The sequence below is a fragment of the Gordonia aichiensis NBRC 108223 genome (assembly GCF_000332975.1).
GTDB classification, from domain to species: domain Bacteria; phylum Actinomycetota; class Actinomycetes; order Mycobacteriales; family Mycobacteriaceae; genus Gordonia; species Gordonia aichiensis.
The window spans coordinates 1-106,814 of sequence record NZ_BANR01000019.1; the positions used below are offsets into that span (position 1 = coordinate 1).

Annotated in this window: 99 protein-coding genes and 2 pseudogenes; 53 read left to right on the forward strand and 48 right to left on the reverse strand. The window is 64.8% G+C overall.

The genetic code is table 11. From position 1 onward, the window contains the following. Nucleotides 1–501: helix-turn-helix transcriptional regulator (locus tag GOACH_RS23145; protein ID WP_005177135.1), on the forward strand; the 501-nt coding region annotated here is incomplete at its 5' end. Nucleotides 502–910: 409 nt separating this feature from the next. Here GOACH_RS23145 and GOACH_RS16550 read toward each other — a convergent pair. From GOACH_RS16550 to GOACH_RS16565, 4 genes and pseudogenes are all read right to left on the reverse strand, one after another. Then, nucleotides 911–1,542: pseudogene (locus GOACH_RS16550) on the reverse strand (ATP-binding protein); the annotation flags it as partial. After that, nucleotides 1,539–2,972: pseudogene (gene istA, locus GOACH_RS16555) on the reverse strand (IS21 family transposase). The pseudogenes istA and GOACH_RS16550, both read right to left, overlap by 4 nt. Before the next feature lie 149 nt (nucleotides 2,973–3,121). Next, nucleotides 3,122–4,378, reverse strand: coding sequence for a quinone oxidoreductase family protein (locus GOACH_RS16560; protein WP_005177147.1), 1,257 nt, complete (start codon nucleotides 4,376–4,378; stop codon nucleotides 3,122–3,124). A 74-nt stretch (nucleotides 4,379–4,452) separates the two neighbouring features. Continuing rightward, complete coding sequence (locus tag GOACH_RS16565; protein WP_040519016.1) at nucleotides 4,453–5,229, reverse strand: HNH endonuclease family protein; 777 nt, start codon at nucleotides 5,227–5,229, stop codon at nucleotides 4,453–4,455. A 157-nt stretch (nucleotides 5,230–5,386) separates the two neighbouring features. Between GOACH_RS16565 and GOACH_RS24310 the strand changes: the two genes are divergently transcribed. The 3 genes from GOACH_RS24310 to GOACH_RS24320 all read left to right on the forward strand — a co-directional run bounded on the left by GOACH_RS24310 (nucleotide 5,387) and on the right by GOACH_RS24320 (nucleotide 7,149). Beyond that, nucleotides 5,387–5,851: a hypothetical protein gene (locus GOACH_RS24310; RefSeq protein ID WP_005177152.1), complete on the forward strand. Its 465-nt coding sequence runs from the start codon at nucleotides 5,387–5,389 to the stop codon at nucleotides 5,849–5,851. Nucleotides 5,852–6,126: 275 nt separating this feature from the next. Then, nucleotides 6,127–6,510 carry a hypothetical protein gene (locus GOACH_RS24315; protein ID WP_245551926.1) on the forward strand — a complete coding sequence of 128 codons (384 nt, stop codon included), beginning with the start codon at nucleotides 6,127–6,129 and terminating at the stop codon, nucleotides 6,508–6,510. A 414-nt stretch (nucleotides 6,511–6,924) separates the two neighbouring features. Next, a complete protein-coding gene (locus GOACH_RS24320; protein ID WP_005177158.1) occupies nucleotides 6,925–7,149 on the forward strand; it encodes a hypothetical protein in 225 nt (74 codons plus the stop codon). A gap of 72 nt (nucleotides 7,150–7,221) precedes the next feature. Here the strand turns inward: GOACH_RS24320 and GOACH_RS16580 are convergent, their stop codons facing one another. Both GOACH_RS16580 and GOACH_RS16585 read right to left on the reverse strand, forming a co-directional pair. Then, nucleotides 7,222–8,310 (reverse strand): inositol-3-phosphate synthase, encoded by a 1,089-nt coding sequence (locus GOACH_RS16580; RefSeq protein WP_005177161.1) that lies wholly within the window; start codon nucleotides 8,308–8,310, stop codon nucleotides 7,222–7,224. Beyond that, nucleotides 8,303–8,998, reverse strand: coding sequence for a PadR family transcriptional regulator (locus GOACH_RS16585; RefSeq protein ID WP_005177164.1), 696 nt, complete (start codon nucleotides 8,996–8,998; stop codon nucleotides 8,303–8,305). The genes GOACH_RS16580 and GOACH_RS16585 overlap by 8 nt, the downstream gene beginning before the upstream one ends. Before the next feature lie 226 nt (nucleotides 8,999–9,224). On the opposite strand from GOACH_RS16585, the gene GOACH_RS16590 reads away from it, so the two are divergent. The 4 genes from GOACH_RS16590 to GOACH_RS16605 all read left to right on the forward strand — a co-directional run bounded on the left by GOACH_RS16590 (nucleotide 9,225) and on the right by GOACH_RS16605 (nucleotide 14,791). Beyond that, nucleotides 9,225–9,614 (forward strand): DUF5318 family protein, encoded by a 390-nt coding sequence (locus tag GOACH_RS16590; protein WP_040519017.1) that lies wholly within the window; start codon nucleotides 9,225–9,227, stop codon nucleotides 9,612–9,614. Nucleotides 9,615–9,853: 239 nt separating this feature from the next. Then, complete coding sequence (locus GOACH_RS16595; protein ID WP_005177168.1) at nucleotides 9,854–12,181, forward strand: transglycosylase domain-containing protein; 2,328 nt, start codon at nucleotides 9,854–9,856, stop codon at nucleotides 12,179–12,181. A gap of 61 nt (nucleotides 12,182–12,242) precedes the next feature. After that, entirely contained in the window at nucleotides 12,243–13,835 is a 1,593-nt protein-coding gene (locus tag GOACH_RS16600) for a glycosyltransferase family 87 protein (protein WP_005177172.1), read from the forward strand. 5 nt (nucleotides 13,836–13,840) lie between these two features. Next, complete coding sequence (locus GOACH_RS16605; protein ID WP_005177174.1) at nucleotides 13,841–14,791, forward strand: 8-oxoguanine DNA glycosylase OGG fold protein; 951 nt, start codon at nucleotides 13,841–13,843, stop codon at nucleotides 14,789–14,791. Here GOACH_RS16605 and GOACH_RS16610 read toward each other — a convergent pair. The 3 genes from GOACH_RS16610 to GOACH_RS16620 form a co-directional block, all read right to left on the reverse strand. Further along, complete coding sequence (locus tag GOACH_RS16610; protein ID WP_005177177.1) at nucleotides 14,782–15,363, reverse strand: GNAT family N-acetyltransferase; 582 nt, start codon at nucleotides 15,361–15,363, stop codon at nucleotides 14,782–14,784. The two genes, GOACH_RS16605 and GOACH_RS16610, sit on opposite strands and share 10 nt — an antisense overlap. A 10-nt stretch (nucleotides 15,364–15,373) precedes the next feature. Then, on the reverse strand, nucleotides 15,374–16,828 hold the full coding sequence (locus tag GOACH_RS16615; RefSeq protein ID WP_040519019.1) for a glycosyltransferase family protein: 1,455 nt from the start codon (nucleotides 16,826–16,828) through the stop codon (nucleotides 15,374–15,376). An 83-nt stretch (nucleotides 16,829–16,911) separates the two neighbouring features. Further along, a complete protein-coding gene (locus GOACH_RS16620; protein WP_005177182.1) occupies nucleotides 16,912–17,310 on the reverse strand; it encodes a VOC family protein in 399 nt (132 codons plus the stop codon). Between the two features lie 246 nt (nucleotides 17,311–17,556). Here GOACH_RS16620 and rpsF point away from each other — a divergent pair, with 246 nt between their 5' ends. The 5 genes from rpsF to GOACH_RS16645 all read left to right on the forward strand — a co-directional run bounded on the left by rpsF (nucleotide 17,557) and on the right by GOACH_RS16645 (nucleotide 20,211). Beyond that, nucleotides 17,557–17,838: a 30S ribosomal protein S6 gene (rpsF, locus tag GOACH_RS16625; protein WP_005177183.1), complete on the forward strand. Its 282-nt coding sequence runs from the start codon at nucleotides 17,557–17,559 to the stop codon at nucleotides 17,836–17,838. A 125-nt stretch (nucleotides 17,839–17,963) separates the two neighbouring features. Continuing rightward, nucleotides 17,964–18,482 (forward strand): single-stranded DNA-binding protein, encoded by a 519-nt coding sequence (locus GOACH_RS16630; protein ID WP_005177185.1) that lies wholly within the window; start codon nucleotides 17,964–17,966, stop codon nucleotides 18,480–18,482. 61 nt (nucleotides 18,483–18,543) lie between these two features. Beyond that, nucleotides 18,544–18,801: a 30S ribosomal protein S18 gene (rpsR, locus tag GOACH_RS16635; RefSeq protein WP_005177187.1), complete on the forward strand. Its 258-nt coding sequence runs from the start codon at nucleotides 18,544–18,546 to the stop codon at nucleotides 18,799–18,801. 19 nt (nucleotides 18,802–18,820) lie between these two features. Continuing rightward, nucleotides 18,821–19,273 (forward strand): 50S ribosomal protein L9, encoded by a 453-nt coding sequence (gene rplI / locus GOACH_RS16640; protein ID WP_005177189.1) that lies wholly within the window; start codon nucleotides 18,821–18,823, stop codon nucleotides 19,271–19,273. A 284-nt stretch (nucleotides 19,274–19,557) separates the two neighbouring features. Then, nucleotides 19,558–20,211, forward strand: coding sequence for a universal stress protein (locus tag GOACH_RS16645; RefSeq protein ID WP_157227797.1), 654 nt, complete (start codon nucleotides 19,558–19,560; stop codon nucleotides 20,209–20,211). Between the two features lie 32 nt (nucleotides 20,212–20,243). On the opposite strand, the gene GOACH_RS16650 is transcribed toward GOACH_RS16645, so the two are convergent. Next, nucleotides 20,244–20,825: a hypothetical protein gene (locus GOACH_RS16650; RefSeq protein WP_005177191.1), complete on the reverse strand. Its 582-nt coding sequence runs from the start codon at nucleotides 20,823–20,825 to the stop codon at nucleotides 20,244–20,246. Nucleotides 20,826–21,478: 653 nt separating this feature from the next. Here GOACH_RS16650 and dnaB point away from each other — a divergent pair. Beyond that, entirely contained in the window at nucleotides 21,479–23,713 is a 2,235-nt protein-coding gene (gene dnaB / locus GOACH_RS16655; RefSeq protein ID WP_040519030.1) for a replicative DNA helicase, read from the forward strand. A gap of 60 nt (nucleotides 23,714–23,773) precedes the next feature. Here the strand turns inward: dnaB and GOACH_RS16660 are convergent, their stop codons facing one another. The 3 genes from GOACH_RS16660 to GOACH_RS16670 form a co-directional block, all read right to left on the reverse strand. Continuing rightward, complete coding sequence (locus GOACH_RS16660) at nucleotides 23,774–25,441, reverse strand: GTPase (protein ID WP_005177193.1); 1,668 nt, start codon at nucleotides 25,439–25,441, stop codon at nucleotides 23,774–23,776. Next, nucleotides 25,441–29,232 carry a GTPase gene (locus tag GOACH_RS16665; RefSeq protein WP_005177194.1) on the reverse strand — a complete coding sequence of 1,264 codons (3,792 nt, stop codon included), beginning with the start codon at nucleotides 29,230–29,232 and terminating at the stop codon, nucleotides 25,441–25,443. The genes GOACH_RS16660 and GOACH_RS16665 overlap by 1 nt, the downstream gene beginning before the upstream one ends. 547 nt (nucleotides 29,233–29,779) lie before the next feature. After that, a complete protein-coding gene (locus tag GOACH_RS16670; RefSeq protein ID WP_005177195.1) occupies nucleotides 29,780–30,406 on the reverse strand; it encodes a DUF6308 family protein in 627 nt (208 codons plus the stop codon). A 504-nt stretch (nucleotides 30,407–30,910) separates the two neighbouring features. Between GOACH_RS16670 and GOACH_RS16675 the strand changes: the two genes are divergently transcribed. Next, nucleotides 30,911–31,279: a DMT family transporter gene (locus tag GOACH_RS16675; RefSeq protein ID WP_005177198.1), complete on the forward strand. Its 369-nt coding sequence runs from the start codon at nucleotides 30,911–30,913 to the stop codon at nucleotides 31,277–31,279. Nucleotides 31,280–31,360: 81 nt separating this feature from the next. Further along, nucleotides 31,361–32,509, forward strand: a complete 1,149-nt coding sequence (locus GOACH_RS16680; RefSeq protein ID WP_005177202.1) for an MFS transporter — start codon at nucleotides 31,361–31,363, stop codon at nucleotides 32,507–32,509. Nucleotides 32,510–32,541: 32 nt separating this feature from the next. Here the strand turns inward: GOACH_RS16680 and GOACH_RS16685 are convergent, their stop codons facing one another. Together GOACH_RS16685 and GOACH_RS16690 are read right to left on the reverse strand one after the other, a co-directional pair. Beyond that, a complete protein-coding gene (locus GOACH_RS16685; RefSeq protein ID WP_005177205.1) occupies nucleotides 32,542–33,426 on the reverse strand; it encodes a M56 family metallopeptidase in 885 nt (294 codons plus the stop codon). Continuing rightward, entirely contained in the window at nucleotides 33,423–33,806 is a 384-nt protein-coding gene (locus tag GOACH_RS16690) for a BlaI/MecI/CopY family transcriptional regulator (RefSeq protein WP_005177207.1), read from the reverse strand. The genes GOACH_RS16685 and GOACH_RS16690 overlap by 4 nt, the downstream gene beginning before the upstream one ends. 252 nt (nucleotides 33,807–34,058) lie before the next feature. On the opposite strand from GOACH_RS16690, the gene GOACH_RS16695 reads away from it, so the two are divergent. The 3 genes from GOACH_RS16695 to GOACH_RS16705 all read left to right on the forward strand — a co-directional run bounded on the left by GOACH_RS16695 (nucleotide 34,059) and on the right by GOACH_RS16705 (nucleotide 39,295). Further along, a complete protein-coding gene (locus tag GOACH_RS16695; protein WP_005177209.1) occupies nucleotides 34,059–34,820 on the forward strand; it encodes an aromatic amino acid hydroxylase in 762 nt (253 codons plus the stop codon). Continuing rightward, entirely contained in the window at nucleotides 34,813–38,748 is a 3,936-nt protein-coding gene (locus GOACH_RS16700; protein ID WP_005177211.1) for a non-ribosomal peptide synthetase, read from the forward strand. The genes GOACH_RS16695 and GOACH_RS16700 overlap by 8 nt, the downstream gene beginning before the upstream one ends. Before the next feature lie 73 nt (nucleotides 38,749–38,821). Next, nucleotides 38,822–39,295: a DUF2231 domain-containing protein gene (locus tag GOACH_RS16705; RefSeq protein WP_005177214.1), complete on the forward strand. Its 474-nt coding sequence runs from the start codon at nucleotides 38,822–38,824 to the stop codon at nucleotides 39,293–39,295. A gap of 55 nt (nucleotides 39,296–39,350) precedes the next feature. Here GOACH_RS16705 and GOACH_RS16710 read toward each other — a convergent pair whose 3' ends face one another. From GOACH_RS16710 to GOACH_RS16720, 3 genes are all read right to left on the reverse strand, one after another. Beyond that, nucleotides 39,351–39,578, reverse strand: a complete 228-nt coding sequence (locus tag GOACH_RS16710; protein ID WP_005177215.1) for a ferredoxin — start codon at nucleotides 39,576–39,578, stop codon at nucleotides 39,351–39,353. 1 nt (nucleotide 39,579) lies between these two features. Then, entirely contained in the window at nucleotides 39,580–40,671 is a 1,092-nt protein-coding gene (locus GOACH_RS16715; RefSeq protein ID WP_005177216.1) for an NADH-ubiquinone oxidoreductase-F iron-sulfur binding region domain-containing protein, read from the reverse strand. Nucleotides 40,672–41,223: 552 nt separating this feature from the next. Continuing rightward, nucleotides 41,224–42,291: an FAD:protein FMN transferase gene (locus GOACH_RS16720; protein ID WP_245551927.1), complete on the reverse strand. Its 1,068-nt coding sequence runs from the start codon at nucleotides 42,289–42,291 to the stop codon at nucleotides 41,224–41,226. A 15-nt stretch (nucleotides 42,292–42,306) separates the two neighbouring features. On the opposite strand from GOACH_RS16720, the gene GOACH_RS16725 reads away from it, so the two are divergent. Beyond that, nucleotides 42,307–42,579, forward strand: a complete 273-nt coding sequence (locus GOACH_RS16725; protein ID WP_157227799.1) for a hypothetical protein — start codon at nucleotides 42,307–42,309, stop codon at nucleotides 42,577–42,579. Nucleotides 42,580–42,839: 260 nt separating this feature from the next. Further along, complete coding sequence (locus GOACH_RS16730; RefSeq protein WP_005177223.1) at nucleotides 42,840–43,520, forward strand: response regulator transcription factor; 681 nt, start codon at nucleotides 42,840–42,842, stop codon at nucleotides 43,518–43,520. On the opposite strand, the gene GOACH_RS24325 is transcribed toward GOACH_RS16730, so the two are convergent. The 8 genes from GOACH_RS24325 to GOACH_RS16770 form a co-directional block, all read right to left on the reverse strand. Further along, nucleotides 43,490–43,822, reverse strand: a complete 333-nt coding sequence (locus tag GOACH_RS24325; RefSeq protein ID WP_306302293.1) for an ATP-binding protein — start codon at nucleotides 43,820–43,822, stop codon at nucleotides 43,490–43,492. The two genes, GOACH_RS16730 and GOACH_RS24325, sit on opposite strands and share 31 nt — an antisense overlap. Continuing rightward, the gene (locus GOACH_RS16740) at nucleotides 43,737–44,924 is read right to left on the reverse strand and encodes a sensor histidine kinase (protein WP_005177228.1); all 1,188 of its coding nucleotides are present in this window, start codon (nucleotides 44,922–44,924) and stop codon (nucleotides 43,737–43,739) included. The genes GOACH_RS24325 and GOACH_RS16740 overlap by 86 nt, the downstream gene beginning before the upstream one ends. A 175-nt stretch (nucleotides 44,925–45,099) precedes the next feature. Beyond that, on the reverse strand, nucleotides 45,100–45,786 hold the full coding sequence (locus GOACH_RS16745; RefSeq protein ID WP_052004048.1) for a phosphatase PAP2 family protein: 687 nt from the start codon (nucleotides 45,784–45,786) through the stop codon (nucleotides 45,100–45,102). Nucleotides 45,787–45,901: 115 nt separating this feature from the next. After that, nucleotides 45,902–46,828: an Lrp/AsnC family transcriptional regulator gene (locus GOACH_RS16750; protein ID WP_052004049.1), complete on the reverse strand. Its 927-nt coding sequence runs from the start codon at nucleotides 46,826–46,828 to the stop codon at nucleotides 45,902–45,904. Nucleotides 46,829–46,902: 74 nt separating this feature from the next. Next, nucleotides 46,903–47,862 (reverse strand): agmatinase, encoded by a 960-nt coding sequence (speB, locus tag GOACH_RS16755; RefSeq protein ID WP_005177233.1) that lies wholly within the window; start codon nucleotides 47,860–47,862, stop codon nucleotides 46,903–46,905. Next, entirely contained in the window at nucleotides 47,859–49,475 is a 1,617-nt protein-coding gene (locus GOACH_RS16760; protein WP_005177234.1) for a N,N-dimethylformamidase beta subunit family domain-containing protein, read from the reverse strand. The genes speB and GOACH_RS16760 overlap by 4 nt, the downstream gene beginning before the upstream one ends. 80 nt (nucleotides 49,476–49,555) lie before the next feature. Beyond that, a complete protein-coding gene (locus GOACH_RS16765) occupies nucleotides 49,556–50,911 on the reverse strand; it encodes an APC family permease (RefSeq protein WP_245551928.1) in 1,356 nt (451 codons plus the stop codon). Nucleotides 50,912–51,374: 463 nt separating this feature from the next. Further along, a complete protein-coding gene (locus GOACH_RS16770; RefSeq protein ID WP_005177247.1) occupies nucleotides 51,375–51,782 on the reverse strand; it encodes a hypothetical protein in 408 nt (135 codons plus the stop codon). A gap of 240 nt (nucleotides 51,783–52,022) precedes the next feature. On the opposite strand from GOACH_RS16770, the gene GOACH_RS16780 reads away from it, so the two are divergent. From GOACH_RS16780 to GOACH_RS16795, 4 genes are all read left to right on the forward strand, one after another. Then, the gene (locus GOACH_RS16780; protein ID WP_005177248.1) at nucleotides 52,023–52,850 is read left to right on the forward strand and encodes an SHOCT domain-containing protein; all 828 of its coding nucleotides are present in this window, start codon (nucleotides 52,023–52,025) and stop codon (nucleotides 52,848–52,850) included. A 70-nt stretch (nucleotides 52,851–52,920) separates the two neighbouring features. Continuing rightward, nucleotides 52,921–54,339: a wax ester/triacylglycerol synthase domain-containing protein gene (locus GOACH_RS16785; protein ID WP_040519024.1), complete on the forward strand. Its 1,419-nt coding sequence runs from the start codon at nucleotides 52,921–52,923 to the stop codon at nucleotides 54,337–54,339. A 103-nt stretch (nucleotides 54,340–54,442) separates the two neighbouring features. Then, on the forward strand, nucleotides 54,443–55,684 hold the full coding sequence (locus GOACH_RS16790; protein ID WP_005177250.1) for a glutaminase: 1,242 nt from the start codon (nucleotides 54,443–54,445) through the stop codon (nucleotides 55,682–55,684). A gap of 34 nt (nucleotides 55,685–55,718) precedes the next feature. Further along, on the forward strand, nucleotides 55,719–56,543 hold the full coding sequence (locus tag GOACH_RS16795) for a DUF1206 domain-containing protein (protein ID WP_005177251.1): 825 nt from the start codon (nucleotides 55,719–55,721) through the stop codon (nucleotides 56,541–56,543). Nucleotides 56,544–56,614: 71 nt separating this feature from the next. On the opposite strand, the gene GOACH_RS16800 is transcribed toward GOACH_RS16795, so the two are convergent. After that, complete coding sequence (locus GOACH_RS16800) at nucleotides 56,615–57,277, reverse strand: hypothetical protein (RefSeq protein ID WP_005177255.1); 663 nt, start codon at nucleotides 57,275–57,277, stop codon at nucleotides 56,615–56,617. Nucleotides 57,278–57,401: 124 nt separating this feature from the next. Here GOACH_RS16800 and GOACH_RS16805 point away from each other — a divergent pair, with 124 nt between their 5' ends. From GOACH_RS16805 to GOACH_RS16825, 5 genes are all read left to right on the forward strand, one after another. Beyond that, the gene (locus tag GOACH_RS16805) at nucleotides 57,402–58,235 is read left to right on the forward strand and encodes a Cof-type HAD-IIB family hydrolase (RefSeq protein ID WP_005177257.1); all 834 of its coding nucleotides are present in this window, start codon (nucleotides 57,402–57,404) and stop codon (nucleotides 58,233–58,235) included. 84 nt (nucleotides 58,236–58,319) lie between these two features. Beyond that, entirely contained in the window at nucleotides 58,320–58,616 is a 297-nt protein-coding gene (locus tag GOACH_RS16810; RefSeq protein ID WP_005177260.1) for a YiaA/YiaB family inner membrane protein, read from the forward strand. 185 nt (nucleotides 58,617–58,801) lie between these two features. Then, the gene (locus tag GOACH_RS16815) at nucleotides 58,802–59,422 is read left to right on the forward strand and encodes a DUF6611 family protein (protein ID WP_005177263.1); all 621 of its coding nucleotides are present in this window, start codon (nucleotides 58,802–58,804) and stop codon (nucleotides 59,420–59,422) included. Between the two features lie 59 nt (nucleotides 59,423–59,481). Then, nucleotides 59,482–59,868 (forward strand): hypothetical protein, encoded by a 387-nt coding sequence (locus GOACH_RS16820; protein WP_005177266.1) that lies wholly within the window; start codon nucleotides 59,482–59,484, stop codon nucleotides 59,866–59,868. A gap of 331 nt (nucleotides 59,869–60,199) precedes the next feature. Continuing rightward, the gene (locus GOACH_RS16825) at nucleotides 60,200–61,243 is read left to right on the forward strand and encodes an NAD(P)-dependent alcohol dehydrogenase (protein WP_005177269.1); all 1,044 of its coding nucleotides are present in this window, start codon (nucleotides 60,200–60,202) and stop codon (nucleotides 61,241–61,243) included. 27 nt (nucleotides 61,244–61,270) lie between these two features. On the opposite strand, the gene GOACH_RS16830 is transcribed toward GOACH_RS16825, so the two are convergent. Continuing rightward, nucleotides 61,271–62,134, reverse strand: coding sequence for a D-hexose-6-phosphate mutarotase (locus tag GOACH_RS16830; protein WP_005177272.1), 864 nt, complete (start codon nucleotides 62,132–62,134; stop codon nucleotides 61,271–61,273). Nucleotides 62,135–62,225: 91 nt separating this feature from the next. Here GOACH_RS16830 and GOACH_RS16835 point away from each other — a divergent pair, with 91 nt between their 5' ends. Then, nucleotides 62,226–62,768, forward strand: a complete 543-nt coding sequence (locus GOACH_RS16835) for a YceI family protein (protein WP_005177274.1) — start codon at nucleotides 62,226–62,228, stop codon at nucleotides 62,766–62,768. On the opposite strand, the gene GOACH_RS16840 is transcribed toward GOACH_RS16835, so the two are convergent. Further along, nucleotides 62,769–64,121 (reverse strand): flavin monoamine oxidase family protein, encoded by a 1,353-nt coding sequence (locus tag GOACH_RS16840; protein ID WP_040519037.1) that lies wholly within the window; start codon nucleotides 64,119–64,121, stop codon nucleotides 62,769–62,771. It abuts the gene before it with no gap. A gap of 145 nt (nucleotides 64,122–64,266) precedes the next feature. Between GOACH_RS16840 and GOACH_RS16845 the strand changes: the two genes are divergently transcribed. Both GOACH_RS16845 and GOACH_RS16850 read left to right on the forward strand, forming a co-directional pair. Beyond that, nucleotides 64,267–65,424 (forward strand): acyl-CoA dehydrogenase family protein, encoded by a 1,158-nt coding sequence (locus tag GOACH_RS16845; RefSeq protein ID WP_005177278.1) that lies wholly within the window; start codon nucleotides 64,267–64,269, stop codon nucleotides 65,422–65,424. 79 nt (nucleotides 65,425–65,503) lie between these two features. Further along, on the forward strand, nucleotides 65,504–66,115 hold the full coding sequence (locus tag GOACH_RS16850) for a TetR/AcrR family transcriptional regulator (protein WP_245551929.1): 612 nt from the start codon (nucleotides 65,504–65,506) through the stop codon (nucleotides 66,113–66,115). A gap of 10 nt (nucleotides 66,116–66,125) precedes the next feature. Here the strand turns inward: GOACH_RS16850 and GOACH_RS16855 are convergent, their stop codons facing one another. Both GOACH_RS16855 and GOACH_RS16860 read right to left on the reverse strand, forming a co-directional pair. After that, the gene (locus tag GOACH_RS16855; protein ID WP_005177283.1) at nucleotides 66,126–66,551 is read right to left on the reverse strand and encodes an HIT family protein; all 426 of its coding nucleotides are present in this window, start codon (nucleotides 66,549–66,551) and stop codon (nucleotides 66,126–66,128) included. A 49-nt stretch (nucleotides 66,552–66,600) separates the two neighbouring features. After that, nucleotides 66,601–66,987 (reverse strand): DoxX family protein, encoded by a 387-nt coding sequence (locus GOACH_RS16860; protein WP_005177284.1) that lies wholly within the window; start codon nucleotides 66,985–66,987, stop codon nucleotides 66,601–66,603. Between the two features lie 83 nt (nucleotides 66,988–67,070). Here GOACH_RS16860 and GOACH_RS16865 point away from each other — a divergent pair, with 83 nt between their 5' ends. After that, nucleotides 67,071–67,691, forward strand: coding sequence for a TetR/AcrR family transcriptional regulator (locus tag GOACH_RS16865; RefSeq protein ID WP_005177286.1), 621 nt, complete (start codon nucleotides 67,071–67,073; stop codon nucleotides 67,689–67,691). Between the two features lie 62 nt (nucleotides 67,692–67,753). Further along, nucleotides 67,754–68,830, forward strand: coding sequence for an ABC-2 transporter permease (locus GOACH_RS16870; protein ID WP_005177289.1), 1,077 nt, complete (start codon nucleotides 67,754–67,756; stop codon nucleotides 68,828–68,830). On the opposite strand, the gene GOACH_RS23450 is transcribed toward GOACH_RS16870, so the two are convergent. Continuing rightward, nucleotides 68,787–69,152, reverse strand: a complete 366-nt coding sequence (locus tag GOACH_RS23450) for a LysR substrate-binding domain-containing protein (RefSeq protein ID WP_005177290.1) — start codon at nucleotides 69,150–69,152, stop codon at nucleotides 68,787–68,789. The genes GOACH_RS16870 and GOACH_RS23450 overlap by 44 nt on opposite strands. Before the next feature lie 4 nt (nucleotides 69,153–69,156). Continuing rightward, the gene (locus tag GOACH_RS24640) at nucleotides 69,157–69,345 is read right to left on the reverse strand and encodes a helix-turn-helix domain-containing protein (protein WP_040519027.1); all 189 of its coding nucleotides are present in this window, start codon (nucleotides 69,343–69,345) and stop codon (nucleotides 69,157–69,159) included. A 106-nt stretch (nucleotides 69,346–69,451) separates the two neighbouring features. Here GOACH_RS24640 and GOACH_RS16885 point away from each other — a divergent pair, with 106 nt between their 5' ends. Then, on the forward strand, nucleotides 69,452–70,531 hold the full coding sequence (locus GOACH_RS16885) for an NAD(P)H-dependent flavin oxidoreductase (RefSeq protein ID WP_005177292.1): 1,080 nt from the start codon (nucleotides 69,452–69,454) through the stop codon (nucleotides 70,529–70,531). Between the two features lie 4 nt (nucleotides 70,532–70,535). Further along, on the forward strand, nucleotides 70,536–71,168 hold the full coding sequence (locus tag GOACH_RS16890; RefSeq protein ID WP_005177293.1) for a pyridoxamine 5'-phosphate oxidase family protein: 633 nt from the start codon (nucleotides 70,536–70,538) through the stop codon (nucleotides 71,166–71,168). A gap of 728 nt (nucleotides 71,169–71,896) precedes the next feature. On the opposite strand, the gene GOACH_RS16895 is transcribed toward GOACH_RS16890, so the two are convergent. Together GOACH_RS16895 and GOACH_RS16900 are read right to left on the reverse strand one after the other, a co-directional pair. After that, entirely contained in the window at nucleotides 71,897–73,198 is a 1,302-nt protein-coding gene (locus tag GOACH_RS16895; RefSeq protein ID WP_005177294.1) for a competence/damage-inducible protein A, read from the reverse strand. A 46-nt stretch (nucleotides 73,199–73,244) separates the two neighbouring features. Beyond that, on the reverse strand, nucleotides 73,245–74,117 hold the full coding sequence (locus tag GOACH_RS16900) for an LLM class flavin-dependent oxidoreductase (protein WP_005177295.1): 873 nt from the start codon (nucleotides 74,115–74,117) through the stop codon (nucleotides 73,245–73,247). Nucleotides 74,118–74,292: 175 nt separating this feature from the next. Between GOACH_RS16900 and idi the strand changes: the two genes are divergently transcribed. Genes idi through crtI form a run of 3 tightly spaced genes read left to right on the forward strand, consistent with a single transcriptional unit; the run spans nucleotide 74,293 to nucleotide 77,395 of the window. Beyond that, a complete protein-coding gene (gene idi / locus GOACH_RS16905; protein ID WP_040519038.1) occupies nucleotides 74,293–74,877 on the forward strand; it encodes an isopentenyl-diphosphate Delta-isomerase in 585 nt (194 codons plus the stop codon). Beyond that, complete coding sequence (locus tag GOACH_RS16910) at nucleotides 74,874–75,788, forward strand: phytoene/squalene synthase family protein (RefSeq protein WP_005177303.1); 915 nt, start codon at nucleotides 74,874–74,876, stop codon at nucleotides 75,786–75,788. Before idi ends, GOACH_RS16910 begins: the two co-directional genes overlap by 4 nt. Further along, a complete protein-coding gene (crtI, locus tag GOACH_RS16915; RefSeq protein WP_005177305.1) occupies nucleotides 75,785–77,395 on the forward strand; it encodes a phytoene desaturase family protein in 1,611 nt (536 codons plus the stop codon). Before GOACH_RS16910 ends, crtI begins: the two co-directional genes overlap by 4 nt. A gap of 10 nt (nucleotides 77,396–77,405) precedes the next feature. Here the strand turns inward: crtI and GOACH_RS16920 are convergent, their stop codons facing one another. Genes GOACH_RS16920 through GOACH_RS16935 form a run of 4 tightly spaced genes read right to left on the reverse strand, consistent with a single transcriptional unit; the run spans nucleotide 77,406 to nucleotide 81,553 of the window. Beyond that, nucleotides 77,406–78,893, reverse strand: coding sequence for a phytoene desaturase family protein (locus GOACH_RS16920; protein WP_005177309.1), 1,488 nt, complete (start codon nucleotides 78,891–78,893; stop codon nucleotides 77,406–77,408). Continuing rightward, the gene (locus tag GOACH_RS16925) at nucleotides 78,890–80,056 is read right to left on the reverse strand and encodes a glycosyltransferase family 2 protein (RefSeq protein WP_005177312.1); all 1,167 of its coding nucleotides are present in this window, start codon (nucleotides 80,054–80,056) and stop codon (nucleotides 78,890–78,892) included. Before GOACH_RS16925 ends, GOACH_RS16920 begins: the two co-directional genes overlap by 4 nt. After that, nucleotides 80,040–80,864 carry a carotenoid biosynthesis protein gene (locus GOACH_RS16930; protein ID WP_005177314.1) on the reverse strand — a complete coding sequence of 275 codons (825 nt, stop codon included), beginning with the start codon at nucleotides 80,862–80,864 and terminating at the stop codon, nucleotides 80,040–80,042. Before GOACH_RS16930 ends, GOACH_RS16925 begins: the two co-directional genes overlap by 17 nt. Then, nucleotides 80,861–81,553, reverse strand: coding sequence for a hypothetical protein (locus GOACH_RS16935; protein WP_005177315.1), 693 nt, complete (start codon nucleotides 81,551–81,553; stop codon nucleotides 80,861–80,863). The genes GOACH_RS16930 and GOACH_RS16935 overlap by 4 nt, the downstream gene beginning before the upstream one ends. Nucleotides 81,554–81,720: 167 nt before the next feature. Here GOACH_RS16935 and GOACH_RS16940 point away from each other — a divergent pair, with 167 nt between their 5' ends. Then, nucleotides 81,721–82,482, forward strand: a complete 762-nt coding sequence (locus GOACH_RS16940; protein ID WP_005177317.1) for a siderophore-interacting protein — start codon at nucleotides 81,721–81,723, stop codon at nucleotides 82,480–82,482. Nucleotides 82,483–82,554: 72 nt separating this feature from the next. Here GOACH_RS16940 and GOACH_RS16945 read toward each other — a convergent pair whose 3' ends face one another. After that, entirely contained in the window at nucleotides 82,555–83,520 is a 966-nt protein-coding gene (locus tag GOACH_RS16945) for an alpha/beta hydrolase (RefSeq protein ID WP_005177318.1), read from the reverse strand. A gap of 312 nt (nucleotides 83,521–83,832) precedes the next feature. On the opposite strand from GOACH_RS16945, the gene GOACH_RS16950 reads away from it, so the two are divergent. The 3 genes from GOACH_RS16950 (at nucleotide 83,833) to GOACH_RS16960 (ending at nucleotide 86,541) form a co-directional block, all read left to right on the forward strand. Next, nucleotides 83,833–85,056, forward strand: coding sequence for an NAD(P)/FAD-dependent oxidoreductase (locus GOACH_RS16950; protein ID WP_005177319.1), 1,224 nt, complete (start codon nucleotides 83,833–83,835; stop codon nucleotides 85,054–85,056). A gap of 102 nt (nucleotides 85,057–85,158) precedes the next feature. Beyond that, nucleotides 85,159–86,103 carry a cytochrome c oxidase assembly protein gene (locus GOACH_RS16955; RefSeq protein WP_005177322.1) on the forward strand — a complete coding sequence of 315 codons (945 nt, stop codon included), beginning with the start codon at nucleotides 85,159–85,161 and terminating at the stop codon, nucleotides 86,101–86,103. Between the two features lie 3 nt (nucleotides 86,104–86,106). Next, the gene (locus GOACH_RS16960; protein WP_005177324.1) at nucleotides 86,107–86,541 is read left to right on the forward strand and encodes a hypothetical protein; all 435 of its coding nucleotides are present in this window, start codon (nucleotides 86,107–86,109) and stop codon (nucleotides 86,539–86,541) included. Nucleotides 86,542–86,570: 29 nt separating this feature from the next. Here GOACH_RS16960 and trxA read toward each other — a convergent pair whose 3' ends face one another. From trxA to GOACH_RS16975, 3 genes are read right to left on the reverse strand one after another with little or no spacing between them, the layout of a single operon-like run. Next, complete coding sequence (trxA, locus tag GOACH_RS16965) at nucleotides 86,571–86,960, reverse strand: thioredoxin (RefSeq protein WP_005177327.1); 390 nt, start codon at nucleotides 86,958–86,960, stop codon at nucleotides 86,571–86,573. A gap of 31 nt (nucleotides 86,961–86,991) precedes the next feature. Continuing rightward, complete coding sequence (locus GOACH_RS16970) at nucleotides 86,992–88,107, reverse strand: Rv3169 family protein (protein WP_005177330.1); 1,116 nt, start codon at nucleotides 88,105–88,107, stop codon at nucleotides 86,992–86,994. 26 nt (nucleotides 88,108–88,133) lie between these two features. Beyond that, complete coding sequence (locus GOACH_RS16975) at nucleotides 88,134–89,276, reverse strand: phosphotransferase family protein (RefSeq protein WP_005177334.1); 1,143 nt, start codon at nucleotides 89,274–89,276, stop codon at nucleotides 88,134–88,136. A gap of 41 nt (nucleotides 89,277–89,317) precedes the next feature. Here GOACH_RS16975 and GOACH_RS16980 point away from each other — a divergent pair, with 41 nt between their 5' ends. After that, nucleotides 89,318–89,920 carry a TetR/AcrR family transcriptional regulator gene (locus GOACH_RS16980; protein ID WP_005177338.1) on the forward strand — a complete coding sequence of 201 codons (603 nt, stop codon included), beginning with the start codon at nucleotides 89,318–89,320 and terminating at the stop codon, nucleotides 89,918–89,920. Nucleotides 89,921–89,943: 23 nt separating this feature from the next. On the opposite strand, the gene GOACH_RS16985 is transcribed toward GOACH_RS16980, so the two are convergent. Beyond that, the gene (locus tag GOACH_RS16985; RefSeq protein WP_040519028.1) at nucleotides 89,944–91,947 is read right to left on the reverse strand and encodes an OPT family oligopeptide transporter; all 2,004 of its coding nucleotides are present in this window, start codon (nucleotides 91,945–91,947) and stop codon (nucleotides 89,944–89,946) included. A gap of 265 nt (nucleotides 91,948–92,212) precedes the next feature. Between GOACH_RS16985 and GOACH_RS16990 the strand changes: the two genes are divergently transcribed. Together GOACH_RS16990 and GOACH_RS16995 are read left to right on the forward strand one after the other, a co-directional pair. Continuing rightward, nucleotides 92,213–94,117, forward strand: coding sequence for an oleate hydratase (locus tag GOACH_RS16990; protein ID WP_005177341.1), 1,905 nt, complete (start codon nucleotides 92,213–92,215; stop codon nucleotides 94,115–94,117). Nucleotides 94,118–94,178: 61 nt separating this feature from the next. After that, nucleotides 94,179–94,661, forward strand: coding sequence for a PPOX class F420-dependent oxidoreductase (locus GOACH_RS16995; protein ID WP_005177344.1), 483 nt, complete (start codon nucleotides 94,179–94,181; stop codon nucleotides 94,659–94,661). Nucleotides 94,662–94,668: 7 nt separating this feature from the next. Here GOACH_RS16995 and GOACH_RS17000 read toward each other — a convergent pair whose 3' ends face one another. Further along, nucleotides 94,669–95,238, reverse strand: coding sequence for a type 1 glutamine amidotransferase domain-containing protein (locus GOACH_RS17000; RefSeq protein WP_005177347.1), 570 nt, complete (start codon nucleotides 95,236–95,238; stop codon nucleotides 94,669–94,671). Nucleotides 95,239–95,328: 90 nt separating this feature from the next. Here GOACH_RS17000 and GOACH_RS17005 point away from each other — a divergent pair, with 90 nt between their 5' ends. Beyond that, the gene (locus GOACH_RS17005; protein WP_005177350.1) at nucleotides 95,329–96,429 is read left to right on the forward strand and encodes an NAD(P)/FAD-dependent oxidoreductase; all 1,101 of its coding nucleotides are present in this window, start codon (nucleotides 95,329–95,331) and stop codon (nucleotides 96,427–96,429) included. 12 nt (nucleotides 96,430–96,441) lie between these two features. On the opposite strand, the gene GOACH_RS17010 is transcribed toward GOACH_RS17005, so the two are convergent. Next, nucleotides 96,442–98,064, reverse strand: a complete 1,623-nt coding sequence (locus tag GOACH_RS17010; RefSeq protein ID WP_005177352.1) for an HNH endonuclease signature motif containing protein — start codon at nucleotides 98,062–98,064, stop codon at nucleotides 96,442–96,444. A 187-nt stretch (nucleotides 98,065–98,251) separates the two neighbouring features. Then, nucleotides 98,252–99,085, reverse strand: coding sequence for a ribokinase (locus tag GOACH_RS17015; RefSeq protein ID WP_005177354.1), 834 nt, complete (start codon nucleotides 99,083–99,085; stop codon nucleotides 98,252–98,254). A gap of 91 nt (nucleotides 99,086–99,176) precedes the next feature. Here GOACH_RS17015 and GOACH_RS17020 point away from each other — a divergent pair, with 91 nt between their 5' ends. Continuing rightward, the gene (locus tag GOACH_RS17020; protein ID WP_005177357.1) at nucleotides 99,177–100,265 is read left to right on the forward strand and encodes a polyhydroxyalkanoate synthase family protein; all 1,089 of its coding nucleotides are present in this window, start codon (nucleotides 99,177–99,179) and stop codon (nucleotides 100,263–100,265) included. Between the two features lie 11 nt (nucleotides 100,266–100,276). Here GOACH_RS17020 and GOACH_RS17025 read toward each other — a convergent pair whose 3' ends face one another. After that, a complete protein-coding gene (locus GOACH_RS17025; protein ID WP_005177360.1) occupies nucleotides 100,277–101,977 on the reverse strand; it encodes an NAD(P)/FAD-dependent oxidoreductase in 1,701 nt (566 codons plus the stop codon). An 82-nt stretch (nucleotides 101,978–102,059) separates the two neighbouring features. Here GOACH_RS17025 and GOACH_RS17030 point away from each other — a divergent pair, with 82 nt between their 5' ends. The 4 genes from GOACH_RS17030 (at nucleotide 102,060) to GOACH_RS17045 (ending at nucleotide 106,034) form a co-directional block, all read left to right on the forward strand. Then, nucleotides 102,060–102,365 (forward strand): hypothetical protein, encoded by a 306-nt coding sequence (locus GOACH_RS17030; RefSeq protein ID WP_005177361.1) that lies wholly within the window; start codon nucleotides 102,060–102,062, stop codon nucleotides 102,363–102,365. A 1-nt stretch (nucleotide 102,366) separates the two neighbouring features. After that, nucleotides 102,367–103,677 carry an NAD(P)/FAD-dependent oxidoreductase gene (locus GOACH_RS17035; protein ID WP_005177362.1) on the forward strand — a complete coding sequence of 437 codons (1,311 nt, stop codon included), beginning with the start codon at nucleotides 102,367–102,369 and terminating at the stop codon, nucleotides 103,675–103,677. 1 nt (nucleotide 103,678) lies between these two features. Then, on the forward strand, nucleotides 103,679–104,551 hold the full coding sequence (locus GOACH_RS17040; RefSeq protein WP_005177363.1) for a hypothetical protein: 873 nt from the start codon (nucleotides 103,679–103,681) through the stop codon (nucleotides 104,549–104,551). 100 nt (nucleotides 104,552–104,651) lie between these two features. Further along, nucleotides 104,652–106,034, forward strand: a complete 1,383-nt coding sequence (locus GOACH_RS17045; protein WP_005177364.1) for a recombinase family protein — start codon at nucleotides 104,652–104,654, stop codon at nucleotides 106,032–106,034. Nucleotides 106,035–106,814: the final 780 nt, after the last annotated feature.

The window sequence follows — 106,814 nt, forward strand, 5'->3', positions numbered from 1 at the left end:
GTTGCGATGGTGGCTTTGGTCGAGAAAGCAGGGTATCGGGCGTGTATTGCTGACCTGCGCGGTGTCAGAGTGCTGGGTCCGGCGACGAAAGTTGTCCTTGCCCGCAGGGCTGAGCACCTTGACTATGTGGGCCCGGCCAAGGTCATCGGGATCGGTGTGAACGTCGACCGCGCGGGTGGGATAGCACTTGCGGACTCACCCTACTCCGCAGGGAGTTTGCGGAGTGCGCTCGACAGCATCGTCGGTTCAGAGTCGACTGGCCGAAGCGGGGTGCATCTCAGCCGTCGCGAGCACGAGGTGCTGACCACCTATGCGTTGGGATCGTCGGTCCGCGACACGGCTGCTCGGCATTTCATCGCCGAGAGCACGGTTCGATCGCACTTTCGGCGTGTTATTGGTCGCTACCTCGAAGCTGGTCGACCAGTCAGCAACCGCGCACAACTGCTCGTCGAACTAATTGTGGATGGATGGGTTGATCGTGAGCGAATGTTGATGCGTTGACCTGTGCCTTCATCGAGGTCGGGCCCCGCCGTGAGTTGGACACATCTTGCCGGTGCTTGCGCACTTCATGCACGTCAAGCGTCCTGCGATGCTGTACCCGCCGCCCTCGCCATAGCACTCCGGGCACGGGTACAACCGCTGTGAACACAGCGGGCACTCCGATTCCGGACTCCTACGTTGCTTATCGATAGCCTCAGGCTAGCTAGTGAGCCCTGGTATGGCTTTAGTCCGTTCCAATGAAATTGAGTTCTAAGGGGTCGCGGCGACTCTTCCGCTGCCGCGGTGGCGATCCAACCGCACCCGGTTCGCCGCCCCGCGGGATGGCTACCGCGGCGACGAGCCGCGAGGTTCCATCCACCGGTTCGCCTTGGGTAGCGATATGGCGATCATTTCCGACTGCCACGGTGTCAACGGCCAGAGAGCGGCGTTCGTAGGCGCCGACGACGAGCCGGAACAGCAGTTGGGTGCCGGTGTCGTCGAGTGGTGCGAATCCCATCTCATCGATGATGATGAGGTCCTGGCGTAGCCGGGTGTCGATGATCTTGCCGACGGTGTTGTCGGCCAGTCCTCGGTAGAGGGTTTCGACGAGGTCGACCGCGATGAAGTACCGCACCTTGGGTCCGGCGTGCACCGCGGCGATCCCGAGTCCGATCAGGGTGTGACTTTTGCCGGTACCGGCGGGCCCGATGATCACCAGATTGTGTTGGGTGCGTATCCATTCCGATGATTCCAGGTAGGCGAACGTGTTGGCCGGGATCGATGAGGCGGCCACATCGAAGCTATCCAACGTTTTGGTGACGGGGAACCCGGCGGCTTGAGTCGGTTGCGGATGTTGGAGGCGTCGCGGGCGGTGCTCTCGGCGTCGATGAGGGTGCGTAGCAGTTCCTCGGGGGTCCAGTGTTGGGTTTTCGCGGTCAGCAGCACTTCGGGTGCCTGGCGGCGGACCGCGGCGAGTTTCAACCGCCGCATCCCCATGTCCAGATCCGGGTCCAGGGGCGGTATCTGTTGGGGTGAAACACTATCGGTGTTGGTGGTGGTCATCGGGTCACCTCGTCGCTGGTGACCTTGTAGCGGTCCAGATCCCGGGTGGGTGCCTGTGGTAGCTCGGTGACCAGTGCGTCACCGGCCGGTCGTGGGTTCGGTGCCCCGGCACCGGCGGCCAGGATCGAACGCACGTCAGCGGCTTTGAACCGCCGAAACGCGACCGCCCGCGTCAACGCCGCGGCTCCGACCAGGAACTGCTCGGCGATCTCACCGATCGCGCAGAACTGTTTCTCCGCAGCAGTTTTCGGGCGCAGCGCTCGGTTCGGAGGTTTGCGGGCACCACCGTAGTGGGCGTCATCGAGGACCACCTCACCGGGCGCACCTGACTGGTGATCGGCCACCACCTCACTGGTGTTCGGGTCGATGATCAGCAGCCGCCCATCCTCCTGGATCAACGCCACCGTGGTGCCGACCAGCCGGGTCGGCACCGAATACCGCACCGAGGCGTACCGGATACAGGAGAGCTTGTCGACCTTGCGGGTGACCGGCGGTGGACCGACCTGTGCACACAGAGAAGGTAGCGGCGCCAACATCTCCCGCTCTATCACGAGTTGCTCGTCGGGGACGGCGCAGGTGTCGGTGGGGCGGCGGTTGTTCAGTTCGATGCACCAGTCGCGGCCCGCCCGGTTGGCGTCGTGGACATCGAGGCGGATGTCGACGCGGCCGGCAGCGATCTTCGCTGCGGTCCACAACGGTTCGGCCAGATCCGATTGCGCCAGACCACACAGGTTCTCCAAGATGCCTTTGGACTCCGGATCCGATCCGTTACAGAAGTCGGGGGCGAACCCGTAATGGGTGGCGAACTGGATGCAGGCCGGCGTCGGGATCACCAGGTGGGCGACCACTCCACCCTTGAGACACCCCATCCGGTCGGCGAGTATCCGCTTGGGTACGCCACCGACCTGTTCGAGGGCTTGAGCGATGAAACATAAAGTTGTGGTGACTGTTTCGTCGGTGGCGAACCGCACGAATCGCCACCTCAAGAACGCCAGCACCGCGCAGAACACGTGCAGCCCGCCGTCGGTGGCCCAGTCCATCACTAGATACTCGCCCGGGGTCCACACCGCCGGTCGCCGGTCCGAGTGCTGCCCACGCCGTCACTGGACCTTCGACCGTGACACCAGCCGCCGGAAGTTGCGGGCCGAACCGGTGTAGCCGGCCGCCCGCGCGATCGGTAGAAATCGTTTCCCGGTGATCCTGCCGTGTGAGGTCTTCACCCGTCGCGCGACCAGATCGGCCACCACGTCGTAGTTGTTGAGCCGCGGTGTGCGTGGCGGCGGCGTCTGGCCGGACTGATCGGCCTCGAAACGCTGAACGACACGCTTGACGGTCTTATGAGTGGTGCCGCAGATCTCGGCTGCAGCACGGTAGCTTCCGACTTCGCGGTAAGCAGACATGATATCCATACGGTCCCTCGCAGACTTCAATGGAACTCCCAGGCGGTGATGGTGAGCGGTTGGCACCTTTACCGTCCCCGTCTGGGCCTCCATTCCAGGTTCGACACGACGAACACAAGGCGGGGACTTTTACCTGGCCACCACCGGGGACCTCGACCTGGCCACCAGTGGGGACTTTCTCATGGCCATTCACACCCGGCCGCGCTACCTGGGCTGCGTAGACATCCAGGTGTTGACATGCCCTTATAGACGAGCACCGAACGATTCTGGCCTCGGTTCCAAGTCTGGCAGTGGTGCCCGGTTTGCTGGCCCGGTGTCCCCACCGGCGCGAAGGAGCGGGCCGTGAGCCAACGAGTCCTGGTCCCTCTGCCAGATAGCGTTCGAACTGGGTCGGCGTTTCGCGAACGGGGAATGGTCGCTCCGAATCGTAGCCGATGCTCTGCGGGAGCAAATCGCCAACGCCGGAGGTCTGGTCGGGGGTGTTGGCGCGACGAGTCACCGGTCAGTGCGGAGGACGACCTTCCGCCGGCATGCCCGTCGGAGACCAGGCGCAGAGCCTCCCGGGCCTGTTCGAAACCGAAGATCGCGCCGATCGGGATGACGAGATCACCGTCGGAGGTGAGTCGAATCAGGCTGGTGCGCAACGTATCCCGAAACTCTGCGCCCTCCGGTCGGCCGCCGCCGAGGGCTTGGAACCCGTCGGCGGCGGCGCGCCGGGGCGCGGCGATCGTGACGATCCGCGAGCGGTCGGCGACGAGTTCGAGTGAGGCGTCGACCGCCTCATCGGTGCCGACGGCGTCGAGCGCGGCGGCGATGGGTCGACCGTCGGCGGCAGCCCGGATGCGGTCGAGCACGCCGGGCCCGTACGTGACGGGCAGGCCGCCGAAGTCGCGTACGCGCTCGCCCGATCGGGGACCTGCGGTGCTGATGACCCGGATTCCCCACAGACGCGCCAGCTGCAGCAGCGCCACCCCAACCGCTCCCGACGCACCGTGCAACACGATCAGCTCGTCGCGCGCGGTACTGGCCGCACGAAGCATGTCGGCGGCGGTCGTACCCGCCAGCAGGAGTCCGGCCGCCTCGTCGACACCCAGGGTCTCCGGCCGCGCGAACACCTTCTCCGCGGGCACCGTGAGCGCTGTCGCATACCCGCCTCTGACCCGGAAGGCGAGCACCTCGTGGCCGACTGCTACGGCACCCGAACCGATCTCGGTGTCGGGACCGAGTGCGATGTTCCGGCCCGCGACCTCGTACCCGATCGGGAGCGGGAAATCCGTCGCGGCAAGCGCGTGCTTGAGGTCGGCCGGATTCACACCGGCGGCGGTCACCTCAATCGTCACCTCACCACGCGCGGGCGACGTCACCTCGATGTCGGTGAGGGCGAAATCATCGAGGCCACCGGGACCGAGGGCGACCCAGCGGCGTGCGGGGGTCATGTGGCGATGCCGGTGCGAGGGCCCATGACGTCAAGGCTACGGCCCTCACCGTTACGGCCTCCGGACTGCGGGACTCAGGCGCAAGGCTGAACGGAGCACGTACCGAGGATGCGAGCCAGCGCATCCCGCTCGGCCGAGGTCACCCACAGGTGGTAGGCGGCTTTCACGGCGATCTGCCGCGACGCATACGTGCATCGATACGTACGGTTCGGAGGTAGCCAGGTCGCGGCGTCGCCGTCGCGCTTCTTCTGATTGGTGGGTCCGTCGGTGGCCTGCAAATTGCGCGGGTCGTTGGCGAAGTCGATGCGCTGTTGCGGTGTCAGCTGTTGCGCGCCTTTCTGCCAGGCATCCGACAGCGCCACGACGTGGTCGATCTGTATGGCCGACGAGGTGGCCTCTCCGCGCGTGAAATCGATGGCCTTGTCGGTGTAGGGATCGTGCAACGTGCCCGACAAGACCACGCATCCGCGCGTGCCGGGCTTGAGGACGATGTCGATGAGATCGCGGCGCAGGATGTCGTTGCGGGTGTCGCAGCCGTTGTGACCGTCGTCGACGTTCACGTCATCCGACCACGCCTGACCGAACTGTGCGCGGCTGTAACCCGTCTTGGGTGCGCGACCCTTGACCGGCAGCGCCTGCAGCTGCGACCACGCCAGCGCCGCATCGGGGAAGAGTGCGGTGGGCGCGGTTGTCTCGACCGAGGACGATGACGTCGCGGAGCTCGGTGGGATGTCATTCACCGCGGTCACGTCGGGTGAGGTGACGGTCACCGGGTCTCCGGGTGCGGCACAGCCTGCGATCGCGGCGACCGCAACCACGGACGCCCCGAGCGCCAGACGTCCTCGTCGCATGGGCCGATTGTGCCGGATCGTCCCGACAGTCCTTCTCACTGCGGGCGGCGGCCCAGGTCACCGTTGTTCCACGGGAAACACTCACGACCGCATCGTGCCCGCCATCGATCCTCCCGATGGCCTCGCCGAGACCGGTCCGACTTCGTAGGCTCGAGACATGTCCGATGACCTCGCCGTACAACGGCAACGCGAGGCGCGACGTGCAGAACAAATCGACGAATACCGCCTGTGGGCGCTTGCCGAGGTGCCCGAGATCGACTTCGACGACTCAATGCTGCTGAGCCGTTACCTTCTCGCCGCATTCCGGGTGGCGGACAAAGCGAACCCGGACTTCGACCCGATCGCCTGGACGGCCACCGACGCCGAGATTCTCACCGAGGTAGGGCTCGCCTTCCGGGCCGCACTCGACACCTTGGTGCCGGGCGAGAAGCTCGGCTTCGCCCTGCACACCTACCTGATCTTCACCGAATCCAGCGGAAAGTGGAGCGGCACGCCCGCGGCGTTGCGGGCCGCGCGCACCGTGGTGGACTCCGCGATCGACGGCCTGCGCCTCGACGACTTCGACGCCGAACGGCAGGTCTTGCTGTCCGGCGAACCCATGCGCAGCCTGTCGGAATCCTGAAGTGGATCGGGAAGGGAAAACCGACCGCGCAGGGCGGTCAGCTGCCGGAGGGCCTGGACGCGTGCGCGAAGAAGCTCGGCATCTCCGCAGGGCTCGCCTCGCGACTCATCCACTACGCGGGTAACCCCGAGCATGCCCTGATCTCCTACGGCGGCGACGGCGTGATCCACCGCGGCTCCGGCGCCAAGGACTGGCGCGATGGGCGCCCGCCGATTGATCAGGTATGGGCTACCTTCTCGGAGTGGGTCGTTCGACTCCTCGAAGACCATCGATCGATGAGCAACCGCGGCTCGAGCGAGGAGTTCTGCGCGTTCATCGACGCCGGGTCGTCCTCCATCCCGCGCGGCGTCGACTGGTTCGACTCCCTCTGGGACGACGGGGACGACGATGAAATGGACAACGACGCTGCCGAGGAAATCGCACTCCGGATTCACGACGAGCCCTGTTACGTGGACAAACCGGGGATCCGCGAGGCCCTCGACGAGATGATCACCTACGGGTGGATACGTCTGGAGGACGGTAAATACGCTGTGCCCCTAGGGCTTGAGAGACCACTGAGTGCGGGTATGAAGGAGTTCGAGCACCGGCAGTATCTACGCCGGGAAGAGCACGGGCGGCGCGAGAGTAACTCGCGGAGGCGAGGGCGGGGGAGGTGGTGATGTGAGGTACGCCGGATTTGTCGGTACCCACCGATATCTTCACCGGCGTGGGGAGACAATCGATCGACAAGTCCGCACGACGCGCTCGGCGCAAAGCCCGACGCGGTCTCGCCGGCAGAGCGCAGAACATGCGTCGGCACAACCACATTCCGACTCCGCTGTCGTCGCATCATCTCGACTAGGAGCGCTTTCTGGCATGGGACGCCGACGGCGAGGACGACCTCTATCCCGATGACGGGGAGTTACTCGACGACGAGTGTCCGGTGCTCACCCTTCGCGTCGAGCTCGTCGAGAACTCGCGGGTGGTCCGGTGGCGGGGAGTGGTGATGCCGGGCGAGGTGCTGCTGTCCGAACTGGTTAACTGTATCCAGTTGCTGTTCGACGGGCGGCCCGTGGCCGACTTCGAATTCGCCGATGGGACGAGTCGATATCGACAGTACGCAACTGCACTATGCCCACGCGACTCCGGGCGAGCACCAGCAAGGCTCTGCAGCAAGAACATTCACGGTTACGACCGAGTGCGTCGAGTGGTGTACCGGTGAGAGTGAGCTGATCGACATCGTCGCCGGCGGCCCCGACCACTGCGATCCCGACGTCGAGTACGGGCGGCTCGTGGAGTTGCTGGGCGAGTTCGGGTGACACCGAAACGACCGTGGCGGTCCTCCCCTTCGGAAGAACCGCCACGGAAACGCTGGGTCGGACGATCAGGCGTCAGCCCGCGATGAACGTCTCCAGCTGCTGGCGCGCGACGTCGTCGGCGAGCTGCTCGGGCGGGCTCTTCATCAGGTAGGCCGAGGCCGGGAGGATCGGGCCACCGATGCCGCGGTCCTTGGCGATCTTCGCGGCGCGCACAGCGTCGATGATGATGCCTGCCGAGTTGGGGGAGTCCCAGACCTCGAGCTTGTACTCCAGGTTCAGCGGAACGTCGCCGAAGGCGCGGCCCTCGAGGCGAACGTAGGCCCACTTGCGATCGTCAAGCCACGCAACGTGATCCGACGGTCCGATGTGGACGTTCTTGTCCTCGACCTTGCCGGCGAGCGAGCCGGTGAGGTTCGACGTCACGGCTTGGGTCTTGGAGACCTTCTTCGACTCCAGGCGCTCACGCTCGAGCATGTTCTTGAAGTCCATGTTGCCGCCGACGTTGAGCTGGTACGTGCGGTCGAGCGCCACGCCGCGGTCCTCGAACAGCTTGGCCATCACGCGGTGGGTGATGGTCGCGCCCACCTGGCTCTTGATGTCGTCGCCGACGATCGGCACACCGGCGGCGCGGAACTTCTCGGCCCACTCGGGGTCGGAGGCGATGAATACGGGCAGGGCGTTGACGAAGGCGACGCCCGCGTCGATCGCGCACTGCGCGTAGAACTTGTCGGCCTGCTCGGAGCCCACCGGGAGGTAGGAGACCAGGACGTCGACGTCGTTGTCCTTGAGGGTCTGCACCACGTCGACGCCGTCGCCGTCGGCCTCGGTGATCGTCTGCAGGTAGTACTTGCCCAGGCCGTCGAGGGTGTGACCGCGCTGCACGGTGACACCGGTCGGCGGGACATCGGCGATCTTGATGGTGTTGTTCTCGCTCGCGAAGATGGCGTCGGAGAGGTCGAAGCCGACCTTCTTGGCGTCGACATCGAATGCGGCGACGAACTCGACGTCGCGCACGTGGTACGGGCCGAACTTGACGTGCATCAGACCGGGGACGGTCGAGTTCTCGTCGGCGTCCTTGTAGTACTGAACGCCCTGGACCAAGGATGAAGCGCAGTTTCCTACGCCCACTATGGCCACGCGCACCTTATTGGGCTCACCCATGGTCGGGTTCTCCTTCTTTTTCTCTGGGACCGCGAACATCGCTGGACCCTGGAACGTGGGTCACCGCCGGTGAGTTCTGGGGCACCGGGGCGGTGTCGAGCGCAGCCGATTCCGGCGGCTCGGGTGTTTCTTCTGTCCCGTCGCGGCCCGGCTGTGGGCTCGCGTCCGGAAGTGTGTGTTCTGCGGCGATGAGCTCATTGAGCCAGCGCACCTCGCGCTCGCTGGATTCGAGGCTCAGCTCGTGCAGTTGGCGGGTGTATCGATCCGACGCACGCGTCGCGCGTGTGACCAGTTCCCGAAGTCCCTCGCGTCGCTCTTCGACCTGACGTCGACGTCCCTCGAGGATGCGCATCCGGGCTACCGCCGGGGTGCGTGAAAAGAACGCCAGGTGGACGCCGAACCCGTCGTCGGTGTAGTTCTGCGGACCGGTGTCGGCGACGAGCTCGTTGAACCGGGCGCGGCCCTTCTCGGTCAGCTGGTACACGCGTCGTCCGCGACGCACCTTGACGCCCGCAGGAGCGCTCGCCTCGTCGATCAGACCGTCGGCCTGCATCCGGCGCAGCGTCGGGTACAGCGAGCCGTAGGAGAACGCGCGGAATGCGCCAAGCAACCCGGTGAGGCGTTTGCGCAGTTCGTAGCCGTGCATCGGCGATTCGAGCAGCAATCCGAGGATGGCAAGTTCCAGCATGGGGCGCACCTCCTCGGGTTCTCTTGCGGGTGAACGCGGGCGCGGAACTCGTCCGATGGGACGGAGTGGCATGTCGCGTCGATGTGGTTCTCAATGTATCGCACCGATATAACCGTGTCGACGGGGAGGTGGCCACAAGGTGTCGTGGCGATGGCCGGCGACTGACGCGCACCTGGCCGGGGCGTCACGAGGACGCCGTCGAGCACGACGACGTACGCTGAAACACGTGCGCCAGATCGTTGACTACGCCTTGCAGCGTCGGTCCCGACTGTCCGATGTCCACTCCGGCCGGACAGCCGTCGCCGACGTGTGCGACGCGAATCCGTATTTGCTGCGCGCTGCCAAGTTCCATGGGCGCCCGTCGCCGACGTTATGCCCGATCTGCCGTAAAGAGCAGGTCACGTTGGTGTCCTGGGTGTTCGGCGACCGCCTCGGCCAGGTATCGGGGTCGGCGCGTACCGCAGAAGAGATCGCGAAGCTCGACGCGACCGCCGAGGAGTTCACGGTCCACGTCGTCGAGGTCTGCCGGACGTGTAGCTGGAACCATCTCGTCCAGTCGTACGTTGCGGGTCTGCCGCCACGATCGACACGACGACGTCGCCGGGTGGCCGAATAACGGTTTGTTTCCACGGTGGTCGACGAGGGTTGTGATTCTCGTCGACGATGCGTCGTGTGTGGTGTGTGCCGCAGGTTTTTGCCGCGCGAGCACCGCATACGTCACAGTGGGGTGGTCGAAAAGCGATGGAGAAGTACTGTGAGGAGCGGTAAACCGACCACGATGGCGGTTCTGACCTCGAACAACACAGCACAGGTTGACGTACGCGTCACTCGGGTTGCGGTGCGGAAAGGTGATCGATGAGCGGGACGGAGTCGTCGCGCGGCGCGGATAAACGGCCGGGCAGGTCGGCCAAGAACGATGCCGAGCAGGCTACGCAGTCGCGGCATCGCCTGATCGCCTGGACCCTCGGCATTCTCGGCGGGCTGGTTCCCGCAGTGATCTTGATCGGAATTCTCGCGTTCGCGATCACCTACGCGATGGTGAGCGTGCCGAGTCCCGGCGACATCAAACAGAACCAGGTCGCCCTCATCACCGACTCGACGGGTAAGACCCTGGCGAAGGTGGTGCCGCCCGAGGGCAACCGCACCGACGTGAAGATCACCGACATCCCCACATCGATGCAGGACGCGGTGATCGCGGCAGAGGACCGGCAGTTCCGCAGTAACGAGGGCTTCTCGGTGTCCGGCATCGGTCGAGCCGTGCTCGGGCGCTTCACCAACAATTCCGACGCGGGCGGTGGCTCGACCATCACCCAGCAGTACGTGAAGAACGCACTGGTCGGTGACGAACACAGCTATGAGCGCAAGTTCAAGGAACTCGCGATCGCGACCAAGATGTCGGGGCAGTGGTCCAAGGACGACATCATGGCGGCTTACCTGAACACCATCTACTTCGGACGCGGTGCGTATGGCGTCTCCGCGGCTTCGCAGGCGTACTTCCGAAAAGATGTCAGCAAGCTGACCCCCGAGGAATCCGCGGTGTTGGCCGCGGCGATCCGCTCACCCTCCTATTACGATCCCGCCGTCGACAAGGTGGCGTCGGAGGGACGCTGGAACTACGTGCTCGACGGCATGGTGCAGATCGGGTCGCTCAAGCAATCCGAGCGGGCGTCGATGCAGTACCCGAAGGTCTACCCGCAACCCGCGGCGGCCGTCGAGACGCCAGGACCCAACGGGCTCATCAAGCGGCAGGTGATGGCGGAGCTCAACAAGCTCAACATCTCCGAACAGCAGGTGCGCACCGAGGGCCTCAAGATCACCACCACGATCGACCCCAAGGCGCAGAACGCCGCGGTCCAGGCGGCGTGCCGGGAGAACAAGATCTACTCGTGCGACAACGGCGTGCTCAACGGTGAGCCCGACAAGATCCGCGACGCCGTCGTGTCGATCGATCCCAAGACAGGTGGAGTCCGGGGTTACTACGGCGGCGATGACGGCCAGGGCTGGGACTATGCACAGGCAGGCCTGCAGACCGGATCGTCGTTCAAGGTCTTCGCCTTGATCGCCGCACTGCAGCAAGGCATCCCGCTGTCGAAGGTCTACAGCTCGGCCCCGTACACCACCTCCAGCGGGCTCACCGTCGAGAACTCCGACGGTGAGAGCTGTGGTTCGTGCAACCTCGCGACTGCGATGAAGATGTCGCTCAACACCGTGTACTACCGCTTGATGATGGACCTCGACGGTCAGGCGCGCGCGGTCGCCGATGCTGCGCACAAGGCCGGTGTCGCCGAGTCGTTCGGCGATATCCAGAAGACACTGCAGAACGCGAACGGTCAGGTCGAGGGCGGCGTCGTGCTCGGGCAGTACCCCTCGCGGGTGATCGATATGGCATCGGCGTATGCGACGCTCGCTGCATCCGGTGTGTACCGCGAGCCCTACATGGTGCAGAAGGTGGAGACGTCGACCGGTGAGGTTCTCTACGAGCATCAGCAGAACGAGGGCAAGCGGGTCTTCCCCGCGAAGGTCGCCGACAACGTGACCTCTGCACTCGAGCCGATCGCTGCCTATTCGAACGGCAACTCGCTTTCCGACGACACCTATGGTGCGCGTCCGTCGGCCGCGAAGACCGGCACCGCCCAGCTCGGCGATACCGGGCAGAACAAGGATGCGTGGATGGTCGGGTACACGCCTCAACTGTCGACGGCCGTTTGGGTTGGCACCGACAAGGGCACAGCGCTGACCAACTACGGGGGGTCGCCGGTCTACGGCAGTGGACTGCCCGCACAGATCTGGCGCAAGTCGATGAACAATGCGCTCGAGGGCGATCCGGTCCAGGAGTTTCCCGAGCCGGAAGCGGTCGGCGGCCAGGCCGGCGCGCCTGTCGAGGCGCCGACCAATACCTATAGCCCCGATTACAATTCGCCGCGCACCCGGACACAGCGTGAGGACACCCCGCAGATCCCGCAGATCCCGGGCAACGGCGGCGGTGGCGGCATCACCCTCGCGCCGGGCGTGACCATTCCCATTCCGGGGAACCCGGCACCGGGAAACGGGGGCAACGGCGGCACCGGTAACGGTGGTGGTGCCGGTAACGGCGGTAACGGCGGCACCGGCGAGGGCGGCACCGGAGGCACAGGCGGCACCGGCAACGAGGGCGGAGACACCCCTGAGCCGCCGGTCGGCTGATCGTCACTCGTCGCCGGGCACGCGACTCGACGACGCCGCGTCGGCCAGGACACAGGAGAGCGTGATCTCCGACGGGGGTGTGGCGAGTCCGGTCACTCTCTCGAACGATAAGCGCGTCGACGATGCGCGGGTGATCCTCTCTCGCACCGACCCCGTCGTCGAGGATGCGAGTCGCGCGATCGGCGGTCCGCTCGGTGCGCATGGCGCCGTCGGCCGAAGTCGCCGGTGGACGCCGATCCGGGTGTTGTTCCTGCTCTCTCTGTGCGCGCTGGCGCTCAGCTGGTACGGCAAGGCGGGATGTCTGCAACAGGCTCCTGCGACGTCGGCCGCCAACGACGCCGGGCACTCGATGCGGCTCGACTGGGACAACCAGAGACAGTTCACCGACCTCTGCTATTCGGACGTGATCGCGCTCTACGGCGCAGAACGTCTGGACAAGGGGGCATTTCCCTATCGCGCGTACTGGTTCCAACAAGACCAGGACGGCAACACCATCAAGCGATACATGGAGTATCCGGTGCTGACCGGGCTCTACATGTATGCAGCGGCGCAGGCGGCGCACGGGTGGGAGTGGTTGCACGACAATCTCGGCATCCCGGGTGCGCTGAGTGTCGTACTGTTCTTCGACCTCGTGGCACTCGGACTCGCGCTGTTCTGGCTCGTCGTTGTCTGGGCGACGGCACTGACGGCCCGCGTCCGCATCTGGACAGCGTGGTTGGCTGCACTCTCACCCCTGGTGATCGTGCACGCGTTCACCAACTTCGACGCCATCGCGGTGGCGATGGTCGCAGTCGCGATCCTGGCGTGGTCGCGCAACAAGCCCTGGTTGGCCGGGCTGTTCATCGGACTCGGCGTCGCGTCGAAGTGGTATCCGATCCTGCTGCTGTTCGTCCTCCTCGTGCTGTGCCTACGCGCCAGACGGGTGACCGACTTCTTCGCAGCGGCGTCGGTAGCAGTGCTCACCTGGGTCGTCGTCAACCTTCCGATCCTCGTGCTCTATCCACGCGGCTGGTACGAGTTCTTCCGCTACAACGGCGAGCGCGGCGCCGACTCCGACACGATCTTCCGCATCATCGCCAAAGCGGCTGGTTTCACATGGAACATCACACTGCTGAACGCGGTCACGCTCGGTCTGCTGGTGATGATCGCGTGCGGTATCGGCTACATGGCATTGCGGGCACCGACGCGCCCGCGGCTGGCGCAGCTGGCCTTTCTCATCGTCGCGGGCTTCCTGCTTGTCAACAAGGTGTGGAGTCCGCAGTACTCGCTGTGGCTGGTGCCGCTCGCCGTGCTGGCGATCCCCCACACGCGGCTGCTGATGGCATGGATGGTGGTTGACGCACTCGTGTGGGTGCCCCGGATGTCGCTGTTTCTCGACCCCTCCCGACGATGGCTGCCCGAGGGCTGGTTCACGCTCGCGGTGGTGCTCCGCGGGCTGATGGTGTTGGTGCTGTGCATCGTCGTGATCTGGCAGATCTACCATCCCGAGGACGACCTCGTGCGACGTGACCGCCTCGGTAGGCCGCTCGACGACCCCGCCGGCGGACCGCTCGATGGTGCCGTCGGTGCGTACCCGCCGCTCGAATCGGCGAATCCCGACGCGGTGGGGGCAGGGAATCCGGGTGGAACCGCGGGACGCCTTTCGACGTCCTAGCTTGCATGACACCACCCGACATCTCAGCCCCAACCGAACTCATCGACTGGGTGACGCATCGTGACCGCGCCGCCGACCTCATGACAGACACAGTGCAGACCGACGGAGCCTGGTGGCGCGACGAACTCGTGACCGCAGGGCTTCCCGACGCCGCGATCGGCTCGTCCCGGTCGCGGGTCGAGTTGTTCGAACTCGGCGCACAGGCGTCGGCGAATCCCGACGCAGCCCTCGCGCTGTTGTGGAACACCGTCGCGTTCTGCACGGGCCGCGCAATGGCCGACAACCGCAAGCGCATCGTCGCGGTGAGTGCCAATCGCGACCGCGTGGCGCGCTTGTTGCAGAAGGCCGCCGAGGTGGCGTCAACGGATCCCGATACGGCCTACGACCTGCTGCGTCCGGGGCGTGCCAATCGCATCGACCGCTTCGGGCCGAGCGGATTCACCTGGTATCTCTACTTCGCGGGTGCCGGCGCCGCCGACCACCCGTGCCAGGTGCTCGAACCCGCGATCGCGCGGGCACTGCGCTGGTCCGGGTGGGACGCGCTGAGCAGCACCAACTGGTCGGCCGACGAGTACGTCGACTACCTCGGTCTGCTGCGCCGCTGGCGTACCGAGATCGGCGTCGAGCGCCTCGACATCGTGGTCAACGGTCTCGTCGCGATAGCGCCACCGAGCGGATGGGATCACGGATGGCAGACCTGGCACCGTGACACGTGGTCACAGGACAGTTGGGTACCGGGACCGCTGACAGCACACGACCTCAAGCTCGTCTACCACTGGATGGGTATGCTGTCCGAGTTGAGCCCCACCTCGCCTGCGGCAGAGCACTTCTCGACGATCAAGCCGAAGATCGAGCGGTCCGTCACAGATCTGGGCGAGCCGGGATACCTGCGAAAAACCGGGTACGACAGGTATCACGATGCGCGTGACAGTCGGGTCGGTATGCCCTACTCGTAACGTGAGAGTCGCTGCAACAGAGCAGCTTTCGCGGTGGGCCAGTCGTCGTCGGTCATGGCGTACTGGGCGGTGGTGCGCCAGCCGTCCGCCCAACGGCGATGCTTGCGGAGAAGGCCTTCGAATGTCGCGCCGAGTTTGGCTATCGCTGCCCGTGACTGCGCGTTGTTCTCGTGGGTGTGCCAGACGACGCGGACGGCCCCGCACTCCTCGAATGCGTGCCGTAGCAGAAGGTACTTCGCCGTGGGGTTGACTGCCGTGCCCTGCGCGGAATCGGCGTAGAACGTGTACCCGATCGCGACCGCGAGGTTGGCCTGGTCGATGTCGTAGAAGCTCGTCGAGCCGACCACCCGACCGTCGCTGTTGTCGACGACGGCGTAGGCGATCCGGGAATCGTCGGCGTCGGCCGCGGCGATGTACGCACGTGCCGACTGCTCGTCGTCGGGTACCGATGTCCAGGCGAAGCGCTGCCGATCGTCGACCACCTGCGCGAGCGCGGGAGCGTCGTCGAAGGTCAAGGGGCGCAGCGTGACCCGCTCACCGACGAGCGTTTTGGTACCGAGCCAGTCGGTCACTTCGACTCCTCTACGACGACGTCGCCAGGACGGGTTCGGGCTCGCCTGAGGGTCGTGGCCGGGGAGCGACGATGGTGGCCAACGGTTCTCGCAGCGGGGAGCGTACGAAGGCGAACATCAGGTACAGGTGGATCGCTGCGGTCACCCACACACCGATGTTGACGCCGGTCATGACCCACCACTGCATCGGCGACCCCGCGGTGTAGATGCCGAACAATCGGAAGATGGTGGTGTCCAGGATGAAGTCGGCGATGAGGTAGGCGATGATGATGGGCCAGCGTGTTCTCAGCAGGATGAAGAACGGCAGGATCCACAGGGTGTACTGAGGTGAATGCACCTTGTGGAACAACATGAATCCGGCGAGCATCGAACCGGACACGCCGATCCACGGGTAGGTCCCGGACTCGAGATACACCCGCCAGCCCAGGTACACGGCGAGCGCGAACGCGCAGACGATCAGCAGCGGCGACAACATCCCGACAAGTGAGTTGTAGGTGTCGGTCTGGCCCCCTGTGAAATGCCGGAGACCCCAGTACCAGATGGAGTTGGTGTCGACCTCGGACTTGCGCTTGCCCTGGAACGAGAGTGCAGCTTTCCACCCCTCGAAGCCGAGGATCATGAACGGCAGCTGGATCGCCACGACCGTCAGCGCCGCCGACACCGCGGTCATGACGGCACCGGTCCAGTCGAGCGCGCCTGCTCGACCCCGACGATCCGCACCGACGCCCTCGCCGCCGCGAGTGAGCACATACAGCGCCAACGGCAGAGCGAAGAAGCCCGGGTACAGCTTGAGGCAGAAGCCGATTCCCAACAGGATGGCGGCCAAAACCGCCGACGTTCGCAGGGTGAGCCGTCGCTCTCCGGTGCGCGGACTGATCGACGCTCCCCACGCCATCACCGCGACGGCACCGACCGCTGTCGCCACCACGGGCAGCTCCCAGTTGTGGAACGCATAGAGCACCAACGGCGGGGTGGCAGCCCACAGCAACACCCACCAGCGGGTCATCAGCGCGAGCATGATCGTGATGGCGAGCGCGAACGGTGTGAGGATCAGCGCGGAATGCGTGAAGAACTCGGTGTCGTTGTGGGCGCCGATCGCACCGAGGTACATCAGCAGGCCAGACAGCACCGGGTACTCGACGGAGCCGCCGAACAGATGTCCGTCGGCCGTGATGCCGCCGTGGATGAACGGGAAAACGTGATTGTTGATGTCGCGCCCGACCCACAGGTACATCAGGTCGGAGTAGCAGGGCACGACCGCGTTCACGTCACCGACGGGGAAGTGGTGCGAGCGACCGTCTGGGTAGAAGGGCTCACCGCCGCACTTCACCTTGATGACGTAGGACCAGTAGAGAGCTACCGAGGTGAGAAGCAGCGAAACCACGAGGATCAGTGCCGTTTCACCGCGGCGCGAGCGCGTGTACTGCCCGAAGCCCATGGTCGGAGAAGAACGGAGCGCGGGCATGGCCTACAGGGTAGGAGATGGGTGTGCGGTGGGCTGCGTCACCTACCCGAGGCCCCGACGTGTCTTTGCAGGACGAGGCGAACTCACTGGGCGAAACGCGTTCGCGCCGCGGCGGTCGCGGGGCTGAACACGTTGACGAGGTTCCCGTCGGGGTCACGGAACAGCAGTGAGCGATTGCCCCACGGCATCGTCGTGGGTTGGTTCACGAAGTCGTCGACGATGCCCTGCAGCGTCGGGTAGAGGGCGTCGACGTCGTCGACGATGAAGTCCATGGTGACCGAGCGATTGGCTCGCGGTTCCAGGGCGTTCTCCCCGAGTAGGGCGATGGTCTGCGAGCTCGCAATGGCGAGCGTGCCGGTCGGCGTCGCGAACTCGGCGAACAGCGGATGCAGGCGGTTGGCCGTCAGGCCGGTGACCTTCTCGTAGAACGCCACCAGGGCGTCGACGTCGTCGGTGATGATCCGGGTGGCTGCCAGCTTCATGTCACTACCTCTTCTGTGGGGCGGTTTCTGTGGGAGCGGTGACCTCGTGATCACCGACCACTCACGCTAGGACCGATACAGGACAGAATCGGTCCGGAATCAGCCGGCGGGTTGTCAGCGCGGTGGCGGATCATGATTTCGCTGGTCAGGGGTGCCCCGTGTATGGTGGAGCGGTTGCCGACGCAGGCGACCCTCCTGCCACGGACAGTCCGTGGCCGATGAGCCCATAGGAGGTGATGTGGTCTTATGCGTCACTACGAATTGATGGTCATTCTCGATCCGAATCTGGACGAGCGCACCGTCGCCCCTTCACTCGATACCTTCCTCAATGTTGTCCGTAACGACGGCGGCAAGGTGGACAACGTCGACATCTGGGGCAAGCGCCGACTCGCTTACGAGATCTCGAAGCACAGCGAGGGCATCTACGCGGTCATCGATCTCGATGCCGAGCCCAAAACGGTCAGCGAGCTCGATCGTCAGCTCAAGCTGAACGAGTCGGTTCTGCGCACGAAGGTTCTGCGCAAGTAACCCACAGATCCCTGATCGACCGAACGAATCCATCGATCTCGTCGGTGCCGGCACCTAGGGTTGAGGCCAACTCGCGGTGCACATCGACTTCGACGAGTGCCCACACGTAGACCAAGGGGAATCACATGGCAGGCGACACGGTCATCACAGTCATCGGCAATCTCACGGCTGATCCGGAACTCCGGTTCACCCCGTCGGGAGCGGCGGTGGCCAACTTCACGGTGGCGTCGACGCCGCGCACATTCGATCGTCAGACGAACGAGTGGAAGGACGGCGAAGCGCTGTTCCTGCGCTGCAACATCTGGCGCGAGGCCGCGGAGAACGTGACCGAGAGTCTGACCAAGGGAGCCCGGGTCATCGTGCAGGGTCGCCTCAAGCAGCGCTCGTATGAAACCCGCGAGGGTGAGAAGCGCACGGTTGTAGAGCTCGAGGTCGACGAGATCGGCCCATCACTGCGGTATGCCACCGCGAAGGTCAACAAGGCCTCACGCGGTGGTGGCGGCGGAGGTTTCGGCTCGTCCGGCGGCGGAAGCCGCGGCGGCGGGTCGGGATCGGGCCAGCAGGTGGCCGACGACCCGTGGGGCAGTGCCCCCGCGAGCAGCGGCGGAAGCTTCGGCGGCGGGGACGACGAACCCCCCTTCTGATCGGCGACGACGCCCTCAACGCGAAAGAGGGCTTCTCGCAACAACTTTGGAGTAAGAACACATGGCAAAAGCTAAGAGCACCCGGAAGGTGCGCGTCGAGAAGGTCACCAAGACCAAGGCGTGCTCCTTCTGCAAGGACAAGAAGGCCGACATCGACTACAAGGACACCGCGCTGCTGCGTCGTTTCCTGTCCGATCGCGGCAAGATCCGGTCGCGTCGCGTGACCGGTAACTGCGTCCAGCACCAGCGCGACGTCGCTGTGGCCGTCAAGAACTCGCGTGAGGTGGCACTGCTGCCCTTCACCTCGACCGCCCGATAAGCCGGAAGGGGATACAGACATGAAACTCATCCTCACCGCTGCCGTGGAGAACCTCGGCGAAGCAGGCGACACCGTCGAGGTCAAGGACGGTTACGGCCGCAACTATCTGCTGCCCCGCGGCCTGGCCATCAAGGCCACCCGCGGTGCCGAGAAGCAGGTCGAGACCATCCGGCGCTCGCAGGAGGCCCGCGAGGTCCGCGGCGTCGAGCACGCAAACGAGATCAAGCAGGCGCTCGAGAACCTCTCGGGCATCAGCCTGACGGTCAAGACACACGACTCAGGCAAGCTGTTCGGCTCGGTCACCGCTGGCGATGTCGCAGGCGCGATCAAGTCGGCAGGCGGGCCCGTCGTCGACAAGCGCAACGTCGAACTGCCCAAGGGGCACATCAAGTCGACCGGTTCATTCCCGGTCGTCGTGAATCTGCACCCCGACGTGACCGCGACCGTCCAGATCGACGTGGTCGCTGCCTGATTTCGCAGTAGCGTAACTCGGTTCGAGAGCCGGGCGGATGTCATTCCGCCCGGCTCTCGGCGTCTGTAAACGTCGTTGGCAGAGCTGATGATCAAAAAGCCTCGATGCGCGCGCTACGTGACTCATCGCGGCAAGTGGGGTAGTCGGCTACGCAGTGCGGCGTCGACGTGTGCTCGTAGCGTCGGCGGTAAGCGAGTTCCCCGTCCGGGGTGACCGAGTACAAGGATGTGCACGCCTCAGACGGGGCTCGTTCGACCAGAACACTCAGGACCCTCGGAGTCGTCATGCAGCGCACACTCTTCGGACATCACATCAGCCATCACCAGGTCGCGACCATACCGATTCGCACCGGCACGGGGCCGTCGTCGGACGGCCGAGGACACGAGATGCGTCCGCCCGCGGCGCCGGTCATCGTCGGAGTCTGCGGCACCGAGCGATCCCGGTGGGCGGTCGAGTACGCGGCGCGCACGATCGGCGCGGACGCGCCGGTCTATCTTGTCAGCGCCGTCTGTGCGGCACGTCGCGACGGTTACGAGCGATCACGTCGAGGTTCGGCGGAGGAACGTCGGCTGCGTGACGCCCTCGGTGCCGAGGGATACCTCCTCACCGATCTGGCCACCATTTACGAGGTGCAGCGACACGCACGAGAGATCGCCCGCGCTGCGGGGGCACTCGACGTCCACGGTGTGGTGCGTAGCGGCGGACCGGCAGCGGTGCTGACCCGTGAAGCCCGGGCCCTCGGCGCATCTGTTGTGGTCCTCGGCTGCGGTGGGACTCCCACCCAGCTGGCTCGAAAGATCTGTGCGACAGAGGGTTTCCGCGTTGTCACCGTTCCACGCGGCATCGACGCCTGCCTGTTGCTCACCGCGTCGTCGCGTCGAGCTCCTATGGGGTGGCACCGGGCGACGCCGGGCGCATTGCCTGCGACGGCCAGCTGAGGACCGCGCAAGATCAAAGGGTATGGGGCCGCCTATGCCGGTGGTGCGGGGACCGCTGGTAGCTGATTTGACGAACGCATGGCTGCGGGTAGGTAGCGCGGTGCGGGGTTCTCGTTGTGTGCGGTGTCGCCGGCCGGGAAATAGAACTTGTGGAAGCCGGGCGCGAAGATCAGCGCCCGGTTGCCTGTCCGGCACGCGACCTCGGCGGCCGACGGCACGGTGCAGGTCACGCCTGCGATGGTCACCCTCGTGCCGACGCCGAGCCGTGGCGCACGGAAGCCGGTGGTCGAGCCGAAGCGGTAGGTGGTGCCCGTCAGCAGACCGGGACTCGGAACCCACCATGGGCCCTGTGCGTCAGCGGTGATGGCTGCGCCCTGGGTGCCCGGTGGAGCCGTGGCGGGACGGCCCTGACAGCCCACGGAACGGAACGTCGGACCGATCTGACAGTTCCACCGGCCAGTGGTGAAAAACGACCGCCCGTTGTCGGCGTAGGCCAGTGAGCGGAACGACGCCGGATCGACTGCCCGATAGCGCGCGAGGTCGAATGCGGCGGGCAGGGATGTCGGTGCCGCGGAGGCCGGGGAAGCGTTCAGCAACGGGCCGAGCGCGGCCACGGACGCGAGCAACAAGGCAACGCACGAGCGATAACGCTGGCGGTGTCTCCTCGTTGTCGGCACGGCATCCAGTTGACCACATCAGAGCTGTGCGCGAGGGGTAAACGCGCGTCCCGAGCGCCGCCGGGGGACTCCCGACTTCTCTCGAAGAGGCTGTCACTTCGCTGTAGCGCACGTCACGCCGAGTGTTCACCGCATGGTCGTCACGTGCTGGTTGTCAGCTTCCGTCAACACGCCCGACTGGGAGTTTCCCAAGACACGCCGTGCAGAGAAAAGTTCTTTGTTGTGGAAATCGCGCACAGGGTCTGACCTGCGAAGATCGGGTTGTTCACACATGAACTCCCCAACGTTCTCCACAGAGGGTGCACAACCGACGCCGAGTTCTGAGCGCGTCGTCCACAGACCATCCACATCTTCGTCCACAAGCTCATTTGAGTGCGACGATTCGAACTCCTACTGTTCTCGATCAGTGCCCGTCGAGGTCGCGCGTGTCGATGTGCAGATCACCGTGTCAGACCCCCAGGGTATGAACTAAGACGACTCAGCCATCCATCGGCCGTGGGCGGCGGATTCGTCAGCGCACCGCCGTGTCGACGAAGTGACGGTTGGGGGACGTCGATCGTCAGGGTTTCGAGTTCGAAAGGTTGGCACACGTGGCAGTTGTCGATGATCGTGGCCATGGCGCGCCGCGAGATTCCGGACGGCCTGACGAGCCAGACATCCCTGTCGAGGAGTTCGGCCGACAACCGCCGCAGGATATGGCTGCCGAGCAGTCGGTCCTGGGCGGCATGATGCTCTCGAAGGACGCGATCGCCGATGTCATCGAGAAGATCCGGACCAACGATTTCTATCGACCGGCCCATCAGGCCGTCTACGAGGCCATCCTGGAGTTGTATGGCAAGGGCGAGCCTGCCGACGCCGTGACCGTGGCCGCCGAACTCGAACGGGCCGGGGAGTTGCGTCGTATCGGTGGCGCGCCGTATCTCCACACACTGATCTCGACGGTTCCAACTGCTGCCAACGCCGGCTACTACGCCGAGATCGTCGCCGAGAAAGCCATTCTCCGACGCCTCGTCGAGGCGGGCACGCGCATCGTGCAGTTCGGCTATTCGGGTGCCGACGGCCAGGATGTCGCCGAGGTGGTCGACCGCGCCCAGGCCGAGGTCTACGAGGTCACCGAGCGTCGCACCGCCGAAGACTACGTTCCCCTCGAAGAGCTCCTGCAGCCGACGATGGATGAGATCGACTCCATTGCCTCTCGCGGCGGTATTTCACTCGGTGTACCCACCGGTTTCGCCGATCTCGACAAGCTCACCAACGGGCTGCACCCCGGGCAGATGATCATCGTGGCCGCGCGTCCAGGTGTCGGCAAGGCGCTCGCTCTCGACACCCCGCTGCCAACCCCGACCGGCTGGACCACGATGGGCACCGTCAGTGTCGGCGATGAGCTCATGGATCCCAGCGGAAAGCCGACGCGGGTCATCGCAGCGACCGAGGTCATGACCGACCGGCCCTGCTTCGAGGTCGAGTTCAACGACGGCACCGTGCTGGTCGCCGACGAGCACCATCAGTGGGTCGCCGAGATCGACGACGAACGACGCACCCTGACCACCGCGGATCTCAGGGTCCATGTGGGCTGCGCCATGGTGCGCAACACCGAACCGCTCGAGTTGCCGCGCAAGAACTTCGCCTACGGCCCGTACACCGTTGCCGCGCTTGCGGGTATGGCGTTCGACGACCCCGAGATCGGTATCCGGATCGACGCCGAGGGCGACGTCGACGTCATGGCGCTGATGTCCGACCTCGGCGGCCGAATCCCCTATGAGTATCTGCGCGGATCGATCGCCCAGCGTCGAGCGCTACTCGCCGGACTCCTCGATGCCCGCGCCAGCGTCGACGAGGACGGTTGGATCATCGTTCCTGCCGCCACACGCCACATGACCGCCGTGATCGCCGACCTGGTTGCCGGGCTCGGTTACACCTACAAGCGGTCGGCGACCGGTTGGCTCCGCGTCGACACCGGCGACGATGACGTCTTCACCGTCTACCACAAAGCATTGCGCCACAAGGAACTTCGACGCCAGGCCGGAGTCCGACGACTCGTCGCCGTTCGTCCCGTCCGCAGTGTCCCGGTGCGGTGCGTGCAGGTCGACAACGACGAGCACATGTACCTCGCGGGCGAGGCCATGGTGCCGACGCACAACTCGACATTGGCCATGGACTTCATCCGCTCGTGCTCGATCGGCCACCAGATGACTGCGGCGATGTTCTCGTTGGAGATGAGCAAGGTCGAGATCGTGATGCGACTCCTCTCGGCCGAGGCGAAGATCAAACTCGGCGATATGCGCGGCGGTTCCATGTCCGACGACGACTGGACCCGTCTTGCGCGCCGCATGGGCGAGATCTCCGAGGCGCCGCTGTTCATCGACGACTCTCCGAACCTCACCATGATGGAGATCCGCGCCAAGGCGCGACGCCTCAAACAGCGTCACGACCTGAAACTCGTTGTGGTGGACTACATGCAGCTGATGACCTCGGGCAAGAAGGTCGAGTCACGCCAGCAGGAGGTCTCGGAGTTCAGCCGCCAATTGAAGCTGCTCGCAAAGGAACTCGAGGTTCCGGTCGTCGCGATCAGTCAGCTCAACCGTGGTCCCGAGCAGCGCACCGACAAGAAGCCGCAGGTGTCGGATCTTCGTGAGTCGGGATCGCTGGAGCAGGATGCGGACATGGTTATCCTGCTGCATCGCCCGGATGCTTTTGAGCGCGACGACCCGCGTGCCGGTGAGGCCGACATTATCGTCGGCAAGCATCGAAATGGACCGACTGCCACGATTACCGTTGCGCACCAACTACATTTGAGTCGTTTCGTGGATATGGCGCGAGGGTAGTTGTTGTTGTAAGTAAGTAAGACCGTCGAGTTGCGATCCTGTGTCGTTCGGGGCCCGAGTTTAGTCACCCCCAAGCAGCGAGTCGCCGGCGGCGATAGCTGCCCCAAGCTGACTTACGGCCTCGCGTAGTTCGGCTTCGAGTCGGACTTGGTCAGCGGTCTCCTCGGTGATCAGAGTGCGGGTGTACCCGACATAGGACTCCCACGTAGCACGAGCCTGGTCCGTACATGAATCGATAACGTGTTGGCGCTTCTGCGGCTTGTGCCACCCCTGGGTTTGATCAACGTCCGTTGGTCGCTGTTCATCGATCAGTTTGGCGACTAGAATAGCCAGGGGTAGGGCAGCCTCCGCAGCGGAGATATACCGACCTACATTTGAGGTACCCGCGCCGGTTGATCCGGCCGTCTTTCGAGCCGCAGCTGCTTTGTTGCCGACCGCCGTTGTCCTGCCGGCGGTGACGGACTTGGAGGACGCGGTGGCGGTGGTGCGTTTGACAGCGCCTTCGTCTGTAGCGAGGGCTTTCATGATCTTGAGCACGTGGGTTCCCACCTCTTCGACATGATCTGCTGTCTTCCTTGCGGCGGGCGGTGAACTGTCGGCTGTGGTTTCGCTGTGCAGCTCGGCGACTAGTGCAGCGAAGCCATTCCACGAGGGTTGCCGGTGATCGCGCTCCACGGCCTTACCAATGGAACGCTGCAGGCGCTGAAGATGCGAGTCGTGTTGCGCGAACCAATGAGTAAGGGAACTTTCGATCTCGGATTGTAGGTCTAGGCGTGGAGTGTCTGGTCTGCGGAACCACTGGTCGACAACAGAAGCGATCAGGCCCTCAAGGCTGGCTATGGCGGCTTGGTCGATCGAATCGAGTTCGCTCGCCCACGCATCGCGGCGGGCAAGGCCTTGCGCGGCAATACGCGCATTCTCTTCGCATGTCGCAAGCTCGCCGCGCAGGGCGGCGAGTGCATCTGCCACCGCAATTGTCCAGTAGCGATCCGCGGCGGCTGCGCGGTAGTCGATTAGTGAGGCTGCAGTGACCCGCATTAGCTGGTCTCGAAGCGCATTCATGCCATCCCAAGAGCGGTACTTGTCCCAGACCGCAGCAGAAACATCGTTGTCGGGGCCCACTTCTTGGAAAGGATCTTGCGCAACGACAAAGACCGGAACGTCAGGACTAAGGTCGAACAGGTCGCGCAGTTCTGTGACCTTGCGCTCGCACAGATCCTCATACCCCGGAAGGTTGTATTCCGGATCAGCACCAGCTTCATCGAATCGTGAAATGACGAACCACAGAGAGCGCGCGGGCCAATTTCTGTGGATGAGCCTTCTGAACAGATCTCGCTCGGAGGTCACGAGTTGCGGAGTTACTACTACGATGGCTAGGTCCGTCAGTCCCACGGCATCCAGCGCCCGAGATGAATTGCTCTGTCCGCGAATGTCGTTCGCATCTACAGCGAATCCTGGGGTATCACGGACCAGGCAGTCCCCGATTTCGACAGTGTTGCTCTCGAATGTCTCATGTCTGGCACTGATGGTAAGCCAGCCAGGCACCGACTGGCCGGAATCGATGAGCAGTCGGCGAAGCAAAGAACTCTTGCCGGTGTCGTACGACCCGACGAGGGTCGCAACAGGTCGAGAGTTTAGTGCGAACTCTTCCCAGGCCTGAGTGTAACGACTTTCGGACCCGGCGGGTAAGTTGTCGAGCCATTCCTGCGCGGCGTTAATCTGCATCATCACGTCTCCTCGTCCTGGTAGCCAGCCTCTAGTTGGAGCGCGCTCGATACCAGGCGGTTGGCCATCCCATACTTGAATGCAGTCGCATCGCGTAGCGCGACGAGTTCGACCTTCTCGGCCGTGGTGCGCTCAATCAACCTCTGGACTTCCTTCCTTGCCTCATCGAGGAAGCCGGTTAAGCCCGAACCGTTGTCGCCGGCCGTGATTTGAACGACGAGCTGATCCGCTCGAGCTTCGATCACTTGGGTTGCCGCGTCCAGATTCTTGCGGTGGGTTTCAGACTTCTTGCTGTCGTCGAGCATGCTTTTTGCATCTGCTGCAGCCGCCACGGCCCCCAACACAACCCCGACCTTAGCTACGCGTGCTCCGCCTTTGACAGCCCCCCACGGCTTGAACTTGTGGCCGAATTGCTTGCCAATCGCATAGACGGCGTCTCGGTTGCCGAGGATCTTGGCCGCTTTCGCCGCGTGCTCGGCCACGTTTCCTGCCCCTCCGATGATCCCATCGACTGTCCCGCTGGCACGGTTAGAACTGAAGTCAGTAGCAGCGGTTTCATCATTAAGCGAACCGGTCCCACGGAACTCTCTTTCGATCATCGAAGCGTGCTCTTCTTGCCAGCTGAGCAGGTCTTTCTCGGCGCTGGCTGCGTATCGGTCGATTGCTGAGCGCAGGCGAGGATCCTCAGTCCAGCTGTTCGCCACCCTGTCCAAGCCGGCGTTGTCGCCAACAGCTACTTGGTAGAGCTCTGTGGCTGCATTCAGGACTGCGGCGCTGACGAGACGCTCAGCATTCTCGGACAGGGACTTCTGTAAAACCGCGGCATCCGCCTCGGCTGCCGCCAGCGTGGCGATGGCTGAATCGCGCTGTTGGATTGTCTTCGTGTAGGCGTCGAGCTCGGTGCGGAGAAGATTGCGGCGCCGTTTGAGCAAGGTCAATGCCGTGTCGAAACCCGCGATCAACGTTCCAGCGGCCAGCGAAGAGTCAGACAGATCCTTGATGGCGTCGATGAGGGAATCAGTTCCATCCCAAACTCGATTTGCATCGAAGTCATCATCGGTGACACTCGCTGAGTTTCCGACTAAACCGAAGGGATCTGCTGCTACACAGTGGATCGACGCCTCCTCGATGGTGATCGACTTCGCCGCTAGTGCCGCGATGAGTTCTTCTTTCTTCCGGTCCTGGAGGTTCAGAAATGCGTGTGGTTCTACGAGCGGGTCGGCTCCGAGTTCGTCGGAACGGTTGATCAGAAAGATCAGCCTGTCGGCTTTGGCGGCGACCATCGAGGATCCGTTGGCGATCTCTTCAATGACGGCGGTGTTACCGATCAGGAGGTTGACGTGAACGACGACGAAAGTGAGCGATGACTCCGTTATTGAGTTGAGCGCGCGATCGTCGTGGCAGGTGTTTCCGCTCTGGAGTCCGGGGGTGTCGATCAGTTGGAGGCGAGGGAAGTCGTATCTTTGCTCGGTCGCAGTTGCGGGCCGAGCGAGTACTTCCAGTCCATCTTGGCCGGTGAGATCTCCGGCCTCCACCAGGATTCGTCGGATCAGGGAGGTCTTGCCTGAGTTGTAATCACCGAGCACAGTGAACGCCGGCTTGCGTCGGGAGACCTGGCGCATCTCCTTCGCTACCTCTAGCAGGCCGCTGTCGTGCAGGGTGGCGTCGTCCAACTCCTCTGACCACAACCTGATTTCGTCGGGTGACGGGCGGGTCCATGCCTTTGTCATAGCCGTCGTCAGCGCGGAACGGGCCTTGACTGCGCGATCGTGATACATGGTCACTACGGATTCATCGAGGCCCCGCGGTGCATCGTGGCGATGATCGGATTGGAGCCAATCCTCGCCCAACAACAAGGTGCGAAGCTCGGTGGATGACTCGGCGATGACTGATTGAGCCCGGGTGAGGATGTCTTCGACTGCGTGAGTAGCGGTAATCGAGTCTGCTTGCTCAGTGAGTTGCTCAGCTAGGTGAAGGGCGCGCTGTTGGGCGTTGCGGAGGGCGATCGACTTCCGGAGTGACTCCGTGACTATCGGTGCAAGCGATCCCCACGACGCGGCCCGACTGCTCGCAACGATTGCCTCTTCGTATGCGTCGTAGGTTTTTTCCACTGCATCGGTGGCGCCAGCGATCGCTTGTGCCCGTGCTTCGTTAGCCTTCTTCTGCGCGTCATCTTTCATCTTCTTGCCGAAGTACTGTTGCGCCTGGCCCGCGATGCCTACGCCCACAGCGACGAGACCGACAGCCCATCCGGCCGGATTCCAGAAGTTCGCCACCGCGAATGGCGCGGCCACCCCGGCCAGTCCGACAGCGATTCCAGCACCCCGCAGAATGTCACCGGCTGTGTGCTGCCCGTCAGTACCCACGAAAGACGCGGTGTTGAACAGGGAGGAGAGGTCCTTCTCGAAGTCCTGCTCGGCGGTGACCTGGAGTTCGCGGATGAGGAACTCGCCGCGAGCAGCCCACGCGTCTTTGATGGTGGCGTCAATGGCTTGTTCGTTGAAGACTGCGGCCCTGAACGCTGCTTCGTCGATGGCTTGCTTCGTATCGAAGGCTTCTGAAATCTTCAGCTGGGCCTGAGTGTTGCTGTGTCGGCGTTGGGCAGCCAAGCGTGAAGAGGCCTGATGGCGGACGAACCGATCAAGAGAACCCTTGCCCGGGGAGGTAAAGGCGCGGCCCTGCAGATTCTCTAACGTAGCAAGCAAGTCGGACCCAGCTTCCTCGCGCTTAAGGTAGTTCTCGCGCTCACTGGCGGTGGGATATCCAATCACCGCCAGGATCGACTCAATTCCGTCTTCCAGGCGGTGTACATCTGAGACGAATTCACCGGCCATCGTGGAAAGCGCAAGCGACGCTACCCGACATCGTTCGCGGACGTCTTCGCGGAGTGTTGATAATCGAATGTCGCTGGCGCCCAGCTGGATTGCAGTTGTGAGTAGGTTCTCAAGAGTTCGGAAGTTGGACCATCGTGCGAGGTACTCGATGCCGAACTCGTCTCTTTCGTGTTGAAAGCTCTCAGGGCCAGGGCCGCGGAATGGCGTCGTCGCGCGTGCGAAGAGCGCTCGCCTGCTTTGGATTGCTACCAGCGGTGTGCTCCCCAGCCCGATTTGTGCGAGTTCGGTTTTGACGTTGTCGGCGTGCTGCCGGACGGAATCGCTGAGATGCTGACGTCGGTCGTCGGGGACGAGTGCCGGATGCCGCCACCTGCTATTTCGGACGTTGAGCACAGCCACGGCAGGCTTGCCATAATTGCGAATCCATGACGCGATCTTTGCGAATTCCATAGCTTGCTGGTTCTGACTGTCGAAGCACAGGAGGACGATGTCTGCTGTCTCGACTGCCCGACGGGCGGTTGCTTCGAGTTTCTCGCGGCTTTCTGTTCTACCCCACCCGTTGATGCCCGGGGTATCCAACAGTCGGCAATCATGCCATTGGACGTGATGGACCCCGGTGGTCCAGTCGCTCGCGCCAGGTGAAACGTAACCACCGTCGAGTCCGCCAAATGCGGACATGAGGGTGCTCTTTCCGGCGCCTGTCCGACCGAAGAACACGATGTTGAACGACTCGAGAGCGCCCCGTTCGTGGTCGAGGTGTCGCCGAAGGTCACGCATGAAGCCTCGGAGGAACTCGTCAAGGAGGCTGCTTGAGTCCGACTGGTCCGGCTCGTATCGCCCACTTTCGGCAATGTTCACCGCTGCGGCATCCGCCAGTGAATCCAAACGCGTCAGTTCAGCCTGGCCCTGTGCCACGGCTGCGCGTATCGACTGCTCAAACGCCGAACTCTGTTCAGTCACGCATTCGTCCTTCTACGCCCATCGCTTCCTTCTACTCCCATCCCTAAGGAAAGGTATAACAAGGGCGACCGACATTAGCTGGGCACACCAGAGGAACCTGCAGATCCTAGAGACACGTCGCTTACAGGGAGATGAGGGACTCTAGTTGCTCGAGGATTCGAGCAGGAAGAATCAAGCTCCTGGCTGCTGGTCAGGAACTCGACGAGGTGTGCCGGCACCTCGAAGTCGCGGAATCCCCTCCTCTCTGCCGGGCGGGCGGCCTTCGCCATCCTCAGTCGTGCTCATCTGTGCGTGGTGTTCGCGTTGCACACACTCAACCGGGTGGCTGTCGCACTCCGAGGCGATCCCGCTTGAACCGGAGAAGTGCGTTCGGATATTTCTGACCTAGTTGCACGTAATTCACCCAGTCGCCCGTCCGGACGTGCCTGGTCAACCACATGTGGCGGTGGATCATGTTGCTGTCGCACCGGGCCGGACCACCTTCCCTGCATATCGTCCGGGGCGCAGCCGGGTCGACGATCCTCAGAGAGGGCGATGAATCCCCACGTCACCGAGCGCTGCGAGTGGTGCCGTACATCCAGGTGATGACGTCGAGGACTCGTAGCTCGCTGATCACCGTCGGTAGCCCTGCCGTCGTGCGCGCGGCCTGCAACCTGGAACGCAGTCGGGTGTCGCTGGAGAGCGCCGCGTGGATCGGCTGGAGGTGGCGTTGTCGGGTGCCGAGTACTTCCGTGACGACCTCGTCCCAGATCGGGTAGAGGCGAGGGCGTTTGCGTGCGATGAGCTTGGTGGCGATCGTAAGTCCAATGCCACGCACCGACCTGAGGCGGGTTTCGAGTTGCCATGCGGGCCAAGCGGAGTCGATGGGGTCAGGTTCGTCTGCGAGGTCCCTGTCGTCGCCGATCGCGGCCAGGAGACCGTTGAATTCATCGGCACGGTCGCAGAGCAGAGCGCGCGCGGCAGGGCCACCTGCTGACACCGATAGCAGTGTGATGGCGACGAAGTCGTCGGCAGTGAATGTATTGGTGTCGGCGGCACGGGTTCCGGTGGAGTCCCATTCGTCGAACAGTGCCCCCGTGTAGCGGAGTCCCGGGTTGTGGGGTGCGTAGTAGGCAGTTAGTAGTTCGGCGGATGCCGTCGGGTCGTCGGTGGTGAGAGGAGGCGGAAGATGCACGACTCCGATTGTGCGCACTGAGGGGCGGCGACTGGGGACAAAGGGGTTAAAACATACCGGAACTTATACCGGTAGGGCTGTGACCTGGGCCGTCGACATGTCCCCAATGGGAGGCGGCGGAACGGAGGGGGCCCCGAGGCGGCTGGGCGGGCTGGCGGCGGTGTCAGAGAGTGATCGACGGAGCGGGCATCGTCGGATCGTAGGCGACCGCAGGCGGGTAGACGTCACCGTTGCAGGGGGATGGCTCGGCGGGTCGAATGTTGCCTCGTTCGGAGTGAACACCTTGGGCGGCAGCCGTCGAGCCGACGGCGACGTGGAGCGTCGAGTTCGTCGCCTGCTCGTCGAGCCCGACGAATCGATGGGTCCTTAAGCGCCCCAGAGGGTTGCCTCGACGAATGACTGCTCGACTCCGACGCTGCGGCGCCGCGTCTGCCCCTGACGTTGAAACCGACGAGCGTGTAGAGAGACGTTGACGTTTACAGTGTCCTCTGTGAAGATGGCGTAATGGCCTATGTTCTGCTGATCGCCGCCATTCTCAGCGAGGTGGTCGCGACGATGTCGCTGAAGGCGTCCGAGGGTTTCACCAAGCTGACCCCGTCGATATTCGTCGTGATCGGCTACCTGCTGAGCTTCGTCTTGCTCGGATTGGCCCTCAATCGCGGACTGCCCGTCAGCACGGGGTACGCCATCTGGGCTGCGGTGGGGACGACGGTCGTCGCGATTCTCGGCGTCGTCATCTTCCGCGAGTCGCTGTCCGTTGTCGCGATCATCGGCATTGGGCTGATCATTGTGGGCGTGGTGCTACTCAATGTCGGTGGGGCCGGCCACGGTTCGGGTTCGCGCTCCTCCGGCGATGTCGTCAGCAGCGAGTAGAGGCGGCAGGAGAGTGAACGTCAGGGGGCGGCGTCGTCTCGGAGCGAGCAGTCCTTGCCACTACGCCGCATCCGAAGCCAGATGAAGCGCGTCCTCCTCCTTGCGGTGGCGCAGTTCCTGGTGATCATCGACGAGACGTCGACCTCGCTTCTCGCGCCGCTGATCGCTCGTGACTTCGACGTCGGTGCGCAAGCCCGACAGATTCTGGTCACCCCGTTCGCGGCCGCGTTCGTGTGTGCGCTGCCGTTGGTGGGAGTGCTGTTGCGGAGGGTGGATCCGCGGAGCGTCGTCGCACCTGCCGTTATTGCCTTCGGGTTGACCGCTGCAGCCGGTGCGGTCGCTCCCACGCTGGGATACCTTGTTGCTGCTCGTGTTGCGCAGGGCTTTGCTGCCGCGGTGGCCGCCACGTGCATCGTGGCGGCGCTGCACCAGATCACACGTCACGATGATCGGCGCGTTCGAGCCTTCGCGGTCTTCTCCCTGGTGTCCGGTTCGGGTGCTATCGCCGCCCTCCTGTTCGCAGGAGCGTTGGCGACGTACTCGTGGCGTTGGTGCTTCGGGGTGATCGCGGTGGCGTCGGTGACTTGCGGGTGTGTGCTGGCGCTCGCGATGCGGCACGTGTCTACGGACCACGAGAACGACCTATCTACTTCTGAGCGCGTGCGTCGCCCCGGTGGAGTAGCAGGCGTGTCGGAGGCGTTCACTCGATGGACACTGGCGGCCGTCGTCGGTGCGAACGCCGTCCTTTCGCTGACGGTCATCACCGTGAGTTTTGCACTTCAGTTGGACAATGGGTGGACGGCGATATGGGTGGGAGTGGCGCTTCTTCCGGCCAACGCGGCCGCCGGGATAGGTGCACTACTCGTGGCCGCCTCCGGTCGGCGACTGTCGGCTCCACGATTGCTGGCGGTAGGACTGGCGCTTCTCGCGGTGGCGTGTGTGAGTGTCGCGTTCACACGTTCGACCCCCATCCTGCTGCTGGTCGCCACGATTCCCATGGGCCTCGGAGTCGGACTCGTCTTTCCGATTGCCAATCAGGGCACGCTGGAAACCGCCAGCGATCGACCGATTTCGCGTGCGGCAGCGCTCGGAGTGGCGCAGCAGCTCGGATTGGCGGCAGGAGCATTGGCCGCGGCGAGCCGGTCCGGTCCGGTGATGATCGGCGTGTCAGCGCTTGTGGCCGGACTCCTGGGCGCGTTCACCGCAGTCGGTCGACTGCGGCGGCCCTGAGCAGGCCAGGACGCACAGCTCATCTGTGGACGTCAGCGGAAGACGGCGGTGGGCGGCTCGCCCTTCTCTGGTGCTGCACAGTCCTCGACGACATCACCGAGTGCTGCACTCACCATCAGAGCCGCAATCGCTATCGATGACACGACGACGATGGCGCGCTTCGGCGTGGTGGTGGGAGAGGGGTTGGTGAGCGCACGGATGCGTCGCGCGACGTCCCCGCCACCGCTGTGCAGATCGGACGAATTCGCTGAGCGATGTGTATCGGCCGTGGCGAGGGAGGCGCGGGCGATGGCACGAAGCAGTGCCGTGCGATTGTCCGCCGCCGCCACTTCATCGGCATGCCGTTCGGCGGCGTGACGAACCGCGCGAGCAGTACCGGCGGTTATCGGATTCAACTGTGCAGACAGTTCGCCCAGCTGAATCCAGATGGCATGTCGATAGCGCAGATGCGCACGTTCGTGACCGATCAACGCGGATACCTCGTCTGACCGCAAGACATCGCACATCCCTGTGGTGATGACGACGACCCCCGGTCCGACGGGACTTGCGAACGCATCAGGCACGGGATCGTCGACGACGAGCACGTCGGTTCCCGAAGCGGTGGCGCGGGCGAACGTCTGTGCTGAGCGATAGCTCATCCATACGCGCCAGGCATGTCGCACCATCACCCCCAGACGCCAGGCGGCGAGGGCCAGCAAAGCCGCACCCAGGATGTGTGCAGGGACGGAATGCGCCCTCAGGCCGACAGCGGCGACAGCTGCCACGGAGGTTGCCGTCGCAACCACCACCGCGGCGGTCATGCACGGTATCCCGACTGTGAAGAACCGCGGTGCCAGGGCGCGTTCCAGTCGCGGTGTGAGCACGAGGCTGGCGCCCAGCAGAACCCACGGCAGTACGGCTGTGATCGCGAAGCTCATCGTCCGTGCTCGTCAATGTCTTTGTCGCCGGCCAGAATTCGCATCAGAAGCGCCTCGTCCTCTGGCTCGAGGGAGGCAACGAAATTGACGAGCACATCGGCACGGTCGTCGCGGGTGTCCAGTGTCCTGCGCATACGCAGGGCCGCACGCAGCGCGGGAAGCGAATCGACCGGCGCAATGAGCCGATAGGCGTACGCACGACCGCGTCGTTCCCGGCTCACCAACTCCTTGTCGGCCAACCGCACCAGCGCTGTCATGACGGTGGTGTGCGCGAGCGGGTCCGGCAACTGTGCAGCTACCTCGGCCACCGACATCCATTCGCCGGCCCCGAGTGCTTCGATTACGTCGTTCTCGAGTTCACCGGGACGCCGTCTTCCCATGCAGCTGCCGCCTCGATTCCCGTCCATGTTCACTCGCGCCCGTCGGTACCCAGCGTCGGTAACCAACCAACACCGGCGAACGCGTGTGGACCATTATCCACACAATCCGAGGTCAAGGCAGTAGCGAGAATCAGCTGCTACATTCGTTGTAGTAAGTCAGCTCATGGTGCCTGCCCGGCGAATCATCGGCGATGACGCCGCCACCCTGTTGCTTCCAGTGACTGCGCGCGAGCAACCAGAAGGGACCCGACGATGACGACGACTGCAGACATCCGAGCTGAGCGCGAACGCGTGTGCTCGGCGTACGAGGCCGGCGGTCCGCTTCCGTGGTTCGAGTATTCCGAGGAAGAGGACGCCTTGTGGACCCAGATCTTCGGGGTGCTGGCGGGCAAACACGAGCAGTTCGGGTGCGCGCGCTATCTGTCGGCTGCGCGGCTCGTGCAGCTGCCCACCGAGCACATTCCACAACTGCGCGAGGTGTCGGAATCACTGTGGTCCCTGACCCGATTCCGCCTGGCGCCGGCGATAGGGTCGTTGTCCGGTCCGCAGTTCTACAACCCCATGGCCGACGGAATCCTGCATGCCACACCGTTCATCCGCCCGGCAGCGCAGAAGGATTTCTCTCCCGAACCGGACATCATCCACGAGATCGTCGGCCACGCTGTGATGCTGGCAGATCCGGACTTTGCCGAGCTCTATCGCCGCTTCGGTCGAGCAGCGAGCGCAACCCGCTCCGATCAGCTGCGTACCGCACTTGCCCGGTTGTTCTGGTTCACGATGGAAGTCGGAGCGGTGATGGAGGAGGGACGACTACGCGTCTGTGGAGCCGCACTACTGTCGTCGGCGTCGGCGATGGAGTCACTCGCCGACGGTGACCTACGCGAGTTCAGGATCGACGACATCCTTGCCAGCGAGATCGACGACGGGGTGCACCGTCCTGCGTTGTTCGTCGCCGAGTCGATCGACGCCATGCTGGCCGAGGTCCGCCACTTCCTCGAGGGCGTCGTTGACTGAGTTGTCGAACACCGCGTGGCGAGACGGTGTCGACGGCGCCACCACCGATCACTTCGACCTGTCAGCGGCACAGTCCGAACTGTGGCTGGCACAGCACATGTATCCCTCGATACCTTTCTCGATCGCGCAGTACACCGACCTGCGTGGACCGATCGACGTGGGACTCCTTGAAGAAGCCACTGCCCGCGCGGGACGCGAACTGCAATCGCCGCAACTGCGCTTCGCGCTCCACGGCACGCAACCTCGCCAGTTCATCGATGACGACCACGATCCGACATTCGACCTCGTCGACCTGACCGACAGCGCAGACCCGGCGCACGACTCGCAGGTGTGGATGGACAGGGATCACCAGTCCGCGGTTGATGTCGTCGGGAACGACATCAACCGCGCGGTCGTCTTCAGGCTCGGTCCGCAATGGCACCGATGCTATGGGCGCATTCATCACATCGCCATCGACGGTTACGGCGCCGGGCAACTGCTCGCTCGGGGAGCGCAGCTGTATTCGGCTGCCACCCAGGGATACTCACCGCCTCCATGTCGAGCGATGTCCCTGGAGGACGTCGTTGCATCCGACCGCGACTATCGACGATCACCCAGATTCCTCGCCGACCGTGACTACTGGCGCGACAACCTGGCCGGATTGGACAGGGTGACACGGCTGACCGACAGACACGCTCCACCGTCGGCGCACCCGCACGTTTCCCGAGTGCGACTCGACTCGACGACGATGAGTCAGCTCGGTGATGTCGGAGGTCGCACCGACGCCGGAATCACGGAAGTGATCGTCGCGGCTGTCGTCGTGTACCTCGCGCAGATGACCGGCGACCCCGACGTGACCCTGTCGCTCCCGGTCGCTGCACGCACCACGGCGGCGCTACGACGCTCGGCAGGCATGGTGTCCAATGTGGTGCCGCTGCGAGTGAAAGGTGTTCCCGCCCATACCGTTGACGATCTGGTGCGCCAGGTTCGAGTGGGCATCATCGGCGCGCTGCGCCACCAGCTCTACCGGCACGAGGACCTTCTGCGCGATCTGGGCGCGGGCGTGGCAGGACGAAGCGGGTACGGGCCGATGATCAACGTCGTGAGCTTCCCCGACCACATCGAGTTCGGTGAGGCGCGGGGTCGCGCGCATCTGTTGTCTGCCGGGCCCGTCGACGACCTGACGATCAACTGCTACCGATTCGGCGACGGGCCGCTCAACGTCGACTTCTTCGCCAATCCCGCACTGTATGACGTCGACGATCTGGATCGACACCGGCGTCAACTGCTCGCCTGCCTGTCACGATTCCTCCTGGCGTCCGGTGATCAGCGGGTGTCGACTCTCGGCTCTCGCAATCCTGGCCGTGCGCAGGGCGCCGAGGTGTCGCACGCGCAGTCCGGGGGATTGCTACCGGACCTATTGACGGCCGGCGTCCGAAGCGGGGATCGGATCGCCCTGCGCTCGACGGAACGTGCACTGACGTACAGGGAACTCGACGCTGAGAGTTCTCAATGGGCGCGGGTGTTGATCGCGCACGGCGCGGGACCAGAAACCGTCGTCGCAGTGATGTTGAGTCGGTCGGTCGAGTCGGTTGTGGCACTGTGGGCGGTTGCCAAAGCGGGTGCGGTGTTCTTCCCGATAGACCCCGCCGCACCGGCCGCACGCATGCGCACGCTGCTCGCCGATTCGCAGGCGCAGCTCGGTGTCACGATGGGCCGCTGGCGGCCTGTGCCGGGTGACGACATCGACTGGCTCGTCCTCGACGAGGAGCGATTCACCTCATCGGCGGAGGGGATGTCGACCGGGCCGGTCACCGACACCGAACGCCTGCGACCGCTACACGCCGCTCACGCAGCGTATCTGATCTACACATCAGGCTCGACCGGACAGCCGAAGGGTGTGTTGACGACGCACGGCGGGCTCGCAGCACTGAGCGACGACCTGCTCGATCGATACCATGTCGACGAACAATCGGTTGTACCGCAGTCTCATTCGCCGTACTGCGATGCGGCGATGCTCGAGTACCTCTCTGCGTTCGCATCCGGCGCACAGCTGGTCGTACCACCACCTGATGTCGTGGCGGGCGAGTCCTTGTCGCAGATACTCCAACAGCACGCGGTCACACACCTGATGGTCACTCCGACGGTCCTCGAGACCCTCGACGCCGATCGACTCCCGGCGCTGCACACCGTGGCGGTCGGTGGTGACAGTTGTCGGCCGAGGGTCGCCGAGCAGTGGGCGGGTCGCGTTGCCATGTTCAACTCGTACGGCCCCACGGAGGCTACCGTCGTGGTGACCCAGACCGATCCACTCGACGCCCGTTCTTCTCGGGTTCCGATCGGTGGCGCAGTGGCCGGGGTGCGGCTCTACGTGCTCGACGAGCGGCTGAATCCTGTTGAGCACGGCGCCCGCGGCGAGCTGTACCTCAGCGGAAACGCGCTCGCGCGAGGCTATCTCGGACGTCCGGGTACAACAGCGGGCTCTTTCGTTGCGAATCCGTACGGACCCGATGGGAGCCGGTTGTACCGGACCGGGGATGTGGTTCGTGAATTGCCCGACGGGACACTCGAATACGTCGGGCGAAGCGACAGTCAGATCTCGCTTCGGGGACAGCGCATCGAGCCATCGGAGGTAGAAGCTGCACTTGTTGGCCATCCCGAGGTCGACCAGGCGGTCGTCCGGATGTGGTCGTCGACCTCACTCGGCGATCGGTTGATCGGATACGTCGTGAGCGCTCATCCCGACGGAGACCTCGATCGCGCCGCGGTCCTGGCCTACCTGCGCACCATTCTCCCGCCCGCCATGATCCCAGCGATGTTGGTGGTGTTGCCCGCGATTCCCATCAATCCCAGCAGTGGGAAGGCGGACAGATCTGCCCTTCCCGACCCGCATACGGTGGCCCGACCGCCGTATCGGGCGCCGACGTCGACGACCGAACGCATGGTGGCACAGGGAATCACGGACATCACCCGACAGGTGAACGTAGGTCTCGACGACAACTTCTTCGAGCTCGGCGGCACCTCACTGACAGGGGTGGAGCTCTGTCGACGGCTCTCCGAACAGACCGGCACGATGATCGGGATCTCCTTGCTCTTCGCCCCGACGGTTGAGGCGCTGTCCGCGGCCGTCGAGGCCGCAGGCTCCAACGACGTTGGAAATGCAGACAATTTGGCGATGCGTACCGTACTTCCACTGCGTGGCGAAGGATCGGGCACACCGCTGATCTGTGTGCATTCGGCCGTACCGCTGGCGTGGTGTTATTCGGGTCTACTGCGCTACGTCGGCGACCGGCCCATCCTGGGCTTGCAGTCGCCCGCGATCGGTCGGCACGGCACGGCGCAGATGACCGTCGACGACTTGGCATCGGTCTACTGTCGCGAGATCGACCGCCTTCGTCCCGTTGGGCCGGTGCATCTGTTGGGATGGTCCCTCGGTGGTCAATTGGCGCATGCGCTTGCCGCGCAGTTGCGCGCCGAGGGGCGCGAGGTAGGCCTTGTCATCATGCTCGACAGTGTGGCGTTTGCCGAGGGTGTGTCGCCGCCCGCCATGCCCAGCCTCCGCGACCTGGTCACGCATCTCGAAGGCAACGAGTCTGAGATTGCCGACGAACGGCCACTGTCGCTCGACGAGGCGGTCATGCTGCTGGCCGACAGCAATGGCCCCGGTCGAGGATTGACCGGCGCCGAACTCAGCGAATTGCACCAGGGATACGTCGAATGCGTCTCGATGTCGGTGACGTACCGGCCCAAGCAGTTCGACGGCGATCTGGTGTACTTCTCGGCACAACGTGGAGTCACCGCCCCGCTTGACTCGACAATGTGGCGGCCGCACGTCTCCGGCGACATCGTCGAGCACCGTGTGGACGTGACGCATGCGCAGATGACCAATCCCGAGGCGCTGGGAGTGATCGGGCCACTACTCGATGCCGAGCTTCGACGACGCCGATGATCCGAGAGGCATCAGGATCGCGACGGAATCCGGGTTCAGCGTGCTTTAAGCGGCCGTCAGCGACACTCCCGCTATGAACACCATTACCGGCCTGCCCGCCCACCCGCTGTTGGTTCACCTCGCTGTGGTGGTCATACCTCTGACCGGCCTGCTCGCGGTGCTCACCGCGACCTGGCCTGCGGGACGTCGTCGACTGGGCGTGATCACACCTCTCGTCGCACTGGTGGCTGTGGTGGTGACTCCGCTGACCGCGTCGGCCGGGGAGGCACTCGAGAAGCAGGTGCCTCGAACCGGGTTGTTACACAAGCACACCGAGATCGGTGGGCAGATGAACTACTGGGTAGCCGCGCTCTTCGTGGTCGTCGTGTTGTTCTGGGCCGCTCATGACGATCGGCTGCTCGCTCGGGTGTCCTTCGCGCTGTCGTCGAGAACCCTTCGTTGGTCACGAATGGCGCTGGCGGCTGGCTGCGTCGTGGTCGGGGTCGGTGCGGTCATCGTCGTCGTGCTGGTCGGCGACTCCGGCGCTCGTGCCGTCTGGCTTGGATAGTGGCGTACCCACTTCGATTTCTGGCGAGCGGGAGGCAGGGTGCTTCACCTGCCCGCTACCGCCAACGAAGCGCACGGGCAGGGCAGAGTCGGATGGCTGTGGCACCTGCGTCTGCCGGGACCTGATCGTCGTCGACGATGGGGTAGCCCCACTCGTCGAGTCGTACGTAATCAGCGAGTACGACTGAGCACAGACCGCGCCCGTCGCAGGCGACGCGGTCGACTGCGAGGCGGGGTTCGGTGCTTGGTGGTTCGACGCCGGTGAGGCGGTTGATCAGAGTCATCTCATACCTCCGTCAACTCGGTTCGTGTTGCCGACAGCGGCGCGTTCAAGGACGACGGCGGGCGTCTGTCCCCGAACGTCCGCAACGCGGATTCCACGAACTCGACGACGCCGTCGGGATGACGACATGCGCCTCGTCGGCGTAACTGAGATAGTCGTTGGGCGAGTCGGTACCGCTGGTCGGGCGTGGGCGCGCTGAGGACTCGATTCAGGTCCTCTGCGAGAGAGGGCAGCCCGAATGTGCAAGGGCCGCATCGCCGAGCTGATTCACCCGCTGCGTAGGCAACTGTGTCACCGACCAGTCGCCACGGATCGGTACGCGCGTCGAGGGCGGTGATGATCGCGGGACCGATGCGCAGACGGTGGGGAGCGAGACCGTCTGCGGACCACTGCGTACGAGTGGCCAATCGGGTCGGCAGGAATCCTCCGGCGATTCCGTTGAACCACAGGTATTCCGACGATATCGATAGCCCGCCGGCCATGGCGAGTAGGTCGTGCAGCCCAACTCCCGCGGCTGTTTCGTAGATTCCCGGACGGGCGACCACCCCGCCCAGGGCGACCAGGCGGGGGCCGGGCTCGGTAGACGTACCGATCGACCGGAACCACCGCGGCCCACGGTGGACGATCTGCGCTATACGCCAGAGTGTTTCGGCATTCAAGACCAGGGTGGGCGGTATCGGCCTACCCGTTGACGAGCGCGCTCCCGAGGTGATCGGCGCGAAGCGCATGATCGGTCGAGCCAGGTCTCCCGCGGCCAGCGCCGCCAGTGCCGATTCCTCGGAGGATACGTATCGTTGCGGTACCTCCAGTGCCCGCAACCCGGCGCGACGGACGAGTTCGAGCGTGGTCGAGTCGCGGTGAGCCGCAATCTGGAATCGGTCGCCGACGATGTGCTGCGCCGCGTCGATCACCTCTCGAAGGTGATGCGCGATGACCCAGGCGTCCTTACGTGCACCCCACTCGCCGTCGCAGGCGTTGATCACGAGGGAGGCGTCGTTGTCGACGGCCGCCCGCAGTTTCACAGCGGTGGGGAACGAGGCCCCACCTCGTCCGCAGAGTCCTGCGGCGGCGACGAGGTCGATCACTGTGCTCATGTCCACTCCCTGACGAGTTCGAGGTGACGGGTGCGCGATGTGGTTCGCAGGTAGCCGAGGCGTAGCGCGGCGGCGAGAACGATCGTGACTGCGCAGGTGATGGAGTGCCGGTGAGGACCGGCTGGTCGGAACTCGACATGATCAGTGCGTGGATGACGGCGAAGAGTGCCATCGCGTAGGCAGAGAAGTGCACCGCGCGCCAGGCTCGCTCCGGAATCCGATGGCGGAGCAGTGAAGTGACGATCACCGTCAGTCCCACGTCGAGCGCTATCGTCCCGAGACCCACGGCATACCGTTCGTACCTCGAGGCGAACGGAACGATCAGCGACTGCCAGCCGATATCGACGTAGGTATCGAGCACCGCCGTGAGTACATGACAGGCAAGAAACACCAATGACGAAACAGCCAGGCTCCGGTGAAGCACGGTCGCCGTCGCCGATCTCCCGCCACGTGTCGTCCCGGCCGTCACAACTCCGAGAACGAGTACGGCGGTGAACATGAGGAGACTGACGATCCCAGCGGCGCGGGAGGCGTACCAGAGCCATTGCCCGCTCATCGCTGGGCCCCGGCATCTGTAGCGGTTGCCGGTGGCCATCCGGCGACCCGGGTCTCGGCTCCGTTGTGGGCAATCAATAGTGCGGGAATGCCTCTGTCCGACAACCACTCCGGAGCATTCACACCGAGAATGACCGACGCTGTCGACGCAGCGTTCGCCCACTGCGTCGCCGCGCACGCACAGGTCACCTGCGCCCACGGAGTGCGCGCGGGAGATCCGGTCCGCGGGTCGATGATGTGGTGCCGTCGGCGTTGTCCCGTTTGCCAGACACGCACTTTCGTCGACGACGTGGCGAACGACTGACCACCGTCGGCCACAACCACTTGTCGGGTCGTTCCGGTCCAGTCCACGACGCCGACTCGCCACCCGCCACTCGGACTTGGACCGGCGGAGGCGAGGTCGCCTCCGAGGTCGAGCAGAATCCCTGCTCCGACTCGACAGGCGATCTTGGCGGACCACTGGTGCGCTGCGAAGGCTTTGGCCGACGAACCGAGATCCAGTGCCGCTCCAGCGCTCACGGTGAGAGTGTTTCCCTGAAGTACGCACTCCGAGCCCATGTCTACGCCACGCGGGCGATCCGTGGATCGCGCACTCTCGGTGCGGTGACGAACCACTTCGATGTCGGCGTCGTATCCCACAGCGATCAAGGCGTTTCCGACCGTTGGAGTGACCAGTCCGCCGGTGAGCGACTCGACCTCGAGAGCATGGGCGAGAAGCTCGGCGAGTTCCTGCGATACGGACAGTCGTACGACATCGCGGCCTTCGCCCGCCGCGATTCGTGATGCGCGATTGATCTGAGCCAGTTCACTGTCGGTGCGGAAGCGCGACGCGACCCTATCGAGGCTCTCGAGACGGTCGGCGAGCATCACACGCGCGGCATCGAGAACGGTGGCATCGGGCGTGAGCAGGCGGACATGTGTGCCGATGGCGCGCAGGGATAACGAATAGACCCGCTCGGCCTCTGCCGTGATCGTCCCTGCCGTGATCGTCCCCGTCATGACGCGGCCGTGTCGGCGTGAGAGTTCGGACTGTCGCTGTTGCTCAAGGGCGACGTCGGCGACCATGTCCCGGTTCCTGACGTGCCGTCCGACGAGCTGCCGTCTGATGTCGTCACGCTCGACGGTGTACCCGGGTTCGTGGTGGGCGACGGGGTCGTCGTCGAGGGCGTGGTCGTCGAGGGTGTCGAGTGGTGGGAACTCTCGGCGCTGGCCAGGCCAGTGGCTATCGCTGCAGTGGCGACCGCCGCCGCAGCAGAGATCCCGACGGTGATCCACCGCGCACGGCTGACAGGATTGACGGTGTTCATGGGTGACTCCAAGGGCTGGCAGCCCCATCGTCAAGCCGATCGCTGACGACGGATACTGCTTTTGGTGTGACTCCATGATCGGCAGTTCGCCTGAAGAGTCGCTGAAAGCGCACTGTCAATACGATCCATCCATCACCCCTGGTAACGCTAGGTTTCGCTACTGCCTTGGGCGACGATGTCAACCACGACGCGGTACTCAGTGTTTCCACAGCGTGCAGGTCGTAGCGTGCAGGGGCCTGATGCTCGGAACGATGCCAGAGGTGCGCCGGCAGGTGAGTAATGTGTGGGCGGGAACGGAGAACTCAGGTGCGCGTGCTCATCGTCGACGACGATCACAATGTCGCGGAAACCGTACGCCGGATGATGGTGGCCGAGGGGTGGGTCGCAGATGTGGTCGACGACGGAGCGGCCGGGCTGGAGAAGGCGTCAACCGAACACTTCGACGTCGTCGTCCTCGACATCATGATGCCGGGCCTCAACGGCTACGAGGTCGTTCGGTCGATGCGCAGCCAGGGCGTGTGGACACCGGTGTTGATGTTGACTGCCAAGGACGGCGAGTACGACCAAGCCGACGCCTTTGACTTCGGCGCCGATGACTATCTGACCAAACCGTTCTCGTTTGTTGTGCTGATCGCGCGACTGCGGGCCCTCGCTCGACGAGGCGCACCGGCGCGTCCGGCAGTGTTGACCGCTGGGAGTCTGACGTTGGACCCCGCAGGCCATACTGCGCGCCGTGGCGACACCGAACTGACGCTTACTCCTCGTGAATTCAGCGTGCTGGAGTTCCTGTTGCGCCACAAGGGTGAAGTGGTGACGAAGCGCGAGATCCTCGATTCGGTCTGGGACATCAACTATCGCGGTGACGAGAACGTGGTCGAGGTGTATGTCAGCTATCTACGTCGGAGAATCGATGCGCCATTCGGCTGCAAAGCAATCCAGACAGTACGCGGCGTAGGCTATCGGTTCGCCGAAGACGGTGGGGATTGAGTATCCATCTGCTGCAACGGGAGTCGGAATCCGACAGATGCGCCTCCGTAGTCCGAATCCTCAATGACGACGACCCCGCCATGGGCACGCACGATCTCGGTGACGATCGACAACCCGAGCCCTGAACCTCCCGATCCTCGCTGCCGTGACGTGTCGAGTCGCACGAACCGGTCTGTCACGCGCGACTTCTCGCCGTCGGGTATTCCGGGGCCATCGTCAGACACGGTGACACTTACTGTGTGACGGGGCGTCATCGACATCCATTCGAATTGCAATGCGACTGACTGCATATCGCATCGCATTGTCGACGACGTTGCGCAGGGCTCGTGCCAACTTGTCGGCGTCGCCGCTGACCCGGGTCGCCTTGAGGGACACGTCGACGGTGTGCGTGGTCACGGCGTCGAGGCGAACGGCTTCTGTGTTGACGATCTCGTCGAGGTCGACGTCGTCGACTCGCAGAGGGATACCGCTTTCGTCTGCACGTGCGAGGATCAGTAGGTCTGCAACCATCCGCTGCAGTCGCAGTGCATCGGGAAGCAGCACGGAGTCGACAGTGTCGGCGTCGATCGGTTGGCATGTGGTGCTCGACAGATCGAGAAGCCCGACGATGGTGGTGAGCGGACTGTTGAGTTCATGCGAGGCATCGTTGACGAACTGCAGTTGTCGTTGTCGGGACAACGCGATGCGATGAAGCATCTCGTTCATGGTGCGCGCCAGAGCCGCAATCTCGTCCGCGGTTGCTGGTACCGGAACTTGCTGATCGAGGTCCCCGCCGGTGATCTCCTCGACGCGGATCCGGATGTCGTCGACCGGTCGGAGGGCGCGACCAACGAAAACGTAGGTGAGTATGGCCATACCGATGACGATGAACGGAAACACAATCGAGCACAGCACTCCAAGAGCGGCCACGGTAGCATTGATCGGAGCTTCTTCGGCGCCGACCTGGACGGTGAACGTACCGTTTGCGGTTCCCACGCCGAGCGCGGTTGCCTGGAATTCTTGGTCGGTGTCGGTTGCACGCGCGCCGTGAACGGTCAGCCGATGCCCTGCTTCGAGCGGCGGCGCCATGGGGCGCGAGTACATCGGGTTGTTGGTCACTCGAATGGCACCCGATGCGTCGGTGATCTGGATCGCGGCCACGTTCTTACTGGTGGCAAGTAGCGACTGATCGATACCGGCAGGGCCCCGTTCTGTTCTGATCGAGCCGGCTATCTGCTCGGCTCGCGCCGATGTCTCAGCATCGGCGTTACGCAGCAATACGTGATGCAATGCCTCGACCATGACAACCGCCGCAATGGCCAATGCGATCATGACCAAACCTGTCGCGACAAGGGTCAACCGCATGCGTATAGGACGAATCCATTCGGCGGCTCGTCGAAGCGCTGCAGCCGGATGCTTGTACACGTGTCGAGACTAAACACGGTGAGCGGCGCCGTACACCGCTGAGCGTGACGCCGGTGGTGATGTGCCGCGAACCACGTGGCGTACTCCCTCAGCATCGTTCCGACAGAGTGACTGGCCGTGAACGTCATGGCGTTCCCGTCGGCAGGGCCATCACTATCAGCGAGGACGAACATGGCTACGAGCCAAAGTGTGATCGCTGCCCGTGGGTGTGGACGCGGTGGAGAAACGAATGTCGCCGATCCGCGACTGTATCGGCGGCTGGGAGCACGAGCAGCGCGCAGGCACCGGCGACGCACACCGCCGCCATCACGTCTGTGATCCAATGCGCGCCCAGATAGAGCCGGGTCGCCGAGGCAGTCAGAACCACGATCGCGGCGCCGATCCACGTCGCGATCGCGCCACGGCGATGCATTCGGCCAGCGGTCAGCGCCGCAATTGCGAAAGCCAATGCAGCAGTGCCGGTCACATGGCCCGACGGAAACGAGTAGGTGGTCTCGAGGACCCCTAGTTGGTCCGTGACCGGCGGTCGAGGTCGTGCCACAACCAGTTTCATCACCTCGCACAGAACAGCGGCCGCTACGACCGTGCTCAGCAGGGTGGCGGATCGGCGCAGCGTGCCGTCGTGCACGTAGAAGGTAAGCCCGGTGATCCCGGCCCATAGCGCGACAGCCCACGGACCGAAAAGCACAGTCAGATACGTGGTCGCGGTCGTCAGCGCGGGGGTACGTATGCCTACAAACCAGGACATCACGACGCTGTCGATTCGAACGGGTGCTCCACCAGACAGCAGAAACCGCAGCGCGTAGACCGCGGCAACCATCAATAGGACACCTCCGAGCGCGATCCTCACACGTGTTTGCATGGCGCAAGCATCCTCGCGCCGTGCTGTGGAATCGCTGAGTCACGCTGAGTAGTGCTGTTGCAGCCGCGTGGCGTGAGCCGGAAGCGTCGGTGACCGCGAGGCCCGGTGGCGAGCACTAGCCGACTGGCGAGTGGTCGTAGTCTTCCTTGACGAAGCGAAGGTGAGTCCAGGTATCGACAACGTGAACGCCTGGGCTGGCGCGGATCAGGTCAATGACTTCGGCCATCTGTGAGTGCGAGACCGAAATCGCGGTACCGATGACGGCGTAGCGGCCAATGGACGACGCAAGGTACTGGATGGTGTCCCACTCCTGCAGTTTCTCGATGACGGGACTCGAATCACCATGAACAGTGAGCCCGAATCCCACGACATGCTGGGTGTTGAGTACGTCAGGACGGATGCGCGCTCCGATATGCAGTACACCGCCGTCGATCAGACGCGCGACACGCGTACGCACTGCGGATGGTGAGAGTTCCGTGTGTTTGCCGAGTTCGACAAAACTGGTACGACCGTCTCGTTGCAGCATCTCCAAGAGCAGCCGATCGGTGGTGTCTACGTCACTGACAGACAACGGCCTGGGAGGCCAGTACGCGTCTTTGGCGATCGAGAGGTAACTGGAAGTGGTGACCTGGGCGACCCCGTCAATCGCGGTGATCCTCGCCAGCGCCGCTGCAAGACTCTGCTGATCGGCACATCGCAACTCGACCACCAGAGCATGCGCTCCGGCGGTGACACTGACAAACGGTACGTCTTCATCGGCGGCAAGCACCTCACCTACCCGGGCGGCAGGACCCGTCACGACGACCGACGCGTGCGCATAGGCGTGCAGCCCGAACACCGAGGGGTGGACAACCCCTCGCACTTCGACGATTCGATCGTCGAGAAGACGCAGAACCCGTGCCCTGGTTGATGGACGTGATAGTTCGATCGCCTCGGAGATGTTCTGAAAACTCGCACGCCCATCGTGCTGAAGCAACTCGATGATGCGTCGATCGATGTCATCGATCGGAGGTTTCGCAGTGGCATTCGCACCTGTGGCCATTGCTTCACGGTATAAGAACGAACGGCGACCGAAACCGTCTGGACGCTCACCGGTCACCACTACTCGGTGCTTCCTCAGCGTCGCGCCGGTACCACACTGAGCAACTCGTAGGCGGTGTGCGCCGCCGCGAGCGCGGTCAACTCGGCGTGGTCATAAGCAGGACTCACCTCGACGATGTCCATCCCCACGATGTTCAAGCCCGCCAGGCCTCTCACCATCTCCAGAAGTTCGCGACTTGTCAGGCCACCTGCTTCAGGGGTGCCCGTGCCCGGCGCGTGAGCCGGATCCAGCACGTCTATGTCCACCGACACGTACACGGGCCGGTCACCCAACCGTGCCCGCATTCGGTCGATCAGCGCATCAATGCCGGTACGAGCGAACTCGCGGCAATTGATCGCCGCGAACCCCATCTCTTCGCTCTCGTCGAGGTCGAGCTTGGCATAGAGAGGGCCGCGCAATCCGACGTGCATGGAGTGCTCTCTGTCGATCAGGCCTTCTTCGGAAGCACGACGAAACGGTGTGCCGTGCGTATACGGTTCACCGAAATAGGTGTCCCAGGTGTCCAAATGGGCATCAAAGTGCAGAACGGCGAGGGGGCCGTACATTCGGTGAGCAACGCGCAGCAGCGGCAACGCTATCGTGTGATCGCCGCCCAGGGTCAGCAGAGTTCGTCCGGTCCCGACAAGCGACGAAGCCGATGATTCGATGGCGGAGATTGCAGCTCGGATGTCGTATGGACTGACCCCGATGTCTCCGGCGTCGGCAACCTGGTTGCGCGAGAACGGAAATCGGTCGTTCGCCGGATTGTAGGGTCGCAGTAGCCGTGAGCCCTGTCTGATGTGCGTGGGGCCGAATCGCGTGCCCGGTCGGTAGCTCACACCACTGTCGATGGGGACTCCCCAGATGAGTACGTCGGCGTCGGCCACGCTATCCAGGCGAGGTAGTCGAGCAAAGGTACTCTCGCCGCCGTACCGCGGCACTACCGCCGCGTCGACCGGACCGACAGGCGCTGGCATGATCGTCTCGTCGTTCATCGTTTCCTCCCGGCAATGTCTTCTGCTGCAGGCGAACCCAACCGATCGAGTACGTTGCGAGTGATTCGTTCGGTGAAGCCGTCGTGGCGCATCAGTCCACTGACCCATTCCGCCGATCCGGCATTGAAGACCGTGCCGGCGCCCCTGGAGTATTCGGCAATCATTCCGGAACCGAACTCTGTATCAAGATGATCCGGAGTGTCCCCGTTGAACATCGCGTGAGCGAGCTCTTCTGCCTCATCGAGAGGCGCACCGATGGCGACGGTACCGTTCCAGAGGTCGCGCGAACCGCGAACGGCCGGCGCCATCGCAATGATCTGGAGGTCACTGCTGGCTCCGTCGGCGCCCGTGGCGTACGGCAATCCTTTCCGAAAGGTGTAGTCGACGCCGTCCACCTCGAAACCGAATACGACGATCGGGGCTGCACCGAAAACGTCGCCGTAGTAGAGGTCCGTGCCTTTCAGCGCCCAATGGTCCGGCCGATAGACCGTGAACCCGCCGCTCGACCGAGGCGTTGTAGCACCGAAGCGCGAATAGATTCCGGCGTTGCCGGTGAGCCCCATCGTGTGTGCTCCCGGCCGGTTGATCTCCGGCCAGTCCCACGCCGTGGTCACGCGCGTCGGATCAACCGTGAGCATCGGGTCGGCGGCCGGATCTTTGAAACAGGTTTGGGTGCCTGCGTCGAGATCAAGGCGCACCTGCCACAGGAAGTTCCCACCGAACCTGGCGAGGCCCGCGCCGCCATCGACAAATGCGTCGATTCGATCGCGCATTTCCCATGTCCAGTACTCGTCGTGCCCGGCGATGACTGCGCACGAGTAGCCTGCCAGCGCGTCGGAATCCGCGTGCAGATCATGCTGGGTCACATGATGAAAGGTGTAGCCCTGTTCCTCGGCCCAGACGGTGAACGGTCGTTCGTACGTAGCCCAGAACGAATCGGCGTGGTGGCGGGAATAGCCATTGAGCCAAGCCCATTCGTAGGCGGGGTGTCTGGGAATCCATCCGGGTTCGGGGCTGTCGGTATGTACGTTGCGGGGCGCGCCTGCCGGTTTCCGCAGCATTCCCCGTGCGACGGGACGTCGGGTAGACGACACGGGACTTGGCAGGTCGTCGCCCTCCTCGTTCACCACCCCGCGATAGTGATTCGCCCCGCCCCAATCGTTGTACGCCAGCATCGTGCTCGTCGTGTGGATCAGCACGAAGTCAGCGTCGGCGGGCGTTGACGATCGAACGATGAAGAAGCCCTCGCTCTCGACCACACGTCCGCGATGTCGTGCTCTCAGAATGACGAGATAGAAGCCGGACTCCCACTCGGAATCGACGACGACCGACAGCGATTCCGGCCAGCCGCACCCCACCGCATACGCGTCGGCCGGCGTCGGGTGTTGTCTGCCGGGAAGTCCCGTTTGAGTAAAGACCGTCGTGGGGCGAGCGCCGTCCCGAATGATCTCCACGTCGTATTCATCGGTGTTCGCGTAGACCATGATGGAGACGTTCTCGCCGCCCAGGTAGCTGAATTTGTCTGTGTAGCACCATAATTCAGATGCCTCGGGATACTGGCCCGGTCGCTCGATCAGTCCTCCGGGTTGTGACCACGCCTGCAGCTTGTCCATACTCACCTTCCTCTTTCTGTTCTGAGCTCATCCGGTCCACACGTCAGGTGATCTCATGTCGGCATCGGTCGATGTCGTGGTCACTGGTCGCCGGACCTGCGGCGGCGGTGCGTACGCGTCAGAATGAACCCCCGGGTCAACCCGACGCCGGCGGCGACGACCAGCGGCACGAAGATCAATGCGTTACCTGCCGTGCCAAGTCCGGTGAGCTGTCCCATGTTTGCGACGAGGACGACAGCGACCATGGCGAGAACTATCGCCGAAGCAGTCGGTGCCACGACTCGATTCCATCGGGATTCGCCGTAGTCGTTGCGTCGGAAGAATCTCACAACGGCGACCGACGTCAGTACCTGGAGGACAAGAACTGTCAAGATCGTTGGGCTCGTGGTCCACACCACGACCTGCGTGTATGCGTCCGTGGGTGTAAAAGCAAAAGCAAGCAGAACGCCCGATACCAACAGGTACTGGACGACACCCGCAACACTGGGAGTCATCGTAGTCGGTGAGACGCGGCCGAGAACTGACGGCACAACCCCGGTTCTTCCCATCGCGAACAAATAGCGAGTGCACACGTTATGCAGTGCGAGACACCCGGCAAAGAAACTCGTGACAATCAACAAGCGCATTACTTCGGTCATGGTGGCGCCGGCAAACTCACTGTTGAGCGTGAATACCAATGCTGATGGGTCGCCCGAAAGAACATCGCCGATTCTGCTGATCCCGATGGCCTGCACGATAACCCATGCGCAGAATGTATAGATGAAAGTCAAAGCGGCAACAGCAATATATGTCGCCCGGGAGATCGTTTTCGCGGGCTCGACGCACTCATCGCTGTACACCGCTGTTTGCTCGAATCCGACAAATGATGTGAATGTGAGCAGGAAAGCGCCGGCGACACCACTGGAGAAGACCGAGCCGAATGTTATTCCGGCCAGTGAGATACCTTCGTGTCCGCCGTGCGCCAGGACTGCTACGCAGAAGACCGCGAGGGTGCCCAGCTCGAGAGCCATGAGCACGAGAAGGATTCGCGCTCCAAAATCGACCTTCCGGTAAGCGATAATTGCCACGACCACCGAAACGACCAGCGCGCAGACATAGATCGGAGGTGTCAATCCGGCAATGGAACCGACTGTCGCGGAGAGGAAGACGCCGCATGCCAGCACAAAACCGATCTGGCCGCCCAGATAGCCGACGTAAGCCAGTAACGCCGCTCCGGCTCCCACGGTCCGAGTGAATCCCTCGGAAATATAGGCATAGAAGGCTCCGGATCCTCGGAAATGTCTACTCATTGCCGTGTAGCCGACAGCAAAGAGTAGGTATATGAGGCCCGGCACCAGGTAAGCCAGGGGGAACGATGCCCCCGCGGCGCCGAGTCCCAGAGGAGCGAAGCCGACCAGCACTGTTAACGGCGATGCCGCTCCGATGACGAAGACCACGAGGTGTCGAACCTTCATCGACCCGCTGTGCAGAGGGTTGCCGTCGTCGTCCGCGGACGGGCCGACGGCTGTTGCGGCTGGTGTATCTGTCATCAGGCGTTCCTAGTGTGAAGGCATGAGCTGAACGACGAATGCTCGGGAGGGACGCATCGCCTCTGAGCTGCGGGCTTCATTGACCACTCGGCCGACATTCGTAGGCGAAACTGCACAACTACCTACGAATAGTTCGTACGAGTACTCTTGCACAGACATATAGAGAGGTCAACTGCAGATTCTGCGTACGCTGTCCGTCAAGATCGGAGAATGGGGGGTGGAGGATGTCGGGTGGTCGCCGCTCGCGACGTGCCGAACCCTCCACCGAACTGGAGCAGTGCAGCTCGCGATTCATGCTCGGCATCTACCGTGTTGCTGGTCAGGGTTCGCTTCTCACGGCGAAGGGGAGGTGGTCACCGACGGGCGGTGGTCACCGACGAAGCGTAAAGGTGAGTGCCGGTGTACTTCCCGCGACGCCGATGCCGTTGTAGCCGCCGCGTCCGTCTGAGGTGAGTTCGTCGCGGATGCCGGGGAGCCCGGACCGTGCGTAATCCACGACGATGACCGGCCGGCCATTGACCACCGAGTTGGCGCGGTAAACGTCGGCGGGGACGATTCGGCCGGCAATCGTGTCGTTGATGACCGTCGCGCCGGTGAAGTCCTTGCCGAACCAGATGGCATTGGCAGGCGTCGACCATCCGGTCAGCTGCCCGCTGTAGTGGCCGGTGGGAAAGGGCGGCTGCGGGGCCGCGTGAGCCTCGCCGTTCAGAGACCCGACGAGAGTGAATGCTGCGGTGGCCGTCGCTGTGACGACTGCCGTGCGGAGGGCTGTTCTCATTGGTCGTCTCCTGATTGGCGTGGCGCTCTCTGCTCAGGGTTCGACACAAAGAACGGCTCGGATTGGCCGTCAGTGGTTCCCATCGATGGATCCGAGTATGTGAACGGATCGATCACCGAGCCTGCAGCCCGCGGATGAGGACTGACGATCAACAACAGCAGCAGCTTCGAATCGCCCCCTGCCTGGCACCGGCTCGGCTCGTACACTTGGTGCGCATTCCGACGACGAAAGAGTCACAGCATGCAGGGCGCACTCACCCCCGACGCCGAACGGGCGATCACCGACATCTCCAGCCGCTACGGGCTGTCGCAGGATGCCGTCCTGGCGATGCTGTACGCCGTCAACAGCGGCGGCGGCACGATGGCGCAGTTCTCCATCCCCGAGCTCGGTGGCTCGGGACAGTGGATGCGCGGTGGCATGACGATGGTCGGCAACATGTTCGACAACGCTCTGAAAGCGCGGGTCGACGGCCTCTGCAACGAACTGTCGCAGCTGCTCGCCACGACTGTGGTGTTCCCGCCCGCCGCCGCATCCGGCTCGTCGTACGGCTTCGCCACCGCGAACAACTGGTGGCCCGCCGACCTCGGTGTGCCGAGTTCTACCGGTGGACAAAACGACTCGAAGTACGCGGTCTTTCCTGCGACACGGCGTCTTGCCATCCAGCAGAACGGCGTGACTCGCGTGTTCGACACCGGTGAGCACCAGATCGGCGGTGTCCAACAGCAACAGGGCGGCTATCCCGGTTCGGTGAGCTTCTCGAGTCAGTTCGGCACCTTCGACGTGTCGAGCCTGACCGAGCTGACCAACCAGCAGGTGGAGGCGACCCCCGTCGCGGCGCCCGCCCCCGAGCGGCCGCAGACGGCACCGACTCCCGAGCCGTCCACTTTCGTACCGTCGCAGTCCGCGCCGTCGATGCCGGAGCAGGCCCCGCAGGCACAGACCCCGCCGTCCGTGCGTGGCGACGACGTGTTTGCCGCCATCGAACAGCTCGCTGGTTTGCACGACCGCGGCATCCTCACGGACGAGGAGTTCGCAACGAAGAAGGCCGAACTCCTCGCGCGCCTGTAGCTCTCGCCGCGCCCATCGGAGTGATACGCGCTGGTGAAAACGGCTCCATCGCGCCGCGCGCGGGAGGAGAATGACATCCGTGAGCGACGACGTCGTCCGGATGAGTCAATCGGACATGTTCACCTGGCGGATGGAGCAGAATCCGGTTCTGCGATCCACCGTGGTCGTCGTCATCCTGCTCGACGCCTCTCCCGACTGGGAGCGGTTCTGCGCGACTGTCGCGCGAGCCGTTCAGGTGCTCCCCGCGATGCGTCGCAGACTCGTTCCCGATCGAGGACTCGCACCGCCACGGTGGGTCGACGACCCGGATTTCGACGTGAGTTGGCATCTCCACCACCTCGACGCCCCGCACCCGAGGAACCTTGCCGGGGTGCTCGACGTGGCGCGCACCGCGGGGATGACGGCCTTCGATCCAGCGCGGCCGATGTGGGAGTTCACCCTCCTCGACGGCCTTGATACCCGTGACGGCGACACCCATTGCGACGACACCGATTCCGACGCTCCGGCGGCCGCTGTGGTGATGAAGTTCCACCACTCGCTGACCGACGGCGTGGGTGCCGTCGCGATTGCGGCGGAGATCATGGACCTTGAGCGAGCAGGGACACCCCGTCCGCCCGTGCCCGAGACGGCGAGCGCTGCGCGCGCACCGTCGATCTTCTCCACCGCGGGCTGGTACGCGACGACCGCCGCCGGACTGGTGAGTGGAGTGGTGCGGACGACGAGTGGCCTCGGCGCCCGCATGCTGTTGCGTCCCATCCGGGCGCTGCGCGAGGTGGCGGGGACCTCGGTGTCGGTGGCTCGGATCGTCGAGCCGGTCATGCGCACGGCGTCACCGGTGATGACCGAACGCAGCACCCGGCGCCGCTTCGCGACACTCGACGTGCCCGTCACATCATTGACGGGCGCGGGACATGCTGCCGGAGGAACCCTCAACGACGCCTTCCTGGCAGGCACGGTGCTCGGCATACGCGCTTACCACCGGCGTCACGGCACTGATGTCGACCATCTGCGGGTCACGATGCCGCTGAATCTCCGCGCCGACGATGACTCGGCATTCGGCGGAAATCGAATCACACTGCTGCGCATCGCCATTCCCTGTGATACTTCGACGCCGCGCGAACTCATCGAGCGCATACACAAGGTCATCGAAGGGTGGCGGCGCGAGCCGGCAGTGCCGCTGGCCGAGTCGATCGCCGGAGCGCTCAACGTGTTGCCCTCGTCGGCGGTCGGCGCGATGCTCGAGCATGTCGACTTCCTCGCGTCGGACGTGCCCGGTTCACCGGTACCGCTCTACCTCGCGGGTGGGCGGATCACCCGGCAGTACGTCTTCGGTCCCACGATCGGTGCGTCGTTCAACATCACCCTGCTCAGCTACGTCGACGATTGCTGTCTGGGAATCGATGTCGATGTTGCCGCCGTACCGGATATCGACGTGCTCGTCGAATGTCTGGCCGCCGGGTTCGACGAGGTGACGGGACTCGCCCGCTGACCAAATCCACGACGACGCCTGTGATGCTCCCGAGCCGGGTCGAGCGCCCCGTGCGCGGCACTGGGTACCCTGGCGCCACAACGCAAGGAGGCGTCGAAACCGCATGCACTCACCCGTCCGCGACTATCTCACCGAAGTGCTCGACTCCCTGGCCGACGACGACGGCGGAGCCGTCGCCGACTACATTCCGGAGCTCGCGGCCGCCGACCCCGACCGCTGTGCTATCGCTCTGACCACCGTCGACGGCCGCACCTACAGTGTGGGCGACGACGAGGTCGAGTTCTCGATCCAATCGATTTCGAAGCCGTTCGCCTATGCCGCCGCGCTCGCCGATCGCGGTTTCGAGGCTGTGTCGGCAACGGTCGGGGTCGAACCCTCGGGTGAGGCATTCAACGAGCTGTCCCTCGAGGGCGACACCTGCCGACCGCGCAACCCGATGATCAACGCGGGCGCTATCGCCACCCATGGCCTGCTCGTCGGAGCAGACGCGACCGAGGAAGCGCGGGTCGACCGCGCGCGCAGCTTCTTCTCCACGCTCGCCGGACGGGAGCTACGGATCGGTGAAGAGGTCTATCGCTCCGAAATCGATTCGGCGGACCGTAATCTCGCCATCGCCCACATGTTGCGCAATTACGGCATCATTACTGCTACACCGCACGAGATCGTCGACGGGTATACCCGCCAGTGCTCGGTGTTGGTGACGGCACGCGATCTCGCGATGATGGGGGCGTGCCTGTCGAACGGCGGGATTCACCCGACGACCCACGAACGAGTCGTCGACAGAAGGGTTGCTCGCCAGGTCATGTCGGTGATGGCGGGATGCGGCATGTACGACGGCGCCGGTGAATGGCTCACCACAGTGGGCATCCCCGCGAAAAGCGGTGTCGCAGGAGGACTCCTGGGCACGCTACCGGGGCAGTGCGGCATCGCCGTCTTCTCGCCGCGACTCGACGAGCACGGGAACAGCGTCCGTGGCGTCGCCGCCTTCCGGCGACTCTCGAACGACATGAACATGCATCTCGTCGACGCCGAGCCCTACGGCACGACGGTCCTGCGGGACGTCGTGGTCGCCGAAGACACGACGACGTTCCAGATCCAGGGTGTCATCCAGTTCAGTGGCGCGGAGTACATCCTCGATGCGCTCGACTCCGATGACACCGACTCGCCGACAGTGGTTTTCGATGTCTCCGGAGTGAGCCACTTCAGTGACGTGGGACGTCGAATGGTGCTCGAGGGCATGCGCCGCGTACGACTCGACGGCCGACGGGTGGTGCTGATCGATCCCGACGACGCCCTGCCCGACCCCGACCTCGGTGACGGTACCTACCCCGACACGGCGGTGTAGGCAGAAGCAAACAGGTATCGACACGACGTGAGGGGTGACGGCCATCATCGGGATACACGCGGGTAAGAACGCTGTTCGGGAGGCGACGGACAACGGGTGGTTCGAAGCGCTGGCGCGTGGCGGTCATGTGACGAGCGGCCTACTGCACCTGTTGATCGCGTTCATCGTGGCACGACTGGCATTCGGCGACACAGGCAATGCTGATCAGTCCGGAGCGCTCGCGATGTTCGCGTCCTCGCAGGGCGGACGTGTGGCGTTGTGGGTCGCCGTCGTCGCCTTCGTCGCCATGGCTTTGTGGCGGGTGGCCGAGGTGATCCTCGGCCCGCACCCCGCCAATCCGAAGGCAGGCGACGACGACGGATGGTTCGATCGCGCACAAGCAGGTGCACTCGCAGTTGTCTACTTCGCATTCGCCTGGACTGCGGCGCAGTTCGCGCTCGGTCATGGGCAGTCGAGTGGACGGCAGAACGCGGGCATGAGTGCTCGGCTGATGGGCTCTGGGCTCGGCAAGTTCGTGCTCGTCATCGTGGGGCTGGTGATCATCGCGGTCGGCGTCTACCACATGTACAAGGGCCTGACTCGCGCGTTCTTCGATGACCTGACCATCGACGGCAATCCGGCTGTGAATGTCACCGGCATCGTGGGCTACTCGGCCAAGGGACTTGTTCTGATCGGTGCAGGGGTTCTCGTCGTCGTCGCGGCGGTCACTGCCGACCCGTCGAAAGCCACCGGCATCGACGGTGCGGTGAAGACAGTCGCGAGTTGGCCTGCAGGCCAACTCTTTCTGCTGTTGGCGGCAGTAGGACTCGCTGCGTATGGGATCTACTGCTTCGTGATGGCCCGGTACGCGCGGATGTGAGGGCGCACGCCCTGAATTGAACCGAACCCCAGCCGCTCGACAACCGAGAGGCTGGGGTCCGGTACCTGGGATCAGCGCGGAGTGTTGGCGCGAATGCTGTTGACGATCTTCAGTAGTTCACCGCGCTTGGCCGGAGGGCCGTCGAGCTGAGCGAACGCGATGCCGGCCTTGCCGTCCGCGGTGTGGAACTCGTGGATCACGGCGACCCGAACCTTGCGGATGCTGTCGATGGTTCCTGACTCCTCTGCGTACGAGGTGGTCTCGTCGACGGAGCGCCACGATTCGCGCTTCACCCGGATCTTCGCTGCGACACGGTTGACGTCGGCAGAAGTGCACCGCTGCGCAGCGCACTTCTGGTAGGCGACAACGCCTCCCGCACTACTGGTCTTGGTTGTGCGCTCTTCGAAACACGTCGCCCTGCCCGAGGCCGAGACGGCGGACGAGCCTGCCCCGCACGACCAGTCGCCCGGGATGCCGAACGTGTACTCGATGCCTGCGAACCCATCGGAGATGACGTAGGGGTGATCCGCCGGACTGAAGTTCGTACCCGCGACAAGGCCCGGACCGCCGTCGACGCCGCGCATGGGCAGCGACGGGTACCGACCGTTGGTATCGGCGTGTGCAGGGGCGACGACGCCCACGGACGTAAGCAACGCGGCGAGTCCCGTTAGCAGAATGAGCATGACGCGCGCGACGGCGCTCGATGACGGGGTGTGAGTCGGTGTGATCTTCACGGTCTCGGTTTCCTCTCGGAGGGCTTCTCGGCAGGTACTCGATGTGAGTAGGTACCGATTGGATGCGCCGGAGCCGCCGAAATGTTCCGGGCAGGCAGGGGAGGGTCTGCCAGAATGGACGACGATGCCCAGTCTGATGCCGCCCGTCCCCGCTGACCTGCGCCTCGTCGTCACCGACCTCGACGGCACCCTGCTCGACGACGCCAAACGCATTCCTGACGATCTGTGGCCGCTGCTCGACGAACTCGGGCGCCGCGACATCGTGTTCAGCCCCGCGAGCGGGCGACAGGCCGCGACCCTGCTTCACCAGTTCGGCGAAGCCGTCCCCGGGCTGATCGTGATCGCCGAGAACGGCGCGGTCGTGGCCAGGCAGGGCGAGATCCTGCGGACGCAGCCGTTGGCGCCCGACACAGCGAAGGCCGTGCTCGCCCGCGCCCGCGCGTTGCACTCCGACGGCGCCGACCTGGGGGTGGTGCTGTGCTCGCCCGAGATCGCCTATGTCGAACGCTCCGACGAACGATTCCTCGAGCAGATCCGCCCCTACTACTACGCGAACACCGTCGTCGATGATCTCGGTGCCGTCGACGCCGAGTTCGTCAAGGTGGCGGTCTACGATTTCGCCGGAATCGAGGACACCACGGCGCCGGCTGTCGAAGCCCTGTCGCTCGACGCGGAAGTCGTTGTGTCCGGCCAGCATTGGCTCGACGTGATGACGCGCGGCGTCGACAAATCCCAGGCGGTCCGGGCCGTGCAACAGCGACTCGGTGTCAGCCCCGCACAGACCATGGTGTTCGGCGACTACCTCAACGACCTCGGGATGCTCGATACGGCCGACTGGTCATACGCTGTCGCGAATGCGCATCAGAAGATCCTCGACGCCGCGCGTTACGTCGCACCGTCGAACAACGACAACGGCGTGGTCCGCACCGTGCGAGCCGCGCTCGAGACGGGTTCCTGAACGGTCACCTCGCGCCCAAACACTCACGTCGACTGCGTAGTCATACGCATCCGGAAGCGCGCGCACGTTGAGACTCTGGAACGCATGTCGTCCTCCAATGAGATCCCTCAGACCCCCACTACCGTCGCCTACTTCATCCAGGCAGCAATCGCCTTCGGTGTCAGCCTCGCCACCGCGTGCATCGGCATCCTCTACCTGCCGCTCGATCCCTGGCAGCGAGGCTTTCTCGCCATCACCCTGCTCTTCCTCACCTCCAGTACGTTCACCCTCGCGAAGGTCGTGCGCGACCGACAGGAACTGACCACTGTGCGAGCCCGCATCGACGAGGCCCGCGTCGACAAGCTCATCGCCGAGCACGACCCGTTCAACCGGGTCGCCTGAGAACCTCTGACGATCACCGCCCCGGCGTCGCCCACGATGCCGGGGCGGCCATTTGTATGCGGTCGCAGGTGTGGTCGTCAGCAGCCCGTCAAAGCTGTCCGACGCCGCGTCAAAGTCTCGTCAAAGTGCCCTCGAGACACTTCCGGGCTGCGCAGGAGCGGCGTAGCACTGTCGGAATGACGACGATGAGTTCACCCGGCAGACCGCTCGGTTCGCCCGAGCCAGAGCCCGAACCGCAGCGCAAGCCGTGCATCAGTGCAGAAACTTCTGACGCGTCGGGGTCGGTGTTGATCGACCGACTGGCCGAGGGACCGTCGGTGTGGGGATCGTTCAGCGCGGGCACGGGACGCTTCGGGGTGTGCCGCTACCGTCTCGTCGTCTTTCCGCCGGGCGTCAACTCGATGCAACGTCGCCGCCTCCGCCTCTGGCGCGGGTGGCCCGTCTGGGGTCCGCTGGTATGGCTCGCTGTCGCCGTAGGACTCAGCGCATGCGGCGCGTCGGGGCCGGTTGTCCTCGCTGCCGCGACCACGGTGTTCGTCGTGTCCGGTGTCGCCGCGCGGCGGGCTGCGGGTCGTCTGCCCGCAACGGTGCGCACCGTCGACCTGACCACCATCCCCGGCTACGACATACCCGAGGGCATGCCCACTCCGCGCAGTATCGCTAATACGGTCAGCGAACTACGTTCTGCCGACCGGAGATTGGCGCGCGGTGCCATCACGCCCGTCGAGCACGAAGTCGTCTGGCAACGCGTGTACGACTCGCTCCCGCCGCGGCGTCGTCGACCACCGATGGTGGCCCGCAGATGAGTGGCGCGCTCCGAGACCCGTCCCACATCACGCTCTATCGCAGACCAGGAGGAGATGTCATGACCATTGCGCTGGATCGTCCGAAGTCGTTGTCGCCCAATCATGTTGCGGTTCGCACCTTCGGATCCATGCCGTCGGGCATCACGACATCACTGGCCGCGTACGGGCTGCACCTCGGCGCCGACCCCGCGCACGACGCCAGGACCGGACTCCTGTTCGTCGACGGTGATGCGATTCGACGTTCCACGTCGCGGTTCCACTTCGACACACTGGCTCGCCCGACACGGGCGCTGCGCAATGTCGTCGTCTCGTCACTGACCGATCTGGTTCTCGATACCGATGTCGACCGGTGCTCGTCGTGTGTACGCCGGGCGAGCACCCGACCGAGCCGGTCATCTTCAGGCACTGGTTCGGCCAGGTGTGCGCCGACAGCTGGTATCACCTGACGATGTCCGGTGGGCTTCCTGCGCCGTCGATCACGTCGAAACTGTTCTCGACGCGGGCGACCCCGCAGGACATTGCCGACTCGGTCGCGTCCTGGTGTGTGCAGGCGGATGCGGTGGCGGCGGCGCGGCCATGGCAGTGATCGTGTGGTTCCGCAGTCGCTGGGCAATGGGCTGCGTGGAGCGCGAACACGCGAGGCTGGCCGCCTGTCCGCTGGCTGTACTGGGTCAGACGTCGTCGAGTCAGCGCATATGCGCAGTTCACGATGTGAGGGTAGACCAGAGGTGAGGGAGGGCGCCGGGGACGCACACCGAACCGAAAGGCGAACCGACCATGAAGGCCGTTCAGATGATCAAGGCAGGCGCGCAACCCGAACTCCGTGAGGTGGACAAACCGACGCCCGGTCCCGGGCAGGTGCTCGTGAAGGTCACCGCCGCGGGCGCGTGCCACTCCGACGATTTCGTCCTGAACATGCCTGCCGAGTCGTTCCCCTATCCGCTCCCCATGACGCTCGGGCACGAGGGTGTCGGCGTGATCGCCGAACTCGGGCAGGGCGTGTCGACGGTCAGCGAGGGGACCTCGGTAGCGATCTACGGCCCGTGGGGTTGCGGTGTCTGCCACCTCTGCTCGCAGGGGCTCGAGAACTACTGCTCGCGCGCCGAGGAGCTACAGATCACCCCGCCCGGGCTCGGGCACGATGGTGCGATGGCCGAGTACGTGGTTGTCGACGACCCGCGCCATCTGGTCCCGATCGGCGACCTCGATCCCGTCACAACCGTCCCGCTCACCGACGCCGGCCTCACGCCGTATCACGCGATCAAGCCGTCGCTGAGCAAGCTGGTCGGCGGTACGACTGCCGTCGTGATCGGTTCCGGCGGCCTCGGTCACGTGGCGATCCAGATGCTCCGCCACCTGACGCCTGCGCGCGTCATCGCCCTCGACGTCACCCAGGACAAGCTTGACTTCGCCAAGCAGGTCGGCGCACACGAGGTCGTACTCAGCGACGCCGACGCCGTCGAGAATGTCCGCAAGATCACCGGAAAGGACGGCGCCACAACCGTATTCGACTTCGTCGGATATCAGCCGACCATCAACACCGCGATGGGGGTCGTCGGCACGCTTGGCGACGTCACGATCGTCGGCCTCGGTGACGGCAAGTCGGTGGCACATGTCGGCTACTGGGCACAACCGCACGAGGTGTCGGTCCGCTCACCCTACTGGGGTTCCCGCTCGGAGCTGATCGAGGTTCTCGATCTGGCGCGTGACGGAGTGCTCGACGTCGCCGTCGAAAAGTTCAGTCTCGACGACGGGGTGGCGGCCTATCGCAAGCTCGCAGCGAACGATCTGCGCGGCCGCGCCGTCGTCGTACCCGAGTAGCAGTCGTACCCGAGTAGGAGCACCGCGTCACTCGAGTGCGATCGTCTGCCACATCTCGACGGTCGCACCCGAGGCGACCGTGAGGAGATCCGGACCCGCATTAGCGGTTTCGAGACAGACGAACTCGCGCCAGTGCGGCCCGACGTCGGCCATACCCGCGGCGACGTCGGGTCCCGGATTCCAGACCACTGCGGTGCGCGCACCGTTGCCCTGCACGCGAATGGTGCGGCCAAGCCCCGGGTCGACGAGTCGGTAGGTGCCGTCTGCGTCGGGATAGAGGCGGTCGCTGCGCGGTTCGTCGTCTGGCAGCCGCCAGTCGCCGTCCTGTGTCTTGACAGCGAGGTCGTCGAACTTGTCCTCGTACGCTGCACCCGAAAGTCCCTGCACGTGAATGGTTGTCGCGTCGGAAACGCGAAAGTAGTTGTGCAGGGCCTCGGTCAGTATCGCTTCCCGGTCGCCGGTGTTCGTGGTGCGCAACCCGATCTCGAGTGTTGCCCCGACGCGCACGGTAGCCGCGACGCGCAGCGCCAAACGCTCGAGGCCCTCCGGCGTCAGCCGTGCCTCCACCGAGCCGTCTGGCAGTGTCTGGGAACCTGCCAGCTGCCACCGCGTGGTGCGCGCATATCCGTGCGACGGGACATCGCTGTCGCTCTGGTTCTCTTTGCCGAAGTACGGCCAGCAGATGGGGATACCACCCCGAATCGGTGTCGGCGGTGTCGCGACGAGCGGCGACAGCCACAGTAGATCGGTGTCGGCGGCGGATGGCCGATACGAGAGCACCTGCCCGCCGAATACCGAGATCGCCGCCGTGGCCGCGGGCGTAGTGACGAGCCATGCGTCGAAACCGTCAACTGTCCCAGCACCGATACCGCTACCGCGTGAAGTGGTCACAGCACAACACTGGCACAGGTGCGCCGATTAGGGTGGTCGTCGACGACACCGAGCGGCACACCTCGGGAGAGAAGCATCGGGGAGGCGAGCGATGACCCAGGATTCATGGGAGCTGGGACCGGCAGAAGGAACCCTCAGCGTCCACACCGACGTGACAGGCCCCGCGGCGAGAACCGGACACCGCCTGACGATCGAGATGCGGGAGTGGTCGGCGACAGTGTCGAGCAGTGACGGCATGCCCACCGGGCTGTCCGCGAGTGTCGTGGTCGAGTCGCTGACCGTCGTCTCCGGTGAGGGTGGAGTCACTCCGCTGACCGGCCCGGAGAAGTCGATCGCGCGCGGCAATGCGCTCAAGTCCTTGAACGCCTCGAAGGCGCCCACGATCACCTACGACGCCGCGACGATCACCGCCACCGAGACCGGCTACCGCCTCGACGGCACCTTGACGATCAACGGCAAGTCGCGTCCGCACCCGCTCGACGTCGAGGTGACCGGCGCGCAGCGGGCCACCGTCGAAACCGTTGTGTCCCAACGAGAATTCGGACTCAAGCCGTACTCGATGATGATGGGCGCACTGAAGGTCGTCGACGAGGTCACGGTCGCCGTCGACGTCGAGCTGCCCTCCGGCCCCTGATCAGCTCCACAACTCGTCCAGCTCGACCTCTCGCCCCAGGATGTTCGACGCCGCGCGGCGCCCGGACTCGAGTGCGGCGGTGACCGTTGCCGGGTCGTCGGTCCAGGTGGCCTCGCCCGCGAGGTGGACCGACCCATTGCCGAGTGGTGTCGCCATCACGTCGTGATCAGCCGTCGTCGAGCCCACGGTCATGTACGCGTAGGAGCCGTGCGCGAACGGGTCGTCTTGCCAACGAGTGACGTCGACACGAGTGGGGTCAGTCACGGCTGTGCCGTAGATCTCGCGCAGTGAGTCGAGCACCGATGCCGCGATCTGCGCGTCGGGCCACTCGCGTATGGCCCGCGCGCACGGTCCGGCGGCAAAGGTCAACAGAGTCGGGGTGCCGTGAAGAGGCGTGAGGTCGTACCACGAATGCCACCACGCTCCCGCAGGTCCCTGGCGTCGGATCACATACACGTTCTCGTCCCAGAACTTCGACCCGAAGCGGAGGAACACCTTCTCGAAGGCGTTCATCTCCAGTCGGTCGAGTGCTCCGGCAACGGGCTCTGGAAGCGAGGGATCGAATGTGAGTCCACCAGCCTTGAGTACGCCGACCGGGACGGTCACCACGACGTGCTCGGCCGAGGTCTCGGCGGCGTCGGGACCCGCGACAGTGACGGAGCTGTTGTCCCAACGGATCTGCGACACAACGTGTTCCACAATCACTGTGACGCCGTCGGCGAGGTGTGTCGCCAGTGCGTCGTAACCGTCGGGGAACACCACCTCGTCCCCGTCGGTCTCGTCATCGTCGAGGCCGTGGGCATCGAGTTCGTCGATCCACACCCCGTACTGCTCCTCGGTCCGGTGGCAGGCGAACTCGTGAACACGTTGTGCCCGTGAGTGCTCCCACCCGAGTAGCGCAAGCGTCGCCTCTGTGGCGGTGCCGTAGGACACACCTGAGTCCAACGACGCGACATAGTCCGACAGCGCGGCGTCGAACGTCTGCACATCGTCGCCAAATGCACCGACGGCAGCATCGTCGAGTCGGACACCCTCGGGGTCGTAGTAGGCGATCGACCGACCGCCGGGTTGATAACTACCAACCGTGAACTCGATGGTGCGCATGCCGAATGCCTCGGTGACCGCATACAGCGGGGCGTCGTGGATGCCGTGAATCCACGACGCCCCGCGGTCGGTGACCGTGCCGCCCGAGCGATCGCTATGGACGCGCCCGCCGATGCGGTCGCGGGCCTCGAGTACGACGACTCGCCTCCCCGCTCGGGTGAGCAACCGGGCCGCGGTGAGACCGGCGATACCGGCGCCTACGACGATCGTGTCGTAGTCGGGTGCCGACTGGGCCTGCGAACGGGTCATGGAATGGGTGTACACCGCTGCCGCCGTGTCGGGCGCGCAAACGATGCTTCCGGTGACCGCTGGGGGACGGTGAGCAAGTCGGTGTTATTGACATTGTGCCAACTAGTCCTGATCATTGTTGGCCTAATGCCAACAGAGGAGGACGATGATGACCGACGATCTGAGCACCGAACTCGCCGACCTCACCGCACTTGCGCGAGAGTTCTTCACCAAGGAGGTCGCGCCCCGTCACGAAGAGTTCGTAACCGCAGGCGAACCCGACCGTGCGCTCTACCGCCGTGCAGGTGACCTCGGACTGCTGTGCATGTCCATCCCCGAGCAGTACGGCGGCGGTGGCGCTACGTTCGCGCATGAGTCGGTGCTTTTCCGGGAGCAGGCGCGGGGCGCCGACCTCTCGATGCAACTCGGTGTCCACTCCGGGATCGTTCCGCACTATCTGCTCTCGTATGCGAGCGAGGAACAGAAGAAGCGCTGGTTACCCAGGCTGGCGTCGGGTGAATGGATCGGCGCGATCGCGATGACCGAGCCAGGAACCGGATCGGATCTGCAAGCGATCAGTACCCGCGCGGTCCGCGAGGGCGACGAGTACGTGATCACGGGCGCAAAGACATTCATTTCCAACGGGGCAACCTGCGACCTGTTGATCATTGCCGCCAAGACCGATCCCGAACTCGGAGCCAAAGGGGTCTCGCTGCTGGTCGCCGAGGTGGGCCCCGACGAGAGCGGCAGGGAGCCGACCGGTTTCGAGCGCGGCCGCAAGCTCAAGAAGATCGGGCAGAAGGGGCAGGACACCACGGAACTGTTCTTCGACGGTCTGCGCGTTCCGGCAGCGAATCTCCTCGGTGGAGTCGAGGGCCGTGGCTTCATCCAGCTCATGCAGCAACTCCCGCAGGAACGGCTGATCGTCGGAGTCGCCGCGCTCGGCGTCGTCGAGGCTGCATACGAACTCACTCTCGAGTACGTGCGTGAGCGTCACGCATTCGGCAAGCCGCTGTTCGCGTTGCAGAACACGCGATTCGAACTGGCCGACATCGCCACCGTCGTCGAAGTGATGCGGGCCTTCGTCGACGACGCCGTCGCCAAGCACGTGCGAGGCGAACTCGACGTCAAGGGTGCTGCCATGATCAAACTCTGGTGCTCTGAGCAGCAAACCCAGATCGTCGACCGCTGCCTGCAACTTCATGGCGGATACGGCTACATGGAGGAGTATCCGATCGCACGACTGTTCGTCGACGGTCGCATCGCCAAGATCTACGCCGGAGCCAATGAGGTCATGAAGGATCTCATCGCCCGCAGTCTCTAGAGAGCCGGATGCTCGTCGCCGACGCGCTTCGTGCGCGTGCGCGAGACGGACAACCGCTGATGTGACAGCATCGAATTCCGTGACCACCGCAGACGAACCGCGCTGGCGCAGACTCGGCCCGGATGCCAGACGCAACGAGATCCTCGCCGTCGCCATCCGGGTGTTCGGCGAGCAGCCCTATGCGGCGGTGCAGATGGCCGAGATCGCCCGCGAAGCAGGCGTGGCGCGCGGTTTGTTGAACCACTACTTCGGCACCAAGCGTGACCTCTACGTCGAAGTCGTGCGCGCGTTGATGATCGTGCCCGAGATCGACCGCGTTCATCTGCCGAATGGCACTCTGCGCCACCGTGTCGAGGCATCCGTCGACTGGCTGATGTCGGTCCTCGATACGCATGGCAGAACGTGGCTGGCCGTCGGTGTGGACGGAATCGGCGACGATCCGCAGATCGCGGCGATCCTCGACGACGCCGACGACCGTGCCGCGCAACGCGTCCTCGACGCGATCGGATTCTCCGGGACCGGCCGAGCGCATCGCGACGCCCTGGCCGTCTTCCGTAGCTGGGGCGGCATGATGAAGGCCACGGCGCGTGAGTGGGTGGATCGCAAGACCCTGACACGCACACAGGCGCGCGCGATACTCATCGAGACGCTGGTACCACTCGTGGATCAGGTCATGTCCGGTACGGTCTGACCCTGCCGCGTCAGGTGAGTGCGGCCGACAAGGTCTGCGCGTAATCGGTCATGACGGTTCGATCGCCCGGAACACCCGGCTGCCACGGCAGCGACAGGCGATCGGTGTTCCGGTCGGCGTAGCGCGGGATCACGTGCAGGTGGAAGTGGAATACGGTCTGCCAGGCCGGAGCCCTGCAGCAGTTGAGGAGATTGACTCCGTCGGCGCCCACGCCGTCGACCATGGCGCGGGCGATGCGTTGAGCCTCCAGGGTCACCGCCGTGAGGTCATCGGCGCCGATGTCGAGCAGATCGGTGCTGTGGCGCTTCGGGATCACCAGCAGGTGACCGTCGTTGGCCGGGTTGATGTCCATGAAGGCGTATGTGGTGTCGGTCTCGGAGACCTTGATACCGGGGATATCGCCGGCGATGATGCCGCAGAAGATGCAGTCGCTCATGGGCTCTGACGTTACCCAACGTCGCACGCAGCGCCGATGAGGGTCGCTTCTACTTATCCGAACCGACGCCGCCCGCGTATAGCGCCGCGGCGATGAGCGCGGGCTGGAAGAACAGTCGAATGAGTCGCTTGCGGTCGGTGTCGAGCCCGAATCCGTCCTTGTGCTCGACGTACTGCGCGATGTTCCCGGGAAAGATCAGCACGTAGAACACCGCGAGCGCGATGCCGATGGCCCGCTTGTACCTGGGCAGGGCGAGGAATGACGTGCCGAGGCCGATCTCCGCGACACCCGACGCAAGGACGGTGACGTCGGTGTCGATGGGGAACCAGTCGGGGACCTGTGCTTGGAACTCGTCGCGCGCGACGGTCAGGTGTGAGACGCCCGCGAAGGTCATGAAGGCGCCGAGGACGATGCGGACAAGAGTGCTGGGGGACATGTCCTCAAGCGTAGGCCGCTGACGCGTGCTGTGTTTATGAGTATGCTCATTTTTGAGCACACTCATTTTACGAGGAGGTGACCATGGGCTCTGACGCTTCGACCGCGAATGGCAGACGTGCGCGCAACATGCGCGACAAGCACGATCGGATCTTCCGGGCGGCATCCGATCTCTTCGCAGAACGCGGGTTCGAGTCGGTGTCGACAGGCCAGGTCTCCGACCGCGCCGACGTCGCGGCGGGCACGGTGTTCCGCTATGCGTCGACCAAGGGTGAGCTCCTTCTCATGGTGCTCAACGAGGAGTTGCGTACCGCTCTCGACGTCGGCGCGACGCGTGCTGCAACCACCACCGACACCGCCGAGGCCGTCTACCGCATGGTGCTTCCGCTGCTCGAGTACGCACAGGCGAACCCCGAGAACGGCAATGCCTACCACCGCGAACTACTCTTCGGCGGATCAGGCGACCACTACCGCGCAGAAGGACTCGCACTGGTTGCCGAGCTACAGGACCGCATCGCCGAGCGTCTGGTTGCCGATGCTGACGGGGTTGTCGAGCCGGACCGAGCCATGCTTACCGCCAACATGATCTTCGCCGTCACCGCGCTCGCCATCGCTCGCGCATCGACGGGCGCCCATTCAGAACGGGATTCGTTCGACGACGTACGCACCCAGGTGCACATCGCCGTCGACGGCTACACCGCGTAACCGACTCGCGCGCTGCACTACTCACCGACCAATCCGTCCACACACGTTGAGGTGATGCGACCATGCTCATGACCGAAGCCGAACCTCTTTCGTTCGGAACGAAGTACCGACGTCTCCTGCTGGCCGTCGTCCTGCTCGGTGCCCTTGTCCAGCTCGGACTGGGCAGCTTCTATCTGGGAGTCGGGCACTCGCCGTCGCCGCGGCATATGCCGATCGGAGTTGTCGGGCCGCCGGCGCAGACCGAGAAACTCAGTGCCGCCGTCGAATCCGAGGGAAAGTTCGAGACGCGTCCGTTCGCATCCATGGATGATCTGCGAGCAGCGATCGCCCACCGCGAGGTCGACGGCGGGCTGGAGGTGACAGAACAGGGCATCGTCGCTGTCGTCGCGGGCGCGGGAGGTGCGCTGCCTGCCACCGCGCTCAAGGCCGTTGCATCGCAGGCCAATGTGCAGAACAAGCTGCCCCAGACTCTGCCCGTCGACGTGGTCACGCTGTCGGATGACGACATCAACGGCTCGTCGATCGGCTATATCCTGCAGGTGATCTCACTCGGCGGCAGCATCGCGTCGCTGGGGTTGGGACGGCTGATGCCGCGGGTTCCGCAGTCGCTGCGTCGCGGCCTGGGACACGTGGCGGCCTTGGTCGCCTATGCGGCGGTCTCGGCGGGGATCGTACTGTTGTTCTCCTGGTTCTTCGGGGTGGGTAGTTCGGCCGACCAATGGCGGCTCTTCGGGACCTACACGCTGATCTCACTGGCCATCGCGGGGTCAACGGCGGGGCTGGTGACCTTGTTCGGACCGATCGGCTCACTGGCCGGCGGCTTCTACTTCCTCATCGGTGCAACGCTTTCGGGGGCGTCGATTCCGTGGAACTTCTTGCCCACCTTCTGGGCGAAGCTCGGCGAGTGGTTGCCCACGGGTGGCGGCGCACAGCTCGTCCGCAACTCGCTGTACTTCCCCGACGCGGGATGCGCCTCCGCCCTGGTGTGTCTCGGGTTGTACGCCGGCCTCGGCACGCTGACCGTGCTCATCTGGAACATGTTGGGCAACCGAAGTTCTCGCACGTCCGCTGTCGACGTCGACATCTTGTACCCGATCACGCACGAGCACCATCACCGTGAGCAGTCTGCTCGCGACTGACCGCCGCTGAGGCGGCGTCGAGGAAAGCATCGATCATCGCGCCGGTTGACTCGGTGAGGTAGGCCAGATGAAGTGTCGTCGCAGGCGCGTCGGGGATCGGGATGAACCGGACGTGCGCGTGCGTCACGCGTCGGGCAGCAATCTCTGGCACTGCTCCCACGCCGCGGTCGGCCGCGATCAACTCGAGCCACTCGTCGAAGTTGGTGCACTCGATGACCTTTCGGTCTCCGAGGTTCTCTTCGTCCTGCCACGAGCGAGGGAAGGTCGTGCCGGTGAGCGTGTTGACCACCAGGGGTAGTTCGCCGAGCTCACGCCAACTCAACGATTCACGCTCGGCAAGGTCCGACGCTGCGGCTGCTCCGCTCGAACAGCCGTGCGTCGAGAATGCGCTCGGCCTGCTGAATGGTTCGGGACAGTGCAGGCTGCGAGATGCCGAGTTGCGCTGCCGCAGTGGTGAACGAGCCCGCGTCGGTCACGGCGACGACGCCCCGGAGGTGGCGCAACTCGAGATCCATAACTGCAGAGCATAGTTCATGCTCAGGGGGCATTTCCCAGACGTGGCGTCGGTGAGTAGCCTCGTCGATATCGCCAGCGTTCACTCCGCACGACGGGAGCACACAGATGCCTGACAGCCCAGAGATGTTCGACCTGATGAGCCTGCGTGTGCCGATCGTCGTCGCGCCGATGGCGGGTGGCCCTACGACGCCGGCGTTGGTCATCGCGGCTGCACACGCGCAGGCCATGGGTTTTCTCGCGGCAGGCTACAAAACGCCCCAGGCTCTGGCTGCCGAGATCGATGAGGTCGTCGCGTCCGAGGCGGGCACTTACGGCGTCAACCTCTTCGTGCCGGGCGGACCGTTTCGCGACCTGGAAGCGGTGCGCCACTACCGTGACGAGCTGGCGCCCGTGGCGCGGCGATACAACGTCGAAGTGGGCGCCGTCGTCGAATCCGATGACGATGCGTACGCGGCCAAGCTCGACGTGGTCATCCAACGTCGTGTCCCGGTGGTGTCTTTCACCTTCGGCCTTCCCGACGACGCAGTTCTCGCGCGGTTGCATGAGGCGGGCATCGCCGCGGTGGCGACAGTGGCCGATCCCGATGCCGCAACTCGTGCGGCAGCGCTTGGCGTCGATGCGTTGTGTGTGCAGGGTATGCAGGCAGGTGGGCACCGTGGGACGTTGAGCGTGGACGCAGAGCCCTTGGAGATCGGGACCGTCGAGTTGGTCCGGCAGGTGGCCGAGGTCGTCGACCTCCCGATCATCGCCGCCGGCGGGATCGCCACCGGCGCACACGTCGACGACGCGTTGGCCGCGGGAGCCGTTGCGGTGCAACTGGGAACCGCGTTCCTCGACAGTGCCGAGGCGGGAACGAAGCCCACCCACCGTGCTGCACTGCGTAATCCGCGGTTCACCGACACCGTGGTGACACGAGCGTTCTCCGGCAGACCCGCGCGGGCATTGCGCAACGAGTTCACCGATCGGTATACGCCGCTCGCACCTGCCGAATACCCCCAACTGCACCATCTGACGAGCCCGCTGCGCTCGGCGGCCGCACTCGCGGGAGATCCGGAGTTCCTGAATCTGTGGGCGGGAACGTCGTTCCGGGACACAGGCTTCGGACCGGCCGAGGAGATCATCGCACGTATCTGGTCACAGACCACGGCGGCTGCCGCTGCGCGGGCATCGGAATCGCAGGACTGACCGCATGGGAGATCGCTACCACCACATCGCGTACGGCCCGCACGCGCTTGCGCGACAGCATCGTGCCGGGAGCAACGTCGTATACGGAGACGTTGCCGCACAACCTGATTCGGGTCCGGATGAGCTGGGCGAGCGCGAGCTGGCCTTTCTGCGTTCGATGTTCCAGTTCCACCTGGCGACGGTCACCGACGGCGGCTGGCCCTACATCCAATACCGCAGTGGCCCCAAGGGGTTCGTGCATCACCTCGGTGGCAACCGCATCGGTTTCGCGGACTTCCGCGGCAACTCTCAGTTCGTGTCGGTGGGCAATATCGAGGACAACCACCGTGTGGCGCTGTTCTGCGCCGACTACCCGCGTCGGATGCGGCTGAAACTCCTTGGCCGCGCGATGATTGTCGACGACGACGATCAGCTCTTGCGCGAGTTGATGACAGTTCCCGACGGCAAGGTGTCCGCCAGAGCGGAGCTCTGCATACTGATCGACGTCGAGGGCATCGACTGGAACTGCTCGCGGAGCCTGGTGCCGCAGTACGACCGCGAGTACATCCGAGAGCTCAATCAGGCCAACGCTCGTCGAGTCGCCGAGCTCGAAGAGCGAATCCGTGTGCTCGAGGCACGGGAGGGTGAGCGCGGCTGACCCGGGTGGGCCGCAGTGGGCTCGGGCGCCGCGGCGTCGAACAGGGGTCGGCGGTGCGGAAAGTGGGGGAAGGGTTCGCGCGGGGGCTCGGGCGCCGCGGCGGAAAGTCGGGGAAGGGTTGTTTCCGCGGGTGTTGGGCGTTTCCCCGTGCAGCTTCTGGGGGAAAGGTGGGGAGGTAGAGGAAGGAGTGCGTGCCGGGCGCGGCAGAAAGTGGGGGAAGGGTTCTTTCCGCGGGCGTTGGGCGTTTCCCCGTGCAGTTTCTAGGGGAAGCGGGCGGAACTAGGGGAAGAAGGCCGGGCAGCGCTCTTCCGCGGGTTTCTGCACCGGCCGCCGACCCCTCCGCGGGTTTCTGCGCCGGCGGCCGACTCTTCCGCGGGTTTCTGCGCCGGCGGCCGACTCTTCCGCGGGTTTCTGCACCGGCCGCCGACCCTTCCGCGGGTTTCTGCACCGGCCGCCGACTCTTCCGCGACTTCTCCGCCGGCGGCCGACTCTGCCGCGGGTTTCTGCACCGGCGGCCGACCCTTCCGCGGGTTTCTGCACCGGCCGCCGACCCCTCCGCGGGTTTCTGCACCGGCCGCCGACTCTTCCGCGACTTCTCCGCCGGCGGCCGACTCTGCCGCGGGTTTCTGCGCCGGCCGCCGACTCTTCCGCGACTTCTCGCGCACCCGAACCGCCTCGACGACGCAGCGGCGAGACGACCCGGCGCCGCGGCGCGCTGCGTGAGCCGGTCAGCTCGCGGCGGCGCGGAGGGCGTCGGCGAGGAGGTGGAAGGCGATGGTCGTCGATCGTTCGCGGACCGCGGCGCGGTCGCCCGGAAGGTGCAGTGTCCGGGTGATCGTCGGGGCTCCGGGTACTCCGATTCCGAAACATACTGTGCCGACCGGTTTTCCGGGAGTCTCACCGCCCGGCCCTGCGATGCCGGTGGTGGAGATCGCGGTGTCGGCGCCGAGACGGGCCATCACGCCTTCGGCCATTGCCGCGGCGACCGGCTCGCTCACCGCACCCAGCTCGTCGATCAACGACGCAGGCACGCCGAGTGAGTTGATCTTCACGTCGTTGGAGTAGGAGACCACTCCGCCGAGGACGTAGGCCGACGACCCTGCACGATCGGTGAGTCGCGCGGCAACCATTCCGCCCGTGCAGGATTCGGCAGTGGCGATGTGTCGTCCCGTCAACAGTTCTGCGAGTTGGTCGTCGATGGTGGCACCGTCGGTGGAGAAGGTCTGTGAGGGGTACATCCCGACGAGGAAGTTGGACAGTGCGGTGTAGTCGCCAGACGCTGAGACGGGGTAGCGCGTGACGATCTCCAGTTCGCCGCGGCGCAGACACGTGGTGATCTCGAGGTCGTCGTAGCCGGGTACCGCATCGTGTGCGGCGCGCAGGCCGGCAGCCAGGTCGGCTTCGGGCAGCCCGAACATGCGGATGGTGTTCTGCCGCATGTCAGGATGCCCGACGATCGCCTGGTCGATCGGGGGCGCGGTGATCGCGTCGGGCCACATCAGCTGCAGCTCCCGTGGCGGTCCGGGTAGTACGAGGATTGCGGGCAGGCGACGGCGCCCACGCGGATCCTCGCCCGCGGGGACGGCGACTCCCGGCGCGGTGCCGGTGGGTGGAATCGATTGTGCGCCTTCGGGAACCATGGCCTGTTTGTCGATGCCGGCCGCCGTGGCAGCCGACGCCGACTCGCTGCCGCCGCGGCCCTGCCAGCGGCGGATGATCTCGGCGATGTGATCGCGTAGCGGCTCGTCGAGATGTAGCTCGCGACCGGTGAATTCGGCAACGGTGGCGACGGTGAGGTCGTCGGCGGTAGGGCCGAGGCCGCCGGTGGTGACGATCAGCGACACGCCCTCGTCGGCGAGGAAGCGCAGCTCTGCTGCGAGATCCTCGGGGCGGTCGCCGCAGACGATGATGTGGGCAACGTCGACGCCGAGCGCGAAAAGCTGTTCGGCCACCCACGGGCCGTTTCGGTCGGTGATCCGTCCGGTGAGGACCTCTGTCCCTGTCACCACGATGCCCGCGCGTACCGTCACGGCCCAAAGCCTATCGCCGCATACTCGTCCGGGGCATCTGTGCAGGTCAGCGGCGGTTCAATGTCAGCCTCGTCGCGGCAACCTCGTCGAGAACCGTTTCCGACGCGACGTGCGGAGGCGTCTGCCGCGGCCAGTGCACGATCACATCGGTGAAGCCGAGCTCGGCCGCGCGGCCGGTGAGGTCGTCGAACATGCCGAGGCTCTCCAGCGACTGCGCCGGCCCCGAGTCGATGCTGAGGTATCGACGGAAGTCGGAGACATCGGAACGGTCGGCGAGCGCGGCGTCGAGGATCTCGCAGTTGCGTGCGATGCCGGTGAACCAGTCGTCGACGGTGGCAGCGGTGGTGTTGCCCGTGGTGATCCAGCCGTCGCCGACGCGTGCGGCAAAGCGCACCGACCGCGGTCCGTTGCCCGAGAGCAGCAGTGGCACGCGCTCACGGACCGATCCGCCGACCAGCCGCATGTCGCGTGCGGTGTAGTACTCGCCGTGGGCGTCGACGTGGTCGTCGCGCAATGTGCGGTCGAGCAGCCCGGTGAACTCCTGCAGCCGATCAACCTTCTGCCGTTCGGTGAGCTCGGGTTGTCCGAGAAGCCTGTCGTCGGGTGTACCGCCCGCGCCGAGCCCGAGGAGCAACCGGCCGTCGGAGATGTCGACGAGGGTCTGCACCTCCCGGGAGAACGCGACGGGATGCCGGAAGTTGGGTGAGGCGACGAACGTTCCGAGTCCGATGGTGCGAGTGACCGTGGCCGCAGCGGTCAGAGTCGGCATGCACGAGAACCACCGAGAGTCGGGCAGGCCACCCCAGACGAGGTGGTCGTAGGTCCAGGCGTGGTCGAAACCCATCTGCTCGGCTCGCTCCCACAGCGGTCGCGAGCGTTGCCAGTCCAGATCGGGGAGAATACAGATACCGAAGCGCACCCGGCCAGCCTAGTGCGCGCAGTTCGAGGCACCTCCCATCCAGGCGTCCGGCGGCGTCGAACACAAGGTGACAGGACTGCCGACCTCTCATGGGCTCGGCTGATGACCCGCGTGAAGCGCGAACCGCGTTCGCACCGGACAATCGAGAGGTGAAGGGCGAGAGGTGAAGGGATCGATGGTCGAGGACCTGGTGGTACTCGTCGACGACGACGGCCGTCCCCGTGGCACCGCGAATCGACTCACCGTGCACGGCCCCGATACGCCGCTGCACTTCGCGTTCTCCTGCCACCTGGTCGACGACCGTGGGCGAATCTTGATGACCCGACGGGCACTGGGCAAGAAGACCTGGCCCGGCGTGTGGACGAACTCGTTCTGCGGACATCCGCGACCAGGTGAGAGCCCCGAACAGGCGATCGCCCGCTACTCACAGCGTGAACTCGGCATCGACGTCATCGATCTCCGGCCAGTGATCCCCGGTTTTCGCTACCGGGCCGTCGACGCGAGCGGGGTCGTCGAGAACGAGGTGTGTCCGGTGTACGCGGCGCGGCCGGTCGGCGACCTCGCGCCCAACCCCGACGAGGTGATGCAGCACACCTGGGCAGAGATCGATGACATCTGGGAGATCGCTCGACGGACCCCATGGATGCTGAGTCCGTGGTTCGTCGACCAGATCGCCGAACTCGGGCCGGCGGTCGGAGCCTATGCACGACGCGTCGAACGTGCACACCACGATGCAGCAGCCGGCGAGGACGTCGGATGAGCCGCCGGATTCGCGTCGACCTGCACGCGCCGCACACTCGCTACGACGAGGTGGCCGACGCCAGCGCGGCGTTGGTGATCAACTCGTACTCGTCGTCGTTCGGGCTGGCATCGCGACTGCTCGCCGAGTCGGTCCGTGTGCATGTCCGCAACATCTATGCGCTCGTTCGCGTCGCCGACGAGATCGTCGACGCGCCTCGACCGGGCCAGGGTCCAGACGAGCGTCGAATCGCGCTCGATCGCCTCGAATCCGACACCGATGACGCCCTCGACAGTGGTTCGAGTACCAATCTCGTCGTGCACGCGTTCGCCCGGTCGGCGCGCAGCACCGGCATCGACAGGTCGCTCACCGCACCGTTCTTCTCGTCGATGCGGATGGATCTCACTCGAAGCGCTCACGACGAGGCGAGTCTCGCGGAGTACATCTACGGGTCGGCCGAGGTGGTCGGACTCATGTGTCTGCGCGCCTTCGTCGCCGACGAGCCGCGAGCGCACGAGCGCTACGACGAACTGAGTCCCGGCGCACGACACCTCGGTGCAGCCTTCCAGAAGGTCAACTTCCTCCGCGACTTCGCCACCGACAGTGGCGATCTCGGTCGTCGATACCTGATCGGCCTCGATCCCGCGCATCCCGCCGAGGAGGCGTGGACGCGATGGCTCGACGAGATAGACGCCGACCTCGCCGTCGCCGCGGACACCATTCCCCGACTCCCGCGCAACAGCCGTGTCGCCGTGTGCGTCGCGCACGACCTGTTCGCGGAACTCAACGCTCGACTGCGTGACCCCCCCGCCAGTATGGCTGCACGCCAACGGGTTCGGGTGTCGACGCCGGTCAAGACACGTATCGCGGCCGCCGCCATCCTGCGCCGCGGTCAGCCCCGCGCCCGTGCGTCGGCGGCGGTGGTCGCGTGAGCGCGACGTCGCCGCGCGTCGCCGTCGTCGGGGGCGGGGTCGCGGGACTGGCGACGGCAGCGCTCCTGGCAGACGACGGGTACACGGTCGACGTCTACGAGCAGCGCGCCGACTTCGGAGGCCGAGCCGGTTCCTGGGAGTCGGAGGGGTTCCGCTTCGACACCGGGCCGTCGTGGTGGCTGATGCCCGAGGTGTTCGACCATTTCTACGAACTACTCGGCACGTCGACCGCCGAGCAACTCCACCTGCTCCGTCTCGACCCCGGGTATCGGGTGTTCTTCGAGGGGCATGCCGATCCGGTCGACGTCCACAGCAACGAACGACGCTCCATCGAACTGTTCGAGAATCTTGAACCTGGTGCGGGACAACAGTTGTCGAAGTATCTGTCGTCTGCAAGACACGCATACGACATCGCTGTGCGACGTTTTCTCTACACCAACTTCGACACCCCGCGGGCGTTTGTCGATCCCGAGGTCCTGCGGCACGCGAAAACCCTGGTGCAGTTGTTGGGCACCAACCTCGACGCGTTCATCTCCGCGCGGTTCGGCGATCGCCGACTCCGCCAGATCCTGGGCTACCCTGCGGTGTTCCTCGCGTCCTCGCCCGAGCGGGCGCCCGCCATGTACCACCTGATGAGTTGGCTCGACCTCGACGAGGGGGTGCGCTATCCGGACGGCGGGTTCACGCGATTCGTCGACTCGCTGTGTGCGGTGGCCGAGGCGAAGGGGGCCCGACTACACGCAGGTGTCACGGTGACCGAGATCCTCACGCGCCCAACCGAGAGCGACGGTGGTCGGGGATCTCGGATACGACGGCGGCTGTCCCGTCGCCGAGCCGCGGTGGCCGGGCTGCGTGTCGCCGACGCTGACGGACCTGACCGGATCATCGACGCCGACATCGTGATCGGTGCCGCCGACCTGCATCACGTCGAAACCCGACTGTTGCCGCGGCCGCTGCAGACGTTTCCGCAGCGGTGGTGGGATCGACATACGTCGGGGCCGGGGGCTGTCCTGGTCTTTCTCGGTGTGCGCGGAGAACTGCCCCAGCTGGAGCATCATTCGCTGTTCTTCACCGAAGACTGGACGAGCAACTTCGACGACATCTTCGAAACACCCACGGCCGTACCTGATCCCGCGTCGCTGTATGTGTGCCGTCCCTCGGCGACCGACGAGTCCGTGGCGCCCGCCGGACACGAGAACCTCTTCATGCTGATCCCGGTGCCTGCCGATCCGGAACTCGGACGCGGCGGAGTGGATGGTGCGGGTGATCCGGTGATCGAGCAGATCGCCGACCGAGCAATCGACATGGTGTCGTCCTGGGCGGGTATCGACGACCTCGCCGAGCGCGTCGTCGTCCGACGTACCACCGGCCCGGGAGATTTCGTCGCCGATCTCAACTCATGGTCCGGCGGTGCGCTCGGACCGGCACACACGTTATGGCAGAGCGCATTTCTCCGCGCGAACAACCGATCTGCCCGTGTGGACGGCCTCTACTATGCCGGTGGCAGCACGCGTCCGGGAATCGGCTTGCCGATGTGTCTGATCAGCGCGGAGCTGATCCGCAAGAGACTTCGCGGCGACCACTCGCCGGGCCCGTCGCAGTGCTGACACCGACCGCTCACGCCGGGCCGATCAGTCGTGCAACGATGTTCGCCGACAGCATCACCAACGGGAGTCCGCCGCCGGGATGCGACGATCCGCCGACGAGGTAGAGGCCTCCTACCGGCGACGCATTGGCCGGCCGCAGGAACGCTGCGCGTGTCCCGTTCGACGACGAGCCGTAGATCGACCCACCGGGGGTGAGCGTGCGGCGCTCGAGGTCGGCGGGGGAGACGACGATGCGATGGCGTATCCGATCGCGCACGTCGACACCGCGCTGTGCCATGAGCGCGATGATGTGGTCGGCGTAGGCGTCGGCCAATCCCTCGCTGTCCCAATCGGTGCCGCCTCGAGGGTCGTGACGCGGGGCGTTGACGAGAACGAACCACGACGCCGCTTCGGCCCCCGGCACCACTGCCGGATCATCCGCAGCGGCGATGTAGATCGTCGGATCGCTCGCGGGACGTGCGCGGCCGCGTCGTCCGAACACGGAATCGAACTCGTCGTCGTAGTCGTCGGGGAAGAGGATGTGGTGATGCGGCTGCCCTGGCGGTGGGTCGTCGAGCGCGAGCAGCAGGACGAAGCCGGAGAACGAGGGTGTGCTCGCGCGGAGGCGACGCGCCGCGCGGCGTGCCGGTCGAGTCGCAACAAGGCCCGGATACACCTGTGCGGCATCGGCATTGGCGACAACCAGGTCGGCGGAGCGGCGGGCGCCGTCCGCGGTGCGCACACCGTCGGCCCGCCCGTTCGTCGTGGTCACCCGCGTCACCTCGACGCCGAACTCGATCCTGCCGCCGAGATCGGTCAGTCTCTGCTGCAGGGCCGAGGCGATGGTGCCGAGGCCGCCCCGCACGTACCAGGATCCCCATCGCTGCTCGGCATAGGGAACGCTCGCGAGCGCGGCGGGCGCCCGCCGTGGGTCCGACCCGGTGTAGGTGGCGTAGCGGTCGAGGAGCATGCGCAGGCGAGGATCGCGGAGATAGTGGCTTCCGAGTCCGCGCAGCGTACGCCAGGGTGCGATGGTGGCGAGGTCACGGATGTCGAGAGCGCCGGTGGCCATGTCGCGCAGCGTGATCGGCGACTCCAGGAAGGGGCCGTGGGTGGCATCCCAGATCTGTCCGGCGCGGCGGAGGAACGACGCCCACTGTGCGCCGGTCCCCGGTCCGAGTGCGGCGTCGATGGCATCGGGAATCTCCGACATCTCGCCGGGCATGTCCAGCGCGGTCCCGTCGGGGAAGCGGTATCGCGCGGCAATCGGGAGTCGTTGCAGTGTCAGCGAATCCGACAGTGGTGCGCCGGTGTCGGCGAAGAGTTGCTCGAGGATGTGGGGAAGGGTGACCAACGACGGTCCGGTGTCAAAGACGAATCCCTCGTGCTCGATCACGCCGAGTTTGCCCCCGACCTCCCGCGACTGTTCGAGCACGGTGACATCGTGGCCGCCCGCACACAGGCGCACGGCCGCGGCGAGTCCGCCGACGCCCGCTCCGATGACGAGAATCCGACTCATACCTGTACCGGCCTGCCCTTCCATCGCAGCACCCCGCGGCGTCGAGCGAGGACGGAGTCGGCGGTTGCGGCGGCGAGTGCCAGCACCGAGAGGGGGTGTGCCAGTGCGTCGGGCGTGGAGCGGCCGCCGGTCCTCCGGGCGGTCACGATTCGCGAGGCCACACCCGCGAGATAGCCGACGAGCCCGGTGCGGGAACCGCGCAGTGCCGCGAGGGAGGGTATGACATAGCCGATGACGAGCAGCGACATCACCGCGGCGGCCCCGGAAGGAGAGCCGAACGCCGACCACAGGGACTTGCGGTAGCCCGCGTGCACCTCGCGCCAACCGGTGTACATCCGACAACTGGCCACAGCACTGCCGTCGCCGACCACCCCGCGGCCACCCGCGGCCTTGACCGCGCGCAGGAGCGCGATGTCCTCGAGGACCTGATCGCGGACCGCACCGTGACCTCCGAGAGAGGCGTACCGATCGGCGTCGACCGCAAGGAACTGGCCGTTGGCGGCGGACAGGCTGGGCCGCGGCGACCGTTCGGCGAGCCCGAGGGGCAGCGTGCTCATCCAGGACCACTGCAGCAGCGGCTGGATCAGCCGCTCCACGACGCCGCTCACCTCCTGCTTCGGATAGGGACAGAAGAGATCGAGACCCGCCGCGCGCATCGTCGCCACCGTTGCCCGAAGCGCATGTGGTTGCAGACGCACGTCCGCGTCGACGAAGACCAGGACACCGCCCGGCTGCTGTCGAGTCGTCGCGTACTCGGCCAATTGGGCACAGGCCCAGGGCTTTCCGAGCCAGCCCGGGGGACGTTCGGAGCCCGACAACAGCGTGATGGTCTCCTCGTGCGTGGCGAGATCGGCGACAATGGCCGGTGTGTCATCCGACGACGCGTCGTCGAGAACGACAATGCGTGCCGGTCCCGGCCACTGCGAGGCCGCTTCGCGCAGAGCGAGTACACAGTCGGCGACGTCGGCCGCCTCGTCGCGGACGGGCAGCAGCACCCACAGCGGCTCGGCCTCGACGTCAAGGTTCGGGTCGGGGACGCGGATGCGGCGTGCGTTGTCGACGGTCAGCGCGAGGCATGCCACCGAGAGCGCCGTGCCCGCCGCGACGACGCACTGCCCGACCCTCGTCTGGTGAAGCCGGGTCCCCTCACGCGACCTCGACATCGTGCTCCTTGATGCGACGTTCGGTCCGGATCTCGCGAGTCACCGACACCGCCAACGGAATGGCGACCACGCCCATCAGCAGTGCGCCGGTGAGCGCCACGGGCGGACGGCCGAAGAAGACGGCGTGGGCGAGCACCGACGAGAAGTAGGTCCACAGATATGCGGTAACCGGCACTGCATCCACACGCAGTGTGACGGGCAAGGAGTCGCCTGTCGTCGTCGGTCGCGCGGTGAGGGCGAGCGCAGCGTCGAGCACCGTCATCATCAGCAGCGAGACCAGAAGCCAGCCGCCGAAGTTGCTGAGCGGAATACCCTCGACGCCCGGAAGCGCCGGTGTGGTGCGATCCCACTGCCAGTGCCCGGCGTCGACCATCTGCGGATCGAGGAAGACGTCCCATGCGGTCAACGCGTACGCGCCGACGATGACCGTCGCCGGCCGACCGTGCCGCCCGACGAGTCGCCGCGCGACGTTCCAGGCGGGCCAGGCCATCATGACCCATGCAAGGGGTACCAGGATCGGCACGCCGGCCACTTTGAGGCCCAGTGTCCCGGTGTAGTGGTACGAACCGAACGGGAATCCGGTGCGGATACCGACCGCTTCGGCGACGAGTCCTCCGCCGCCCGCGATCACCAGGAGCAGCAGGGCCGCGACGGCTCCGCGAGTGGCCGCGGCGTCGAGGAGCATTGCGGCGGCGAATGCGATGACCGCTGCGGTCGTCAGTGCTCGCGTACCACCGGAGGTCAACGGAAAGCAGATCTGCACCAGCACCATCGTCGCCAGCAGTAGCCACGACAGACGTGAGATCACGGCGCGGTCCCGGCGTAGGTTCCGGCAACGTCGAGCACGGCGAACCTCGCGAAGAGGTCCTCGACGTACCAGCGCTGCGGTCTGGTCTGGCGTATCGCAGCGGCATGAGCGGGTGAGCGGTAGGCGAAGTCGGTGAGTGCGCCGGGGTCTCGCCACAGCGAGAACGTGCCCTGCAGTCCGATCGGCGACTCACCGATCCCCACCGCGAGACGCAGTCCATCGCTGACGGCGAGCTGATCGACGACCGGTGGGACCGCGTGCCAGAACGAGAGAGCTCTGCTCGGACGCAGCCGCGCACGGGTGAGTGCGGCGACCGGGCCGCCCCACTCACGTCTGCAGACGGGGTCACCAGGCGCGAACGGTGCGCGCCGTGACCACTGACCCTTGGTGGCCAGCGGGGCCATCCGGACCGTCAGGGTTTCGTCGCTGATCTCTGACCACCGACGGAACACCCTCGATGTGGCAGCGGCGTCGGCCGCTGATTCGTTATCCCAGACCGTCAGCGCTGCCCAGTGCCGGGGATCGGCGTCGCGCATCGTGAACGTCTGGCCCGATCCGGTCCCGAGCATCTTCGCGAACGACAAGCCGCTCAGACGTCGCAGAGCGGTCCTGTCGAGGGCGACGCGAGCGACGGCATGACTGACGCGGGGTGTCCCCCAGATGCGCAACTCGACGATCTGCGGACTCACGGCACGCTCCGTGGCGTACGCGTCTCCGACTGGACTCTCACACACGGTCTTCGGTGTAGCACGCACGCGGGATGGGTGCGGGGTAGCCGCCCAGTGGGACTCGACATCAAGTGAACGTAGGCTACCCTCACTAACGAGCCGCAGAGTGCAGCACGGAAGGTCGAGACATGGTCGAATCACCCACCAAAGGAAAGTCACGTGGCTGGCAGGGCGCGGTTCTCAAGCTCTTCGGCGCAGACGACTACGAGCTGACCGTCACGGGTACCGAGAGGGTCACCGACCACTACGTGCGGGTCGGGTTCACCGGAGGCGGACTTCTCGCGGACAGGCCCGTTCATCCGACCATGTGGATCCGCATGTGGTTCATGAACAAGCACGACAAGATCCACCAACGCGGTTACACGCTGGTTGATCCCGACCCGACGGCCGACACCTTCTCGATCGAGTTCGCGATCCACGACGGCGCAGCGCCGCGCTGGGCGCTGTCGGCACAACCCGGTGACAAGATCAGTGCGACGTTCATGGGCTCCAAGTTCGCGCTGCCCGAGCCCGCGCCCGCGGGCTGGATCATCGCCGGCGATCCCGCAGCGCTTCCCGCGATCAACTCGCTGCTCGGCGCACTCACGGAATCGACACCCGACGTCCCCGCGACGGTCTGGTTCGAGGTCTCCCACGACGACGACAGGGAACTGCCGATCGCTGTGCGCAGCCACGACACCCTGAACTACGTCGAGCGCGGGGCCGACGGCACCGCGATCGTCGATGAGATTCGCGCGGCGGCGTTCGACGCGTCGGACCACTTCGGCTGGGTGGCGCTTGACATGCAGGCCACCAGGGCGATCGCGGCCCTGTTCAAGACCGACTACAAGCTGGACAAGAAGTCGGTGAAGGCGCAGGCCTACTGGCGCACGGGTATCGAGCCGTCCTGACACATATCACTACCAACGAGAACGCGGCGTCGAAGCACATGCTTCGACGCCGCGTTCTCGTTGAGCCGGTGGTCAGCCGTTGCGGAACCAGCCGTTGTTGTAGATGTTCCAGATCGCCTGTTGCCAGTAACCCCACGCATGGGTGCCGGTGATCGGGAAGTCGGTGCGCAGGTTCACGCCGAACGCGGGTGCGGCGAGCGCGAAGGTGCGGCTCTGCTCACCGGCGACCGACTCGATGGCCGTCGAGTTGAATCCGGTGATGTAGAAGTCGGTGTTGTTCGCTCCCGGGGGCTGGTGGTCGCCCCACACGCCGGTGCCCGCGTACATCCACAGGTGCAGGCCGCCCATCGACGGCAGGTTCTCGGTCGGCGAGTGCGCAAATGCCTGAGCATTGGGGAACCAGCCCCACATGTCGTTCAGGTTGTAGTGGCCCGCGTCCCAGGCTGCTGCCCGCAGCATGGTCTGCATGCCCGTCGCGACGAGGTTCATGAAGCCCGACATCGAGACCACGCGCTGGTAGAGGTCGCGGCGCTGGTTGCCGATGATGACCGCCTGGCTCGCCGACATCGACAGTCCGACGAGAGTGCGGTTGCGGAAGCCGTGTCGGTCGAGGAACTGCGGCAGGCTGCCCTTGAGCACGCTCTCCCAGCGATACGGGTGGCGCTGGCCCGCGCTGGCCGACGCCTGCTGCCAGTCGGCATAGAACGACGACTGGCCGCCGATCGGCATGACGACGTTGTAGCCGTGCTGTGAGAGATAGGCGACGTTCGTCTCGCGCTCCCAGCCGTTGTAGTCGTTGGTGGCGCGTAGGCCGTCGAGGAAGATGACCGTCGGCGCACTACTCGGCTTCGTGGTTTGCGATGGCCACGCGCGGACTGACACCGGGTGGTCCATGCCGTAGTTGTAGATCTGCTCGTTGATGAAGCCTCTGACCTTGCCGGCGGGCGGGCCCCACGCGTGTGCGCCGCCCGCACCCGAGATCAGGCCGACGACAAGCGCGAGCGCAACCGTCAGGACCGCGATGGGCAGGAATCTCATGGGCACAGCCCGACGTGTGTGGGACACGAGCGATCACTTCCACTAGAAGAGCAGGGAATCCGGAAGTCGTCCGATCGTCTGATCGGTACGGCGGATTCTTGAATCGCGACCGAGCCTACAGCGTGTCGTTATCAATGGTAATACGACATTGGCGGCAGGAATGGCATTCCGACGTGCCAACTGCCGCCAACCGGACAAATCCGCCGTCATTGTCCGTTGATGCTCAGCGGTTGTTCGCCCGGCAGGTGCCTGGTCGACGCGTAGCGTTGGAGTCGAGTCCGTCTGACCACATCCAACCTGGAGGTATGCGCCGTGACAACGATCGCGATAGTCGGGGGAGGACTCGCCGGGGCAAAGGCCGCCGAGGCGCTTCGTGAGCACGATTTCGACGGCGACGTCGTGATTTTCGGCGTCGAGAACGAGTTGCCGTATGAACGGCCGCCGTTGTCGAAGGAATTCATGCAGGGAAAGCAGGATTTGCCCGAATTCACCGTGCACGACACCGACTGGTATCTCGACCAGCGCGTCGAATTTCGGCCCGGGACGCGTATCGACAAGGTCGACGCCGCGGCGAAGACCGTCACGCTTCCCGACGGTTCGACGCTGACCTACGACAAGCTGCTTTTGGCCACCGGGTCGTCGTCGCGGCACATCGACCTACCGGGTGCCGAAGCCTCGGGTGTGCACTACCTGCGGACCATCGACGATGCGCGTGCGATCCGGGACGTGTTGACCGAGGGCACGCGCCTGGCGATCGTCGGCGCCGGCTGGATCGGTATGGAGGTCGCGGCGTCCGCGCGCGAGCGCGGTGTCGAGGTGACGATTGCCGAATCGGCGAAGCTTCCCCTGCTGCGCGCACTGGGGCCCGAGGTGGCGCAGGTCTTCGCCGATCTGCACCGCGAGCACGGCGTCGACCTGCGCACCGAAGTGAAGGTCGACGAGATCACGACGGAGAATGGCGCCGCGACCGGCCTGCGTCTCGAGGGCGGCGACACGATCGAGGCCGACGTCGTGCTGGTCGCTGCGGGTGCCGTACCCAACCTCGACGCGGCGGAGTCGGCGGGACTCGACATCGACGGCGGCGGCGTGCTGGTGAACGCCGGCCTGCGCAGCAGCGATCCCGACATCTACGTCGTCGGCGACATCGCGAACGCTGAGCACCCCATCCTCGAACGGCGCGTCCGCGTCGAACACTGGGCCAACGCGCTCAACCAGCCGGCGGTCGCCGTGGCCAACATGCTCGGCGGTAGTGCGGAGTACGAGAACCTGCCGTACTTCTTCACCGACCAGTACGACCTCGGGATGGAGTACAGCGGGCTGTCCGATGGCTACGAGAAGGTCGTCTTCCGCGGTGACGTGCCGGGCCGCGAGTTCGTCGTCTTCTGGCTCGACGGCGACAACACCGTTCTCGCGGGCATGCAGGTGAACATCTGGGATCAACTCGACGCGATCAAGGAACTGATCGTCTCCGGCGACCCGGTCGACCCGGAGAAGCTCGCTGATTCATCTGTAGAGCTGTCGGAGTTGTCCGGATAACCACCGCGGCCCTCGGGCAGCGGCTACGTTGCGCGTGAATTCTGCTCGCGCACCGGTCATTTCGGGCACCATCGCAGCGCTCGACGGCGCACACTGTCTGTCGTGCATCCGCCGACAACGCCGCTGACCCTCGACGTCGCGCTCACCTCATGGCGACTCGACACCGTCACCACGGTCGTGGCCGTCGTCGTCCTGGCCGCATACGTGCTCGCATGGCGCAGGGCGTCGTCGCGCGGAGGATCGTCGGTGCCGCGATCTGGGGTGGTGGTTTTCGGTGTGCTCGGCATCGGAGTGTGGCTGGTTGCCGGTGTCAGTGTGGTCGGCGTCTACGCCGACACGCTGTTCTGGGTGCGTGCGCTGCAGTTCGTACTGTTATTGCTGGTCGCGCCGTTCGGGTTGGCGCTCGGTCGCCCGGTGACGGTCCTGCGGGAATCGCTCGGCGACCTCGGCCGCACTCGGTTCGACGCCGCGCTCGCCGGCCGTGCGGCGCGCCTGCTTCTCGGCCCCATCCCGACCTCGGCTCTGATGCTCGCCGTACCGTGGCTGATCTACTTCAGCGGCTGGTACGAGCTGATCCTGCGGGATGCGTCGGTCGACGTCGCGACGCGCCTACAGCTGGTGGTCATCGGCGTCGGCTACTTCTACGCGCGCCTCCAGGTCGATCCCGTGCCGCGCCGCTATCCGCAGGCGCTCTCGTTGGGTATCACCACGGCCGAGAGTATCGCCGACGGACTGCTCGGCATCGTCCTGTGGCAGGGATCGCTGGTCGCCGTCGACTACTACACGTCGCTGCACAGAACGTGGGGGCCGAGTCTGCGCACAGACCAGACGATCGGCGCCGGTCTCCTCTGGGTTCTCGGCGACGTTGTCGGACTGCCCTTCCTCATGGTGCTCTTCCGCAGGTTCCGTTCCGACGAACGCGAGACCGAAAAGGAGGTCGACGCCGCGTTGGAGTCGGGCGCACAACTACCCGCGCACGACCCCGCCGAGACCGGAAGCGGATTGTGGTGGGAGTCCGATCCCAACCTGCGGGACCGATATCGTTGAGCGATGCGCACGACGATCGACCTCGACTACGCGACCGCTATCACGCTCGCAGCGTCGGGTCTGGTATTTCTGCTCGCTCTGATTCTCGGGGTGTGGAAGTACGAGCAGATGCGCAGCTCAGAGAATCATCTCGCGCACCCCTATGTCGACATCGCCCACCGTTCGGCGCTGCTCTACGCATTCGCGACCCTGCTCGTGGCGGTCTTCGTCTACCTCAGCGCGTGGCCGTCGTGGCTGAACCTCGCCGCGGCCATGGTGATGGTGGTGTTCTTCGTCGGCGCGATCGGCAGCTACATCGCGCACGGGCTGATGCGTGACACCACCAATCAGTTCGCCCGAGAGGACCCGGCGCTACGAGCGTCGATGATTGCGCTGATGACCGGCGAGATCGGCGGGTTCATCGTGCTCTTCGCCGGCTTCGTCGCGGGACGGTTCTAAGTGCGCGAGAACACTGCGGGTCGTCAGACTCAGGAACCCTGCGGGTTGTCGCCCTGCGCGGCGTCGGCAGCGGCGATCTCCGCTCGCACCTGATCCATGTCGAGGTCGCCGACAGCGGTGATCAGCTGCTCGAGCTGGGCGGGGGGCAGAGCGCCCGGCTGATTGAAGACCAGCACACCGTCGCGGAAGGCCATCAGCGTCGGGATGGACTGGATGCCGAAACCCGCTGCGAGTTGTTGCTCCGCCTCGGTGTCGACCTTGCCGAACACGATGTCGGGGTGATCCTCCGAGGCCTTCTCGAAGGTCGGCGCGAACTGTCGGCACGGACCGCACCAGCCGGCCCAGAAGTCGACCAGCACGGTGCCGCCGGCCGAAATGGTGTCCTCGAAATTGCCAAGCGTGATCTCTTGTGTGCTCATGAGTCCACGGTACGCAGAATGCGTAGAACCGTCAGGGCGCGACGTCGACCCAACCGGTGAAGCCGCTCGGATCGTGCCTGCCCAGACAGAAGTGTTCGAACATGCCCCATCCGACTCTGGTCGTGCCGTCGGCCTCACGGCATTCCGCCCGCGCGACGTGGTCGGTGGCGCCGAAGGCGATCCTGCCGACGACGGCCGGATCGGTCATGTCGTACGTGACCCGTTCGGTGAACCCTTCCCCCCGCCACATGCCGTGCTGCCAGTCCGGATCGCCGCCGTAGCCGCCGCCGACATGCAGCGGCGCCGCGAGCAAGGACGTGACCTCGATGGTGACCGACGAGCCGTCGGCAGCGGTGGCCGCAATCGTCGCGCCGCTGACCTCCCGCGTGCCGGAACGGTAGTGGATATCGAATCTGGGCCAGCCCAGTTGTTCGACGCGGCCGTCCTTCCACACCCGGGAGCAGTCGTTGAGCGTGCGGATGCCGTCCGGTGACTCCTGGACGATGAGCACGAGCTCGAAGTCGTCGAATGCGATGGGCACATACGTCCACCACATGCCGTCGAATGGGGGATCGGCAGGACGTCCCGCGGGCTCGGCCTCTCCGACCGGCCGGATTCCCCAGGACCGATCGCGACTCCCGATCCACGTCGACGGTTCGACGGGGATTTCGGTGTCGTCGATGCGAATCCATCCCGACCACGAGCCGAGCTGGGCGAAGCGCTGTGCGTCCAGGGTGATTCGAGTGCCGCTGCGCATCACGTGCGGCAACTCCTGCACGACGTCGAACAGTCCGTTCCAGGTCAGGTCGAAGGAGATCCCGTCGGTGGGTTCGAGGGTGAGCCGAATGGTGTGGAGGGGCTCGACGACCTCGATGCGGTAGCCGCCGACGTGCTGATCGAGCCGGTTCTGGTCGATGGCGTCGGACAAGTGCACTGCGGTCTGCTCGTCTCCACGTCGGATCACCACGAACGCGTCCTTCACCCCGAGGTTGGGGTAGTAGCCGAGTCCGGTGACGAGAAAGACGTCGCCGGTTCGGTCGTGTGCGTTGAAGTAGCACCGGTCGTAAAAGTTGCGATCGGAACTACCCGGCCACGCAATAGGTTGGGGCAGTTGATGAACGGGGTATTCGTCGAGTGGTCCGAGCATGGGGGTTCCTCTCCGGGGGACGGGACTCAGGCGCGGTCGTCCAGCAGCCGTTGCAGCAGCGGGCGGTGGTAGAAGAGCTCGGCCTCGATGTCGGTGGGTCGAGCCATCTCGCCGAAGTGGATGCGTCGCGACGCGGTGCGCATGAAGATCACACCCCACAACACGGCCGAGTACAGGTAGAACCATCCCAGATCGCCGAGGTCGACGCCGGTCAGCTCGCGGTAGGTGGCGCGGACGTCCTCCTCGCGGAGCACGTCGGGCAGACCGGGCATACTCGCGAGGCCGACGAGTTCCTGGAAGACGTTGTGCGCGAAGATCAGCCACGCAACGTCGAGTTCGCGAGGCCCGAGCGTTGCCATCTCCCAGTCCAGGATCGCCGCCGGTTCGAAATCCTGGTAGATCACGTTGCCGATGCGTGCGTCTCCCCAGTTGAGAACGGTCTCGCCGGTTGCGAGCTCGTCCGGGAAGTTCGCATCGAGCCAGGTCATCGCGCGATCGAGCAGCGGTGACCGGCCGAGATCGGCGGCTGCGAAGTCGTAGAACCGCTGCAGTTCGTCGAGGCGTCGACGCAGCGGCGTCGACGAGGTGTCGGCGTGTGGGTCGAGGAAATCGAAGGTGGTGCGGGCATCGGGGATGGCATGGAGTGTCGCTATGACATCGATCGTCGCGTCCTGCAGTTGGCGACGCTTGTCGGCCGACGCGTCGAAGAACCAGTTGTCGCCGAAGGTATAGGGCATGACGTCCGGTGGCACGAGTCCGGCGACGCGGTCCATCAGGAAGAACGGCGAACCGAGGATGTCGCCGGTGGGTTCGAGCCATCGGGTCGTCGGGACGGGGAGGCCGGTGAGTTCTGCGGCCAGCCTCATCGCCTCGAACTGTCGGTCGAGGTGGTATTCGGCGAACACCGGGATGTCGGCCGGGCGTGGTTGCATTCGCATCACCCATTGTTGTTCGCGCACAGTACCGTTCTCGGTCCAGCGACCGGTCAGCATGACGGTTTCCGACGACATGCCGTTGGAGTCGATGCCCGCGTCGACGGTCACCGTGGGATCGGCACCGGCTGGTAAGAGGTCGGTGAGCCAGGACGCGAGAGCAGACGGGATCGACGCGGTGTCACGCTCCGAGCGCTGCAGGTGATCGAGTTCTTCGAAGGTTGGTCGGGTGGCCATGGCGAGTCCTTCCGCCGTATTACGCTACGCTGAGTAGCGTTATGGAATCAGATGTGACCACGGATGGCAAGGTTTTCGGAAAAGGTCGTCCGCGCGACGGCGCGATCGACGTGGCCGTTCTTGCTGCTGCACGAGAACTGTTGGTGGAGCTGGGATATGCGCGACTGACGGTGGCGGCGGTCGCCGACCGAGCTGGGACGACGAAGACGGCTCTCTACCGACGCTGGTCAGGTAAACAGGACCTTGTCCACGACGCGACGTTCGCCGACATGACGGCGCTGTCGGCGCCGACCGGGCACACAGACGACGATCTCGTGGTGATGGTGGCGCGGGTGCGCGAGCTGTTCAACTCGCCGGTGACCCGTGCCGCGCTACCCGGGTTGGTGACCGACATGGCAGCAGACCCCGAACTGCATCGTCGGGTGATCGCAGGATTTGCAGGCGTTTTCGCCGCGTTCCGAGAGCGTCTCGTCGCTGCAGTCGCCGACGGTGAGGTCCGTGCGGGTACCGATCCGGACCGCGTCATCGAGATGATGGGTGGCGCGGCGATGTTGCGGGCGTTGCTGTTTCCCGCGGAGCCGCTCGACGAGGACTGGGGTTCAGAGATTCTCGCGATTCTCGAACACGGGACGCTAGCCGACTGACGGATCGGTTTATTCAGCGGCGCTCATTTCGTGCCGAGATCCGGCGCGGGATCGGTCTCCTCGCTGCGCTTGGCAAGGATTTCGGTCACCTTGTACATGCCGAGGACGACGATGACGAAGGCGATCACGCCGACGATCTGCGAGCCATTCGCCCAACCGTCGCCGACAATCGCGAGCACACCGTCGTCACCCGTCGACGCGACGATGGCCGCATAGACGACGTTCCAGAGCGCTTCGCCGACGATGAGTCCCGTCGCGACGAGTACGCCGATCCGCTTCTTCTGTCCGACGTCGCCGCCGACGCGTTCGCACCACTTGTTGTAGATGTGGCCGAGAATGGCGCCCACCGTGATCATCAAGGTGACCGACATCGGTAGGTACATCCCCATGCCGACAGCGAGAGGGGGAAGCGCCACCTTCTTGTTCACCCGGCCACTGAGTTCGTCGATGACGATGACCACGGCACCGATGGCCGCGCCGATGCCGAGCATGCTCCAGTTGAGGTCGTTGCCGAACACGCCCCTGGCCAGTTCGGAGATCAGACTTGCCTGCGGGGCGGGCAATGCGTCTGCTCCAGCCCCCGGCGCGCCGTCGAATCCGAACGCGGTGTTCATGACGCCGAGGATCGGCGGGATGACCAACGAGCCGAAACACACGCCGATGATCAACGCCACCTGCTGTTTCCACGGCGTCGCTCCGACGAGCTGACCGGTCTTGAGGTCTTGCAGGTTGTCGTTGGAGATCGTCGCGACCCCGAACACGATGGCGGTGGCGAACAGCGTGAAGGCGACGAGGACAGTTGACTGTTGCGGGTCGGCCGCACCGTAGACGAACTTGATGAGCAGTGCGGCGATGATGACGGCGAGAATGCCGACACCGGAGATCGGGGAATTCGACGACCCGATGAGACCGGCCATGTAGCCGCACACGGCTGCGATGACCATGCCGATGACGAAGATGAAGAGAACCGTGGCCGCGATGATCCCGCCCGCGCTTCCGGAGAGTGCGGTTCCGTGGACGAAGTCCCACAGCAGGAGGCCGATCGGCAGCAGCATCACGACGATGGTGCCGCCGACGATGGGGAACGGGATGTCGCGCTCGGTGATGTCGACGGTGACGCCCTCGCGGCGTGCGCGCGCCGACGCCATCGCGTCGATGATGCCCTTCACGATGGGCGCGATGAGCTTGAGCAGGGTCCAGACCGCGGCCACGGCGATTGCTCCTGCACCCACGAAGCGGACGTCGTCCTTGAACACGGTGCTGACGACGTCGGCGACGTCGGAGTTCGCGGCGAACTGCCCCGCGGACTTGATCGGGAGGATGATCCCGTAGGAGATGATCACCCCGACGAACATGGCGATGCCCACGCTCAAGCCCACGAGATGTCCGATACCGATCAGCGAGAGTTGCAGTCCTGCACCGATCATGGTGCCCCCGGAGCCGACCCGGAACGCCGTTGAGACGTCGGTGCTGATCAGTTTGAGATTGCCGAGGAGTGCGAAGATCGCCGACGTGATGCCGCCGATGGTGATGGCGCGCAGCCCGATTCGATTGCGTCTGCCCCCTTCGTCGGTGTTGCCGACCTTGAGTACCTCCGCAGCGGCGACGCCCTCGGGATAGGGCAGGTCGGATCCCGTGACCAGTGCGCGGCGCAGCGGGATGGAGTACATGACGCCGAGGATGCCGCCGACCAGACACACGGCGACGGTGATCCAGTAGGGGAAGCCGGTCCAGTACCCCACCATCACCAGGCCGGGGATCACGAAGATGATCGCGGACAGAGTGCCGGCAGCCGACGCAATCGTCTGCACGATGTTGTTCTCGACGATCGAGTGGTTGGCGAAGCTGCGCAGTACCGCCATCGAGATGACAGCTGCGGGAATTGCGGTGGCGAAGGTGAGGCCGACCTTGAGGCCGAGGTAGACGTTGGCAGCGGTGAACACCAAGGTGATCACGCCACCGAGGATCACTCCGCGGATGGTGAGTTCGCGAAGACCTGTCGGGCGGTCGGGAGCCGTCACTGACATCGAGTTCCTCTCGCTTCGGAGGACACCCTCGTGCCCCGAGCCTCTCGTGATGGATCTCGTCAACTCTAAAGCCGACGACACAAGCGTGTGTGGTGTTGCACCCGTGCGGCGGGCTGTGGCGAGGGTGTGATCGTGACGAGAACGTGTGTCTGGGCGCAATCCGGCGACGACGCTTTCGGATTTCACTCAGGCAGCACCATGGGGTGGTAGGGCTGATGGTGGGAGATGTCAACGGCGGGGGTCTATCGACCGAAAGGCAGTGCGCATGTACTACAGCAGCGGCAACTACGAGGCGTTCGCCCGGCCACGGAAACCCAAGGGCGTCGACGACAAGACCGCATGGTTTGTCGGTGCGGGACTTGCGTCACTGTCCGGGGCGGCGTTCCTCATCCGCGACGGGCAGATGAAGGGTGACAAGATCACGGTGTTCGAGCGCCTGAAGTTGCCCGGTGGCGCGCTCGACGGCATCAAGGAACCCAAGAAGGGCTTCGTGATTCGCGGTGGCCGCGAGATGGAGAACCACTTCGAGTGTTTGTGGGACCTCTTCCATTCCATCCCGTCGATCGAGATCGAGGGAGCCAGCGTCCTCGACGAGTTCTACTGGCTCAACAAGGACGACCCGAACTATTCGTTGTGCCGCGCCACCATCAACCGCGGGCAGGACGCGCACACGGAGAACAAGTTCACTCTCAGTGACAAAGCGCAGAAGGACATCGCGCGTGTCTTCCTCGCGACGCGTGAGGAGATGGAGAACAAGCGCATCGACGAAGTCTTCAGCGACGAGTTCTTCGAGAGCAACTTCTGGCTCTACTGGACGACGATGTTCGCGTTCGAGCGCTGGCATTCGGCGCTGGAGATGAAGCTCTACATTCACCGCTTCATCCACCACATCGGTGGTCTGCCTGATTTCAGTGCGTTGAAGTTCACCAAATACAACCAGTACGAGTCGCTCGTGCTGCCGCTCTACACCTGGCTGCTCGACCAGGGCGTGACATTCCACTTCGACACCGAGGTCACCGACGTCAATTTCGAGATCAGCGGAGATCGTAAGCAGGCCACGAAGATTCACTGGACCGCTGGGAAGGACAGCACGGTGCCGGACAGTGCGGGCAAGGACGGTGTCACCGAGCTGGGTGAGAACGACCTGCTGTTGATGACCATCGGGTCGCTGACCGAGAACTCCGACAACGGCGATCACGAGACGCCTGCGAAGCTCAACACCGGACCGGCGCCTGCCTGGGATCTGTGGCGGCGCATCGCGGTGAAGGACCCGTCGTTCGGCCATCCCGACGTCTTCGGCGGCAACATCGACAAGACCAAGTGGGAGTCATGCACGGTGACCACGCTCGACCCGCGCATCCCGTCGTACATCCAGAAGATCACCAAGCGTGATCCGTTCTCGGGGCGCGTGGTGACCGGTGGCATTGTCACGGCCAAGGACTCCAACTGGCTGATGAGCTGGACGGTCAACAGGCAACCGCACTTCAAGCAGCAGCCGTCCGATCAGATCGTCGTGTGGGTGTATGCACTGCTCGTCGACACCCCCGGCAACTACGTGAAGAAGAGCATGTCGGAGTGCACGGGTGAGGAGATCACACAGGAGTGGCTCTACCACCTCGGAGTGCCCGAGGAACAGATCCCCGAGATGGCTGCGACCGGCGCGAAGGCGGTCCCGGTGATGATGCCGTATGTCACGTCGTTCTTCATGCCGCGGCAGGCGGGTGATCGTCCCGACGTCGTGCCCGCAGGTTCGGTCAACTTCGCATTCATCGGTCAGTTCGCCGAGACGAGTCGTGACTGCATCTTCACCACCGAGTACTCGGTGCGTACGCCGATGGAGGCCGTCTACACCTTGCTCGGCATCGAGCGCGCGGTGCCCGAGGTGTTCAACTCGACCTACGACGTTCGCAGCATGGTGGCGGCGACGAGTCGTCTCCGCGACGGCAAGATCGCCGACCTGCCCGGCCCCAGCAAGATCCGTGAGGCCATTCTCGGCAAACTCGAGGGCAACGAGATCGGCCAGCTCCTCGCCGAGTACGAGTTGATTCCCGCGGCCGGCTCGAAGCGGACCATCCGCAACGATGCGATCGACCTCAACGGGTCCATCGGTGATCACGCGCCTGCTGAGGCTCCCACGGGCAAGCATCCGGGGAGCAAGGAACTCGACTGACTGAGTAGGTCGTCTGCCTCTGTGTGAGCGGCGGATGCGTCGGCGGTCGTAGTGTCGGGTCATGGCCCGAACCATTGCGACCGCCGATGCCGTCGATCACAGCGCACTCCTCGAGTTCCTCCGCCCGCGACACCGCATGTTGTTGGCGACCCAGCGACGTGACGGCTCACCTCAGCTCTCGCCGGTGACCGGTGGGGTCGACGACGAGGGACGGATCGTCATAGCGACGTACCCCGGGCGGGCGAAGACGTCGAATGCCAAACGGAACCCCGACGTCAGTGTCTGCGTCGTGTCCGATGAATGGAACGGCCCGTGGGTGCAGGTCAACGGCACCGCCGAGGTGTTCGACATGCCTGAGGCAGAGGACGTCCTCGTCGACTACTTCCGCTCGATCTCCGGTGAGCACCCCGACTGGGAGGAATACCGCGCCGCGATGCGGGTGCAGAAGAAGTCGCTGATCCGCATCACGCCGACGTCGTGGGGTCCGGTTGCCACCGGCGGCTTCCCCGCCGACATCGCTGCGGAACTCGACGCTCAGGACTGAATGTGTCCTAGTTCGACACCTTGCTCCGGCCGAACTCGGCGACCAGTGCAGCGTCGAAGACCGCGAGGTCGTCGGGCTTGCGGCTCGTGATGAGGGTGTTGGGGCCGTCGCGGTCGACGACCAACTCCTCGTCGACCCACGTGGCGCCAGCGTTGCGGATGTCGGTCTGCAGGCTCGGCCACGAGGTGAGTGTGCGCCCGCGTACGACGTCGGCTTCGACGAGCGTCCACGGTGCGTGGCAGATCGCCGCGACGGGTTTGCCCGCGTCGAAGAAGCCCTTCGCGAAGGCGACGGCCGATGCGTCGGTGCGCAGGAAGTCCGGGTTGGCGACGCCGCCGGGCAGCACGAGCGCGTCGAAGTCGGCTGCGCTGACCGAATCGGTTGTCGCGTCGACGCTGAAGGTGTCGGCGGCGTCGAGGTGGTTGAATGCTTGCACCTCGCCGTCGCTGGTGGATACGAGTTTCGGTGTGCCGCCGGTCTCTTCGACGGCGCGCCACGGTTCGGTCAACTCGACCTGCTCGATTCCTTCCGGTGCAACCAGGAAGGCCACGGTGATTCCGTTGAGTTCGTCTGCCATGTGACACGGCTCCTCTCGTTTCGGTCCCCGCTGTCGACGGTACGCGCCGAGCGCGCGACGTCACGTGAGATGCGGACGTACGGTGGGCACATGGCACTGACGTCAGACGTTGCGGTGATCGGCGCTGGGATCATCGGGCTCTCCACCGCCTATCAACTCGCGCAGCAGGGATCGACCGTCACGGTGTACGAGACGGGCACACCGGGTTTCGGGCAGTCGGCGGGCCAGTCACGCATCTTCAGACACGCGCACGACGATCCGCGGTTGGTGGAGCTTGCGGTCCGCGCTCGCGCGCACTGGCGGCGGTGGGAGGACGAGTTGGGGGCGCCGCTCGTCTCCGGTGACGGCGGTCTCGCGCTCGGCGACACCGCGGTGCGCAGACTTCCTGCAATGCAACAGTATTCGGAGATCGGCGCCCGCGAGATCGACTCCGAAGAACTGCGTACACTGCTGCCACAGTTGGCCGACTACGACGGCCCTGCCGTGTTCGATCCCACCGCAGGCTCCATCCACACCCGCACCGCCATCGAGTTGCTGTCGGCTGCGCTGGGTGACCGGATCGTGCGTGAACAGGCCATTTCGGTGCGCATCGTCGACGACAGCGTGCAGGTGCGGTGTCCCACACTTGTCGGCGATCACGGGGCGGTGGTCGTGTGTGCAGGTAGGGGCACGGCTGCGATCGCGCGCTCGGTCGGCATCGAGATCCCGGTGCAACTCGGGGCGCATGTGCGGGTGTCTTTCGCGGTGCGCGACAGCGGTGTCGGCCGTCTTCCGACGCTTCAGGACGGCAGCGGGGAATTCGGCTTCAGCGGGATCTACGCGGCTGCATACCCGGATCGTTCGGCCTATGGTCTGGGACTGTCGGATACGGTCGACGCCGATTCGGATGGGGCCATCGTCGACGGGGCCACCCTTGCCCGCTATGCGCATGATGCCAGCGCATACGTCTCCCGGGCACTGCCGGGACTCGATCCGACGCCGATCGGGATCGTGCACTGTTGGGTCACCACTCTGCCCTGGGGTGACGACGGCGTCGGGATTTGGCAGGACGGCCCGGTCTTCGCTGTTGCCGGACACAATCTGTTCAAACACGCGCCGACGATCGGCGAGACACTCGCGTTATCTGTGGATGTCGGGTCGGTGCCAGACCCGTTCACTCCCGCCAGCCGGCTGGGATCGGCTGCGGACTAAGTCCAGGCGTGCTCAGAAGGGTGGCGGATTCTCGGCGTTCCACTTCTCGGCGACGCGCGTGACCTCCGCGCGCCGGGAGTTGTGGATGGAATCGATCGCGCGGCGTGCAGGGTGATCTGGTGGCTTGTCGGGAACGAGTCCGGGGAACAAGTCGAGTCCACTGAACGAGTTGCCGACAAAGCTGTGCCCGGTCGGGGACACGAAGAGTGCGGTCTTGAGATCGGGCCGGTAGTCGCGCCAACGACCGAAGGTTTTGATGCGGTGGTGAAATCTGCAGAGAGGCTTCAGATTTCGCCGTGTTGTCGCCCCACCGTCATGCGGGTTCCGGTGATTGAACGGTTCGCCGTGGTCGACATCGGTGGTCCACACCGGGTTGGTGCAGCCGGGGAACGTGCAGCACAATTCGCCCGACCGAACCAGCGCCAGGAGTTTCTTGCTGGGGACATAGCGCAGCGCGGCACGCGCGGCCGCCTCGTGGTCGGGGCTGCCGGGGTCGACGTCACCTGCGCTGCTGTCGAGATGATCGAAATGAGCGTCTACCGCGAGTTCGCGGACCGTGTCGGCGTCGATGATCCCGTATCCGTCGAGGTAGCCGGGTGTGTCATCGTCGCCGTCGAGGGTGGACTGGTTAGCCACCACGTGGATGATCGCTCGAGAGCCACCGGGCAGCGGTGCCGGTGCCGCCGTGGTGCCGTCGGGGCCCGTGGGTTCTGGCCGAACGGCTTCGCGGTCGCCCTCCTCGCGCCCCACACACGCCTCGCATCGGCAGTCGAGGGTGGTCTGCCCATCGGCGAACGCGGTGAGGGCGTCGGCTCGACGCTGCGCGCGGGTGCGCGGGTCGGCGTCGTGAACGCTGCTGGCGAGCATGTTCAGCCGCTGGTTGATCAGCGCGCCGGACGCCGCGGGGACGGTTCCGGTCAGTCGTGACTGACCGGGAGTGAACCTGTCCGGTCGGACCTCAACATTGCGGTCGGAGTCGACACGGGCGCGGCGACGTTTGACGGCCTCTACATCGACCCGGGCGACAATTGAGTCGACGAGAGCAGCGAATCGCGTCGTCGACATGTGGTCGCGTGCGGAGAGTGCTGCCGCGAGTAGCGCGTCGACTTCGTCGATCGTCTCCGGACCGCAGAGGCTGGTGCGTGCGACGGCGATGTGGAAGCGCTGCAGATCGATTCGACCGGATGCGAGCAACGACGACGTGTACGGGAGCCGATAGCGCAGTGCATGAGCGTCGATGATCAGCTCACGCGCCCGGCCGGGCGGCACCGTCAGCACAGCGCCGACGTCGGCGATGGTGCGTTCGAGTCCGGTGGGTCCGTACTGTGCGCGTGGATTCTCTCCGGCCCGTCCGCGAAGCGCGAACTCGTCCACGGCGTCTGCTGACCCTGCTTCACCGCTGGTGAGCTCGCCGAGCTCGGCGCCGTAGTCTTCCTCGTGCTCTTCGTGGATGAGACTGATGGCCTGCAGCATTCGAAACTGTGCGGTGGACACGGTCGATGCACAGTGCGCGATGACCTCGACGAGGTCGGTCTTCGACAGCGCTTCGTCCTCGGCGACACGTGCGAGCACCGGCGGCGAGACGGGTGCACCCGCCGTATCGCCGACCGGGCGAGAGTGGTTTTCCAAGGACATATCTCGAACATACAGGCGAGGTCTGACAATTCTGATTCGTCCATCGGTCCGACAGGGTCATGGTGTGGACAACACCGATCTGCCTTGTGGACAACGACGTTCGCAGCCAAAACGAGTAACCCGATCCCGACGACCGTACGCACTGTCTGTCACGGTCTTCGTGCGTCCCGCACTCGACCACACCCCATCACTTCGCGGCGACGTGATCGGCCGACGCCCTGGTCGCTGACCGGGCGGCGTCGAGAAGCGTTGATCCGAGGGCGAGATGCGCCGCGAGCGTGCCGGCGAAGACGTCGCCTGCCCCGGTGGTGTCCACCACGTCGACCTTCGGCACGTCGAGGATGTCGATCGAATCACGAGTGGCCACCACCACGTCGTCGCCACCTCGCGTGATGATCGCGGATCGACTCATGCTCAACAGCGCTCGCGCCAGCTCCGTGGGTTCGGCGTCCTCCGACGCCTCGGCGTAGTACGCCGCCTCGATCTGATTGACGATCAGCGGGTCGGCGCCGGAGAGGATCGACGGGCCGAGGTGCGCTGTGGGGCTGGGATTGAGTAGGAACCGAATCCCATTGGCGTGGCACCACTTCGCAGTCGCTTCGGTGACCTCCCGGGGCGATTCGAGCTGGGTCATCACAACAGTCGGCCGGAGGGCGTCGAGTGCCGATACGACGTCGTCGGCGGTCAGCCGGCCGTTGGCCCCGGAGATCACGATGATGCTGTTGTCGCCACTGTCGTCGACCTCGATCACGGCATGTCCGCTGGTATCAGACGCCCTGCGTACATACGTCACGTCGACACCCGCAGCGGCGAGGTCGGAGACCATCCGGTCGCCTGCGGCGTCGGTGCCCGTGGCGCCGACGAGTGCGGTGGTGCACACCGCGGCAGCCGCGCGCGCCTGGTTGGCGCCCTTGCCGCCCGGTCGTTCGGTGAGTGTTCGCCCGAGTACGGTCTCACCAACGGCCGGTCTGCGGACGAGCGTGACCACCAGGTCGAGATTCAACGTTCCCACGACGGCCACGGCGCCTGATTCTGTTGCCTCCACACCGACGAGTATGCCGTCAGCGCTGTCACGTAGATTGCACTTCGATCATCGGAATGAAGGAGAGCAGATGGCCGCGTCGCGGTGGAAGCGGGTGCAGACACTGGCGCGCCTGTTGGCCGGGCATCAGGTCGCGCCCGACGTCGAGTCACCCCACGTCACCCTTGTCGACGATCCGCAGCGCACGCTGCGCCGTTACGGGAGCGACGGGCAGTTCGCCGCGGCGCGTGCTTCCGGCAGGCCTCCGATCCTGCTCGTGCCGCCACTCGCGGTTCCTGCGCGTTGCTACGACCTCGGACCGGGGCAGTCTGCGGTGGAGCATCTCCTCGCAGCGGGCCGCATCCCCTACGTCGTCGACTTCGGTGACGTCGGACAGGCCCACCGCCACGTCGGTTTCGAGACCTACATCGACGACATCGTCCCGCAGGCCATCGATCGGGTACTCGCCGACTACTCCGGAACCGGCGAAGCGGCAGGTGTCCTCGACGTTGCTGCGTGGAGTCTCGGTGGCACGGTCTCGCTCCTGATGGCCGCGGCACATCCGGACCTGCCGGTACGTTCCATTACAGCGATCGGTACCCCACTCGACTACGACGCGGTATCTCCTTATCCACTCGTCAAGCAGGTCATGCAGCCCGTCGGAGGGGTTCCGATCACAGCATCGCTGAAGGTGATGGGCGGTATCCCCGCACCGTTGGTGCGCATCGCATATCGCGCACTGGCAGCCGATCGAGAGCTCAAGAAGCCGCTGTACATCATGCGCAATGCCGACGATCACGAGGCGCTGGCCCGGATGCAGGTGATCGACAGGTTCCAGAACGCCATGCCCGGATACGCCGGCAAGGTGTCGCTGCAGATGTGGGAGAACTTCGTCTACCGCGGCGAACTGGCCTCGGGGGTGGTCGACTTCGACGGCCGCATCATCGACCTCAGAACTCTCCGAAAGCCTGTGCAGCTCTTCGGTAGTCATCGCGACGCGATCGCGAGCTGGGATGCCGCGCACCACGGCGTCGAGCTTCTCGAAGGCTCGTCAGACGTGCACTTCGAGACCGTGGAGACCAGTCACCTCGGGCTGATCGCAGGCGACGCCGCTTCCGAGCAGACGTGGCCGCGAGTCGAGCAGTTCCTCGACGAGCTCGACGCCCGCGACGCCGTGTAGCGCGGGCGACGTCAGTCCTCGGCCGCTGACGTGGATCGCGCTGCGAGCCATGCGTGTACCAGCGGAACGGCGCTCGCGCCCTCGCCACTTGCCGCGGCGACACGTTTCATCGAGTGAGCCCTGATGTCGCCGGCGGCAAAGACCCCCGCGGCGCTGGTGGCGAGATCAGGCGGGGGCAACTCGTCGGGCCACAGGTCCTTCGGGACGTCGCGCCCGGTCAGGACGAAACCCCTGTCGTCGACTGCAATGGTGTTCGGTAGCCAGTCGCAGTGCGGATCGGCGCCGATCAGCACGAAGAGTCCGCCTGCGCCGATGTGCTCGGTCGCACGAGAATCGGTGTCGCACAACTCGATCCACTCGAGCTGGCCCTCGCCACCACCGTCGATGACCTCGGTGGTTCCGCGGACATTGATCCGTGGGTGATAGGCGATCTCGCCGATCAGATACTGCGACATGGTCTCGGTGAGGTCGGCTCGGCGCACCAGGATCGTCACCGAGCGCGCGAACCGCGCGAGATGGATCGCAGCCTGTCCCGCGGAGTTGCCGCCGCCGACCACGAACACGTCACGTCCGTCCATCTCGCGTGCCGCGGACATCGCTGCGCCGTAGGTGACGCCCGCGCCGACCAGGTTCTCCAACGACTCGACTCCGAGTCGTCGATAGGCGACACCGCTGGCGATCAGCACGCTGCGCGCCAGGACGTCGCCACCCCTCGTACAGACACGGTGCGGTGCATCGTCGACGCCGAGTCGGAGTTCGTCGACCGGCCACCCGGAGTAGAAGCGAGCGCCGAAACGCACTGCCTGCGTACGTGCGCGCTGCGCCAGTCGCATACCGGAGATCCCGCGTGGAAAGCCGAGGTAGTTCCGGATCATCGAGCTCGTACCAGCCTGTCCGCCAACGACATCCGACTCCACCACCACCGTCGACAGACCTTCCGACGCGCCGTACACGGCGGCGGCCAGACCCGCGGGTCCGGCTCCGACGATCGCGAGGTCGACGATCTCGTCCTCGTCGACATCCGACGGCCGACCGAAGATCAAGGCCGAGACGTCGCGCACACCGGCCGGAGCGATGACACGATCATGGAGCTTCGGCGCCATCGAGTGGACGAGCGGGAACGGCGTCGGCTCATCGTGGGAGTCGTACAGCGCGATCGCCGCTCGCCCCTCCGGGCTGTCCGGCGAGTACATGCGGTTGGGCATGCCCATTCGGTCGAGAAGATCCCGGATACCGAGCGTCAGCGCCGACGGCGAGTCGGTGATGATCCGGACCGAGTCGACGACGGGCGTCGCGACCGTCGCGCCCCAGTCCGACAGCATCTCGGTGATCGCGTAATGGAACTCCTCGTCACGTGCGCCGCGGGGCATGAGCAGAAATGTGTCGAACTTGCCCTTCTGCAGTGCCGGTCGCAGGCTCGCGGAGTGCGCACCGAAGTTCTCCCACGAGATGACCACGACTCGTTTTGCCGTCGGGACGATGCTGCGGAACGTGCCGAGTGCTTCCAACACCGACATGTCCGGCAACTCGGACTCGACGACGATCTGCGCGATCGGAACGCCGTCGCCGACCAGGCTTCCGAGCAGCACGATCGCACCGACTGCCGACTCTGCGCACTCGACGCGGTAGTCGCGGAGGTAGCGGCCGAACTCGCCACGTAACTGGTCGGTGTGGCCGGATGACACGAGGACGATTGCGGGTTGATCACCCATGCAATCCAGTGTGGCAGCAAATCGTGATGGGCGGCGTTTCGGCCGCACACGTTGCACGTCGTCGATTGGTACGCTGACCGGCATGCGTGTGGATCCCACGGTCGGTGTCGCAAGTGTCGGTTTGATCGGCGGGTATGCCACTGCTCGCTACACCGGACAGCGTCCACTCGGCGGGGTCGTGCTCGGCCTCGCGGGCGCGTGGTGCACGAAGCAGTGGCTTCGTAGGGGCCCTGGTCCCGCGGCGGGCCTGCTGGCGGGTTATCTCGCCGCGTTCGGCCTCTCGCACCCGCTGGCCAAGAAGATCGGGGCCTGGCGGTCGGTCTTCGCGGTGACCGGCGCGTTCGGCGCCGCGACCTACGCTGTCACCTCCCGGACATCGGAGAACTGAGATGGCGACCAAGCCCCGTGTGGTGATCGTCGGTGCGGGGTTCGCGGGGGTTCACGCGGCGCGTCGGCTCAAGAAGGAACCCGTCCAGGTGACCGTCGTCGACCGCGGTACGAGTCACCTTTTCCAACCGCTGCTCTACCAGTGCGCGACCGGCGTGCTGTCTGAAGGTGCCATCACCAGCCCCGTGCGTCACCTCCTGCGGCGCCAGCGCAACGTCAACGTTCTGCTCGGCGAGGCCGACGACATCGACGTCTCGGCAAAGGTTCTCACCGTGCTCGGAGCCGACGGCAATCCGATCCGCCTCGACTACGACTATCTGGTCGTCGGGACCGGGATGCGTACGGCCTACCACGGGTGCGACGACGCCATCGAGAACGCGATCGGGATGAAGACCCTCGACGACGCACTCGCGATTCGGCGACAGGTATTGGGGGCCTTCGAGATAGCCGAAGCGCTCGACGATCCGGAGGATCGCCGGGGCTGGCTCACCTTCGCTGTGGCCGGTGCGGGTCCGACCGGCGTCGAAATCGCCGGGCAGATACGCGAATTGGCCACCCTGGCGCTCGGCCGTGAGTTCGACTCGATCGACCCGACCGAAGCGCGGGTGCTGTTGTTCCACGGTTCCGACAGGGTGCTGCCCTCGTTCAGTCCGTCGCTGTCGCGTCGCGCGCAGCGCACTCTCGACAAGATCGGCGTCGAGACACATCTCGGCGTCCACGTCGTCGACGTCGGTGAGGACACCGTGCAGACCAAGGACAAGAAGTCGGGCGAGCTCACCACCTACGAGGCGCGGACGACCCTGTGGACCGCAGGTGTCGAGGCCGTTCCATTCGCTCGAACGCTCGCCAAGGCGCTCGGCGTACAGCAGGACCACGGCGGTCGTATCCCCGTCCGCGATGACCTCTCGGTGGAAGGACATCCCGAGGTGTTCATCGCTGGCGACACCTCGTCGCTGCGCGACCTGCCCGGCGTCGCAGAGGTGGCGATGCAGGGTGGCCGCCACGTCGGGGCGGTGATCGCAGATCTCGTTGCAGGACAAACGGAACGCAAGCCGTTCAAGTACCACGATCTCGGCAACGCCGCCTACATCGCGCGGCGGAATGCGATCGTGCAGAGCGGACGACTGGAACTGTCGGGAACCCTCGGCTGGCTCGCGTGGGGAGTGATCCACGTGGCGTTCCTCGCCGGTGTGCGCAATCGCATGGGAGCTGTGGTGACATGGTCGGCCACACTGATCACCGGAACCCGCGGGGAGCGTGCCATCACCTACGGCGACCCACGGAGAGCGCACCAGCCCTACCCCGACGACTAACATGTACGCGATCGGCATCGTCGCAGCCTGCCTGGCTGCGGTGGCATACGGACTCTCGACCGTGCTGCGTGCGATGGGCGCACAAGCGGCTGCGCAGACCTCGGGTACCGGTGGGTCGGCACGAGGTGCGCTCGCAGCGTTCGCCAACCCGACGTTCCTCCTCGGCACGCTCACCGTCATGCTCGGGTTCATCGGCGGCGCGGTTGCTGCGCGATTCCTTCCGCTGTTCCTTGCGCAGTCCATCGTCGCGGGCAATCTGATCGTGACGGCGCTACTCGGAACGGTCATGCTGCACACCTCGCTGCACGCCAAGGACTGGGCTGCCATTTTCCTCGTGGTGTTCGCGCTGTGCGTTCTCGGCGCGTCGGCATCGAAGCAGGCGACCACCGAGGCGGACCGCACGTTTCACTGGGCGCTGTTCGCGGTGACGACGGCCGTCGCCGTTCTCGGTGTCGCTGTCATGCGAGCGATGGGCCGTCGGGGCGCGATCTTCGGGGGCGCGCTCGCCGGTCTGATGTACGGCGCGCTTGCGGTTGCGGTCCGCGTACTCGACGGGGTGCATCCGTTCGACGTCGTCACGCTGCTGGAGGACCCGGCGGCGTGGACGATAGCGATCGCCGGTGCGATGGCGTTCTACATCCAGACCCTCGCGCTGCAACTCGGACCCGTCAACTCCGTGACCGCTGTTCTCGTCGTCGGTGAGACGGGTCTGCCGGCGATCGTCGGAGTCGTGTTCCTCGGTGACAAGGCGGTTGCAGGTCTCGGGTGGCTCGCCATTGTCGGGTTCGTGTGCGCCATTGTCGGCGCTTCGCTGGTGGCCTGGTTGACCAACGAGGAAACCGAGCAGCCCTCCGTGCAGGGGGCGCGCACCTAGACTTGTGCACCATGAACACCGACGACGTCGCCGAACAGATCCTGCGCACCTACGACACGATCACGGTCGTCGGGACACAAAGTCAAGATAGACTGTCTTCGTGCCTATCGACTCACCGGCAGTGGTGTACTGCCGAATCTCACAGGATCGGACCGGTGAAGGCGTCGGCGTAGAGCGCCAGCGCTCCGATTGTTTCAAGCTCGCCGACTCCCTCGGCTGGTCTGTCGTCGAGACTTACACAGACAACGACGTGAGTGCCTACAGCGGCAAGCCGCGACCGGAGTATCGGCGGATGCTCGACAAGCTCAAGACCGGGAACGTCGGCGCGGTCCTGGCCTGGCATACAGACCGGCTGTATCGCTCAATCCCCGACCTGTCGGAACTGATCGAGATTTGCGACGACCGCGGAATCGAGATTCGAACTTGCCGTGCAGGTGAAGTCGACCTGTCGACACCAAGCGGACGGCTGAGCGCAACGATGTTCGCCTCGATCTCACGTTACGAGGTCGAGCGATCCGCGGAGCGCATCCGGAGCGCCAAGGAGGCACAGGCGCGTGAGGGCAAGTACCGGGGCGGCGTTCGGCCAATCGGCTACGAGGTCGGCGGGATGGTGCTTAACGAGACGGAGGCAGCACGCATCCGCAAGGCGGCTGACGACCTACTCGCAGGTGCGTCGTTGATGTCGACGGCGCGGGCTTGGAATGCGGAAGGGTTCACGACAAGTCAGGGGAATCGCTGGACCGCGACCAGCGTCCGGCGCGTGTTGACGCGCGCCCGAAACGCGGGCCTCGTCGAGTCCGATGGAAAGATCGTCGGACCCGCCCAGTGGCCCGCCATCTACGACGTCGACACCCTCAATGCAATCCGAACCATCGTGTCCGACCCGAGTCGACGGTCCTACGTGTCTTTCGCTCGAAGGAACCAGGGCGCCGGTGTCTACCGCTGCGGCCGATGTGATGCGCCGATGCGCGTGCAACACGGGGTGAAGCGCGAGCGGTATTATCAGTGCTCGCGGAGTTATCACCTGTCGCAGATGCAAGCTCCGTTAGACGAGTTCGTGAGCGCCCTTGTCTTGGAAAGGCTCTCAAGACAGGACGCGATTTCTGTTTTTACGTCTGACGATGATGTGGACTTGTCGGATGTGCGTCGGCGTCGCGCCGAACTTCAAGCACGGAAAGATGAGTTGGCGGCGCTTTTCGCGACGGGAAGTATTGACGGTTCGCAGCTACGCCTTGGCAGTGCGAGAATCCAGTCCGACATAGACCGATTGGACAAACAATTGGCGGTCGCGCGTGAGTCCTCCCCGGTTGCCGGCATGATAATGGCGGAAGATATTGCATCTCAATGGGATTCACTGACGGCCGATATTCGAGGGAAGATCATCGACGCGCTGATGGTTGTGACGGTGCTACCGCTCGGTCCTGGGCGCGCGCGTCGTAAAGGTTTTCATGTGAGCGAACGAGTGAAAGTGGAGTGGAAGTAATGAGCGAGCCGTCAATCGAGCAGGTTTTTATCTTCTGTGATTCGCCCCGGCACTCAAAGAGGGTTGCGGTAACCAACTTCCGACGACCGCTGTGGTCTCAGGAGCGCTGGAACGAGCACTATACGTCGCCCTTCTCGGGAAGTGGAAAAAGAGAGTCGGGCACGACGTTGGTCGATGACGCCATTCCCGAGAAGGGAATGTTCTCTCGCAATCAGCGCGTGTCACCCGATCGGGTTCGGTCTCGTTACGTCCTCGAATGCCGCAAGTGTCGAGGAATGTCATCGGTTCCTGTGCGGGAGGAGAAGCTGTTCGCGGTTCTGAACAAACTGTCGATACACGGCGTGTCGGAAATTAGCTTAACGGGACTAGCTGCTAGCGTTGCAAGCATCTCGACCTAGGTAGTCGAGCGTGGTGCCCTAAGGCATGGGCCCCGAGCTGGGACAGGGTTAATCCGCAGCATTCAAGCGCCTCAGCGGGCGGGTTACTCAAACCTGCCCTGGAGGCACCAATGGCTACCGCGCCATCTTCCGTAGTCGCACACCATCGCGCTCGAGTAGGAGCGCTGTCTCGTGATCGCCAGCCCGACGACCCCGCCCTTGCGGAAGCGCGTCAGGATCTGAAAGCCGCGACGCTAGAGAGCTATGTCGCGAAGGTATTAGCGCAAGCTCCGCCCCTCACTTCCGAACAACGCGAACGAATCGCGGCTCTGCTCCGCGTCGGTCCACGACCCCAGGCCGATCACGCGGACCTCGGTCTCGTCGACGTCGATCACGACGCAAT

What these genes read in the sequence shown, in the direction of transcription:
- GOACH_RS16560 (WP_005177147.1), bottom strand. Translation starts at nt 4,378, where the DNA reads ATGACCCCCGCACGCCGCTGGGTCGCCCTCGGTCCCGGTGGCCTCGAT.
- GOACH_RS16565 (WP_040519016.1), bottom strand. Translation starts at nt 5,229, where the DNA reads ATGCGACGAGGACGTCTGGCGCTCGGGGCGTCCGTGGTTGCGGTCGCC.
- GOACH_RS24310 (WP_005177152.1), top strand. Translation starts at nt 5,387, where the DNA reads ATGTCCGATGACCTCGCCGTACAACGGCAACGCGAGGCGCGACGTGCA.
- GOACH_RS24315 (WP_245551926.1), top strand. Translation starts at nt 6,127, where the DNA reads ATGAGCAACCGCGGCTCGAGCGAGGAGTTCTGCGCGTTCATCGACGCC.
- GOACH_RS24320 (WP_005177158.1), top strand. Translation starts at nt 6,925, where the DNA reads ATGGGACGAGTCGATATCGACAGTACGCAACTGCACTATGCCCACGCG.
- GOACH_RS16580 (WP_005177161.1), bottom strand. Translation starts at nt 8,310, where the DNA reads ATGGGTGAGCCCAATAAGGTGCGCGTGGCCATAGTGGGCGTAGGAAAC.
- GOACH_RS16585 (WP_005177164.1), bottom strand. Translation starts at nt 8,998, where the DNA reads ATGCTGGAACTTGCCATCCTCGGATTGCTGCTCGAATCGCCGATGCAC.
- GOACH_RS16595 (WP_005177168.1), top strand. Translation starts at nt 9,854, where the DNA reads ATGAGCGGGACGGAGTCGTCGCGCGGCGCGGATAAACGGCCGGGCAGG.
- GOACH_RS16605 (WP_005177174.1), top strand. Translation starts at nt 13,841, where the DNA reads ATGACACCACCCGACATCTCAGCCCCAACCGAACTCATCGACTGGGTG.
- GOACH_RS16615 (WP_040519019.1), bottom strand. Translation starts at nt 16,828, where the DNA reads ATGCCCGCGCTCCGTTCTTCTCCGACCATGGGCTTCGGGCAGTACACG.
- GOACH_RS16620 (WP_005177182.1), bottom strand. Translation starts at nt 17,310, where the DNA reads ATGAAGCTGGCAGCCACCCGGATCATCACCGACGACGTCGACGCCCTG.
- rpsF (WP_005177183.1), top strand. Translation starts at nt 17,557, where the DNA reads ATGCGTCACTACGAATTGATGGTCATTCTCGATCCGAATCTGGACGAG.
- GOACH_RS16630 (WP_005177185.1), top strand. Translation starts at nt 17,964, where the DNA reads ATGGCAGGCGACACGGTCATCACAGTCATCGGCAATCTCACGGCTGAT.
- rpsR (WP_005177187.1), top strand. Translation starts at nt 18,544, where the DNA reads ATGGCAAAAGCTAAGAGCACCCGGAAGGTGCGCGTCGAGAAGGTCACC.
- rplI (WP_005177189.1), top strand. Translation starts at nt 18,821, where the DNA reads ATGAAACTCATCCTCACCGCTGCCGTGGAGAACCTCGGCGAAGCAGGC.
- GOACH_RS16645 (WP_157227797.1), top strand. Translation starts at nt 19,558, where the DNA reads ATGCAGCGCACACTCTTCGGACATCACATCAGCCATCACCAGGTCGCG.
- GOACH_RS16660 (WP_005177193.1), bottom strand. Translation starts at nt 25,441, where the DNA reads ATGATGCAGATTAACGCCGCGCAGGAATGGCTCGACAACTTACCCGCC.
- GOACH_RS16675 (WP_005177198.1), top strand. Translation starts at nt 30,911, where the DNA reads ATGGCCTATGTTCTGCTGATCGCCGCCATTCTCAGCGAGGTGGTCGCG.
- GOACH_RS16680 (WP_005177202.1), top strand. Translation starts at nt 31,361, where the DNA reads ATGAAGCGCGTCCTCCTCCTTGCGGTGGCGCAGTTCCTGGTGATCATC.
- GOACH_RS16685 (WP_005177205.1), bottom strand. Translation starts at nt 33,426, where the DNA reads ATGAGCTTCGCGATCACAGCCGTACTGCCGTGGGTTCTGCTGGGCGCC.
- GOACH_RS16690 (WP_005177207.1), bottom strand. Translation starts at nt 33,806, where the DNA reads ATGGGAAGACGGCGTCCCGGTGAACTCGAGAACGACGTAATCGAAGCA.
- GOACH_RS16695 (WP_005177209.1), top strand. Translation starts at nt 34,059, where the DNA reads ATGACGACGACTGCAGACATCCGAGCTGAGCGCGAACGCGTGTGCTCG.
- GOACH_RS16705 (WP_005177214.1), top strand. Translation starts at nt 38,822, where the DNA reads ATGAACACCATTACCGGCCTGCCCGCCCACCCGCTGTTGGTTCACCTC.
- GOACH_RS16710 (WP_005177215.1), bottom strand. Translation starts at nt 39,578, where the DNA reads ATGACTCTGATCAACCGCCTCACCGGCGTCGAACCACCAAGCACCGAA.
- GOACH_RS16715 (WP_005177216.1), bottom strand. Translation starts at nt 40,671, where the DNA reads ATGAGCACAGTGATCGACCTCGTCGCCGCCGCAGGACTCTGCGGACGA.
- GOACH_RS16720 (WP_245551927.1), bottom strand. Translation starts at nt 42,291, where the DNA reads ATGGTCGCCGACGTCGCCCTTGAGCAACAGCGACAGTCCGAACTCTCA.
- GOACH_RS24325 (WP_306302293.1), bottom strand. Translation starts at nt 43,822, where the DNA reads ATGCGATGCGATATGCAGTCAGTCGCATTGCAATTCGAATGGATGTCG.
- GOACH_RS16745 (WP_052004048.1), bottom strand. Translation starts at nt 45,786, where the DNA reads ATGCAAACACGTGTGAGGATCGCGCTCGGAGGTGTCCTATTGATGGTT.
- GOACH_RS16750 (WP_052004049.1), bottom strand. Translation starts at nt 46,828, where the DNA reads ATGGCCACAGGTGCGAATGCCACTGCGAAACCTCCGATCGATGACATC.
- speB (WP_005177233.1), bottom strand. Translation starts at nt 47,862, where the DNA reads ATGAACGACGAGACGATCATGCCAGCGCCTGTCGGTCCGGTCGACGCG.
- GOACH_RS16760 (WP_005177234.1), bottom strand. Translation starts at nt 49,475, where the DNA reads ATGGACAAGCTGCAGGCGTGGTCACAACCCGGAGGACTGATCGAGCGA.
- GOACH_RS16770 (WP_005177247.1), bottom strand. Translation starts at nt 51,782, where the DNA reads ATGAGAACAGCCCTCCGCACGGCAGTCGTCACAGCGACGGCCACCGCA.
- GOACH_RS16780 (WP_005177248.1), top strand. Translation starts at nt 52,023, where the DNA reads ATGCAGGGCGCACTCACCCCCGACGCCGAACGGGCGATCACCGACATC.
- GOACH_RS16785 (WP_040519024.1), top strand. Translation starts at nt 52,921, where the DNA reads ATGACATCCGTGAGCGACGACGTCGTCCGGATGAGTCAATCGGACATG.
- GOACH_RS16790 (WP_005177250.1), top strand. Translation starts at nt 54,443, where the DNA reads ATGCACTCACCCGTCCGCGACTATCTCACCGAAGTGCTCGACTCCCTG.
- GOACH_RS16805 (WP_005177257.1), top strand. Translation starts at nt 57,402, where the DNA reads ATGCCCAGTCTGATGCCGCCCGTCCCCGCTGACCTGCGCCTCGTCGTC.
- GOACH_RS16810 (WP_005177260.1), top strand. Translation starts at nt 58,320, where the DNA reads ATGTCGTCCTCCAATGAGATCCCTCAGACCCCCACTACCGTCGCCTAC.
- GOACH_RS16815 (WP_005177263.1), top strand. Translation starts at nt 58,802, where the DNA reads ATGAGTTCACCCGGCAGACCGCTCGGTTCGCCCGAGCCAGAGCCCGAA.
- GOACH_RS16820 (WP_005177266.1), top strand. Translation starts at nt 59,482, where the DNA reads ATGACCATTGCGCTGGATCGTCCGAAGTCGTTGTCGCCCAATCATGTT.
- GOACH_RS16825 (WP_005177269.1), top strand. Translation starts at nt 60,200, where the DNA reads ATGAAGGCCGTTCAGATGATCAAGGCAGGCGCGCAACCCGAACTCCGT.
- GOACH_RS16835 (WP_005177274.1), top strand. Translation starts at nt 62,226, where the DNA reads ATGACCCAGGATTCATGGGAGCTGGGACCGGCAGAAGGAACCCTCAGC.
- GOACH_RS16840 (WP_040519037.1), bottom strand. Translation starts at nt 64,121, where the DNA reads ATGACCCGTTCGCAGGCCCAGTCGGCACCCGACTACGACACGATCGTC.
- GOACH_RS16845 (WP_005177278.1), top strand. Translation starts at nt 64,267, where the DNA reads ATGATGACCGACGATCTGAGCACCGAACTCGCCGACCTCACCGCACTT.
- GOACH_RS16855 (WP_005177283.1), bottom strand. Translation starts at nt 66,551, where the DNA reads ATGAGCGACTGCATCTTCTGCGGCATCATCGCCGGCGATATCCCCGGT.
- GOACH_RS16860 (WP_005177284.1), bottom strand. Translation starts at nt 66,987, where the DNA reads ATGTCCCCCAGCACTCTTGTCCGCATCGTCCTCGGCGCCTTCATGACC.
- GOACH_RS16865 (WP_005177286.1), top strand. Translation starts at nt 67,071, where the DNA reads ATGGGCTCTGACGCTTCGACCGCGAATGGCAGACGTGCGCGCAACATG.
- GOACH_RS16870 (WP_005177289.1), top strand. Translation starts at nt 67,754, where the DNA reads ATGCTCATGACCGAAGCCGAACCTCTTTCGTTCGGAACGAAGTACCGA.
- GOACH_RS24640 (WP_040519027.1), bottom strand. Translation starts at nt 69,345, where the DNA reads ATGGATCTCGAGTTGCGCCACCTCCGGGGCGTCGTCGCCGTGACCGAC.
- GOACH_RS16885 (WP_005177292.1), top strand. Translation starts at nt 69,452, where the DNA reads ATGCCTGACAGCCCAGAGATGTTCGACCTGATGAGCCTGCGTGTGCCG.
- GOACH_RS16890 (WP_005177293.1), top strand. Translation starts at nt 70,536, where the DNA reads ATGGGAGATCGCTACCACCACATCGCGTACGGCCCGCACGCGCTTGCG.
- idi (WP_040519038.1), top strand. Translation starts at nt 74,293, where the DNA reads ATGGTCGAGGACCTGGTGGTACTCGTCGACGACGACGGCCGTCCCCGT.
- GOACH_RS16910 (WP_005177303.1), top strand. Translation starts at nt 74,874, where the DNA reads ATGAGCCGCCGGATTCGCGTCGACCTGCACGCGCCGCACACTCGCTAC.
- GOACH_RS16920 (WP_005177309.1), bottom strand. Translation starts at nt 78,893, where the DNA reads ATGAGTCGGATTCTCGTCATCGGAGCGGGCGTCGGCGGACTCGCCGCG.
- GOACH_RS16925 (WP_005177312.1), bottom strand. Translation starts at nt 80,056, where the DNA reads ATGTCGAGGTCGCGTGAGGGGACCCGGCTTCACCAGACGAGGGTCGGG.
- GOACH_RS16940 (WP_005177317.1), top strand. Translation starts at nt 81,721, where the DNA reads ATGGTCGAATCACCCACCAAAGGAAAGTCACGTGGCTGGCAGGGCGCG.
- GOACH_RS16945 (WP_005177318.1), bottom strand. Translation starts at nt 83,520, where the DNA reads ATGAGATTCCTGCCCATCGCGGTCCTGACGGTTGCGCTCGCGCTTGTC.
- GOACH_RS16960 (WP_005177324.1), top strand. Translation starts at nt 86,107, where the DNA reads ATGCGCACGACGATCGACCTCGACTACGCGACCGCTATCACGCTCGCA.
- trxA (WP_005177327.1), bottom strand. Translation starts at nt 86,960, where the DNA reads ATGAGCACACAAGAGATCACGCTTGGCAATTTCGAGGACACCATTTCG.
- GOACH_RS16970 (WP_005177330.1), bottom strand. Translation starts at nt 88,107, where the DNA reads ATGCTCGGACCACTCGACGAATACCCCGTTCATCAACTGCCCCAACCT.
- GOACH_RS16975 (WP_005177334.1), bottom strand. Translation starts at nt 89,276, where the DNA reads ATGGCCACCCGACCAACCTTCGAAGAACTCGATCACCTGCAGCGCTCG.
- GOACH_RS16980 (WP_005177338.1), top strand. Translation starts at nt 89,318, where the DNA reads ATGGAATCAGATGTGACCACGGATGGCAAGGTTTTCGGAAAAGGTCGT.
- GOACH_RS16985 (WP_040519028.1), bottom strand. Translation starts at nt 91,947, where the DNA reads ATGTCAGTGACGGCTCCCGACCGCCCGACAGGTCTTCGCGAACTCACC.
- GOACH_RS16990 (WP_005177341.1), top strand. Translation starts at nt 92,213, where the DNA reads ATGTACTACAGCAGCGGCAACTACGAGGCGTTCGCCCGGCCACGGAAA.
- GOACH_RS16995 (WP_005177344.1), top strand. Translation starts at nt 94,179, where the DNA reads ATGGCCCGAACCATTGCGACCGCCGATGCCGTCGATCACAGCGCACTC.
- GOACH_RS17000 (WP_005177347.1), bottom strand. Translation starts at nt 95,238, where the DNA reads ATGGCAGACGAACTCAACGGAATCACCGTGGCCTTCCTGGTTGCACCG.
- GOACH_RS17005 (WP_005177350.1), top strand. Translation starts at nt 95,329, where the DNA reads ATGGCACTGACGTCAGACGTTGCGGTGATCGGCGCTGGGATCATCGGG.
- GOACH_RS17010 (WP_005177352.1), bottom strand. Translation starts at nt 98,064, where the DNA reads ATGTCCTTGGAAAACCACTCTCGCCCGGTCGGCGATACGGCGGGTGCA.
- GOACH_RS17020 (WP_005177357.1), top strand. Translation starts at nt 99,177, where the DNA reads ATGGCCGCGTCGCGGTGGAAGCGGGTGCAGACACTGGCGCGCCTGTTG.
- GOACH_RS17025 (WP_005177360.1), bottom strand. Translation starts at nt 101,977, where the DNA reads ATGGGTGATCAACCCGCAATCGTCCTCGTGTCATCCGGCCACACCGAC.
- GOACH_RS17030 (WP_005177361.1), top strand. Translation starts at nt 102,060, where the DNA reads ATGCGTGTGGATCCCACGGTCGGTGTCGCAAGTGTCGGTTTGATCGGC.
- GOACH_RS17035 (WP_005177362.1), top strand. Translation starts at nt 102,367, where the DNA reads ATGGCGACCAAGCCCCGTGTGGTGATCGTCGGTGCGGGGTTCGCGGGG.
- GOACH_RS17040 (WP_005177363.1), top strand. Translation starts at nt 103,679, where the DNA reads ATGTACGCGATCGGCATCGTCGCAGCCTGCCTGGCTGCGGTGGCATAC.